The 110,360-nt window shown below is 73.1% G+C and carries 107 protein-coding genes (1 of these 107 running past the window's edge); 46 read left to right on the top strand and 61 right to left on the bottom strand.

Annotated elements, in window-relative coordinates; translation table 11 throughout:
- Positions 1-91 precede the first annotated feature (91 nt).
- From ACIBHY_RS48245 to ACIBHY_RS48260, 4 genes are read right to left on the bottom strand one after another with little or no spacing between them, the layout of a single operon-like run.
- Positions 92-2,707, bottom strand: coding sequence for an ATP-binding protein (locus ACIBHY_RS48245; protein ID WP_397310297.1), 2,616 nt, complete (start codon positions 2,705-2,707; stop codon positions 92-94).
- A gap of 11 nt (positions 2,708-2,718) precedes the next feature.
- The gene (locus ACIBHY_RS48250; protein ID WP_397250752.1) at positions 2,719-3,162 is read right to left on the bottom strand and encodes an SRPBCC family protein; all 444 of its coding nucleotides are present in this window, start codon (positions 3,160-3,162) and stop codon (positions 2,719-2,721) included.
- Complete coding sequence (locus tag ACIBHY_RS48255; RefSeq protein WP_397310298.1) at positions 3,159-4,487, bottom strand: carotenoid oxygenase family protein; 1,329 nt, start codon at positions 4,485-4,487, stop codon at positions 3,159-3,161. The genes ACIBHY_RS48250 and ACIBHY_RS48255 overlap by 4 nt, the downstream gene beginning before the upstream one ends.
- A complete protein-coding gene (locus ACIBHY_RS48260) occupies positions 4,484-5,746 on the bottom strand; it encodes an MFS transporter (protein WP_397310299.1) in 1,263 nt (420 codons plus the stop codon). Before ACIBHY_RS48260 ends, ACIBHY_RS48255 begins: the two co-directional genes overlap by 4 nt.
- A 97-nt stretch (positions 5,747-5,843) precedes the next feature.
- Here ACIBHY_RS48260 and ACIBHY_RS48265 point away from each other — a divergent pair, with 97 nt between their 5' ends.
- The 5 genes from ACIBHY_RS48265 to ACIBHY_RS48285 all read left to right on the top strand — a co-directional run bounded on the left by ACIBHY_RS48265 (position 5,844) and on the right by ACIBHY_RS48285 (position 9,276).
- Positions 5,844-6,269: an SRPBCC domain-containing protein gene (locus ACIBHY_RS48265; protein ID WP_397310300.1), complete on the top strand. Its 426-nt coding sequence runs from the start codon at positions 5,844-5,846 to the stop codon at positions 6,267-6,269.
- On the top strand, positions 6,256-6,597 hold the full coding sequence (locus ACIBHY_RS48270; protein ID WP_397310301.1) for an ArsR/SmtB family transcription factor: 342 nt from the start codon (positions 6,256-6,258) through the stop codon (positions 6,595-6,597). Before ACIBHY_RS48265 ends, ACIBHY_RS48270 begins: the two co-directional genes overlap by 14 nt.
- Positions 6,594-6,971, top strand: coding sequence for a VOC family protein (locus ACIBHY_RS48275; protein ID WP_397310302.1), 378 nt, complete (start codon positions 6,594-6,596; stop codon positions 6,969-6,971). Before ACIBHY_RS48270 ends, ACIBHY_RS48275 begins: the two co-directional genes overlap by 4 nt.
- A gap of 65 nt (positions 6,972-7,036) precedes the next feature.
- Entirely contained in the window at positions 7,037-8,611 is a 1,575-nt protein-coding gene (locus tag ACIBHY_RS48280) for an FAD-dependent monooxygenase (protein ID WP_397310303.1), read from the top strand.
- A gap of 74 nt (positions 8,612-8,685) precedes the next feature.
- The gene (locus ACIBHY_RS48285) at positions 8,686-9,276 is read left to right on the top strand and encodes a hypothetical protein (protein WP_397310304.1); all 591 of its coding nucleotides are present in this window, start codon (positions 8,686-8,688) and stop codon (positions 9,274-9,276) included.
- 5 nt (positions 9,277-9,281) lie between these two features.
- On the opposite strand, the gene ACIBHY_RS48290 is transcribed toward ACIBHY_RS48285, so the two are convergent.
- From ACIBHY_RS48290 to ACIBHY_RS48320, 7 genes are all read right to left on the bottom strand, one after another.
- Complete coding sequence (locus ACIBHY_RS48290; RefSeq protein WP_397310305.1) at positions 9,282-10,727, bottom strand: ATP-binding protein; 1,446 nt, start codon at positions 10,725-10,727, stop codon at positions 9,282-9,284.
- Positions 10,724-11,437: a response regulator transcription factor gene (locus ACIBHY_RS48295; protein WP_397310394.1), complete on the bottom strand. Its 714-nt coding sequence runs from the start codon at positions 11,435-11,437 to the stop codon at positions 10,724-10,726. Before ACIBHY_RS48295 ends, ACIBHY_RS48290 begins: the two co-directional genes overlap by 4 nt.
- Before the next feature lie 46 nt (positions 11,438-11,483).
- Positions 11,484-12,245, bottom strand: a complete 762-nt coding sequence (locus tag ACIBHY_RS48300; RefSeq protein WP_397310306.1) for an ABC transporter permease — start codon at positions 12,243-12,245, stop codon at positions 11,484-11,486.
- Positions 12,242-13,153: an ABC transporter ATP-binding protein gene (locus ACIBHY_RS48305; RefSeq protein WP_397310307.1), complete on the bottom strand. Its 912-nt coding sequence runs from the start codon at positions 13,151-13,153 to the stop codon at positions 12,242-12,244. Before ACIBHY_RS48305 ends, ACIBHY_RS48300 begins: the two co-directional genes overlap by 4 nt.
- A 109-nt stretch (positions 13,154-13,262) precedes the next feature.
- On the bottom strand, positions 13,263-14,279 hold the full coding sequence (locus tag ACIBHY_RS48310; RefSeq protein WP_397250730.1) for an NAD(P)/FAD-dependent oxidoreductase: 1,017 nt from the start codon (positions 14,277-14,279) through the stop codon (positions 13,263-13,265).
- On the bottom strand, positions 14,276-14,800 hold the full coding sequence (locus tag ACIBHY_RS48315) for an isoprenylcysteine carboxyl methyltransferase family protein (RefSeq protein ID WP_397250728.1): 525 nt from the start codon (positions 14,798-14,800) through the stop codon (positions 14,276-14,278). The genes ACIBHY_RS48310 and ACIBHY_RS48315 overlap by 4 nt, the downstream gene beginning before the upstream one ends.
- 6 nt (positions 14,801-14,806) lie before the next feature.
- Positions 14,807-15,898, bottom strand: a complete 1,092-nt coding sequence (locus tag ACIBHY_RS48320) for a type III polyketide synthase (protein WP_397310308.1) — start codon at positions 15,896-15,898, stop codon at positions 14,807-14,809.
- Between the two features lie 63 nt (positions 15,899-15,961).
- Here ACIBHY_RS48320 and ACIBHY_RS48325 point away from each other — a divergent pair, with 63 nt between their 5' ends.
- On the top strand, positions 15,962-16,768 hold the full coding sequence (locus tag ACIBHY_RS48325; RefSeq protein WP_397310309.1) for a UbiA family prenyltransferase: 807 nt from the start codon (positions 15,962-15,964) through the stop codon (positions 16,766-16,768).
- 33 nt (positions 16,769-16,801) lie between these two features.
- Here ACIBHY_RS48325 and ACIBHY_RS48330 read toward each other — a convergent pair whose 3' ends face one another.
- Positions 16,802-17,941, bottom strand: a complete 1,140-nt coding sequence (locus tag ACIBHY_RS48330; protein ID WP_397310310.1) for an NAD(P)/FAD-dependent oxidoreductase — start codon at positions 17,939-17,941, stop codon at positions 16,802-16,804.
- 103 nt (positions 17,942-18,044) lie between these two features.
- Between ACIBHY_RS48330 and ACIBHY_RS48335 the strand changes: the two genes are divergently transcribed.
- The 4 genes from ACIBHY_RS48335 to ACIBHY_RS48350 are packed head-to-tail and all read left to right on the top strand — an operon-like array spanning position 18,045 to position 21,598.
- Positions 18,045-18,647 carry a sigma-70 family RNA polymerase sigma factor gene (locus tag ACIBHY_RS48335; RefSeq protein WP_397250721.1) on the top strand — a complete coding sequence of 201 codons (603 nt, stop codon included), beginning with the start codon at positions 18,045-18,047 and terminating at the stop codon, positions 18,645-18,647.
- Positions 18,631-19,779 (top strand): hypothetical protein, encoded by a 1,149-nt coding sequence (locus ACIBHY_RS48340; protein WP_397310311.1) that lies wholly within the window; start codon positions 18,631-18,633, stop codon positions 19,777-19,779. The genes ACIBHY_RS48335 and ACIBHY_RS48340 overlap by 17 nt, the downstream gene beginning before the upstream one ends.
- Positions 19,776-20,738 (top strand): ABC transporter ATP-binding protein, encoded by a 963-nt coding sequence (locus ACIBHY_RS48345; RefSeq protein WP_397310312.1) that lies wholly within the window; start codon positions 19,776-19,778, stop codon positions 20,736-20,738. Before ACIBHY_RS48340 ends, ACIBHY_RS48345 begins: the two co-directional genes overlap by 4 nt.
- A complete protein-coding gene (locus tag ACIBHY_RS48350) occupies positions 20,735-21,598 on the top strand; it encodes an ABC transporter permease subunit (RefSeq protein ID WP_397250716.1) in 864 nt (287 codons plus the stop codon). Before ACIBHY_RS48345 ends, ACIBHY_RS48350 begins: the two co-directional genes overlap by 4 nt.
- A 2-nt stretch (positions 21,599-21,600) precedes the next feature.
- Here ACIBHY_RS48350 and ACIBHY_RS48355 read toward each other — a convergent pair whose 3' ends face one another.
- Together ACIBHY_RS48355 and ACIBHY_RS48360 are read right to left on the bottom strand one after the other, a co-directional pair.
- Entirely contained in the window at positions 21,601-22,446 is an 846-nt protein-coding gene (locus tag ACIBHY_RS48355) for an alpha/beta fold hydrolase (protein WP_397310313.1), read from the bottom strand.
- Positions 22,443-23,024, bottom strand: coding sequence for a GNAT family N-acetyltransferase (locus tag ACIBHY_RS48360; RefSeq protein ID WP_397310314.1), 582 nt, complete (start codon positions 23,022-23,024; stop codon positions 22,443-22,445). The genes ACIBHY_RS48355 and ACIBHY_RS48360 overlap by 4 nt, the downstream gene beginning before the upstream one ends.
- A 104-nt stretch (positions 23,025-23,128) precedes the next feature.
- Between ACIBHY_RS48360 and ACIBHY_RS48365 the strand changes: the two genes are divergently transcribed.
- Positions 23,129-24,034, top strand: coding sequence for a GntR family transcriptional regulator (locus ACIBHY_RS48365; RefSeq protein ID WP_397310315.1), 906 nt, complete (start codon positions 23,129-23,131; stop codon positions 24,032-24,034).
- Here ACIBHY_RS48365 and ACIBHY_RS48370 read toward each other — a convergent pair whose 3' ends face one another.
- Positions 24,035-24,568, bottom strand: a complete 534-nt coding sequence (locus tag ACIBHY_RS48370) for a hypothetical protein (RefSeq protein ID WP_397250709.1) — start codon at positions 24,566-24,568, stop codon at positions 24,035-24,037. It lies immediately after the preceding gene.
- A gap of 330 nt (positions 24,569-24,898) precedes the next feature.
- Between ACIBHY_RS48370 and ACIBHY_RS48375 the strand changes: the two genes are divergently transcribed.
- On the top strand, positions 24,899-26,167 hold the full coding sequence (locus tag ACIBHY_RS48375; RefSeq protein ID WP_397250707.1) for a DUF6585 family protein: 1,269 nt from the start codon (positions 24,899-24,901) through the stop codon (positions 26,165-26,167).
- Here ACIBHY_RS48375 and ACIBHY_RS48380 read toward each other — a convergent pair.
- Genes ACIBHY_RS48380 through ACIBHY_RS48390 form a run of 3 tightly spaced genes read right to left on the bottom strand, consistent with a single transcriptional unit; the run spans position 26,149 to position 28,802 of the window.
- Positions 26,149-26,373: a hypothetical protein gene (locus ACIBHY_RS48380; RefSeq protein ID WP_397310316.1), complete on the bottom strand. Its 225-nt coding sequence runs from the start codon at positions 26,371-26,373 to the stop codon at positions 26,149-26,151. The two genes, ACIBHY_RS48375 and ACIBHY_RS48380, sit on opposite strands and share 19 nt — an antisense overlap.
- A gap of 22 nt (positions 26,374-26,395) precedes the next feature.
- Complete coding sequence (locus tag ACIBHY_RS48385; RefSeq protein WP_397310317.1) at positions 26,396-27,391, bottom strand: methyltransferase; 996 nt, start codon at positions 27,389-27,391, stop codon at positions 26,396-26,398.
- 58 nt (positions 27,392-27,449) lie between these two features.
- Positions 27,450-28,802, bottom strand: a complete 1,353-nt coding sequence (locus ACIBHY_RS48390; protein WP_397310318.1) for a GntP family permease — start codon at positions 28,800-28,802, stop codon at positions 27,450-27,452.
- Between the two features lie 125 nt (positions 28,803-28,927).
- Here ACIBHY_RS48390 and ACIBHY_RS48395 point away from each other — a divergent pair, with 125 nt between their 5' ends.
- Positions 28,928-29,812 (top strand): LysR family transcriptional regulator, encoded by an 885-nt coding sequence (locus ACIBHY_RS48395; protein ID WP_397310319.1) that lies wholly within the window; start codon positions 28,928-28,930, stop codon positions 29,810-29,812.
- 81 nt (positions 29,813-29,893) lie between these two features.
- Entirely contained in the window at positions 29,894-30,967 is a 1,074-nt protein-coding gene (locus ACIBHY_RS48400) for a tartrate dehydrogenase (RefSeq protein ID WP_397310320.1), read from the top strand.
- Positions 30,968-30,985: 18 nt separating this feature from the next.
- Here ACIBHY_RS48400 and ACIBHY_RS48405 read toward each other — a convergent pair whose 3' ends face one another.
- Both ACIBHY_RS48405 and ACIBHY_RS48410 read right to left on the bottom strand, forming a co-directional pair.
- Entirely contained in the window at positions 30,986-34,126 is a 3,141-nt protein-coding gene (locus ACIBHY_RS48405; RefSeq protein WP_397310321.1) for a choice-of-anchor P family protein, read from the bottom strand.
- An 88-nt stretch (positions 34,127-34,214) separates the two neighbouring features.
- The gene (locus ACIBHY_RS48410) at positions 34,215-35,180 is read right to left on the bottom strand and encodes a LysR family transcriptional regulator (RefSeq protein WP_397250694.1); all 966 of its coding nucleotides are present in this window, start codon (positions 35,178-35,180) and stop codon (positions 34,215-34,217) included.
- A gap of 92 nt (positions 35,181-35,272) precedes the next feature.
- Here ACIBHY_RS48410 and ACIBHY_RS48415 point away from each other — a divergent pair, with 92 nt between their 5' ends.
- The 4 genes from ACIBHY_RS48415 (at position 35,273) to ACIBHY_RS48430 (ending at position 38,386) form a co-directional block, all read left to right on the top strand.
- The gene (locus ACIBHY_RS48415; protein ID WP_397310322.1) at positions 35,273-36,481 is read left to right on the top strand and encodes an MFS transporter; all 1,209 of its coding nucleotides are present in this window, start codon (positions 35,273-35,275) and stop codon (positions 36,479-36,481) included.
- Positions 36,478-37,284, top strand: a complete 807-nt coding sequence (locus ACIBHY_RS48420; protein ID WP_397310323.1) for an alpha/beta fold hydrolase — start codon at positions 36,478-36,480, stop codon at positions 37,282-37,284. Before ACIBHY_RS48415 ends, ACIBHY_RS48420 begins: the two co-directional genes overlap by 4 nt.
- Before the next feature lie 141 nt (positions 37,285-37,425).
- Entirely contained in the window at positions 37,426-38,079 is a 654-nt protein-coding gene (locus ACIBHY_RS48425; RefSeq protein ID WP_397310324.1) for a M23 family metallopeptidase, read from the top strand.
- A 76-nt stretch (positions 38,080-38,155) separates the two neighbouring features.
- Complete coding sequence (locus ACIBHY_RS48430; RefSeq protein ID WP_397100174.1) at positions 38,156-38,386, top strand: hypothetical protein; 231 nt, start codon at positions 38,156-38,158, stop codon at positions 38,384-38,386.
- Here ACIBHY_RS48430 and ACIBHY_RS48435 read toward each other — a convergent pair.
- Together ACIBHY_RS48435 and ACIBHY_RS48440 are read right to left on the bottom strand one after the other, a co-directional pair.
- On the bottom strand, positions 38,383-39,036 hold the full coding sequence (locus ACIBHY_RS48435) for a response regulator (RefSeq protein WP_397310325.1): 654 nt from the start codon (positions 39,034-39,036) through the stop codon (positions 38,383-38,385). The genes ACIBHY_RS48430 and ACIBHY_RS48435 overlap by 4 nt on opposite strands.
- On the bottom strand, positions 39,033-40,133 hold the full coding sequence (locus ACIBHY_RS48440; RefSeq protein ID WP_397310326.1) for a sensor histidine kinase: 1,101 nt from the start codon (positions 40,131-40,133) through the stop codon (positions 39,033-39,035). Before ACIBHY_RS48440 ends, ACIBHY_RS48435 begins: the two co-directional genes overlap by 4 nt.
- A gap of 111 nt (positions 40,134-40,244) precedes the next feature.
- Here ACIBHY_RS48440 and ACIBHY_RS48445 point away from each other — a divergent pair, with 111 nt between their 5' ends.
- A complete protein-coding gene (locus ACIBHY_RS48445) occupies positions 40,245-41,234 on the top strand; it encodes a DUF418 domain-containing protein (RefSeq protein ID WP_397310327.1) in 990 nt (329 codons plus the stop codon).
- A gap of 8 nt (positions 41,235-41,242) precedes the next feature.
- On the opposite strand, the gene ACIBHY_RS48450 is transcribed toward ACIBHY_RS48445, so the two are convergent.
- Positions 41,243-41,755, bottom strand: a complete 513-nt coding sequence (locus tag ACIBHY_RS48450) for a GNAT family N-acetyltransferase (RefSeq protein ID WP_397310328.1) — start codon at positions 41,753-41,755, stop codon at positions 41,243-41,245.
- 255 nt (positions 41,756-42,010) lie between these two features.
- Here ACIBHY_RS48450 and ACIBHY_RS48455 point away from each other — a divergent pair, with 255 nt between their 5' ends.
- Both ACIBHY_RS48455 and ACIBHY_RS48460 read left to right on the top strand, forming a co-directional pair.
- On the top strand, positions 42,011-42,502 hold the full coding sequence (locus ACIBHY_RS48455) for an SMI1/KNR4 family protein (protein WP_397310329.1): 492 nt from the start codon (positions 42,011-42,013) through the stop codon (positions 42,500-42,502).
- A gap of 91 nt (positions 42,503-42,593) precedes the next feature.
- Positions 42,594-42,740, top strand: a complete 147-nt coding sequence (locus ACIBHY_RS48460) for a hypothetical protein (RefSeq protein ID WP_397250677.1) — start codon at positions 42,594-42,596, stop codon at positions 42,738-42,740.
- Between the two features lie 133 nt (positions 42,741-42,873).
- Here the strand turns inward: ACIBHY_RS48460 and ACIBHY_RS48465 are convergent, their stop codons facing one another.
- Positions 42,874-43,593: a VOC family protein gene (locus tag ACIBHY_RS48465; RefSeq protein ID WP_397250676.1), complete on the bottom strand. Its 720-nt coding sequence runs from the start codon at positions 43,591-43,593 to the stop codon at positions 42,874-42,876.
- Between the two features lie 92 nt (positions 43,594-43,685).
- On the opposite strand from ACIBHY_RS48465, the gene ACIBHY_RS48470 reads away from it, so the two are divergent.
- Positions 43,686-44,042 carry an NIPSNAP family protein gene (locus ACIBHY_RS48470; RefSeq protein WP_397310330.1) on the top strand — a complete coding sequence of 119 codons (357 nt, stop codon included), beginning with the start codon at positions 43,686-43,688 and terminating at the stop codon, positions 44,040-44,042.
- On the opposite strand, the gene ACIBHY_RS48475 is transcribed toward ACIBHY_RS48470, so the two are convergent.
- The 7 genes from ACIBHY_RS48475 to ACIBHY_RS48505 form a co-directional block, all read right to left on the bottom strand.
- Positions 44,024-45,274 (bottom strand): cytochrome P450, encoded by a 1,251-nt coding sequence (locus ACIBHY_RS48475; RefSeq protein ID WP_397310331.1) that lies wholly within the window; start codon positions 45,272-45,274, stop codon positions 44,024-44,026. The two genes, ACIBHY_RS48470 and ACIBHY_RS48475, sit on opposite strands and share 19 nt — an antisense overlap.
- A 105-nt stretch (positions 45,275-45,379) precedes the next feature.
- Positions 45,380-46,657, bottom strand: coding sequence for a cellulose binding domain-containing protein (locus ACIBHY_RS48480; RefSeq protein WP_397310332.1), 1,278 nt, complete (start codon positions 46,655-46,657; stop codon positions 45,380-45,382).
- 24 nt (positions 46,658-46,681) lie between these two features.
- Positions 46,682-47,530 (bottom strand): carbohydrate ABC transporter permease, encoded by an 849-nt coding sequence (locus ACIBHY_RS48485; protein ID WP_397250668.1) that lies wholly within the window; start codon positions 47,528-47,530, stop codon positions 46,682-46,684.
- Entirely contained in the window at positions 47,527-48,411 is an 885-nt protein-coding gene (locus ACIBHY_RS48490; protein ID WP_397250666.1) for a carbohydrate ABC transporter permease, read from the bottom strand. Before ACIBHY_RS48490 ends, ACIBHY_RS48485 begins: the two co-directional genes overlap by 4 nt.
- Positions 48,408-49,805 (bottom strand): N-acetylglucosamine/diacetylchitobiose ABC transporter substrate-binding protein, encoded by a 1,398-nt coding sequence (gene ngcE, locus ACIBHY_RS48495; protein WP_397310333.1) that lies wholly within the window; start codon positions 49,803-49,805, stop codon positions 48,408-48,410. The genes ACIBHY_RS48490 and ngcE overlap by 4 nt, the downstream gene beginning before the upstream one ends.
- Before the next feature lie 81 nt (positions 49,806-49,886).
- Entirely contained in the window at positions 49,887-50,633 is a 747-nt protein-coding gene (locus ACIBHY_RS48500; RefSeq protein WP_397250662.1) for a sugar isomerase domain-containing protein, read from the bottom strand.
- Complete coding sequence (locus ACIBHY_RS48505) at positions 50,630-51,496, bottom strand: MurR/RpiR family transcriptional regulator (RefSeq protein WP_397310334.1); 867 nt, start codon at positions 51,494-51,496, stop codon at positions 50,630-50,632. Before ACIBHY_RS48505 ends, ACIBHY_RS48500 begins: the two co-directional genes overlap by 4 nt.
- Positions 51,497-51,572: 76 nt before the next feature.
- Here ACIBHY_RS48505 and ACIBHY_RS48510 point away from each other — a divergent pair, with 76 nt between their 5' ends.
- A complete protein-coding gene (locus ACIBHY_RS48510) occupies positions 51,573-52,448 on the top strand; it encodes an N-acetylglucosamine kinase (RefSeq protein WP_397310335.1) in 876 nt (291 codons plus the stop codon).
- A 217-nt stretch (positions 52,449-52,665) separates the two neighbouring features.
- Here ACIBHY_RS48510 and ACIBHY_RS48515 read toward each other — a convergent pair whose 3' ends face one another.
- Positions 52,666-53,271, bottom strand: coding sequence for a TetR/AcrR family transcriptional regulator (locus ACIBHY_RS48515; RefSeq protein ID WP_397250657.1), 606 nt, complete (start codon positions 53,269-53,271; stop codon positions 52,666-52,668).
- Between the two features lie 102 nt (positions 53,272-53,373).
- Here ACIBHY_RS48515 and ACIBHY_RS48520 point away from each other — a divergent pair, with 102 nt between their 5' ends.
- Both ACIBHY_RS48520 and ACIBHY_RS48525 read left to right on the top strand, forming a co-directional pair.
- Positions 53,374-54,789, top strand: a complete 1,416-nt coding sequence (locus ACIBHY_RS48520; protein ID WP_397310336.1) for an APC family permease — start codon at positions 53,374-53,376, stop codon at positions 54,787-54,789.
- The gene (locus ACIBHY_RS48525; protein ID WP_397310337.1) at positions 54,765-56,336 is read left to right on the top strand and encodes an amidohydrolase; all 1,572 of its coding nucleotides are present in this window, start codon (positions 54,765-54,767) and stop codon (positions 56,334-56,336) included. Before ACIBHY_RS48520 ends, ACIBHY_RS48525 begins: the two co-directional genes overlap by 25 nt.
- On the opposite strand, the gene ACIBHY_RS48530 is transcribed toward ACIBHY_RS48525, so the two are convergent.
- Positions 56,337-57,680, bottom strand: coding sequence for a serine hydrolase domain-containing protein (locus ACIBHY_RS48530; RefSeq protein WP_397310338.1), 1,344 nt, complete (start codon positions 57,678-57,680; stop codon positions 56,337-56,339).
- Between the two features lie 93 nt (positions 57,681-57,773).
- Here ACIBHY_RS48530 and ACIBHY_RS48535 point away from each other — a divergent pair, with 93 nt between their 5' ends.
- The 3 genes from ACIBHY_RS48535 (at position 57,774) to ACIBHY_RS48545 (ending at position 60,742) form a co-directional block, all read left to right on the top strand.
- Positions 57,774-58,661: a helix-turn-helix domain-containing protein gene (locus tag ACIBHY_RS48535; RefSeq protein ID WP_397310339.1), complete on the top strand. Its 888-nt coding sequence runs from the start codon at positions 57,774-57,776 to the stop codon at positions 58,659-58,661.
- Between the two features lie 61 nt (positions 58,662-58,722).
- Complete coding sequence (locus ACIBHY_RS48540; protein WP_397310340.1) at positions 58,723-59,880, top strand: epoxide hydrolase family protein; 1,158 nt, start codon at positions 58,723-58,725, stop codon at positions 59,878-59,880.
- Positions 59,881-59,968: 88 nt separating this feature from the next.
- Positions 59,969-60,742: a hypothetical protein gene (locus ACIBHY_RS48545; RefSeq protein WP_397310341.1), complete on the top strand. Its 774-nt coding sequence runs from the start codon at positions 59,969-59,971 to the stop codon at positions 60,740-60,742.
- On the opposite strand, the gene ACIBHY_RS48550 is transcribed toward ACIBHY_RS48545, so the two are convergent.
- The 3 genes from ACIBHY_RS48550 to ACIBHY_RS48560 form a co-directional block, all read right to left on the bottom strand.
- Complete coding sequence (locus ACIBHY_RS48550) at positions 60,743-62,719, bottom strand: prolyl oligopeptidase family serine peptidase (RefSeq protein WP_397310342.1); 1,977 nt, start codon at positions 62,717-62,719, stop codon at positions 60,743-60,745.
- Positions 62,720-62,755: 36 nt separating this feature from the next.
- Positions 62,756-64,033 (bottom strand): NAD(P)/FAD-dependent oxidoreductase, encoded by a 1,278-nt coding sequence (locus ACIBHY_RS48555; RefSeq protein WP_397310343.1) that lies wholly within the window; start codon positions 64,031-64,033, stop codon positions 62,756-62,758.
- 123 nt (positions 64,034-64,156) lie between these two features.
- Positions 64,157-64,741: a TetR/AcrR family transcriptional regulator gene (locus ACIBHY_RS48560; RefSeq protein ID WP_397250638.1), complete on the bottom strand. Its 585-nt coding sequence runs from the start codon at positions 64,739-64,741 to the stop codon at positions 64,157-64,159.
- Between the two features lie 65 nt (positions 64,742-64,806).
- Here ACIBHY_RS48560 and ACIBHY_RS48565 point away from each other — a divergent pair, with 65 nt between their 5' ends.
- The 4 genes from ACIBHY_RS48565 (at position 64,807) to ACIBHY_RS48580 (ending at position 68,410) form a co-directional block, all read left to right on the top strand.
- Positions 64,807-65,703 carry an ABC transporter ATP-binding protein gene (locus ACIBHY_RS48565; RefSeq protein WP_397250636.1) on the top strand — a complete coding sequence of 299 codons (897 nt, stop codon included), beginning with the start codon at positions 64,807-64,809 and terminating at the stop codon, positions 65,701-65,703.
- The gene (locus ACIBHY_RS48570; protein ID WP_397310344.1) at positions 65,700-67,223 is read left to right on the top strand and encodes a hypothetical protein; all 1,524 of its coding nucleotides are present in this window, start codon (positions 65,700-65,702) and stop codon (positions 67,221-67,223) included. The genes ACIBHY_RS48565 and ACIBHY_RS48570 overlap by 4 nt, the downstream gene beginning before the upstream one ends.
- Before the next feature lie 55 nt (positions 67,224-67,278).
- Complete coding sequence (locus tag ACIBHY_RS48575; protein ID WP_397250632.1) at positions 67,279-67,797, top strand: hypothetical protein; 519 nt, start codon at positions 67,279-67,281, stop codon at positions 67,795-67,797.
- Between the two features lie 220 nt (positions 67,798-68,017).
- On the top strand, positions 68,018-68,410 hold the full coding sequence (locus ACIBHY_RS48580; RefSeq protein WP_397310345.1) for a hypothetical protein: 393 nt from the start codon (positions 68,018-68,020) through the stop codon (positions 68,408-68,410).
- A 50-nt stretch (positions 68,411-68,460) separates the two neighbouring features.
- Here the strand turns inward: ACIBHY_RS48580 and ACIBHY_RS48585 are convergent, their stop codons facing one another.
- Positions 68,461-69,021 (bottom strand): TetR/AcrR family transcriptional regulator, encoded by a 561-nt coding sequence (locus ACIBHY_RS48585; protein WP_397250628.1) that lies wholly within the window; start codon positions 69,019-69,021, stop codon positions 68,461-68,463.
- A gap of 100 nt (positions 69,022-69,121) precedes the next feature.
- On the opposite strand from ACIBHY_RS48585, the gene ACIBHY_RS48590 reads away from it, so the two are divergent.
- Both ACIBHY_RS48590 and ACIBHY_RS48595 read left to right on the top strand, forming a co-directional pair.
- A complete protein-coding gene (locus ACIBHY_RS48590; protein ID WP_397310346.1) occupies positions 69,122-69,706 on the top strand; it encodes a DUF2867 domain-containing protein in 585 nt (194 codons plus the stop codon).
- Positions 69,703-70,008 carry a hypothetical protein gene (locus ACIBHY_RS48595; RefSeq protein WP_397310347.1) on the top strand — a complete coding sequence of 102 codons (306 nt, stop codon included), beginning with the start codon at positions 69,703-69,705 and terminating at the stop codon, positions 70,006-70,008. The genes ACIBHY_RS48590 and ACIBHY_RS48595 overlap by 4 nt, the downstream gene beginning before the upstream one ends.
- A 79-nt stretch (positions 70,009-70,087) precedes the next feature.
- Here ACIBHY_RS48595 and ACIBHY_RS48600 read toward each other — a convergent pair whose 3' ends face one another.
- From ACIBHY_RS48600 to ACIBHY_RS48615, 4 genes are all read right to left on the bottom strand, one after another.
- Positions 70,088-70,513: an ester cyclase gene (locus ACIBHY_RS48600; RefSeq protein WP_397250622.1), complete on the bottom strand. Its 426-nt coding sequence runs from the start codon at positions 70,511-70,513 to the stop codon at positions 70,088-70,090.
- 72 nt (positions 70,514-70,585) lie between these two features.
- On the bottom strand, positions 70,586-71,707 hold the full coding sequence (locus ACIBHY_RS48605) for an RNA polymerase sigma factor (protein ID WP_397310348.1): 1,122 nt from the start codon (positions 71,705-71,707) through the stop codon (positions 70,586-70,588).
- 38 nt (positions 71,708-71,745) lie between these two features.
- Positions 71,746-72,084 carry a YciI family protein gene (locus ACIBHY_RS48610; RefSeq protein WP_397250618.1) on the bottom strand — a complete coding sequence of 113 codons (339 nt, stop codon included), beginning with the start codon at positions 72,082-72,084 and terminating at the stop codon, positions 71,746-71,748.
- Between the two features lie 18 nt (positions 72,085-72,102).
- On the bottom strand, positions 72,103-73,353 hold the full coding sequence (locus ACIBHY_RS48615) for a tetratricopeptide repeat protein (RefSeq protein WP_397310349.1): 1,251 nt from the start codon (positions 73,351-73,353) through the stop codon (positions 72,103-72,105).
- 91 nt (positions 73,354-73,444) lie between these two features.
- On the opposite strand from ACIBHY_RS48615, the gene ACIBHY_RS48620 reads away from it, so the two are divergent.
- Positions 73,445-74,104, top strand: a complete 660-nt coding sequence (locus tag ACIBHY_RS48620; RefSeq protein ID WP_397250614.1) for a TetR/AcrR family transcriptional regulator — start codon at positions 73,445-73,447, stop codon at positions 74,102-74,104.
- Here the strand turns inward: ACIBHY_RS48620 and ACIBHY_RS48625 are convergent.
- The 3 genes from ACIBHY_RS48625 to ACIBHY_RS48635 all read right to left on the bottom strand — a co-directional run bounded on the left by ACIBHY_RS48625 (position 74,039) and on the right by ACIBHY_RS48635 (position 76,129).
- Positions 74,039-74,941 (bottom strand): BTAD domain-containing putative transcriptional regulator, encoded by a 903-nt coding sequence (locus tag ACIBHY_RS48625; protein ID WP_397250612.1) that lies wholly within the window; start codon positions 74,939-74,941, stop codon positions 74,039-74,041. The genes ACIBHY_RS48620 and ACIBHY_RS48625 overlap by 66 nt on opposite strands.
- Positions 74,942-75,096: 155 nt before the next feature.
- Positions 75,097-75,660 carry a DUF305 domain-containing protein gene (locus ACIBHY_RS48630; protein WP_397250610.1) on the bottom strand — a complete coding sequence of 188 codons (564 nt, stop codon included), beginning with the start codon at positions 75,658-75,660 and terminating at the stop codon, positions 75,097-75,099.
- A 61-nt stretch (positions 75,661-75,721) separates the two neighbouring features.
- Positions 75,722-76,129, bottom strand: coding sequence for an ester cyclase (locus ACIBHY_RS48635; RefSeq protein ID WP_397250608.1), 408 nt, complete (start codon positions 76,127-76,129; stop codon positions 75,722-75,724).
- Positions 76,130-76,214: 85 nt separating this feature from the next.
- On the opposite strand from ACIBHY_RS48635, the gene ACIBHY_RS48640 reads away from it, so the two are divergent.
- Complete coding sequence (locus ACIBHY_RS48640) at positions 76,215-76,823, top strand: TetR/AcrR family transcriptional regulator (protein WP_397250606.1); 609 nt, start codon at positions 76,215-76,217, stop codon at positions 76,821-76,823.
- Positions 76,824-76,826: 3 nt separating this feature from the next.
- Here ACIBHY_RS48640 and ACIBHY_RS48645 read toward each other — a convergent pair whose 3' ends face one another.
- On the bottom strand, positions 76,827-77,387 hold the full coding sequence (locus tag ACIBHY_RS48645; protein WP_397250604.1) for a TetR/AcrR family transcriptional regulator: 561 nt from the start codon (positions 77,385-77,387) through the stop codon (positions 76,827-76,829).
- A gap of 95 nt (positions 77,388-77,482) precedes the next feature.
- Between ACIBHY_RS48645 and ACIBHY_RS48650 the strand changes: the two genes are divergently transcribed.
- Complete coding sequence (locus tag ACIBHY_RS48650) at positions 77,483-78,325, top strand: alpha/beta fold hydrolase (protein ID WP_397250602.1); 843 nt, start codon at positions 77,483-77,485, stop codon at positions 78,323-78,325.
- A 48-nt stretch (positions 78,326-78,373) separates the two neighbouring features.
- Entirely contained in the window at positions 78,374-79,027 is a 654-nt protein-coding gene (locus ACIBHY_RS48655; RefSeq protein WP_397310350.1) for a class I SAM-dependent methyltransferase, read from the top strand.
- Here the strand turns inward: ACIBHY_RS48655 and ACIBHY_RS48660 are convergent.
- The 4 genes from ACIBHY_RS48660 to ACIBHY_RS48675 are packed head-to-tail and all read right to left on the bottom strand — an operon-like array spanning position 78,980 to position 82,881.
- Complete coding sequence (locus ACIBHY_RS48660; protein ID WP_397310351.1) at positions 78,980-79,768, bottom strand: helix-turn-helix domain-containing protein; 789 nt, start codon at positions 79,766-79,768, stop codon at positions 78,980-78,982. The genes ACIBHY_RS48655 and ACIBHY_RS48660 overlap by 48 nt on opposite strands.
- Before the next feature lie 35 nt (positions 79,769-79,803).
- Positions 79,804-80,949 (bottom strand): serine hydrolase domain-containing protein, encoded by a 1,146-nt coding sequence (locus ACIBHY_RS48665; protein WP_397310352.1) that lies wholly within the window; start codon positions 80,947-80,949, stop codon positions 79,804-79,806.
- A 24-nt stretch (positions 80,950-80,973) separates the two neighbouring features.
- Positions 80,974-81,972 carry an alpha/beta hydrolase family protein gene (locus ACIBHY_RS48670; protein WP_397250594.1) on the bottom strand — a complete coding sequence of 333 codons (999 nt, stop codon included), beginning with the start codon at positions 81,970-81,972 and terminating at the stop codon, positions 80,974-80,976.
- Between the two features lie 27 nt (positions 81,973-81,999).
- Entirely contained in the window at positions 82,000-82,881 is an 882-nt protein-coding gene (locus ACIBHY_RS48675; protein ID WP_397310353.1) for a winged helix-turn-helix transcriptional regulator, read from the bottom strand.
- A gap of 24 nt (positions 82,882-82,905) precedes the next feature.
- On the opposite strand from ACIBHY_RS48675, the gene ACIBHY_RS48680 reads away from it, so the two are divergent.
- Positions 82,906-84,168, top strand: a complete 1,263-nt coding sequence (locus ACIBHY_RS48680; RefSeq protein WP_397310354.1) for an MFS transporter — start codon at positions 82,906-82,908, stop codon at positions 84,166-84,168.
- Positions 84,169-84,217: 49 nt separating this feature from the next.
- Here the strand turns inward: ACIBHY_RS48680 and ACIBHY_RS48685 are convergent, their stop codons facing one another.
- The gene (locus ACIBHY_RS48685) at positions 84,218-84,958 is read right to left on the bottom strand and encodes a helix-turn-helix domain-containing protein (protein WP_397310355.1); all 741 of its coding nucleotides are present in this window, start codon (positions 84,956-84,958) and stop codon (positions 84,218-84,220) included.
- Positions 84,959-85,086: 128 nt separating this feature from the next.
- On the opposite strand from ACIBHY_RS48685, the gene ACIBHY_RS48690 reads away from it, so the two are divergent.
- From ACIBHY_RS48690 to ACIBHY_RS48705, 4 genes are read left to right on the top strand one after another with little or no spacing between them, the layout of a single operon-like run.
- A complete protein-coding gene (locus ACIBHY_RS48690; protein ID WP_397250586.1) occupies positions 85,087-86,112 on the top strand; it encodes a FecCD family ABC transporter permease in 1,026 nt (341 codons plus the stop codon).
- Positions 86,112-87,185, top strand: coding sequence for a FecCD family ABC transporter permease (locus ACIBHY_RS48695; protein ID WP_397310356.1), 1,074 nt, complete (start codon positions 86,112-86,114; stop codon positions 87,183-87,185). The genes ACIBHY_RS48690 and ACIBHY_RS48695 overlap by 1 nt, the downstream gene beginning before the upstream one ends.
- Positions 87,182-87,973 (top strand): ABC transporter ATP-binding protein, encoded by a 792-nt coding sequence (locus tag ACIBHY_RS48700; RefSeq protein WP_397310357.1) that lies wholly within the window; start codon positions 87,182-87,184, stop codon positions 87,971-87,973. The genes ACIBHY_RS48695 and ACIBHY_RS48700 overlap by 4 nt, the downstream gene beginning before the upstream one ends.
- The gene (locus ACIBHY_RS48705) at positions 87,970-88,974 is read left to right on the top strand and encodes an ABC transporter substrate-binding protein (RefSeq protein WP_397310358.1); all 1,005 of its coding nucleotides are present in this window, start codon (positions 87,970-87,972) and stop codon (positions 88,972-88,974) included. Before ACIBHY_RS48700 ends, ACIBHY_RS48705 begins: the two co-directional genes overlap by 4 nt.
- On the opposite strand, the gene ACIBHY_RS48710 is transcribed toward ACIBHY_RS48705, so the two are convergent.
- Complete coding sequence (locus ACIBHY_RS48710; RefSeq protein ID WP_397310359.1) at positions 88,937-90,667, bottom strand: ABC transporter ATP-binding protein; 1,731 nt, start codon at positions 90,665-90,667, stop codon at positions 88,937-88,939. The two genes, ACIBHY_RS48705 and ACIBHY_RS48710, sit on opposite strands and share 38 nt — an antisense overlap.
- On the bottom strand, positions 90,660-92,315 hold the full coding sequence (locus tag ACIBHY_RS48715) for an ABC transporter ATP-binding protein (protein ID WP_397250576.1): 1,656 nt from the start codon (positions 92,313-92,315) through the stop codon (positions 90,660-90,662). The genes ACIBHY_RS48710 and ACIBHY_RS48715 overlap by 8 nt, the downstream gene beginning before the upstream one ends.
- 170 nt (positions 92,316-92,485) lie before the next feature.
- Here ACIBHY_RS48715 and ACIBHY_RS48720 point away from each other — a divergent pair, with 170 nt between their 5' ends.
- Positions 92,486-94,327: an SIP domain-containing protein gene (locus ACIBHY_RS48720; protein WP_397310360.1), complete on the top strand. Its 1,842-nt coding sequence runs from the start codon at positions 92,486-92,488 to the stop codon at positions 94,325-94,327.
- Positions 94,324-95,034 carry an alpha/beta fold hydrolase gene (locus ACIBHY_RS48725; protein ID WP_397310361.1) on the top strand — a complete coding sequence of 237 codons (711 nt, stop codon included), beginning with the start codon at positions 94,324-94,326 and terminating at the stop codon, positions 95,032-95,034. The genes ACIBHY_RS48720 and ACIBHY_RS48725 overlap by 4 nt, the downstream gene beginning before the upstream one ends.
- Here the strand turns inward: ACIBHY_RS48725 and ACIBHY_RS48730 are convergent.
- Positions 95,012-95,302: a hypothetical protein gene (locus tag ACIBHY_RS48730; RefSeq protein WP_397310362.1), complete on the bottom strand. Its 291-nt coding sequence runs from the start codon at positions 95,300-95,302 to the stop codon at positions 95,012-95,014. The two genes, ACIBHY_RS48725 and ACIBHY_RS48730, sit on opposite strands and share 23 nt — an antisense overlap.
- Before the next feature lie 37 nt (positions 95,303-95,339).
- Between ACIBHY_RS48730 and ACIBHY_RS48735 the strand changes: the two genes are divergently transcribed.
- Positions 95,340-96,851 (top strand): amidohydrolase family protein, encoded by a 1,512-nt coding sequence (locus ACIBHY_RS48735; RefSeq protein WP_397310363.1) that lies wholly within the window; start codon positions 95,340-95,342, stop codon positions 96,849-96,851.
- Between the two features lie 35 nt (positions 96,852-96,886).
- Here the strand turns inward: ACIBHY_RS48735 and ACIBHY_RS48740 are convergent, their stop codons facing one another.
- From ACIBHY_RS48740 to ACIBHY_RS48775, 8 genes are all read right to left on the bottom strand, one after another.
- On the bottom strand, positions 96,887-97,807 hold the full coding sequence (locus tag ACIBHY_RS48740; RefSeq protein WP_397310364.1) for an alpha/beta fold hydrolase: 921 nt from the start codon (positions 97,805-97,807) through the stop codon (positions 96,887-96,889).
- Between the two features lie 56 nt (positions 97,808-97,863).
- Complete coding sequence (locus ACIBHY_RS48745) at positions 97,864-104,334, bottom strand: amino acid adenylation domain-containing protein (protein ID WP_397310365.1); 6,471 nt, start codon at positions 104,332-104,334, stop codon at positions 97,864-97,866.
- Positions 104,331-104,549 (bottom strand): phosphopantetheine-binding protein, encoded by a 219-nt coding sequence (locus ACIBHY_RS48750; RefSeq protein ID WP_379621142.1) that lies wholly within the window; start codon positions 104,547-104,549, stop codon positions 104,331-104,333. The genes ACIBHY_RS48745 and ACIBHY_RS48750 overlap by 4 nt, the downstream gene beginning before the upstream one ends.
- Positions 104,542-105,189 carry an isochorismatase family protein gene (locus tag ACIBHY_RS48755; RefSeq protein WP_397310366.1) on the bottom strand — a complete coding sequence of 216 codons (648 nt, stop codon included), beginning with the start codon at positions 105,187-105,189 and terminating at the stop codon, positions 104,542-104,544. Before ACIBHY_RS48755 ends, ACIBHY_RS48750 begins: the two co-directional genes overlap by 8 nt.
- Positions 105,190-105,194: 5 nt before the next feature.
- Positions 105,195-106,679, bottom strand: coding sequence for a (2,3-dihydroxybenzoyl)adenylate synthase (locus ACIBHY_RS48760; protein ID WP_397250560.1), 1,485 nt, complete (start codon positions 106,677-106,679; stop codon positions 105,195-105,197).
- The gene (locus ACIBHY_RS48765; protein WP_397250558.1) at positions 106,666-107,784 is read right to left on the bottom strand and encodes an isochorismate synthase; all 1,119 of its coding nucleotides are present in this window, start codon (positions 107,782-107,784) and stop codon (positions 106,666-106,668) included. The genes ACIBHY_RS48760 and ACIBHY_RS48765 overlap by 14 nt, the downstream gene beginning before the upstream one ends.
- 14 nt (positions 107,785-107,798) lie before the next feature.
- A complete protein-coding gene (locus ACIBHY_RS48770; protein ID WP_397310367.1) occupies positions 107,799-108,512 on the bottom strand; it encodes an SDR family oxidoreductase in 714 nt (237 codons plus the stop codon).
- 90 nt (positions 108,513-108,602) lie between these two features.
- Positions 108,603-110,360, bottom strand: the 3' portion of a protein-coding gene (locus ACIBHY_RS48775) for a multicopper oxidase family protein (RefSeq protein WP_397310368.1). 210 nt of this gene lie beyond the right edge of the window; 1,758 of the gene's 1,968 nt are visible here — the last part of the coding sequence; the start codon falls outside the window, past its right edge — the gene reads right to left on this strand; the stop codon is at positions 108,603-108,605.

Below are 110,360 nucleotides of genomic sequence, written 5' to 3' on the forward strand. Positions count from 1 at the left end.
ACACTCATCCTCCGACAACACCAACGGCATCAGCTTCGGACTCGGCATGCCCCAAGCCTACAAGCTGCACATGAATTAATAACTCAGAACACTAGCGGATCTCGGGCAGATCCCGCAGCTGCCTGCGCGAGGTGAGCCCGAGCTTGCGGAAGATGTTGCGCAGGTGGGCGTCGATGGTGCGCGGGCTGAGGAAGAGCGTGGCGGCGACGTCCTTGGAGGTCGCGCCCTCGGCCACGAGCCGCGCGATGTGCACCTCCTGCAGGGTGAGCTGCTCGCCCTGCGCCGCGCTGCGGCTGCGCGCCTGCTCGCCGGTGCCGCGCAGCTCGCCGGCCGCCCGCCTGGCGAAGGCCTCCGCGCCCAGCCCGGACAGCTGCTCATGGGCCTGCCTGAGCTGTGCCCGCGCGTCGCGGCGCCGCCCCTCCCGGCGCAGCCACTCCCCGTAGAGCAGGTGGGCGCGCCCCCGGTGGACGGCCATCGGGCTGATCCGGAGGCGCTCGACGGCCTCCCGGTAGCCGTCCTCTTCCCCGGTGACCAGGGCGCGGCAGTACGCTTCGACGCCCAAGGCCCAGGCGGAACCGGCGGCGCGGGCGCGGACGGTCAGCTCGCGCAGGGCGCCGGCGGCCGGCTCGGGGCGGCCGGAGCGCACCGCGGCCTCGATCAGCTCCGGCAGGGCCAGAGCGGACACGCCGAGGTCGCCGCTCGCGGTGGCGGCCTGGGCGGCCTCCAGCGCGGCGGGGTAGTCGGCCAGGCCGTTGTGCAGGACGGCCGCGGCCCACTGCGCGCTGAGGCTCATCCTCGGCGGCACGTCCGCGAACAGCGCCATGGCCTCCTCGCGGCGTCCGCGCAGGGCGGCCAGGTGCAGGCGCGGGTAGACCAGGGGAGCGGCCCCGGTCGCCGAGGCGATGGCCTCCTCCTCGGAGATCATCTCGGCGGCGGGGCCGAACGCGCCCTCGTGCGCCCGGACGGTGGCCAGCATCGCCAGGCCGATCGGCACGAGGTGGAAGGCGCCGGACTCGCGTCCCGCGGCCACGACCCGCTCGGCCGTACCGCGCATCACCTCGATGTCCCACAGCTCGGCGGCGACCATATAGCCGAGGGAGGGACGGCTCGCCCAGACCTCGTCGTCGAGCCGCCGCACGATCGGCCGCAGCGGCCCGGCGGCCGCGGCGTGGCCCCGGGTGACCAGCGTGACCAGGCCGTCGAGCACGATGTCGGTGCCGGTCCCGGTGCCCGGCGGCGCGGACCCGGCGGCGTCCACGATGGCGGCCAGCTCGCCGGTGAACACACCCATCTCCATCGCGTCCAGGTAGCAGGCCCGCGAGCGGGCCGGGTCAGCCTCCGCCAGGGCGCGGGCGGCCCGCAGGAGGTAGGCGGCCGGGTCGCCGCCGCCTCGGTAACGGGCGAAGGACAGGCGGCCGCGCAGCACGTCGAAGCGCGGGTCGTCGCTCTCCACGCTGCTGAGCAGGTCGGCGGCGACCTCGAACGCGCCGACCGCGAGCTTGGCGCGGGCGGCGGCCAGCACACGTTCGGCGCGCGCCGCGGGGTCGGTGGTCAGCGCGGCCGAGCGTTCCAGGAAGGCCGCCGCCGCGGCGATGCCGCCACGGGCCTGGGCGCGGGCGGCGGAGGCGTCGAGTTCGGCGGCGATCTCCTCGTCCGGGCCGAGGGCGGCCTGGGCGCGGTGCCAGGCGCGCCGGTCGGGTTCGGCCGCCGGGTCGGTGGCTTCTGCCAGGGCCGCGTGCGCCCGGCGGCGTTCCCCGGCGGTGGCGGCGCCGTAGACGGCGGAGCGGGCCAGCGGGTGGCTGAAGCGGATCCGGGTGCCGAACTCGGCCAGCCCGCCGGTCCGCGCGGCGGTGTCGGCGGCGATGCCCAGCCGCCCGGCGGCCCGCCACAGCAGTCCCGCGTCGCCCACCGGCTCGGCCGCCGCCACGGTGAGCAGGGTTCTGGCCGGATCCGGCAGGGCCCGCAGGCGGGTCAGGTAGCTCTGTTCGATCACGGCCGGGACGTCGAAGCCGCCCGCCATGCCGGCCAGCCCCGCGGTCCTCGGCAGTTCGAGCAGCGCGAGCGGGTTGCCCCGGGATTCGGACAGAATGCGGTCGCGGACCCGCTCGTCCAGCGGCGCGTGGACGGCCTGCGCCAGCAGGGCGCGCGCCTCGGCCTCGCACAGGCCGCGCAGCCCCAGCTCGGGCAGGTCCGCCAGCGCGGCCGGTCCCGGCTCGCGGGCGCCGAAGACCATGGCGACGCGTTCGGTCCCGATCCGGCGGGCCAGGAAGGCCAGCGTGTGGGCGGAGGCGTGGTCGAGCCACTGGGCGTCGTCCACGACGCACAGCACCGGCCGCTCGCGCAGCGCCGCCAGCAGCAGTCCCAGGGCGGCCAGGCCGACCATCAGGGGCTCCGGCGTGCCGGAGTCCAGCCCGAACGCCCCCTCAAGGGCCGTGCGCTGCGGCGGGGCCAGGTCGCCGAGGCGGTCCAGGAGCGGCGCGCACAGCTGATGCAGCACGGCGAACGGCAGCTCCATCTCGAACTGCGCGCCCGTGGCCCGGATGACCAGGAAGCCGTCCGCGGCCTGCTCGGCCTGCCGCAGCAGCACGCTCTTGCCGATGCCCGGCTCCCCCTTGACGACGAGGGCACCGCCCCGCCCCTGCCGTGCGGCATCGAGCAGAGCGGTGAGCCGCGCCATCTCGGCGTGGCGGCCGAGCAACATGTCCATGGGCAGACACTTTAGGGGGCCTTTTCCGCCGCCTCCTTCAGGTGGCGCAGCCAGGCGGTCAGCGACCCTTCGAGCGCGGCCCGCATGCCCTCCACGTCGGCGCGGATCGCCGCGCCGTCCCACGACTCCTCGGTGCGCACGTGTACGGCCCCGCCCTCCTCACGGAAGGTCCACAGGTGCAGGCCGTCGATGCCGTGGGCGGGCCCGCCCCACAGGATGCGGGCCCGCGGCTCCGCCTGGTGCACGGTGGAGGTGATGTCGAGGCCGAATGTGCTCCAGTGGAAGACCGCGCCGGGCACCAGCGGGCTGAGGGCGGAGGCGCTGGTGATGTCGCTCTGCCAGGCGGGCCAGCCGTTCACGTCGGTGTGCAGGAGCCAGACACGCTCCAGCGGGGCCTCGATCACGGTGCCGAGGCGGACGACGACGGCGGCATCGGAGTCGATGGAGGTGATCACTTGGTGTCCTCGATCCAGTGTCCGTGGATGCCCGAGGGCACCCGGCGGGGGAGCTCTACGTTGGCGACGGTCGTCAGCTCGGCGGCGTCCAGCACGAGCAGCTCGGACGCGTCGGCCTTGAGGTCGCTGACGACGGTGAGCAGGTAGCCGTCGTCCTCGTTGTTGCTGCCGGCGGCGGGCACGAAGACGGCCTCGCCGGGCATGCGGTGCTCGCCGTGGGAGAACAACCGCCGCCGGCCGGTCGCCGTGTCGAACTTGACGGTGTGGTAGCCGGACAGGCCCGCGCCGGGGAAGGCGATGGCGTAGCTGTAGCGGTTGGCGATGCCGGTGTGGGCGTCGTTGATGGCGGGGAACTCGACGTTCAGGCTGTCCAGGGGCTCCTCGGTGGCCTTGCCGGTGGCCGGGTCGAGGATCCAGCGGTGCAGGGTCGCACCGGACAGCGGGCTGGGGCCGTAGGCGGGCGCGCCCACCCACCACTTCCACGACGACTCCCACCCGGCGCGGTCGAAGCGCGGCCCTTCGAGCACCACGCGCCCGTGGGCGTCCACGTAGGAGTTGCCGACGTGCAGCAGCGTGCTCTGCTCGACCTCGAACCAGGTCACCCGGTCCGACTCGCGCGGCATGACGCCGACCCGGAACGGCACGTCGTCGTGCCAGCGATAGGGGATGCCCGACCCCTCGGCGGGGTCGAAGACGACCGGCGAGCACAGGAACACCGCGTGCCGCGCGGTGATCGCGAAGTCGTGCATCAGCGACGGCCCGGCTCCCTCGATCACCTGGGTCCGCACGATCTGCCCCGAGGCGTCGGCGACATGGTAGGTCAGGTACGGCGGGAAGGGGCTGTAGCTGAAGAAGTGCAGCTCCCCGGTGACCGGGTCCTCCTTCGGGTGGGCGGTCATGGCGCTGGTGAGCTTCCCGCCGAAGTCGTACACGCCGACGGTGTCGAGCTCGGCGGTCACCTCCCAGGGCAGGTTGGCCTCCTGCAGGGCCAGGTAGCGCCCGCCGTGGAAGATGACGCTGGTGGCCGCCGCGGAGACCTCCAGCTCCGTGCCGTGGAAGGGCACTCCTTCCAGGTACGGCGTGCGCACCCACCGGTTGCGGTACCACTCGGCCCTGCCGCCGGCCAGCCGGATGCCGTGGATCATTCCCGCGCCCTTGAACCAGTGGGTGGGCGTCACCCCGGGCTTCGGGTTGTGGCCGTTGCGGAAGTAGCGGCCGCTGAGCTCGGGCGGCAGCGTGCCGCGCACGGTCAGCTCGTGGGCGGTGATCTCGTCGGCGACCGGCGTGTAGTGCCCGCTCAGGTACGGCTTGGCGAGGTCGTTCATCGGGGTGCCTTTCCAATCGAGACGATCGTGATGAGCAGGGTCAGGGCGGCGCAGGCGAGGAAGGCCCCGCCGTAGGAGGGAAGGAGGGTCAGCGCGGACAGGCCGACGGCTCCGCCGACCTGGCGGGTGGCGTTGACCAGCCCGCCGGCCAGGCCGCTGTCCTCGGCCGGGACCCCGGCCGAGGACAGCGCGGTCAGGCGGACGAAGGCCACGCCGAGCCCGGCGCCGATGAGCAGCGACGGCGCGATCAGCGCGCCGGTGAGCCCGAGCCACGCCAGGCCCGCGGCGAGCAGCAGCAGGCCGATCGGCAGGACCGCGCGGCCGCGGATCCGCCCGGCTGCCCAGGACGCGATGGTGATCATCAGGGCCAGGGGGAGCTGGGAGAGCCCGGCCTCCAGCGGCGTGTAGCCCAGGTCCCGCTGCTGGTAGAGGGGCAGGAAGTAGAACAGGCCCAGCCAGACCGCGCCGAGCAGCGCCATCAGCAGGTTGGGCCGGGCGACCACGGCCATCCGCGCGGGCAGCAGCGGGTGGGGCGAGCGGCGCTGGATCACCGCGAACACCACCAGCAGCGCCAGACCGGCCGGCGCCGCGGGCCACGGGCCGCTCAGGCCGTAGGTGAGCAGGATCAGGGCGGCGGCGAGCGTCGTCGTGCCCGGCAGGTCGAGGGTGCCGCCTCGCGGGGTGTCGGCGGGTACCAGCCGCCAGGTGGCCGCGATGACCGCCAGGGCGAAGGGGACCAGGACGGCGAAGACGGCGCGCCAGCCGTACAGATCGGTGAGCAGGCCGCTCAGCAGCACGCCCGCCGCGCCGCCCGCGCCGGAGACCGCGCCCCACACCCCGAGCGCCGTCCCGCGGCCCTTCCCGTCCGGGAACAGGCGCAGCACCAGGGCGAGCGCGGCCGGCGCCAGGAGCGCGGCGCCGAGGCCCTGCACGACCCGGGCGGCGATCAGCATCGCGGGTCCCGCGGCCAGGGCGGCGGCCAGGCCGGCCAGGGCGAACAGGGTGGCGCCGGTGAGGAAGACGCGGCGCAGCCCGTACACGTCGCCGAGCCGGCCGCCTGGCAGCAGGATCGCGCCGAAGACCAGCACGTACGCGTTGATCACCCAGGTCAGGCCGGCCGGCGACATGCTGAGGCCGGTGCGGATCTGCGGGAGGGCGACGTTCACGATCGAGGTGCTGAGAACCACGAGGAACTGGGCGGTGGCCAGTGCGGCCAGGGGCGCCCAGGTGGCGGTTCGCGGGTGTCCGGTGCCGTGCATGACCTCACGGTCGCAGTGCGGCGTATGTCGTCGCGTCGGTGGTTTTCACCTATTCACCGCCTTGTGCAAGGCTATCGCAACCTGTAGGTTGCCATACATGGTGACGAACACGATCGAACGTGAGGTGGTGCTGCGGCACCCCGTCGACCGGGTCTGGGCCGCGCTGACCACCGCGGAAGGCCTGTCCCGGTGGTTCGGCTCGGTGGCCGAGATCGACCTGCGGCCCGGTGGTCGCGCGTACTTCCGCTGGGACGACCTCGGTCAGGAGTCGCCCGCCACGGTCACGGTCGTCGAAGCGCCGCACCGGTTCGCCTTCACCTGGGCGATCGAGGGGGTGGACGCGCTGGTGACCACGGTGGATTTCACCCTGGAGGAGGTGCCGGGCGGCACCCGGCTGCGGCTGGTGGAGAGCGGGTTCGCGCGGGCCGCCGCCGGCGTGGCCCGCTCCGCCCACCAGGCCAACAGCCAGGGCTGGGACGCCGAACTGGCCGACCTGGAAAGCTACCTCGATGCCGCCGCCTGAGGCTGAGGTCCAGGCCGTGGCGGTGTTCGCGGCGCTGACCGATCCGACGCGGCGGGCGCTGCTGGAGGAACTGGCCCGCGCGGGTCCGGCGACCGTCACCGATCTGGCCCGGCGGCTGCCGATCAGCCGCCAGGCCGTGGCCAAGCACCTCGGCCTGCTCGCCGAGGCGGGCCTGATCAGCGCCGCGGAACCCACCGGCCGCCGCCACCCCTACCGCCTGGAACCCGCACCGATCCGCGCCGCCCAGGTGTGGCTGGCCACGCTCGCCCACCGGTGGGACGACCGGCTGTCCGCACTGGAAGACGCACTCGACATGGAGGAATCATGACCGTGTACACCGCTGGACTGAACATCGCGATGAAGATCCCCAAGGCGCAGTACGAGGCCACCGTGGCCTTCTACCGCGACACCCTGGGCTTCGAGGTCACGGAGGAGGACGTCGGCTACGCCCCGACCGTCGCCGCGACCCATTCGGTGAAGTTCGGCCCCAACACGCTGTGGCTGGACCGCGTCGACAACTACAGCCGGCCCGACCTGTGGCTGCAGCTCCACACCGACGACCTGGACGCCGCGACGGCCGAACTGGCCGAGGCCGGCGTCCACCCGTGCGACGAGGTGGAACCACTGGAGAACCTTGACACGAGGACCCACTGGATCAAGAACCCGGCCGGGATCGTGCACCTGCTCGCCGAGTCCGGCTGACCGGCCGCCCGGGGGTCCCTCCCGGCCCGGCCGGCGGCGGGGCGTTCAATGGAGAGGGGGACGACATGGAAACGACGACGTGCGCCCTGGTGGTGGGCGCGGGCCCGGTGGGGCTGACCCTGGCGGCCGAGCTGCGCCGCCACGGCGCGGCCTGCCGCGTCATCGACAGCCTGCCCCGGCCCACGGGCTGGGCGAAGGCCGTCGGGATCCAGCCGCGTACGCTTGAGATCTGGGAACAGATGGGCGTCGTCCGCGAGGCGATCGCGGCGGGGGTGTGGCTACGCGGGCAGCTGCAGTTCACCGACGGCGTGGCCGGGGACCCCTACGAGCTCCGGGTGCCCGACGGCACCTACGGCTTCCTGGCCCTGCCGCAGTACGAGGTCGAGCGCATCCTGACCGAGCACCTGGCCCGCCTGGGCACCGAGGTCGAGCGGGGCGTCGAACTGCGGAGCTTCACCCAGGACGCCGGCGGGGTGAGCGCCACCCTCGCGCTGCCCGACGGGTCGGCGCGGACCGTCCGCGCCGGCTACCTGGTCGGCTGCGACGGCGCCCACAGCACGGTACGGCACGGCCTGGGCCTGAGCTTCGAGGGCGACCGCTTCCCCGAGGAGTACATGCTCGGCGACGTCGAAGTGGACTGGTCCATGCCCGCCGGCTACGCGCTGCGCTTCCTCGCCGACGCACCGGACGGCGGGCGGGACCTGCTGGTCTGCGTCCCGCTGCCCGGCCACAACCGCTACCGGCTGTCGATGCGCGCACCGGCGGACCTGCGCCGGGACGACGGTCCCGGGCACGGGATCGTCACCGACCGCCCCGGCCCCGGCCTCGCCCGGATCCAGGAGGTCGTCGACCGGCTCGTACCCGGGAAACCGGCGGTGGGCCATCTGCGCTGGTCGTCGCTGTTCGGCATCAGCCACCGCCTCGCCGACCGCTACGGCGCGGGCCGGGTCTTCGTCTGCGGCGACGCCGCCCACATCCATCCGCCGACCGGCGCCCAGGGCGCGAACACCGGCATGCAGGACGCGTACAACCTGGCCTGGAAGCTGGCTCTGGCCCTGCGGGGCGTGGCCGCTCCCGGGCTGCTGAGCACGTACGACACCGAACGGCGACCGGTGGGGGAGGAGGTGGTGGGCCGGACGGTCCGCTACGCCCGCACCCAGTCACTCGGCGACGCCGACGCGACCCACCTCGCCCGCGAGGGCCAGCTCCTGGTCGCCTACCCCGGCAGCCCGCTGTCCGGCGAGGCGCAGGACCCGCCCGGCGGCGGTCCCCGGCCGGGTGAGCGGGCGCCGGACGTTCAGGGGCTGACGCAGGAGGGGCTCGGCTTCCCGGTACGCCTGTTCGACCTGCTCCAGGGGCCAGGCCACACCCTGATCCTTTACGCGGACGCGGCGACCGGGCTGGACGACGCCGAGACCCCGGCCGGTCTGCTCCGCGTCTATGTCGTGCTGGCTCCCGGCGGGCCGCCGCCTGAGCCGGGGGTACAGGTGTTCCGGGACGCCACGGGCGCCTTCCGCGACCGGTACGCGGCCGGGCCGAGCGCCGCGTACCTCATCCGCCCGGACGGGTACGTGGGCTTCCGCGCCCGGCCGATGGATCTCGCGGCCGTCACCGCGCACCTGCGGAACACCTTCGGCTAGCACCCAGGAGCGTGCGGCGTTAGCCCTGGTGGCTCGGTACCCTGGTGCCCGGTCGGTCAGGGGGCGGGGGAGTCGTGACGGAGCACGGGCGGATCGTGGCCGAGGTGTCGGCGGTCATCGGGGAGGCGCGTCCCACACTGGCGCGCGCGGCCACCGGAGTACGCGCCCTGCTGGACGCCGAGGCGTGGCGGGAGTTCACCGGGCCGGGCGGCGAGCTCGTGGAGCACGGCGACCTCGTGGAGTTCATCACGGCCGATCCGCCCCGCGGGCTCGGCGTGACGCCGGGGCTGGTGCGGGCGCTGGTGGCCGACGACCTCGACGTGGCCGCGCAACTGGACCAGGCGTTGCTCGCGGCCACCCCCGCGCCGCCGCCCCAGTCCGAGGAGGGGGAAACGCCCGAGGAGGGGGAAACGCCCGAGGCGGCCCACGTCCCGGCGCCGGAGACGCCCGCGCTGCGGCGGCTGCGGGAGGACGCGCCCGCGCTGCACAGCAAGGTCGTGGCGGGCGAGCTGAGCACGAACGCGGCCATGGTGCAGGCGGGCTTCCGCCCCCGCACGATCAGCGTGCCGGTCTCGCGCCCGGAGAACGCGGCCAAGGCGCTGCGCCGTAACCTCAGCCGCGAAGAGCTGGTGGAGCTGGTGACCCTGCTGTCGGAGGACCTGTGAGCCCCTCAGTCCAGTAGCGGCAGGGTCAGCCGGAAGCGCGCGCCCTCGCCGAGGGCGGTCTCCAGCTCGACGTCGCCGCCGTGCGCGCGGGCCAGGGAGCGCGCGATCGCCAGGCCCAGGCCCGCGCTGGTCCCGGCCGAGCGGTTGCGCGAGCGGTCGGTGCGGTAGAAGCGGTCGAAGACGCGGCCCGCCTGCTCGGCCGTCATCCCCGGCCCGGTGTCCGCCACCTCGAGGACGGCCCGCCCGCCCGCCGTGCCGACGCCGATCCGCACGGGCGTGCCCGGCGGGGTGTGCGCGGCGGCGTTGCCCACGAGGTTGGCCACGACCTGCCGCAGCCGGTCCTCGTCGGCGCGGACCGGGGCCGGGCCCGGCGGCCCGCCGCCGCCGGGGCCGGTGAGCTCGACCCGGCGCGACGGGTCGAGGGCGCGCAGGTCGTGGCGGGCGTCGTTGGCGAGGGTGCGCAGGTCCATCGGGGCCGGTTCGAGCTGGCTCTCGGGCGCGTCGTCGAGCTGGGCGAGCAGCATCAGGTCCTCGGTGAGGGCGGTCAGCCGGGTGGCCTCGCGGTCGATGCGGGCCATCGCGGCGTCCACCTCGTCCGGTCCGGGCAGCGCGCCCATCCGGTAGAGCTCGGTCGAGCCCTTGATGACGAACAACGGCGTGCGCAGCTCGTGGCTGACATCCGAGACGAACGTCCGCATCCGGTTCTCGGAGGCGGCCCGGTCGGCGAAGGCCCGTTCGAGCTGGCCGAGCATGGTGTTGAGCGAGGCCCCGAGATGCCCGATCTCCGTGCCGGGCGGCGCGAGGCCCGGCACGCGGTGGGTGAGGTCGCCGCCGGCGATCGCGGCGGCCGTGTGCTCGATCCGGCGCAGCGGCCGCAGCCCCCGCCCGAGGGCGAACCAGCCCACCCCCGTCAGCAGCACGAGCAGCACCACGCCGCTGACCAGGCTGCTGGCCCGCAGCTGGGCGATGGTGGCGTCGGCCTCGGTGAGCGGCGCGACCGCGATGACCGTCCCGCCCCAGCCGACGGTCGGCCGGGCGACGGCCCGCCAGCGTCCCGAGCCGTCGGCGGACGGCAGGTCCACGGCCCTGCCGTCGGCCGGGATCGCCCGCAGTTTCTCGCGGGCGGGCAGGCCGGCCTCCCTCAGCCCGGGGGAGTGCACGCGGCCCGACACCGCGCCGTTCGCGTCCAGATACACCAGGTACGGCGTGCCGAACAGGTCGAGGGCCGGGGCGAGAAGGTCCGGGCGGGCCCCGGCCTGCGTGAGGTCGGGCGGGCCGTCCCCGGAGACCCGGGAGATGATCGAGGTGAGCGTGCTGAGCTGGTGGTCCAGCCGGTTGAGCTGGTAGCGCTCCAGGCGGTCGGTGACGACGGCGCTGATGAGGGTCAGCCCGGCCAGCAGCAGGCCCGTGGTGAGCAGCAGCAGCCTGGCCCGCAGCGAGAAGCGGTTCACGGCCGGGGCTCGCGGAGCACGTAGCCGGTGCCGTGCACGGTGTGGATGAGCTTGGGCTCGCCGGTGTCGACCTTACGCCGCAGGTAGGAGATGTAGGTGTCGACGATGCTGGCGTCGCCGCCGAAGTCGTAGCGCCAGACCCGGTCGAGGATCTGCGTCTTGGACACGACGCGCCCGGCGTTCTCCATCAGGTAGTGCAGCAGCCGGAACTCGGTGGGGGAGACGCGGACGGGCCGGCCCGCCCGCGTCACCAGGTGTCCCTCGGGGTCGAGCGTGAGCGGGCCCACGTTCAGCACGCCGGGCTGGTGGCCCGTGGTGCGGCGCAGGATCGCGCGGATGCGGGCGATCAGCTCCTGCAGGTCGAACGGCTTGGTCACGTAGTCGTCGGCGCCGAGCGAGAGCCCGGTGACCTTGTCGGCCTGACGGTCGCGGGCCGTCAGGAACAGGACCGGCACCGGTCCGCCGCCTCCCTCCGGACGCAGCTGCTCACGCAGCCGCCCCACCACCTCGAAGCCGTCCATGTCCGGCAGCATGACGTCGAGCAGCACCAGGTCGGGCGGCTCCGCCCTGGCGGCGGCGACCGCCTCGGCGCCGGTCGCCGCCGAGCTCACCCGGAACCCGGCGAACCGCAGCGTGGCGGCCAGCAGTTCGCGGACGGTGGCCTCGTCGTCCACCACCAGCAGCCGCTCGCCGCCCTCCGCCGGTGTCATGGCCTGTCCTGATCCTCGCACGAGGGCCAGGATACGGAGGCCCGGTTCACACGTCGCGGCGCTGGAAGACCGCGAACGCGGCGGCCAGCACGACGGCGACCCCGAGGCACATCCCGCCCAGGTTCAGCCAGGGCTCCGGATAGGCCGGGTCCGGGACCGTGGCGAAGATCGCGGCCGCCCCCTTGGTGGGCCAGAAGGCGAACAACCCCTGCATCCACGGAGGGAACAGGCCCTGGAGGGCCGGAACCAGGAACACGATCCCCACCAGCGTCGCCAGGGCTCCCGCCGTGGCCCGCATGATCGTGCCGAGCCCGACCGCGAGCAGCGCGATCGCCGACAGGTAGATCCCGCCGCCCGTCACGGCCGACAGCACACCGGGGTCGCCGATCTGCGCGTTCGGCACCTCCTGCGTGATGAGCACGGCCTGCCCGAGGAAGAACGCGGCGAACATCAGCACCTGACCGGCCACCAGGGCGACCGCCGTGGCCACCACGACCTTGGCCGCCAGCAGCCGACGCCGGCGCGGCGTGGCGCTGAGCGTCGCCGACATCAGCCCGGTCGCGTACTCGGAGGTGACGACCAGGATGCCCAGCACGCCGATGATCAGCTGGGCCACGATGTACGTCGTCAGGCTGCGGCCGGTCGGATCCCAGTCCTGCGGAGCCTCGGCCTGGTCCGCCCCGGCCGCGCCCATCGACAGGGCGGTGATGCCGAGGCCGACCACGAGCAGGGTGGCCAGCGTGTACCAGGTGGAGCGCAGGCTGCGGAACTTGATCCATTCCGCGTGCAGTGTCCGGGTGAAGGTCACGCCGCCCCCTGGTACTCGACGCTGTCCCTGGTCAGCTCCATGAAGGCGTCCTCCAGAGAGGCCAGCTGCGGGGTGAGCTCGCTGAGCGCGACGCCGTGGTAGGCGGCGAGCTTGCCGATCTCCTCGCCCGTCATGCCCGAGACGACCAGCGAGGACTCCAGGCCGTCGCGCACGGTCGCCCCGGCGGCGGTGAGCCGCCGCGCCAGCGATCCTGGGTCGGAGGTGCGCACCAGCACGGTGCCCGCGCCGTTCGCCCGCATCAGCTCGCTGATGCCGGTGTCGGCGATGAGCCGCCCCCGGCCGACCACGACCAGGTGGTCGGCGGTCTGCGCCATCTCGCTCATGAGGTGGCTGGAGACCAGCACCGCCCGTCCCTCCCGGGCGAGCGAGCGCATGAAGTCCCTGATCCAGCGGATGCCCTCGGGGTCGAGGCCGTTCACCGGCTCGTCGAAGATCAGCACGCGCGGGTCGCCGAGCAGCGCCGCCGCGATGCCGAGCCGCTGGCGCATGCCGAGCGAGAAACCTCCCGCCCGCCTGCCCGCCATGCCCTCCAGGCCGGTCCTGGCCAGCACCTCGCCGACCCGCCGCCGGGGCAGGCCGTTGCTCACCGCCAGCGCCAGCAGATGGTCGTACGCCCTGCGGGCGCCGTGCACCGCCCCGGCATCCAGCAGCGCGCCCACCTCGGTCAGCGGCACGGGCAGGTCGGCGTAGCGGCGGCCGCCGATGGTCACCGAGCCCCGGGTCGGAGCGGCCAACCCCATGATCATTCTCATGGTGGTGGACTTGCCGGCGCCGTTCGGCCCGAGAAACCCGGTCACCTGGCCGGGCTCGACGGAGAACGACAGGTCGTCCACCACGGTCTCGGGCCCGTATTTCTTGGTCAGTCCTCTTACGTCGATCGTGGTCATGCGGGAGATCCTGGCGGGCCTGGCTGGGCGGGCTCTGAGAGCTTCTGGGAGAACTCTGAGAACCGGCGAAGGCCCGGCCCGCGACTGTGGCGGCGCGCACAGGAAACTCTCAGCCGGAAAGGGCGCGGACCACCCCGGTGAAGACCGACGGCAGCCGGGCCGCCGCCGGGACGATCAGCCTCGCCGACGCCCGCCGCCGCGCCGCGGCCAGGAGCGCGGCGGTGAGCACCCGGTGTTTGCGCGTCAGCAGCCGCCAGGCCCGCTCGTAGTCCTGCGGCCGCTCCTCGACCAGGCAGCGGACCAGGGCCCGCGCCGTCAGGACCGCCAGGCACAGTCCCTCGCCGGTGAGGGCGTCGGTGTAGCCCGCCGCGTCCCCCACCAGCAGGACCCGCCCGGCCACCCGGCCGCGTACGCGCTGGCGCAACGGCCCCGCCCCGCGCACCGGGGTGGCCGCGGGGCCGTCCAGCCGGGCGAGCAGGCCGGGGAAGGACGGCAGGCGCTCGTCGAAGCCGCCCCGCTCCCGGCTGAGGATCGCCACGCCCACCAGGTCGTCGGCCACCGGCGTCACGTACGCCTCCCCGGCCGCCGACCAGTGCACCTCGACGTGGTCCGACCACGGGGCGACCCGGTAGTGGCGGCGCAGGCCGTACCGGGCGGGCGCGCGGTCGGGCAGCCCGAGGCGCAGCCAGGAGCGCAGCGGCGAGTGCAGGCCGTCGGCGGCGACCAGCCAGCGGGCCCGCAGCCCCGCGGCCTCGACGCCGTCCCGGTCGTGGCGGGGCCGCACGACCTTGCCGGTCACGATCTCCACGCCGAGTTCGGCGGCCCGCGCGGACAGCGCCGCGTGCAGCACGGTCCGCCGTACCCCCAGACCGGGCGTGTCGCCGAAGTCGGCGCGCGCGTGCGTTCCGGCGTCGAGGTAGTCGATGCCGAGCAGCGGGTGGCCGGACAGTTCCACGCCCATCGCCCGCAGCGCCGTCACGCCGCCGGGCATCAGGCCCTCGCCGCACGCCTTGTCGACGGGCGAGCTGCGCGGCTCCACGACCACGGCGCGCAGTCCCGCGAGCGTGGCGTGGATCGCCGTGGCCAGCCCGGCGGGACCGCCGCCGGCCACGACGACGTCGATCACGCGACCTCGTCCAGCTGGGCCAGCGCCCGGTTCTCGCAGCGGATGCGGACCACCATGAGCACGGCGTTGAGCACGGTGAAGGTCAGCGCGGTCACCCAGGCGGTGTGCACGAGCGGGAGCGCGAGACCCTCGACGGCGACCGCCACGTAGTTGGGGTGGCGCAGCCACCCGAACCGGTACGGCCCGCTACGCACCAGCGGCAGCCCGGGAACCACGATCACCTGCGTGTTCCAGCGCGGTCCCAGCGCGGTGATGCACCACCAGCGCAACCCCTGCGCGGCGACGACGAGCGCGAGCATCGTCCAGCCGAGCGCCGGGACGAACGGCCGCCCGGCCAGGAACACCTCGGCCAGGCACCCGGCCAGCAGGCCGGTGTGCAGCAGCACCATCCAGGGATAGTGGCCCTGCCCGCTGACGATCCCGCCGCGTTCCATGCTCCAGCGGGCGTTGCGGCGGGCGACGACGAGTTCGGCCAGGCGTTCCAGGCCGACGAGCACGATGAGGAGGGGGTACCAGAACATCGGCGGCTACCAGCGCAGCAGGACGAGTTCGGAGCAGAATCCAGGGCCCATGGCCATCATCAGACCATAGCTTCCCGGCGGTGGGGTACGGCTACGCAAAGTGTCACGAAGGACATGCAGCACCGACGCCGACGACAGGTTGCCGTTATCGGCCAGCGAGCGCCAGGTCAGCTCCAGCGCCTCGCGCGGCAGGCCGAGCGTCTCCGCGACGGCTTCGAGCACCTTCGGCCCGCCCGGATGGCACACCCAGGTGGTCACGTCGTTCCTGGTCAGGCCGTGTTCGGCCAGCAGGGCGTCGACGTCGCCGGCCAGGTGCGCGCGGACGACTCCGGGCACGCCGGCGTCGAGGATGACGCCGAAGCCGCTGTCGCGCACCTCCCAGCCCATGACGTGCTCGGTGTCCGGGTACAGGTGGCTGCGGGTGGCCACCACCTCGGGCCCCGCCGGACCGCCCTCGGGTCCAGCAGGTGTGCCCTCGGGTCCAGCAGGTGTGCCGGAGCCGCGGACCACGACGGCCGCGGCGCCGTCGCCGAACAACGCGCTGGCCACCAGGCTCGCGACCGAGCCGTCGCCGCGCTGCAGGGTGAGCGAGCACAACTCGACCGACAGCAGCACGGCCACGTGGTCCGGCCAGCCGCGCAGGTAGTCGTGCAGGCGGGCGATGCCCGCCGCCCCCGCCACGCAGCCCAGGCCGAAGATCGGGACGCGCTTGACGTCCGGGCGCATGCCCAGCCGCAGGCCCACCCTGGCCTCGATCGAGGGCGCCGCGATGCCCGTGACCGTGGTGAACATGATCAGGTCGACGTCGGCGGGGGTGAGCCCGGCCTGCTCCAGCGCGCCGGACACCGCCTCGGCGCCCAGATCGACGGCGGCCTCGACGAACACGTCGTTGGCCGCGCCGAACCCGTCGAGCTTGCCGTACTCCTCCAGCGGAAGGACCAGGTTGCGATGATCGACCCGGGCGCTGTCGTGCAGCCGGTGCAGCAGACGCCGGTCGGCGCCCTCCGGCAGGAAGGACCGCGCCGCCAGTTCGGTGATTTCGGGCTGCGCGTACCGATACGGGGGTACCGCGCCGTGCACGGCTGCGATCCAGGTCATAGCCGGAGATTGCCCCGCACGCATGGTTACTATGCCCATAAAGCGTCATGGATCGAGGTGCTCGTGCGAACGGTGGCAGGGCTGGCGCGCGCATGTCATCCCGGGCCCACGCTCGCCGTCACCGTCTTCGTCACCGCGGTGACCGCGGCCAGCGGACGCGACCTCGCCGGAACCGTCCTGGTCGCGGCCGCGATCCTGACCGGGCAACTGTCCATCGGGTGGTGCAACGACGCCGCCGACGCCGCCCGCGACGCCGCCTCCGCGCGCGCCGGCAAGCCGATCGTGGCGGGCATGGTGGCCGCGGGCACCGTACGCGCGGCCGCGTTCGCCGCCCTGGCGCTCTGCGTGCCGCTGTCTCTGGCCTCCGGCCCGCAGGCGGGCCTCGCACACCTGCTCGGCGTCGGCGCCGCGTGGGCCTACGACCTCGGGCTGAAGGCGACCATGCTGTCGTGGCTGCCGTACATGATCGGTTTCGGTGTGCTGCCCGCGTTCGTCACGCTCGGCCTGCCCGGCCGGCCGTGGCCGGCGTGGTGGGCCGTCCTCGGCGCCGCACTGCTCGGGCTGGGCGCGCACCTGGCCAATGTCCTGCCCGACATCAAGGACGACCTGGCCACCGGCGTACGCGGCTGGCCGCAGCGGCTCGGCCCCGCCCGCGTCGCCGCGCTCGTCCCGCTGCCCCTGCTGGCCGCGACCGCGCTGATCTCCTTCGGCGTGTACGGCGCCGCCTCCTGGCCGGCCCTCGCGGTGGCGGCGTCGGTGACCGTGGCCGGGCTGTGGCGCGGCGGCAGGGCCCCCTTCCTCGCGGCGATCGTGGTGGCGGGGATCGACGTGGTGCTGCTGGTGATCAACGGCTCCCGGCTCACCGGCTGAGCGCCATGCTCGGCCCGGTCCCCGGCTTCAGGCTCACCGGCTGAACGCCGCGCCCAGCCCGGTCCTGGCCCAGCGGCTCACCACGGCGGCGGCCAGCGGGACGGGGACCGTACCGGCGCCGAGGCCGACCTCCACGAGGAGGTCGAAGACCTCCGGCCGGCGGGCGGCGGTGGCGATGGCCGCGTCGATGAAGCCGGGTGACTGCGCCGCGCGCGCCAGCACGTCGGTCGTGCGCAGGTGCCGCCCGAGCGCGGCGCGCAGCCCGCGCCGGTAGACGGGCAGCGGGTCGGCGCTCGCGGTGACGGCGGCCTCGCCGGCCAGGCGGCCCGACAGCAGAGCGTAGTAGATGCCCTCGCCGGTGAGCGGGTTGATGAGGCTGGCGGCGTCGCCGGCGAACAGCACGCGGCCGGCGCCCGCGCGCGGGCGGCCGGGCGACAGCGGCAGGTGATGGGCGCGCAGGTCGCGGGCGGGCAGGTGGGGCAGCAGTTCGGCGAGCCTGCCGTGCAGGACCTGGCGGCCGGGCAGGCCGGTGGCGCGCAGGTGGGGGAGCAGCATGCCGAAGCCGACGTTCGCGGTGCCGTCGCCGATGGGGAACGCCCAGGCGTAGGCGGGCCACCCGGCCCGCTGCATGGCGATGAGCTGGGCGTCGTCGTCGTCCGGGAGGTCGGCGTAACCGCGTACGGCGATCGCGATGTGCCGCTCGGGCGTCTGCCTGGCGCCCAGCAGGCGGCGTACCGCGGAGTAGGCGCCGTCGGCCGCGACGACGGCGCGGGCGGTCAGCGTGTCGTCCACGGTCAGCAGGCCGTCCGAGGCGCTCAGCGCGCGCACCCGGTGGCGCCGCACCTCGACGCCGCGCTCGCGGGCCGCCTCGACCAGGCGCGCGTCGAACACCATGCGCGGCACGACGTGGTTGGGCCGGGCGACCGTCGCCGAGACGCGTACGCCGCCGGGGGAGACCACGGACAGGCGCCGGGTCGGGCGGTAGTCGTCGAGCAGGCCGGGCAGTCCGAGCAGGTCCAGTTCGTCGCGGCCGTGCGCGGCGATGCCGTCGCCGCAGGCCTTGTCGCGCGGGAAGTCGTCGCGGTCCACGAGCAGGACGCTCGCCTCGGGCCGTAGCTGTTTGGCGCGCAACGCGGCCGCCGCGCCCGCGGGTCCGCCACCGACGACGAGCACATCCCACACGTTGGCCACGTAGCGCCTCTACCCACTCCAACGATCGCGGCAACGCCCGGTGTCACACGCGAGGCCCCGGCGGTGCTCTACAGATGTGAACGTTGTGAGGCATCGTAGGAGCGCATCGGCCGCGGTGGCCAGGCGGGCCGAGTGGAAGGGCGGCGCGGTGGTGTCGAGTCCCCCGGGCGTCCGGGCCGACCTCGAGCAGGTGTTCCGCACGGCCTATCCGCGCGTCGTCGCGGTCGCCGCCAGGGTGCTCGGCTCCCGGGACGAGGCGGAGGACGTGGCCCAGGAGGTGTTCCTGACGTTCGGGCGCTCCACGGTGCCCGCGGGGGAGGCGCTGGGCTGGTTGTCGGTGGCCGCGGCGCACACCGCGCTGAACCACCTGCGGACCGGCCGCCGCCGCGTCTCGCGCGAGGAGGCCGCCTCCCGTGCGGCCGGTTCGCGCGAAGAGGCCGCCGGTGAGGTCGTGAGCCCGGACGTCGCCGACGCGGTCGTCACCCGCGAGGAGCGCCGCCGCGTGCGCGAGGCGCTGGCGCGGCTGCCCCGCAGGCAGGCCGTCGCGCTCGTCCTGCGCCACAGCGGCCTCAGCTACGCCGAGGTCGCCGCCGTTCTCGACCTGTCCCCGGGCAGCGTGGGCACCACGGTGCGCCGCGCCGAGTCCGCTCTGCGCAAGGAGTTGAACCGTCATGCGCCATCCGAGTGACGGCACGCTGCGCCGGCTCCTCGACGAGCCCGCCGCGGTCGCCGACGCCGACCGCGAGCACGTCGCCGGCTGCCCGATCTGCCGGTCAGGACTGGCCGTCTTCCAGCGGGACGCGGCGCTCGTGGGCGCGGCGCTGAGCGCCACGCCTGACGCGGGCGCGGCCCTGGGCAGCACGCCCGGCGTGGACATGGCGCCGGGCGCCGCGCCCGGCGTGGACGTGGACGCGGCCTGGCGCCGCCTGTCCGGCGCTCTCGCCGCCGGGGCCGGGCAGGTCACGGCCCCGGCTCCGCCGCACCGGCGGAGGTGGAAGGCGCTGCGCAGCCCGGTGGCCGCCGTCGCCGGCGCCGCCGTCCTGGTGAGCGGGGTCACCGCCGCGGCCGCCGCGGAGTGGCTGCCGATCTTCCGCGCCGAGCAGATCACCCCGGTCGTCGCCCCGCGCGCCGACCTGGTGCGGATGCCCGACCTGTCCGACCTCGGCGACATGGAGATCACCGAGAGGATCGACATCCGGCAGGTCGCCGACGCCGCCGCCGCGAAGACGGCCACCGGCCTGTCCGTCCCGCGGGTGACCACGCTGCCGCGCGGCGTCACCGGGCAACCCACCTTCCACGTCGTCGGCCGGGTGGGCGCGACGCTCACGTTCTCGGCCGAGAAGACGGCCCGCACCGTGGCCTCGGGCGGCCGTACGCTGCCGCCCACGCTTCCCGGCCTGGACGGCAGCCGGTTCCGCCTGTCCGCCGGGCCCGCCGTGGCCGCGACCTGGTCGGCGGGCCGGCCGATGCCCGCCCTGGTCGTGGCGCGCGCGGTGCCGCCCACGGCGGAGTCCTCCGGCGTGCCGTTCCGGACGGCCCGCGACTACCTGCTGTCGCTGGGCGTCCTGCCGGAGAACGTGGCCGCGCAACTGCGCGCCTTCTCCGGCGACGGCACGACGCTGCCCCTGTTCACGATCATCGAGAAGACGACGAGCTCGGCCACCGACGTCGGCGGCGTACCGGCGACCCTGCTCGTCCCGCGCGACGGCACGATGGCGGCCGTCATCTGGATGGACCGCGGCGTCCTCACCGTGGTGGCCGGCTCCCTGAGCGCCGGCGAGGTGCTGTCGGTGGCCCGCGAGCTGAAGGTGGAACGATGATCGACGACACCGCTGCCCGGCTGCTCACCGAGCTGCCGCCCGCCGCCGCCGCGTGGGGTTCCGGCCTGCGCAAGCGTTACCGGCGCCGGACAGCCGTCGACGGCGTCTCCCTCAGCGTCGGCCGCGGCGAGGTGGTGGGCCTGCTCGGCCCGAACGGAGCGGGCAAGACCACCGTGATCAAGATGCTTCTCGGCCTGGTCCGGCCGGACGCGGGAGAGGTGCTCCTGCTCGGCCGGCCGTCCCACGACCCGCGGGCCCGCGGGCGCGTCGGCTACCTGCCGGAGCTGTTCCGCTACCAGCCATGGCTCACCGCCGCCGAGGTGCTGGACCTGCACGTGCGGCTGGCCGGCGTCATCGTCCCCGACCGGGATCGGCGTGAGTGCCTGGCGGCCGTCGGGCTCGCCGACCGCGCCGCGGATCGGGTGGGCGGCTTCTCCAAGGGCATGCAGCAGCGCCTCGGCCTGGCCGTCGCGCTGGTAGCCCGCCCCGAGCTCATCGTGCTCGACGAGCCGACCAGCGCACTCGACCCCATCGGCCGCGCCGACGTCCGCGATCTCCTGCTGTCCCTGAAGGCCCGCCAGGTCGCCGTCCTGCTCAACTCCCACCTCATCGGCGAGGTCGAGCGCGTGTGCGACCGGGCCGTCATCCTCGACAAGGGCCGGGTCGCCGCCTCGGGCACCCTCACCGAGCTGCTCGGCGGCCGCGAGCTGCGGCTGCGTCTCGGCGGGGTGAGTCAGGAAGCGGAGGTACGGCTGGCCGCCGCCGGCCGCGTGCACCGCGCCGGGGAGGCGTACACCGTCGAGCTGCCCGCGGAACAGGACCCCGCCACCGTGCCGGACCTCGTCGCCGACCTGGTCGCCCTCGGGGTGCGCGTGCACGCGGTCGAACCCGGCCGGGTCACCCTCGAAGAACGCCTCCTCGACATCGTCCGCGCCGACCAGGCGGAGGAAAGCCGATGAACACCACGATCGTGCTCACCCTCGCCGCCCTCACCATCAAGGAGTCGTCCCGCCGCAAGGTGCTGCGCGCGCTGGCCCTGCTGACCGTCGTGCTGCTGGGGCTCAGCGCGTGGGGATTCTCCCTGATGATCACGGTCGAGTTCGACGGCGGCGTGATGACCACCGGGGAGGCCAAGCTGGTGGCCTCCCAGATGCTCAACCTGGTGATGTTCGGCATCAGCCTGATCGCCGCGCTGGGCACCGCCTTCCTCGCCGGCCCCACGCTGGCCGGCGAGATCGAGTCGGGCATCGCGCTGGCGGTGCTGGCCCGCCCGGTGCACCGCTGGGCGGTGCTGCTGGGCAAGTGGCTGGGCCTGGTCGTGTTCGGCAGCGGCTTCGTGGTCGTGGCGGGGCTGGCCCAGTTCCTCATCGTCCGGTTCATCGTGGGCTACTGGCCGCCGCAGCCGGTGACCGGCCTCGCGCTGCTCGCGGCCCAGACGACGGTGCTGCTCACCCTCGGCCTGCTGCTGTCCACGGCCGTCTCGCCGATGGCCTCGGGCATCGTGGCCGTCGGCCTGTTCGGCGCCACCTGGATCGCGGGCGTGGTCGGCGGCGTCGGGCTGGCCCTCGGCAACGAGGGGGTGGCCAGGATCGGCGTCGTCTCCCAGATCCTGCTGCCGACGGACGGGCTGTGGCGCGGAGCCATGAACGCCTTCCAGGACCCGATCGTGCTGGCCCGCTTCGGCGGACCGGCTCTGGAGGGCGGTTTCCCGTTCCTGAGCAACGCCCCGCTGACTCCGGCGTACCTGGCGTGGACCGCCGTCTGGGTCGTCCTCGTCCTGGGCCTGGCCGCCCTCTCCTTCCGCCGCCGCGACCTCTGAACTCAGCGGCCGGCGAGCTCGGAGAAGATCTCCACCAGCTCCGGCCGGTCGAACGGGCCGACATGCGGCGCCGCGACACTGCGCACGTCGGTCGGGTTGCCCGGGGTGAGGCGGTCGGCCTCGGCGATGAACCGGTCCTGCAGCGCGAGCGGAATCAGCCGGTCGAGGGTGAGGCGTATGTAGGTCCGGGGGATGCGGCCCCAGGTGTGCGCTTCACCTCGCGCCTCGGCCGGCGGAATGCTCGCGCTCTCGTCCGGTTCGAGGGCGTTGAGCAGCCGGCTCACGCCTTCGTCGGTGAAGTCCGCTGCCAGGGCCTGCTTGACGGCCTGGAACAGCGCCGGGTCGGCCGAGCGCCAGTTGATCCTGGTCACCCCGAGGACCGCGGGGTCGGCGACCACGGCGGCGCTCAGCAGGTGGACCAGGCTGTCCCTGTTCTCCGGCGTGTCGAGGTAGGCGGCCAGGTTCGGCAGGTCCACGCAGCAGTAGGCGGCGACGTAGACGACCCGGTCGAGCAGGTCGGGGATGGCGTTGCCGACCCGGCTGACGGTGACGCCGCCCTGGCTCATGCCGGCCAGGATCACCGGCCCGTGGCGGCGGGCGCGGCGTACGACGTCCGCGACGCGCTCGACGTAGTCGTCGATGGTGATCTCGGCGAGGGGGGACGGTTCGGTGGCCAGCGCCCGCAGGTCCTGCGGGGCCTGGTAGGAGCGGGGGTAGAAGGCCTCCTGGCCGTGTCCCGGCAGGTCGACGGCCACGCACCGGTGCCCGCGCAGGGTGAGCTCGGTGGTCAGGCCCGTGGCCCAGGCGGAGGAGGAGTTGGTGCCGTGGATGAACACGAGGGTGGTCATGGTCGTTCTCTCCCTTGGCTGGGGTTGGGTTCGCGCCACATCGGCCACAGCGGCGGGCTGCCGGCCACGTGAACCGGCTCGCCGAGATCCTCGAAGCCGTGGCGCCGGTAGAGGGCGCGGCTGCGGGCCGAACTCGCCTCCAGGTAGGCGGGCAGCGCGTCGGCGTCCGCTCGTTCGAGCCGGTGCCGGAGCATCGCCGAGCCGAGCCCGGCGCCCTGCCACGCGGTGACCACTCCCATGCAGGGGAGGTAGAGGTGCCGCCGGCCTTTGGGGTGGCGTGGGGCCAGCGCTTGGCCGAGGGCCCGAAGCCGCTCGCCGCCGCCAGGCTCCTCCCCGGGCGTGTGGCCGGCGGGCAGGGTCAGCCAGATCGCGGCGCCCGCGCCGCCACCGGCCAGGTACGCCTCGGCGGTGGGGCGGGTGAGCAGGTGGCGGTAGTAGTGCGCCTGGACGGGCCCAGGTGGGCCGAGCCAGCGGACGAGGGGGTCGTCCGTGAACGCCTCGGTGAGAACGTCCAGCACCGCCTGCCGGTCCGCCTCCTGTGCCCGCCGCACGGCTGCGTACGGTGTATCAGCTGTCATGACTGAAGCGTATTCGCCTGCCGTCAACGTGCGCATATTTCCAGAAGTTGGCAGGCGAAAGTGCACTAGTGTCAAGGGCGATTGAACTAGTACACTCCAGCGTCATGCCGACCCAGCGGCCGGAACCGCCCTACCGGCACATCGCGGCGGAGATCCGCGCCCGGATCGTCGACGGCCGCCTGCGGCCCGGCGAACGGGTGCCGTCGATCCGGGAGATCGCCCGGCGATGGGGCGTCGCGGTCGCCACCGCGACCAGGGTGATGGCCACCCTGCGCGACGAAGGGCTGGTCGAGACGAAGGTCGGCGCCGGCACGGTGGTCAGCGGCCGCACGGGCCTGAAGCGGCAGCCGGGACCACGGCAGGCGCTGGACGGCAAGCAGACCCTCCGCGCCGCCATCGCGATCGCCGACGCGGAGGGCCTCGACGCCGTGTCCATGCGACGGCTCGCGGCCGAACTCGGCGTCGGCCCGATGTCGCTCTACCGGCACGTGTCGAGCAAGGACGAACTGGTGACGCAGATGACCGACGAGGTCTTCGGCGAACAGGAGCTCCCCGACCCGGGGCCGGACGGCTGGCGGGCCAAGCTCGAACTGATCTCCCGCCTGCAGTGGGAGCTGTGCCGGCGACACCTCTGGCTGCCCCGGGCCGTCTCCTTCACCCGTCCTTTGCTGGTGCCCAACGTGATGGCGTACACCGAATGGACCCTGCGCGCGCTGGACGGGCTCGGACTGCCCATGACGATCCGGATTCGCGAGGCCCTGACGCTGCACGCGCTGGTTCTCACCGTCGCGCTGTCCATGGCCGAGGAGATCGAGGCCGAGCAGGAGACCGGCGTGACCCTCGACCGGTGGTGGCTCACCCAGCGCAAAAGGGCCGACGACCTCCTGCGTTCCGGACGGTTCCCGCTGCTGGCCACGCTGGCCGACGACGAGGTGGCGGACGCCGACGGCCTGTTCGAGTACGGTCTGGCCCGCCACCTCGACGGCTTCGCCACCCTGATCGATCGTTGATCAGACGGTGCGCTTGGCCCAGAAGTGGCCCCCGATCTGCGCGAACTGCGACACCGGAACGGCACTGGACGACTGGCTCTGGCCGAGGTGCCGGAGCGTCTGGACGTTCTTCGTCGGCAGCGTGCCACCCGGGCCGACCACGGCGGTCGGGTGGAACCACTTCTGGCGGTCGCTGTTGTCACAGGTCGCCACGGTGACGTTCACCGCGTCCTTGGCGGTCAGGCACAGCGGAGCGCCGCTGCCGATGCTGGCCCGCAGGGTGTAGATGAACGCACTCTGCCCGCCCCCGGACGAGACGGTGGCCGTCTGCGCCCACTGGCCGAAGCCGCTGTTCGTGTCGCTCCTCAGCACGACGTCCGCCCCGTTGAAACTGGCGGAGGCCGTGAGCACCGTCCTGGCGTTGTCCCCCCGATACTCCAGCTCCTTGAACACCTCGGCGTGCGCCGGAGAGGCGACGAGCGCGCCGATCCCCGACAGGCTCACCGCGGTGAGCGTCAGCGCGACGGAGCGGCGCAGGTTGTGTGATGCGGACATGAGAAAGGAACCCCCTGGTGATGTCCCTTGAGACCGATCGGCTCAAGGCGGCATCAGTACACAGCCGGGGCCACATCGCGGTCAGCGCACAAATACCACTTCACCCGCCAGGCACACGAGACGTACATCACACCCGGCCGGGTGCGCCGCCTGGGCCGGGGCGGGAGGGAGATCACAGGGGGAGTTCTGGCCTGTGGCCCGATTTGACTGGAAATGTTAGATCATAGGCTCGTGAATGATCAGATCAGGGACATAGCCGCCCGAAATGGACTTGGTAGGCCTGAGGCGGTCTATGGGCCCGCGGATGGGGGAACTCCCTGGGATCGGGAGTTGCACCTCTTCGAGCACGGGCTGGTCGTCCGGTTGCCGGACGGGCGGGTTCAGGGGCTCCGGTGGGAGTCGGTGACGGTGCTGAAGGACGTCATCGATCCGTTCCGGAGTGTGTACTCGCTGACCGACGGGGGCTCGGCGCCCGTGGTGATCGACGGGTTCGAACGGCCGGAGCAGTGGGGGCCCGCCATTCACGGGGCGGTCCTGCGGGCGCACATGCCGCAGGCGCGGGCGGCGCTGCAGGCGGGCAACACCGTGGCCTTCGGGGAGATCGCGGCGACCCAGCAGGCGTTGCTCACCCCGACCGGCGTGGTGCCGTGGGCGGAGATCAGCGAGATCGGCGTCGAGAACGGCGTCGCCTCGATCAAGGTACGGCAGCAGTGGCGGCCCCTCACCACCACCCATGTCCGCGACCTCCCGAACTTCCTGGTCCTGTTCACACTCGTCGAGGAGCTCAAGGGAGGGGCCCCCGCCTCGGGTTCCCGGCTGGGCTGGGTGGTCGGCGGGGTCGTGAGCTTCCTGGTCATCGCCCTGGTGGCCGGCGGGATCGTCGTTGTCAAACGCCTGGTCAAGACGGGTGTCCGCGAGGGGATCACCGCCGCGCAGGAGACGCCCACGCCCACGCCGTCCGACACGGCCTCGGCCACTCCGCAGCCCTCGGAGACGTACACGCCGACGACCGAGCCGACCCCGACCGAGGAGCCGTTCGACGCGGGCTCGCTCGACGACGAGGACACCGACCAGACCCCGATCACGACCGGCGCGCTGCTCGCCGACACCTTCACCACCCGCAAGGGCGTGCGCTACAACCTCAAGGGGACCCGGTCGGACGACTGTCCCGCCTGGTTCCAGGAAGGGCGGGTGCGGACCTTGCTGCGCAGCGCGCGCTGCAAGGAGATGATCTCGGGCGTCTACGCCAGCGCGAACTCGACGAAGAACAACCGGATCATGGTCGTGATCCGGGTCATCCCGTTCAAGGACTCGAGCACCGCCAAGCGCACGTTCAACAAGCTACCGGCCGGTTCCCGGGACTGGGGCTTCATGTGCCCGCTGAAGGGCCCGGGGTCCGGCCTGTGCGCGAACGGCCGCGGTAGCTGGTCCTCGGCGTACATCTGGGGCTGGACTCAGCACAACCACCGCTACGTCATCGCGACCCTGGCCCTGTACGAGAACCTCGCCGACGGCAGCAGCACCAAGCCGTGGCTCACCGACGCGTCGAAGGCGGCGCTGGAGGCGGCCGGCCCCATGGTCTACCACGACACCAACTGAACCTGAGTGCCGCAGAAGGAGCCGAGCGCGCGGTGGAGTCCGGCGCGGTGCGGCCGGTGCAGGTCGCGCCGTGCGGAGATCCGGAACGCGGCCCAGGCCAGCCTCCGTTCGCACGAGGGACGCGCGCGAGCCCGTTCCGCGGCCTTGATCGCCTTCAGCATGTGCACGGTGATCCTGTCGAGCCGCGGGCGGATCTCGGTGCGCACGTCGGGGCGGTGGGCGGGCCGCTCAACGGTAGAGCACCAGGACGAGGTGGCCGAGCGGGGTGTCGTGGAGGCCGGCGATCTGGAGCCCGGCCCCCGCGGCGAGGGTGGTGTAGTCCTCGACGGTCCGCTCGCGCCCGCCGCTGAGAACGAGCATGCGCAGGTCCATCTCGGCGACCATGGCCGGATCGGCGCGCTGCTCGATGACGACCACCCGTCCGTCCGGCCCGGCCGCGTCGGCGCACCGCCGCAGGATCCGCCGGGCGTCGTCGTCGCTCCAGTCGTGGATGACCCGCCTGAGCACGTACGCGTCGCCGCCGGCCGGCAGCGGGTCGAAGAAGCTCTGGCCCGCGAACGAGCACCGCGACTCCAGGCCCAGTCCGGCGAGGTGCCGCCGGCCGCGTTCCACGGTGTCGGGCAGGTCCACGAGCGTGCCCCGCAGATCCGGGAAGGCGCCCAGCACCTCGGCCAGCAACATCCCGCTCCCGCCGCCGACATCGACCACATGCCGCGCGCCGGACCAGTCGTAGCCCCCGGCCGCGTCGGCGAGGTACTCGGCCCCGTCCGCCATCATCGCGTCGAACGTCGCGCTCATCCGCGGATGAGCCGCCAGATAGGACCAGATGTCCGCGCCGAAGACCGTCTCCCACGCCGGCAGCCCGGTGCGGACCGTGTGCAGCAGGCCGGTGAACGCCACGTCCATCTGCCCGCCGAACCCGTCCAGGTCGAGCCGTGCCCGCATCCCGGACGGATGGCCGGAGGCCAGCAGCGCGGCGGGCCCGTTGACGGCGAACCTGCCCGGCTCCGGCTCGGCGAAGACACCCCTGCCGACCAGGTGACGCAGCAGGCGTACCAGAGCATCGGGGTCGGCGCCCGAACGGCGGGCCAGCTCGTGCACGGACACCGGCTCGTCGCCCATCAGGTCGCTCAGCCGCAGTGTGGCCGCGACCCGCACCGCCATCGGGGTGACCAGGTCCGTCACCGGCGCCAGCACCGCCCACGCCTCTTCCCACGCTGTCATGGCCGGGTGCCCTTCTCGCGAGATCAAGCCCCGAGCGTACTCCCGAAGCCCTTCGTGATCACAGGGCCGCCAGCAGCAGGATGAGCGGCAGCGAGATGACCGACGACAGCGACATCGCCAGCGAGTGGGTCTTGAACGTGCCGCGCGTCGACAGCCCCAGCATGGTCTGGAACATCCAGAAGAAGTTGCTGCTCACGTGCGGCAGGAACAACGCGCCGGAACCGGCGGCCAGCGCCACGAACACCAGTGGCGTGTCCAGCGAACCGGCCAGCGGCGCCAGGATCCCGGCCGCGGTGATCGCGGCGACCGAGATCGAGCCGAGCGCGATGTGCAGCACCGCGGCCACCAGCCAGACCAGGATCAGCGGCGGCAGGAAGTTCGAGCCGAACGCGCCGCCGAGCACCTTGGCCAGCCCGGAACCCTCGATGACCGCCCCGAGCGAGCCGCTGATGCCCGACAGCACGAGGATCGGCCCGCACGAGGACAACCCCTGTCCCATGGCGGCGTGGATCTCCGCGCGGGAGTGCGTGCGGAGCGTCAGCAGGTACGACGCGGTCGCCCCGGCGAACATGGCGACCACCGGATCGGTCACGAAGCCGAGCACCGGCGAGGTCCAGCCGAGGTTGCCGGCCAGCGCGCCGAGCGCGATGAGCATCAGGGTGGCGACGACGGGCAGCAGCGACACCCCCAGCCCAGCCTTGGTCTCCTGCCTGACCAGCACGGATCCGGCGGCCGAGCCGCCGTCACCGGCCGGCTCCTCGTCGGGGATCTCGTCCAGGGCCGGGTCCCAGCGCAGGGCGCGCGGGGTGAGCAGGGCGAAGACCAGCATGGTGAGCACCGCGGTCGGCAGGCCGACGATCAGCCCGTACCAGAACATCTGGCCGAGCGGCACGTCCAGCAGCCCGGCCACGGCCAGCGCCGCCACGCCCGGCACCACGAACACCAGCCCGACCTCGATCCCGGCGGTCAGCGCCCCGCCCATCAACGCCTTGCCGTCGCGTCCCAGGCGCGGGCCGAGGCGGCGGGCCAGCGGCGCGGTCAGCACGAGCAGCACGTCGGAGTAGATCGAGGTGAACAGCGAGCTGAGCGACACCGCGAACACGTACGGGATGCTCCGTTCGCCGAAGATCCGCAGCATCAGCTCGATCAGCCGGCGCAGCGCGTCGGTCAGCGTCAGCAGCGAGCCCATCAGCACGCCGAATGTGACCAGCAGCCCGATGTCGGCCATCACCTCCCCGAACCCGGCGGTGATCGCCTTGGTGGTGCCTTCGGCCCCGACGCCGGTGGTCAGCCCGAGGAAGATCGTGCCCAGGAGCAGCGCGATGACGGGCGGGATCTTCCAGGCGGTGATGGTGACGATGACGCCCAGGATGGCGACGCCGGTCATCGTCAGGAGCAGAGCGTTGCTCACAGTGGCCCTCCTCGGGGGGTGACGGGGCAATCCCCAGTCAGGCAGGCCACCCGGCATACTGTCCACGATGAACTTTGTCGTTCTTCCATAGGCAGCGCCTATGGAACCGGGGTGCGGAGACGGACGTGGACGCTCGCCAGCTGGCCTATTTCCTCGCCGTCGTCGACCACGGCGGCGTGCAGCGCGCGGCCGAGGAGCTGTGGGTGGCCCAGCCCTCGGTCTCCCAGGCGATCAAGAAACTGGAGCGCGGCCTGGGCACCCCGCTGTTTCGCCGGTACGGCCGGCGCCTCGTGCTCACCCCCGCGGGCGAGGCCCTGGTCACCCCGGCCCGCCAGGTCACCCGCTGGCTGGCGGCGGCGGACGAGAGCGTGGCCGCGGTGGAACGCCTGCTGGCCGGCAAGCTGACCATCGCCGCCATGCCCAGCCAGGCGGTCAGCCCGCTGACCGAACTGGTCGCCGCCTTCCGCCGCCTGCACCCGGGCGTGCAGGTCTCCGTACGGGCCGCCGACCGCCCGGCCGACGTCGCCGCCGCCCTGCGGACCGGAACCGCGGAACTCGGCCTCATCGCCACGCTCGGACGCCCCGGCCCCGACCCCGAGCTGGTCGTGCACCCGGTGGACGAGCAGTCGTTCGTCCTGGTCGCGCAGGACGCAGCCGACCTGCCCGAGGGCGACGAGCCCGTCGCGCCCGCGCTGCTGAGCGGCGCCCGGCTCATCGTCGGCCAGCCCGGAACCGGGATGCGCAGGGCCGCCGACCAGATCCTGGCCGCCGCGCCAGGGGCCGCGATCGCCGTCGAGATGGAGCACCGCGAGGCGCTGCTGCCGCTCGTCCTGGCCGGGGTCGGCATCGCCGTGGTCGCGGCCTCGTGGCGGCGGCTGGCCGAGCCGATGGGGCTGGTCGTGCGCGACCTGGCGCTGGAGGAGGTGCTGCACGTCTCGCTGGTGCACCGCACCGAGCCGGTCAGCGCCCTGGCCCGCGCCTTCGTCGCGGCGATACAGCGGGCGATATAGGGGGCGATATAGCGAACGCCTATACGACGGCCACGATCCTCGTCTTGGACCCCGGCCCGCCGGTTCCGGCTCAATGGCGCCATGACCTCCCACCGCATCGCCCTCATTCCCGGCGACGGGATCGGCATCGAGGTGCTGCCCGCCGCGACCGCCGTCCTCGATGCCGTCGGCCGCAGGCACGGCTTCACGCTGGGCTACGACACCTTCGACTGGTCGTGCGAACGCCACGAGCGCGAGGGCGCGATGATGCCGGCCGACGGCCTGGACCGCATCCGCCACCACGACGCCATCCTGCTCGGCGCCGTCGGGCGGCCGGGCGTGCCGGACCACGTGTCCTTGTGGGGACTGCTGATCCCGATCCGCCGGGCCTTCCGCCAGTACGTCAACCTGCGGCCCATCACGACCCTGGACGGCGTGGCGGGACCGCTGCGCGCCGCGGAGGGCGTGGACCTCGTCGTGGTGCGCGAGAACGTCGAAGGTGAGTACTCCGAGATCGGCGGCCGGCTCAACCGCGGCTTCCCCGAGGAGATGGCGGTCCAGGAGTCCGTGTTCACCAGGGCGGGCGTCATCCGGGTGGTGGACTACGCCTTCGACCTGGCCGCCCGCCGCCGCGGCGTCCTGACCTCCGCCACCAAGTCCAACGGCATCATCCACACCATGCCCTTCTGGGACGAGCTCGTCAGGGAACGCGCGCGGCCCGAGGTGTCCTGGAACCAGGAGCACATCGACGCGCTCGCCGCGAAGATCGTCCTGAGGCCGGGGGAGTTCGACGTGATCGTGGCCTCCAACCTGTTCGGCGACATCCTGAGCGACCTGGCCGCGGCCGTCGCCGGCGGCATCGGCCTGGCCCCGGCCGCCAACCTCAACCCGGAGCGCGACTTCCCGTCGATGTTCGAGCCGGTGCACGGCTCGGCCCCCGACATCGCGGGGACCGGCGTCGCGAACCCCGTCGGCGCCCTCTGGTCGGCGGCCATGATGCTCGACCACCTGGGCCACGCCGAGGCCGGTGACGAGGTGCGCGCCGCCTTCCGCGCGGTCCTCGCCGAGACCCCGGTACGCACCCCCGACCTGGGCGGCGGCGCCACGACCAAGGAGTTCACCGCCGAGGTGCTGAACCGCCTCGGGACGGGAGGAGGCCGCCCGCGCCAGGCGTGAGCGGCCTCGGTCAGAGGGTCACGGACAGTTGTGCACGCCGCTCCTGGCGGAGGAGACCACCACGTCAGCCAGCGCCGGAGCGCTCACATGGACGGCGTTGACCAGCATCCCGGCGGACGTGCCCGCCACCGGCCGCTGCTCGTTCAGCGTGATCGTCGCCACGCCCGCCCGGATGACCGTGTTGGGCGCGATCGAGCCGGCCGGGTACGACACCCCGCCGATGGTCAGCGAGCCGAGCGTCGTCGTGCCGCTCGCGCTCGCGGTGTACGTCCCGAGCGCGCACGTGCTCGTCGAGGTGGCCCGCACCCCGGCGACCTTGATCACGGGCAGGCCGGGCAGCCCGATGGACACCTCGTCGGCCGTCGCCTGCCCGGTGGAGCCGCCCAGGCCGGTGACCACCCCGGCCTTGAGCGCCTTGGCGTTGACCAGCGCGAGCGAGATCGCGGCGGTCGTCTTCTCGGTCGTGGACCTGGCCGAGGTGGACACCTCGCCCGTGTCGGCCACGACGGTCTGCGGCAGCAGGACCGGCTTGACCGACAGCGCGTGGGAACGGCCGGTGTAGTACAGCAGCTTGGCCGTGCCCGAGGCGTCCGACGGCAGGTAGCACGCGTCGCCGGTGAAGCTCGCCCTGATCGCGACGCTCGTCGCGGCGGCCGGCTGGGCGACGCCGGCGATCACGCAGCTCGCCACGCCCGCGGCGTCCGTGCGCGCCTGGCACGACTGCGCCGACGGGCCCGTGCCGAGGGTCAGCGTCACGAGCCGGTCCCCGACCGGACGGTCCGCGGCGTCGGTGAGCGTGGCCTTCAGCGTGGCCGGGGCGTCGTTGGCGACGTTGGCCGGGCCGTTCACCTTCAGGCCCGTCTTGACCAGCACGTGGGTCTCGGCCTTGGCGGTGTCGTTGGCCGCGTTCGGGTCGGGACCGGCGAGGTTGTCGATCACCGCGGTCGCGGTGATCGTGCACTCCTCGCCGCTGTGCACGACGTCGTCCTGAACCTTCGCCCGGATCGTGATCTGCCGCGAGGCGCCTCTGGTCAGCTCGCCGAGATGGCAGGTGACCTTGGCGGCGTCACGCACGCACGGGCCGGTGCTGTCGAGGAAGGCGACCTCGGCGGGCAGCGTGGTGGTGACCACGACCGAGCTGGCCGGGTTGGGGCCCTCGTTGGTGGCCTTCACCGTCCAGGTCAGGGTCTCGCCGCCGCGTACCGGGTCGGGGGCGCCGGTGATGGCGACGCCGACGTCGGTCGTGTTGACCGCCTCCCAGTTGTCCTTCAGCTGCTCGAGGGTGGGCAGTTGCTCCGGGACCGGTTCGGCCACGACGGGCAGGTCGGCTCCACGGCGCAGTCCGCCCGCGAAGCCGGGGAACGCGATCGAGGTCGCCACCCTGGCCCAGTCGTCGAAGCCGGTCAGCGTGTCGGTGCTGCTGGTGTTGGTGGCGCAGTCGGCCGGATCCCTGGCGCCGGTGACCGGGTCCGGCGGGCCGGCGGTGTTGATGTTGACGGCGGGGTTGACCGGGTTGTCGTCCTCGTCGCCGTCGTCATTCCAGTCCGGGTCGACGTTGACATCCTCGGTGACCTTCGCGCCCTGGACGCCGGGGATTCCCGGGCGCTGGTCGCGGCCGTTGACGAAGATGAACCGGTTCTCGTTGTCGTCGGCGTCCAGGAGCAGCTCGTCGAGCGAGTTCTCGGTCAGCGGGCGCAGCACCTTGCCGCGCGAGGTGCCGTCCAGCGCCAGGCGGGGCGGCGAGAAGTCCACGATCCGGCCGCCGCCCACGCGCGGGATGCCGAACTGCAGGTCGTAGTTCATGGCGCTGACGTAGTTCGGCTTGCAGTTGACGTCGACGTCGCCGCCGTGCTCCAGCCCCAGAGTGTGGCCGAGCTCGTGCAGCAGCGTGCCGCCGTCGTGGTTGTAGTCGACGAAGAACCGGTTGTTCGTGCTGGCCTGGCCGCCGCTCGTGCAGGTGGCCGCCTCGGCGGTGCTGATCGCGTAACGGAAGACGCCGCGCCGTACCGCCGCGAAGTTGCCGGTGTTGCCGGCGGCGGCGTTGAAGGCGGCGTCGATGCCGCAGTTGTTCAGCGCGCCGACCATGCCGCCGCCGCCGAGGTCGTCGCCGACCAGGCAGGCCGGGTTGGCCACGTCGGCGTTGGTGCACCGGCCGCCGGGGGAGGGGTCCTCGGCGCTGGCGTCGATGAACAGGCAGTCGGGGTCGGCGCCGTCGCGCTGCCCGTCCAGGCCGTTGTCCTGGTCGTCGAAGCACGTGCCGGGCTGTTGCTGGCGGCGTACCGTCAGGTCGACCAGGTTGCCGGTGTCCACCCACAGGTTGATGCCGCGTGAGCCGTCCGGATTGGGGATCGGCGCGGACTTCATGGCGTTCTTCATCGCCTGGATGTCGACGCGGGTGGGCGCCTCCCCGGCGGTGTAGTCGAGCTCCAGGAAGACGTCCTTGCGCAGCGGGTTCGCGCCGAACCGCTTCAGGTCCAGCGCCATCGAGCCGTCGGGGTTGCGGATGCCGTGGATCTCGGCCAGGTCGGTCAGGCCGTCGCCGTCGCTGTCGGTGCTGGAGCCGACGGTCGAGGAGATCGTGAAGCCGATCCTCGTCTTGGCGCCGTCGTTCTCCTCGGGATAGTCGAAGTCGCCGTTGCCCTCGGCGCAGGTGTGGCCTTTCGGCACGCCGTCACGCAGGCAGGGGGTGCCGACCGCGAGGTTGTCGCCGGCGAAGGTGGCGTTGACGATGTCGAACTCGAGGTCGAGCGTGAGGTCGCGCTCGTTCTTGCTGAGGTCCATCTGGTCGTCGCCGAAGTTGGTGCCGTCGTCGTAGTCCCAGATCTCGATGGCCAGGCCCACCGTCGTGTCGTTGCCCGGCAGGTTCACCACCTTGCTGAACACCCATCCGTTGGGAGCCTCGGGCAGGCCCAGGGGCTCGAACTCGTCGTCCTCGATGCGCGGGCCGCGGGGGAAGCGCTCGCCGTCGATCGTGGCCACCGGGTAGTAGTCGCCGTCGCCGGAGGCGTCGTCGGGGTTGTCGATCTGTTTGAGGTAGTCGATCCTGACGGTGACCGTGACCTGGGTGGCCGCCGACGCGCTGCCGGTCAGCGCCACCATCAGGGCCGCGACCAGGACGCCGATCAGGGCGACGGATCTGCCGCGTGGTAAGAGTGCCATGATGTACCGCTCCAGAGAGATTCACAGGGGAATGTCCTCTCTGTGACTGTCGGGGGCGTCACGTCCGGAAACATGAGTAACCCCGTACTCAGAGCGGGTCGCGCGAGGGTTGGGCGGGCAGGCTCGCCTCCGGTTCCGGCAGCCAGGCGGCGCCGGGCGGGGCCAGCCACTCATGGGCCGTGGCCAGCTCGTCCACGGCCTCGCGCAGGGCGCGCAGGCCCGGATGGTCGCCGTCGGAACGCCAGATCATCATCCAGGGGAACACCGCGACCGGATCCACGAGCGGCCGCAGGACCGCGCCCGGAATGTCAGGTTGCGTGGTCAGCGTGAGGATGGGCGCGTCGCGGTCGCGGATGTGCTGCGCCAGCTCGTCGCCGCCCCGCACGTGCGGGTGGGCGAGCGCGGGGTCCACGCCGAAGGGCGCCAGCAACTGCAGGAGCGCGTGCTCCCACCCGGGCGTCGCGTGGTCGCCCGCGCGAATGCACGGGTTGGTGCCGCGCAACGACTCCAGGGGTACGGCCGGCAGCTCGGCCAGCGGATGCCGCTCGGGCACCAGCACCGCGATGCGCTCATGGCGGACCGGGCGCTGCCGTACCCCGTCCAGCAGGCCGGGACTGCGGCCGAACGTGACGTCCAGCCGCCCGTCCAGCAGCAGCGGCACCGCGGCCTCCGCGCCGCTGTGGAAGCGGGCGAAGAACTCCACTCCCGGCGCCCGCCCGCGCGCGGCGGCCAGCACCAGCGCGGGGGTGAGGCCGGAGCCGACCACGTCGACGGTCAGCGACCGGGGCTGGCCGCGCAGTTCGATCATGGTCGCGTCGAACAGCCCCAGGATCTCCCGCGCCCGCGTCAGCAGCAGCCGGCCCTCCGCCGTGAGCGTGACCTTGCGGGTCGTGCGCTCCAGCAGCCGGCGTCCCACCCGGTCCTCCAGCCGCCTGACGTCGCGGCTGAGCGCCTGCTGCGCCACGAACAAACGCTGGGCGGCTCGGCTGAAGTGCAACTCCTCGGCCACGGCCACGTAGTGGCGCAACAGCCGGATCTCCACGTCGTCAGGCACCCCTCCTTCCTACCCGATTAACGCATCTGGCGCGTGAATCACCTTCGAACAGGTGTTGGACCCCAGGCGAGAGCCGCCGCCAGGATCGAGGCATGGCGGGACGAGGAACGATCATGATGGCCTATGGGCTGACCGGTGTGATGAACGCGCTGTGGGGTGCCACGCTCCCGGCCACCGACGCCCGCCTGGAACTCGGGCCGGGACGGCTCGGCGGGCTGCTGATGGCGCTGGCCGTCGGCGCCCTCGTGGCCATGCCGGTGGCCGGACGGCTGGCCGAGCGGTGGACCGGGCGGCGCCTGCTCCGGATCTGCGCGCCGGCGGCGGCGCTCGGGCTGGCCGGCCCGGCGCTGGCCGCGACCGCTGAGACGCTGATGATCTCGGCGGTCGTGCTCGGCATGTTGTTCGGGCTGCTCAACGTGGCCCTGAGCCTGCAGGCGGCGGCCGTGGAGCGTTCCCTCGCCCGGCCGGTCATGAGCACGGTGCACGGGACGTGGACGCTCGGGGCCGTGGCGGGCGGCGCGGTCGTCACCGCGGCCCTGCGGGCCGGGGTGGACGTGCGGGTGCTGATGGGCACGGGCGCGATCACCCTGGCCGTGGCATTGCTGGGGGTCAAAGGCATCCCGGAGCCTCCCGTGCGTCTCGTCCCCCGGCCCGCCGGGCAGGCGCGGCCGGCTCCGCCGCGGCCCGGGGTCATGGTGATGCTGGGCGTGGTCGGCGCGGCGGCCTTCATCACCGAGGGCGCCGCCACCGACTGGGCCGGGGTGCACGCCACCCGCGTCCTGGGCGCCGACCCCGCCACCGGCTCGCTCGTGTACACCGTCTTCTTCGTCGCGATGACGCTCGTCCGCTTCGCCGGTGACGCGGTGCGGACCCGGCTCGGCGTCCGCACCACGATCCGGCTGTGCGGCGCGACCGCCACCGCCGGTTACGGCCTCGTCCTGCTCGCCGGCGCCCTGCCCTTCGGCACGGCGGCACGGGTGGGCTGCGCCCTGGCCGGCTGGGCGCTGGCCGGGGCCGGCATGGCCGTGGTCTGGCCGATCGTGGCCAGCCTGCTCGGCGCCGCCGACGGGGCGGCCCGCCGCCTGTCGGCGGTCACCACCATCAGCTACGGCGGCGGCCTCGTCGGACCCGCCCTCATCGGCTATGTCGCCACGACGGCGACGCTGCCCCTCGCCCTGGTGATCCCGGCGGCGCTCGCGCTGCTCGTGGCCATCGCCGCACCACCCCTGCTGAACGCGATCTCCGCGTCGGCGACCCACCACCGGCCCGTCGGGGCCACCGCATCCAGGAGGACATCATGACCGTCGCCACTCTCGACATCCCGGGCGCCCGCCTGCACTTCGAGGTACGCGGCCAGGGCCCGCTCATCGCCCTCGTCGGCGCTCCGATGGACGCCGACTCCTTCGCGCCGCTGGCCGACCTGCTGGCCACCGACCACACCGTGCTCACCGCCGACCCGCGCGGCATCAAGCGCAGCCTCCTGGACGATCCCGCCCAGGACTCCACGCCGGAGCTGCGCGCCGCCGACCTGTCGCGCCTGCTGGCGCGCGTGGACGCCGGTCCCGCCGTGGTCTTCGGCTCCAGCGGCGGCGCGATGACCGCCCTCGCCCTCGCCCAGACCCACCCGGAGCAGCTGCGCGCGGTCATCGCCCACGAGCCCCCGCTCGTCGAACTCCTTGACGACCGCGACAAGCTCCACACCCAGACCGACGAGCTCATCGCCACCTACCTCGGCGGCGACACGGTCGGCGCGTGGGCGAAGTTCATGGCGCAGGCCAACATCGCAGTGCCGGACGGCGCGCTGGAGATGATGTTCGGCGGCGAGCGCGACCCGCAGCACGTGATCGACGAGCGCCGCTGGTTCGCCCACGAACTGCACGGCACCACCCACTGGGTGCCCGACCTGGACCGGCTGCGCGCGGTCCCGCGCCTCGTGATCGGCATCGGCGAGGAGTCGGCCGGGCAGCTGTGCGACCGTGCCTCCCGCGCCCTGGGGGCCGCCCTGGGGATCGAGCCGGTCGTGTTCCCCGGCGACCACACCGGCTTCGCCGACGACCCCGGCGGCTTCGACCCCGCCCTGCGCGCCGTCCTGTCCCACCTCTGACCTTCCGCGAATATTCTGTAAACCCGGAAGCTTTCAGGGTCCCCGGATATAACGCATCGACAGGGAATCCAAAGCGCTTATTCATAGTGTCCTTCACCAACGGGAAATCAGCTGGATTTCCCCGGTTTCGAAGGAGCTTCCATGTTTCTGAAATTCGCCGTCGGCGTGGCGGCCGTCCTGGCAGTGGCGGCCCCCGCGCAGGCCTCTGAGCAGCGGACCGAGACCACTGCCCCGCAGGTGGCCGAGCAGTCGGCCGACCTGCGCAAGACGGTCAAGCGGCCCAAGTTCCAGATGCCTTTCACCTGCAACCAGAAATGGTATGCGGAGGCGTCGACCAGCGATCACAACCCGGCGCTCGACTTCTGGATGGGCGACCACAACACCAACAAGCCCTCGACCAAGGGGCAGTGGGTACGCGCGTCCGCCTCGGGCAAGGTCGTCCTTTCCTACGAGGACAACCAGGCGGGGCACGTCGTACAGATCAGGCATACGTTCAAGACCGGAAAGGACTGGTTCACGACCTACCTTCACCTGAAGAAGCGCGACGTGAAGAAGGGACAGACAGTGCCGATGGGCAAGAAGATCGGTGAGGTCGGCCGCAGCGGGCCGACCGCCAACGGCGTGTACCACCTGCACTACGAGCAGGCGGCCTCCTACGGGTCGACCGCGGATTGGGGGAACCGGGGCGCGCCGCGCAAGGCCGTCAAGTTCAACAACCAGACCTATACCGGTGTCGGGGAGTCGTGGCAGATCCGCAGCCGTAACACCGGCGCCCAGGACAGCTGCGGCACCTGACCGCCGGCCGGGGGGCGGCCGCACCCGCCCCCGCCGGCCGGAGGTTTGGCACAAGCCGTCCGGGCAGATGGACGGCATGGACGAACGAGAGCCCGAAGACCTTCCCGAAGCCGTCGGGCGGGTCAACGGCGAGAGCGACATCCGCGCCGAGCGCGCCGGCGTCGAGGTCCGCGAGACGCGGCGCCCGATACCGGCCGAGCCGATCGACCCTCCGCCCGATCCCGAGCGGAAGGTGCGCGAGGAGCGGCGCGAGGCCGCCGAACAGGACGGCCAGGACGTGGAGCCCGACGCCGAGCCCACCGACTAGGAGCCGTCCATGAGGCGGCTCTCCCAGGCCCAGGCGACGATCTCGACCCGCCCCCGGACTCCGAGCTTGTCGAGGATGCCCGACACATACCCCTTGACCGTGCTGAGCGACAGGAACAGCTCATCGGCGATCTCCTGGTTGGTACGCCCCTTGGCGATCGCCCGGACGATCTCGGCCTCCCGCACGGTCAGCGGCTGCGCCGGCACCCGCGCCCCGGCCCGCGTCCCGCGTTCGGCCAGATGGCGCAGCAACCGCAGCGTGATCGACGGCGAGATGAGCGCGTCCCCCGTGTACGCCGCCCGCACCGCCTCCACGAGCAGCTTGGGACCCGCGTCCTTCAGCACGAACCCGGCGGCCCCCAGCCGCAACGCCCCGTAGACGTACTCGTCCAGGTCGAACGTGGTCACCATGACCACCCGCGTCTGCCCGCCGGCCAGGGCGCGGGCCACCCCGATCCCGTCCAGGCGGGGCATCTGGATGTCCACCAGGCACACGTCCGGCCGCGTCCGGTGCGCCTGCTCGATCGCCTCCACGCCGTCGGCGGCCTCGGCGACCACGGTGATGTCGGGCTGGTCCTCCAGGATGATCCGCAGGCTGGCCCTGATCATCTCCTGGTCGTCGGCCAGCAGCACCCGGATGGGCGGCGTCATCGGTGCCCGCCGGTCGGGATGACGGCGTGGACGGACCAGCCGGAGCCGGGCCGGGGCCCTGCCGCCAGCGTGCCGCCGAGCGCTTCGAGGCGTTCACGCATCCCGATGAGCCCGTACCCGGGACGCCGGTAGCGGCGGGCGGGCGTCTGCGGCGCGTCGTCCTCGACCGCGACGGTCACCGCCCGCTCGTCCTCGCTGATGCCGACGGTGACCGCGCGCGCGTGCGGCGCGTGCCGGGCGACGTTCGTCAGCGCCTCCCGCACGATCCGGTACACGGTGCTGCTCACCTCCGGCGGCCAGCCGGACGGTTCCGCGTCCATCCGCAGGTACGCCCGGCGGCCCTGGCCCCCGAAGCCCTCGATCAGCTCGCCGAGCCGTTCATGGCCCTCGCCGGCCGGGGCGGCCTCGCGCAGAAGGCCGACCACGCGCCGGGTGGCGGCCAGCGCCGCCGTGCCCGCCGACTCGATGCCGGCCAGGGAACCGGGAGTCCTGTCCGGATGCTTGGCGGTGACGAGCTGGGCGGCCTGGGCCTGGAGCACGATGCTGGTGATGTGGTGGGCGACCACGTCGTGCAGCTCTCTGGCCAGCTCCAGGCGTTCGGCCTGCCGTACCCGCTCGGCCGCGGTGTGGCGGCGGGCGGCGAGCAGCCGGGGGGCGAGCCCGAGCAGGACGGCGGCCAGCCAGGCCAGGGCGCTCAGCGGCGGCACCGCCGAGCCGGGGGCGGCGAGGAAGCCGCCCGCCACCACAGCCAGCCCGGCGGCGGCCACGGCGCCGGCCACGCGGACGGGCAGCGTCCTGACCGCGGCGGCGACGAGCACCGCCAGCGCGAGCGAGGTGGCCGGGCTGGGCTCGGCGGGCAGGGGAACGAAGCGGGTGGCGAGAACGGCGAGCGCGGCGACGGCCAGGCCCCCGAGCGCCGTCCACAGCGGGCTGAGCCCGCGCACGAGAGCGAGCACGCACACCACGACCGCCACCGCCGCCCCGAACAGCCCGTGACCGGCGCCCCAGCTGCCGGCGACCTGGTACGCCTGGAAGGCCACGGCCGCGGCGAGCCCGGCTCCGAGCCCGGCCGCCTTCAGGTGTTCGAGAACATGCACGGCACCCAGGCTAGAAGAGGACCCCGCCGGCCTGTACCGGCCAAAGGTACTGTCCCCTTCCCTGCTTTCCGCCGATGTGGGGGCCGGTCGCGGCTCGCAGGATGAAGCCTCATGTCACAAGAAACACCTGTCGCGACCTCCTTCCACCGGCCGAGGGTCGCCGCGCTCGACGTGCTGCGCGGGTTCGCCCTGTGCGGCATCCTGCTCGCCAACGTCAAGCCGATCGCCCACATGGGCGGCACCGCGCCGGCCGCCCCGGACGGTGGGCCCTCACTGCTGGGGCTGCTCGTCGACCAGCGCTTCTTCCCGATCTTCTCGCTGCTGTTCGGCGTCGGGTTCTCGCTGCTGCTGGAGTCGGCGCGCCGGCAGGTCCCACACCCGCGCGTGCTGCTGCTGCGGCGGCTCCTGGTCCTGGTCGCCATGGGCCTGGCGCACATGTTCCTGCTGTGGCGCGGCGACATCCTGACCATCTACGCCGTCGTCGGCCTCGTGGTGCTGCTGCCCTCGACGTGGCTGCCGCGCTGGGCCGTCGCCGGGCTGGCGGCCGTCCTCATCGCGACGCCGCTGATCCTCGGCGGCAACGGCGTGCCGCTGGTTCCCGGGCTGTTCCTGCTGGGCTCGGCGCTGACGCGCTACGGCGTGGTCGACCGGATGGAGCACGCCGTGCGCGGTCCGGCCGTTCTGTTCGTGCTCTTCGCGGTGGGGGCGGTGCCCGTCGTGTGGCTGCAGGTCGGGACCGGCTCCAACCTCTGGTTCTCCCTGGCCGGGCTGCTGACCGCGGGCGCCTACGTGAGCGGCCTGCTGCTCCTGCTCCGTACGCCGCTGGGGCCGGTGCTGCGGAAGGTGTTCGCGCCGCTGGGCCGGATGGCACTGACCAACTACCTGACCGCCACCGTGCTCGTGCTGCTGGCCACCCTCGTGCTCGGGGGGTCGCCGGATGGGTGGTCATCGGGGATGGTCGTGCTGATCGCGGCGGGCGTACTCGTGCCCCAGTGGCTGGTGTCCACGTGGTGGCTGCGCCGCTTCCGGCAGGGGCCGCTCGAATGGCTCTGGCGATGGGCCACCTGGGCCCGCCGTCCCGCCCTGCACCGCACCCCGTGACCGGCTCGTCAGAGGGCGGGGACGGTTCGATCGAACTCCATCAGGGCGACCGGCGGGCCCTCGCCGAAGTCGTGGTCGTGCCGCCTGCCGGTCTCGGCGAAGCCGTGCTTGCCGTAGAAGCGGCGCGCCTGAGCTGAATCCCGGAGCGTCCACAGATGCACGCGGTCGTAGCCGGCCTCCCGCAGCCGTTCCAGGGTGGCGGTCAGCAGGGCCGCCGCCAGGCCGCTGCCCCAGACGTCCGGGTGGGCGAAGAAGGTGTGGATCTCCGCCAGCCCGGGGCTGGAGGAGGCCCCGAAGCGGGAAAAGGCTCCCGCCCGCTCGTCCAGGAGCGCCAGCAGGATCGGATCCCCGTCCTCGGCGACGATGTCGTGCCACTTGGCGCGCCGCTCCTCGATCCCGGCGGCGGCGACCTTCGGCGTGCACAACGGGCCGTGCGAGACGCCCCAGGAGACGGCGTGAATCTCACCGAGGACATCACCGTCGCCGGGCCCCGCCTCGCGGATCGTGATCGTACTGCGCATGGAGTCGACCCTATGCCGTGGCTTCGGAGGGTGAGTCCGCGGTGCCGTCTCCTCCGGGTGCCGGCGAGCGGGGTCAGGGCCATCCGGGACCTCGCTGCGCGGGGAACCCCGCGCTCCTCGCCGAGCCGTCCCGAAGCCCGCTTCGATGTGGCGGGCTCGCGCGCGGCGACGGCCGACGGCTCGATGGCTCGGTGGCTCGGCGGCTCGGTGGCTCGGCGGCCGAAACCGTCGGTGGCGGGTGCCAGGATGACCGGCATGACCGACGATCTGCTCCGGCGGGTGATCGCCAAGGCGTCCGAGGAAGCCCTTCCGCCCACGGCGACCGCCGACGAGCTCGGGCAGGCCGAGCGTGAGCTGGGTTTCCCGCTGCCACCTCTCCTGCGGCGGCTCTACCTGGAGGTGGCCGACGGCGGGTTCGGGCCCGACTACCAGCTGCTCTCCCTGCGCGAGGCGGTCGCGGCCCGTGAGGAGGAGCGATGGCCCGCGGGCGTTCTGCCGGTGCTGGACTGGGGGTGCGAGATGTACGCGGCGATCGACTGCGAGCACGCGCGCGCCACCGTGCTGCTGTACGAACCGAACGGGCTGAGCAGCGACGATGACGGGCATCTGGCCTGGTACGTCGATGCCGACGACCTGACCGGCTGGCTGGAGACGTGGCTGGCGGAAGCGGGCTGGTACGAGGAGGACGCGGAGGAGACGACCGAGATGCCGCACTGGCCGCCCGCCCGGGAGCGCCTGACCCGGTGACCGCCACGCCCCGGGGTGCTCGCGAAGCCAGCCACACGCAGGTGTCTGCTACTCGCCGAACGTCGTCCTGAACGAGGAGTCCGATGGGCGGGTGCGCGCTCGTTCCAAGGGCATCGGGGTCAACGCCGACGGCACCAGCGGGAGCGTCACCTACGAGGACACCATCCTGCGGCTGGGCCGGGGCTGGCGGATCAGTCACAGGAAGGTGATCGCGCGACGCGTCCCCCTTGGCGGGTAACGCGAAATATCCGGGCATGGCGTTACATCCGGGTATGACGGTGGTATCCGGATCATGGCGTTGCATGCGGGCCATGGCCACGGCTCCCCGGCCGGGTCGCTCCTTCAGGCCTCGGCTTCCGGTAGATGGACCGTCAGGTTCGCAGGACGGCGGCGAGGTCGTTGAGGCTGGTCAGGGTTTCGGCCAGTGCGTCCTGGTCGGCCTCGGTGAGGGGGATCTGCCGGGCCTTCGTGAGGAACCGGCGGGCGGCGGGGTGGTCGTCGGCCCGGGCGGCCAGCTCCGCGCGGTAGGCCAGGGCTTCCAGGAGGTCCTTCGGGGCCGCGGTGTCCTGGTCCCGGCGCAGGGCGGTGTCCAGGATGCGGGCGGCCTGGTCGTGACTGCCGTGGGAGTCGCCCATGACCACGGCGTTGCGCAGGGACGAGGCCAGCTTGGTCAGCGGCGGTTCCGTGTCCGCGGCGTCGGCTTTGGCGGCCATGAATCTGATCCAGTTGCCGCCGGGGTCGATCACCGTGAATCCGGAGTGGTCGTCGGCGTTCTTCCGTTTGCGCGGGCGGGTCATCCTGGGGATGCCGGAGACCAGCAGCTTGCCGTACGCCGCCCGCATCCCCTCGGCGAACGCGCCGAACAGTTCCCCGGTGTCGGGCACCACTACGACGCAGCTCCCGTAGGAGTCTTCCGGGTTGAAGCCCGGCATGCCGAAGAATCCGAGTTCGAGGTCGTCGCGCTTCAGCGACACGTACGGATTCGGGCGGGTCTGACGGTAGGTCCTGGTGAAGCCCAGCATCTCGTAGAACTCGGTGATCTCGTCGATGGAACGGCAGGGCAGCAGCGGCACGGTCTTCTCACCGGTCATGCGGAGCACTCTACTAGACAAATTTGATTACTGCACCGGTGTGATCCGGGCGCGACATGATGTTCCTAGGTCGTACCGTGACAAGGAGCATCATGTTGGTTCTCGAATTCCGGACCTACCGCCTCAAGCCCGGCACCCGTGCCGACTTCGTCCACGCGATGGCGACGCTGGCCGTACCGCTGCTGCGCCAGTACGGCATCGACGTCGTGGACAGCGGGGCGTCGCTGGTGGATGAGGACGGCCATGAGGAGGCCTACCTCATCCGGGCCTTCGCCTCGCTTGAGGCGCATCGCGAGCAGGAGGAGGAGTTCTACGGCAGTGACGCCTGGCTGAAGGGTCCCCGGGAGGAGATCATCTCGCGGATCGAGAGCTACCACTCCATCGTGATCGAGGTGCCGGAGGAAGCCGTTCAGGCCCTGCGCCGCAGCGATCAGCCTTTGAGGCGGTAGCGGATCGGCAGGTGCTTCAGGCCGCCCACGAAGGTGGTCGACATCCACTCGGGCGTTCCGGCGAGTTCGATCGAGTCGAGGCGGGGGAGGAGCTCGGCGAACAGGGCCCGGGTCTCCATGCGGGCCAAAGCCGCGCCGAGGCAGTAGTGGACGCCGAACCCGAAGGCGAGGTGCTTGTTGGGGTCGCGGCCCGCGTCGAAGCGGAACGGGTCGGTGAAGACGTCCTCGTCGCGGTTGGCCGAGGGGTAGGACAGGAGCACCGACTCGCCCGCCTTGACGGCCACGCCGTTCACCTGGGTGTCGGCGGCGGCCGTGCGCATGAACTCCTTGACCGGCGTGACCCAGCGGATCATCTCCTCGACCGCGGTCGGCAGCAGGGCGGGATCGTCGCGCAGCCGGGCCAGTTCGGCGGGGTGCTCGATGAGCGCGTGCAGGCCGCCGCTGATCGTGGAGCTGGTGGTGTCGTGACCGGCGGTGGCGATGATGACGTAGTAGGAGGCGGCGTCGTAGTCGGACAGGAGCTCGCCGTCGACGCGGGCGTTGGCGATGGCCGAGGCGAGGTCGTCGGTGGGGGTGTCCCTGCGCGCGGCGGTCAGGCCGTGGAAATAGGTGAAGAAGTCGAGCAGGGTCGCCATGATGTCCTCAGTGGTGGCGCCCCGCTGGAACTCCTTGTCGGTGCCGCCGAACAACTGCTGGGTGAGCGTGAGCATCCGGGGGAAGTCCGACTCCGGCAGGCCGAGCAGCGAGAGGATCACGTACAACGGGTAGTGCGTGGCGACCTGGGTGGCGAAGTCGCAGGCGCCGCCGTACTCGCTCATCCGGTCCACGTACTGCCGGGCCAGCTCCCGCACCCGCTGCTCCATCGCGCGCATGGCCCTGGGCTTGAACCAGTCGGCGCCGATCGCGCGGGTCACCCGGTGCTGCGGGTCGTCCATGTGGATCAGCGTCCGCAGGGCGGTGCCCTCGGCCCGGCTCCGCGCCATCCGCGCGTCCGTCTCGGCCTTGGCCAGCACGGGCCGGGGCGCGTTGCGGAAGACGGGATGGTCGCGTTCGATCTCCATGATGTCGGCGTGGCGGGTCACGGCCCAGAACGGGTGGTATCCCTCCGCCTCCACCCAGTGCACCGGGTCCTCGCGGCGCAGCAGGCTGAGCGCGCGGTGCAGCCGGGCCTCGTCGGCGTACGCCGAGGGGTCGGCGAGGGTCAGTCCCGCCTCGGTCAAAGTCATCGTCATGGGGGAGTTCCTTGGTGTGGGCGGAAGGGGCCTCACACTACGATCTTCCACCGGAACGGGCACCGGCAAGGCCGGCTCGGCCCCGGGAGGCCGAGCCGGTTCAGGTCAGATGGTGTCCTGCCAGGTGACGTCGCCCGCGCGGTAGCCGGCGACCCGGCCGCTCACCTCGGCGGGGGAGACGACCTCGTTCTTGGCGTGGTAGACCCAGTCGACCTGCTGGATCCAGGTGCGCATCGGCCCGGTCTGGCCGGCCGTGATGAACCACTGGTTGAAGTTGATCGACATCGGGGTCTCGGGGTAGTACTTGCCGCCGTGCTCGGCGGCGAGCCGGCCGTCGACGTAGTAGCGGATCGTGCCGCCGGCGACCTGGACGACCAGGTCGTGCCAGCCGGCGTGGCTGGAGTTGACGAACGTCGAGGTGTTGTCGGCCAGCCACGGGTCGGGCTGGTAGGTCTCCCAGCTCGTCATGTACATCAGCGGGCCGGTCAGGCCCCACCCGCCGTTGGGCAGGTACTCGAAGTCCAGTTCGCCGTAGTCCGGATCCATCGGCGCGTCCAGCGGCGTGATGGTGAAGAACGTCTGCACCGTCTCGTCCCCGTCGGCGCCCGTGGTGGGGGCGTCGCTGAACTTCACCCGGGCGGCGTAGGTGCCCTCGAAGAACTTGCGCTGGTGCAGCATCTCCGACTGGGTGACGTTCACGCCGTCGTTGGTCGCCTTCAGCTGCATCACCTTGGCGCCGTCGGCCGTCGGGAAGGTCACGTTCCCCTTCGGCCAGGTGGCTCCCGGCACGCCCGGCCCGCCGGGGTTGGTGCGGACCGTCCAGTCGCGCGCGGCGATGAGCGGGTCGTCGGCGCTGGTGTACGCGAAGTCGTCGAACAGCACGCCCGCGGGCCCGGACGTGGGCGGCGGGTTGCCCCACAGCAGCGCGCCGGCCTGGTGGACGGTGGCCTTCGGCCAGTCGGTGTACGTGGACACGGCGCCGAAGGAGTAGTCGTCGCTCTGGCCGAACGACTGCCAGTCGGACCGGTGGAAGCGCACCTCCAGCTGGGTCTGGGCGCCCGCGCCCAGCGTCCCGCCGCGGAAGCCTAGCTCCAGGTAGCCGTCGCCGAACGTCCCGGTGACCTGCGAGCATCCCACCCGCGCCCACGAGCAGGCGAAGACGTGGGGTCCCGAGCCGGTGAAGTAGTAGCGGATCTTCAGTTCGCGCAGCCGGAGCGGCGTCGTGCCGGTGTTGACGAGGTTGAACAGCGGCTCCGCCTGGGGCGCGGCGGGCTGCGGCGCGGTCGTGTAGTACTGCAGGCGCACCGCCGGAGCGGCCGTGGCGTGTGCGGGCACGGCCGGCGCGCCCAGCACGGCCATGGCCACGAGTAAGTGCTTCATCATGGGGGTTCTCCTCACCTGTTGGTGCTAGCGGACGGCTCCGGCGGTGAGGCCGGAGGTGATACGGCGCTGGAAGACCACGTACGCGGCCAGGACCGGCAGCATCGAGATCGTGAGCCCGGCGAACAGCCCGCTCCAGTCGCCGGCATAGCCCTGCCGTACGGCCAGCACCGCCAGCCCCTGCGCCAGGACGAACTCGGACTCCTCCGGATTGAGCGCGAGCGGCAGCAGGTACTGGTTCCAGAGGCCGAGGAAGTTGAAGATGCCGACGCTGATGAGGCCGGGCTTGGCCATGGGCAGCATGACCCGGAAGAACACGCCGGAATGGGAGCAGCCGTCGAGGAAGGCGGCTTCGGCGACGGAGGTGGGCAGCGTGCGGAAGAAGGAGGTCAGGAAGAAGACGGTGAACGGCAGCGCGTACGCGGTGTAGACGAGGATCAGCCCGAGCGGGGTGCCGAGCAGGCCCAGGGAGCGCACGACGAAGAAGAGCGGGACGAGGGCGAGGAAGAGGGGGAAGGCCATCCCGGCGATGAACAGGTAGTAGAGGAGCCGCGAACCGGGGAAGCGGTAACGTGCCAGGACATAGGCCACCATCGCCCCGAACAACATGGTGAGAACCACCGCGCTCCCCACCACAACCGCTGAGTTCAGGAAATATCGGCCAATGGAGGCTTCTGTCCATGCTCGGGCCCAGTTCTCCCCATGCAGCCGGTCCGGGAGGCTCCACGGGCTGGTCAGGATGTCCCGGTCGGCCTTGAACGAGCTCATCACCGCCCACACCAGCGGCAGCGTGACGATGACGCCCCAGCCGACGAGCGCCAGGTGCAGCAACGAGCTCCAAGGACGCGGCCGCCGTACCCGATGAGAGAGGGTCATGCCATCTCCACCCGTTCGCGGCGCGAACCCCGCAGCACGAGCACGGCGAGCGCCAGCGTGAGGAAGAACAGCGTCACCCCGAGCGCGGAGGCGTAGCCGAACTTCCCGTAGGTGAAGGCGTTGCGGTAGAGGGTGAGGCCGAGCACCTCGGTGGCGTTGTCGGGGCCGCCGGGACCGACGGTCATGATCTGCACGATGGCGACGCCGTCGAGGGCGGCCATGCCCAGGTAGATGAAGGCGACCTGCACGTTCTCCCAGACCAGCGGCAGTACGACGCGGGTCAGGCGGGTGAGCGCGGAGGCGCCGTCGATGGCGGCGGCCTCCAGGATCTCCCGGGGGATCGACTCCATCGCGGCGCAGAACAGCACCACGTAGAAGCCGGCCGCGCTCCACACGACCACCGCCATGACCGCCCACAGCGCGAGCGACGGGTCGCCGAGCCAGGAGCGTCCCTCGATGCCCAGCAGGTTCAGGACCCCGTTGAGCAGCCCGGAGTTCGGCGTGTAGACGAACTGGAACAGGACTCCGACCACGGCGACCGACAGCAGTTGCGGGAAGAAGTAGACGACGCGGTAGACCCCCGCGCCCCGCCGGCGGCCGAGGCTGAGCGCCGCGGCCAGGAACAGCGCGAGCACCACGGTGGCGATCGGCACCACCAGCAGCATGAGCGCGTTGTTCTTCAGCGCCGCCAGCACCTGCGGATCGTCCAGCAGCCGGGCGAAGTTTTCGGCCCCGACGAACTCCGCCCGCGCCGAGACCCCGCGCCAGTCGGTCAGCGCCAGGTAGAAGGCCTGCGCGTAGGGCGAGAGCACGAGCACCGCGTACAGCGTCAGCGGCAGGACGAGGAACCCCGCGATGAACGGCAGCCGGCGGTGCCTCATCGCTTGTACTTGGTGATCGAGGCGTCCGCGGCCACCTGGTCGGCGGCCTTCTGCACGCGCTCCGTCCACTGCGCGGCGCTCACCCGGCCGTTGAGCAGCTCTCCCGTCGAGTCGTGTACGGCTTTCGCCAGCGGCGCGTACCAGCCGGGAAAGCGGTAGGACAGCGCGTCCTTGCCCGCCGCCGCGACCAGTTGGCCCGCCGACCTCAGCCCGCTGGACAGCTGGAGCCCCTCCAGCGCGTCCTTGCGCACCGGCATGGCGCTGGCGGTCGTGGCGAAGTTGGCCGCGCTCTCCTTCGCCAGCATGAGGCGCAGGAACTCCAGCCCGCCCGCGGTGTTCCTGCCCTGCGCCGGGACGATGAACGGCTCGCTGCCCGCGGCCTGGATGGCGGTGCCGGGCAGCCTGTCGCCGTCCGAGAGCCGGGGCGTGGGCCCGACGGCCATGTCGAAGCCGGCGGGGGTGACCTTGGCCTGTTCGGCCTCCAGCCAGGAACCGCAGGGGATGAAGACGGCCTTGCCCTGGCACCAGGCGGTCTGCGCCTCGGTGTGCGAGAGCGCCTCGGAGCCCTTCATGATGTGCCCGCGCCCGGCCAGTTCGGCGAAGGCCTCGGCGACGTCCTTGACGCTGCCGGCCCGCCACGCGCCGGGCTCCAGGTTGTCGATGGCGGCGACCTGCTCCATGCCGCCGGCCTTGGCGACCATGGTGAGCAGCGGGTCGTTCATGTACTCGGGGTATTTGCCCTGGTAGGTCCAGGGGGCCAGGCCTGCCTTCTTGATCTCGTCGCCGAGCGCCAGCATCTCGGCCCAGGTCGCCGGGTAGGTCCAGCCGTGCTTGGCGAACAGCGAGGAGCTGTACCACAGGCCCCAGACGGTGTAGGCGTAATTGAGCACGTACGGCACGCCGCCGAAGCTGCCCGCCTCGACGATGCCGGGAACCAGGGTGTCGCGCACCTTGACGGCCGGATCGTCGGCCGAGGGCGCGTCGAGTAACTTCTCCAGCGACAGCAGCTGCTTGTCGGCGACGAGCGAGGCGACGTCCAGCGTGCCGGCGCCGGAGTTGTCGATCACGTCGGGCGGGTCGCCGGCCACCATGCGCGGCTGCATGGCCTGGCCGACGCCCTGGATGCCGGCGTGCGTGATCTTCGCTCCGGGATGGCGCTCGGCGTAGAGCGACTCGGCGAACCTCGCCCAGTCGTCGCCGAAGCCGCCCTTGAAGATGACGACGTCCAGCGGGTCCTTGGCGGCCACGCCGAGTGGGTTGGCGGCGCTGGTGGGCCCGGCGGCGGCCGGGGCGGAGGCCACGGGCGCGCCGCCGCCGGTGGCGCAGGCGGCGACGACCGGGGTGAGGGCGAGCAGGCCGAGGAATCCCCGGCGGGTGGGGGTGTTTTCAGGCATGACGAAGACAGCTTTCGGCTAAGAACACCTGGCGAAAGGATTCGGTGAGGACGGGCCCTCGTACCCGGGCTACGAGGGAGTTCAGGAGCCGCGGCGGATCCGGCCCGCGTAGAGCGCTTCGAGGCGCAGGTTGTGCTCGTCGCCCTCCGGCACGTTGGCCGACAGGTAGATCGGCGGGACCTTGCCCGCCGCCACCTGGTCACGGACGACCCGCGTGACGACGAGCTGGGCGAGCAGGGCCGAGGTGATCGTGGAGACCGCGCCGACCGCGCCGCCGTCCGGAAGGGGGAGTACGGCGTCGCCGTACGGCGCCATGTTGTCGAGCACCACGTCGGCCAGGTCGCACAACCTGGCGCCCGAGGGGTGGCGGGAGGCGACGGCGGTGCTGTGGGCCAGGGAGGTGATGGCGATCAGGTCGTGACCGCGTTCCTTGACCGCCTGGGCCAGCTCCACCACGACACCGTTGACGCCGGAGTTGGAGATGATCACGAACAGGTCCGGCTCGCCGATCGGGGCGGCGGCCAAGATGCGGTGGGCGACCGTGGGGTCGCGTTCGAGGTCGTAGCGGGTGAGTTCGGCCCGGTCGGCTCCGCCGTACAGGACGATGTCGCGCAGGGCGAGCCGGTTGGTGGGCACGAGGCCGCCGGCGCGGCCGGCGATCTCCATGGCGACCGCTTCTGAGTGGCCGGAGCCGAAGGCCTGGATCACGCCCCCGTTGTCGAGACATGTGCCGATGAGCCGGGCGGCCTGCCCGATCTCGCCGGCGTGGGTCCGTGGAATGGTCCTGACCAGATCGGCCACGTGTGTCGCGTAGGTGTCGGGATTCATCGCCCTCCGTCCAGGCGGTGTCCGGTGACGGCGCGTACCGTCAGGTCGAACGCCTCCTTGGTGCGTTCGTAGGTGCGCTGCGCGACCGCGACGTAGACCACGTCGAGGACGAGCAGCTGGGAGTGGATCGCGGCGAATCCGTCGGCGCGGAAGGTCGTCTCCCGCGCCGCGGTCGTCAGGACCAGTTCGGCCACCTCGGCCAGCGGCGAGCTCGGATGCGAGGTCACCGCCACGGTGATCGCGCCGTGGCTCGCCGCCTCGGCGAGCACCTCGATGACCTCCCTGGTCCTGCCGCTGTGCGAGATGCCGATCGCCACGTCGCCGCCGGTCAGCAGCGCGGCGTCGGTCAGCGCGCTGTGCGCGTCCGACCTGCTCCAGGTGGGGACGCGGATGCGCTGGAGGCGGTACTCCATCTCACCGGCGACCGCCGCGCTGCTGGCCACGCCGAACAGCAGCACCCGGCCGGCGTTCTTGATGACGTTCGCCACCTTCTCCACCGTGGCCAGGTCGAGCTGGGCGGCGGTCTCCTGGATCAGCCGGATGTCGCTGTTGGAGACCACGCCCAGCACCTTGTCCAGGCCGTCGGCGGGCAGGATCTCCTGCCCTATGTCGGTGTCCCAGTGCTGCTGGGCGGCCCGGCCGGCCTGGCTGGCGATCGTGACCCGGAGTTCGGCGTAGCCGCTGAAGCCCAGCGCCCGGCAGAACCGGGTGATCGTGGCCGTGGACGTGCCGCTGCGCTCGGCCAGGTCGACGATGGTCATCCTGGCCGTCTCCGCCGGGTCGTCCAGGATCACCTCCGCGACCTTGCGCAGCGCTTCGGGCATCTCGCCCTGCTCGGCCCGGATCCGGGGCAGTAGTTCCACGTCGTCCTCCTTCTTAATGGTGAAAATTATGCTCACCATCTGGCGTCGTCAAGGGTTTGAGCCGATAATTCCTGACATGATGCTAGTTCTCGGCGTGGACGCCGGAGGGACGTCGTCGCGCGCGGTCGTCGCCACCCTCGGCGGACAGGTGCTGGGGCGAGGGCGGGCCGGGTGCGGCAACCCGGCCGCCTGCCCGCCAAGAGAGGCCTTTCACCAGGTGGGCAAGGCCATTGCAGAGGCGTTGACGGCGTCCGGGCCAGGCGATGTCAGGGCGGCGGTGATCGGGCTCGCGGGCGTCGAGGGACTGCCCGAGGGGCTCACCGCGCACTTCCCGGTACCGCCCCGGGTGGTCGGGGACGTGGTCGTGGCCTTCGCCGCGGGCACCCCGGCGGCCTCCGGAACCGTGCTGATCTCCGGAACGGGAGCGATCGCGGCGAAAATTATTGACCACGAGATCGCGGTGGCGGCCGACGGGCACGGCTGGCAGCTCGGGGACGAGGGCTCCGGGTTCTGGATCGGGCGGCAGGCGGCCCGTTCGGCCGTGCGCGGGACACCCGGCACGCTCACCGCGTATGTGCTCAAGCGACTGGGCGTCCGCGAGCCGGAGAGGGTGGCGGTGGCCGTACAGGCGGCCGCGCCGCTGGCGCTGGCCGAGCTGGCGCCCCTGGTCAGCCGGGCGGCCGGCGAGGGCGATCCGGCGGCGGTGCAGATCGTCGAGCGTGCGGCCGGGTTGCTGGCGCGGACCTTTCGGGAGGTGCACGCGCCCGGCACGCCCGCGGTGCTGGCCGGCAGCGTGCTGACCAGCGAGGGCCCGGTACGGCGGGCCGTACGAGACCTGCTGCCGGACTGCGCGCCGGTGGTCGCCGGGCGGGGCGAGGACGCCGCGGCCTGGCTGGCGGCACGCTCACTCGCACCCGGAACGCCCCACCGGGACTTCCTGCCGCACCCGTGAGGGCATGACCCCGGCTTCCGGCCCCACGCACTCCGCGGCCGCCCCGGCGGGACCGCGCGGAGTGGCAGGGCCGTGTGGGGCGGCGGGACCGTACTGAGCGGTCTCGGCGTCCATGGGATCGAGGACCTCCTCGGCGTGGGGGCGGGCCGAAGGGCGTGAGGGCGGGCCGAAGGGCGTGAGGGCGGGCCGGAGGGCGTGGGGTCGGTCGAAGGAGATGTCAGCGGATCACCAGGGTCCTGAAGTGGGTCAGGCAGGCGGCCAGGGCCAGTTCGAAGGCGTCGTCGGCGCGCGACGGCGGGGCGGCGGCCATCGCCTGGGACAGGGCCGGGGTGCCGCTCTGGTCGGACAGGTCCCAGATCGGGTCCGGCGCGGCCAGGTCGAGGGCCGAGCCGAAGATCAGGTTCTCCACTGCGGTGATCATGGTCAGCACGTCCCGGAGGGCGAACCCGGCCTCGTTCAGCATCCGTACGGCCTGCTCGTACTGCCCCAGCACCCGGGGCGTGCGCACCGGCGTCGCCAGCAGCAGCGGGATGGCGCGCGGGTGCGCGGCGAAGGCGGCGCGGTAGGAGCGGGCCCAGCCGGCCAGCGCCTCGTCCCAGGGCGGGACGTCGAGCATGGAGGAGTCGATCCGGTAGGAGACGTGCTCGCGGATCAGCTCGATGACGCCCTCGCGCCCGTCGACGTGGTGGTAGAGCGAGCCGGTCTGCACGCCGAGCCGCCGGGCGATCTGCGGCAGGCTGACCTCGCCCTGCTCGTCGACCAGGGACAGCGCGGCGGTGGTGATGCGTTCGCGGTCAAGGAGTGGCGTCCGAGGCCGGCCCATGTGTCGTTCTCCCGGTGACGTCTTCTCAAGCGTGCCCTCAGAGGCTACATTGCCAAAATCAAAAGGCTTTAGGTTTCTGGTGCCTGGAAGGGCGTAACCGCCATGCCTCTCAGATCCGACTCGCTCGGCAGCGTCGACATCTCCTTCTTCGTCATCTCCGCCGCCGCGCCGCTCACCGTGATGGCGGGCGTCTCGCCCATCGCGATCATGCTCGGCGGCGTCGGGGCCCCCGCCGGCTACCTGGTCGCGGGTCTCGTCCTGGCGATCTTCGCGATCGGCTTCACCACGATGAGCAGGCACGTACGCGGCGGCGGCGCCTTCTACGCGTTCATCACCCGCGGCCTGGGCCGCCCGGCCGGAGCCGGCGGCGCGCTGGTGGCCATGGTCGGCTACAACGCCATGGAGATCGGCGTGTACGGCCTGCTCGGCAGTGCCACCGCCGGCACGCTGAAGAGCCTGCTGGGCATCGACGTGCCCTGGGTCGTCATCGCCGTGGCCGGGCTGCTGATCACCTACTACGGCGGCTACCGCTCGATCACCTTCGGCGCCAAGGTCCTGGGCGTCCTGCTCGTCGCCGAGACCGCGATCCTGCTGCTCCTGGCCGGCGGGGTGCTGCTGAAGGGCACGCTGAGCCTGGACTCCTTCGCCCCGGTCAACGTGACGGCGCCGGGCATGATCGCCGTCCTGGCGTTCGCGTTCGGCGCGTTCACCGGGTTCGAGTCGACCGTGATCTACCGGCGCGAGGCCCGCGACCCCGGCCACACCATCCCGCGCGCCACCTATGTCGCGCTGGCCTTCCTCGGCGTCTTCTACGCGTTCATCGTCTGGATCGTGATCCAGGCCTTCGGCGGCGCCGCCATCGTGAAGGCCGCCGCGGACGACCCCGCCGGGCTCTTCTTCGGCGCGATCACCGCGTACGTGGGCGGCTGGGCCGCCGACCTCATGCACATCCTGATCGTGACCAGCATCTTCGCCTCGCTGCTGGCCTTCCACAACGCGATCAACCGCTACACGCTGTCGCTGGCCGAGGAGCGGGTGCTCCCGTCCTCGCTCGGCCGGATCCACCCCCGCCACCAGTCCCCGTACGTCGCGGGCATCGCGCAGACCGCGCTCGGCCTGGTCGTCGTGCTCGCCTTCTGGCTGGCCGGCGCCGACCCGTACACGCATCTGCTGCTCTGGGTGAACACGCTCGGCATGATGAGCCTGGTGGCGTTGATGCTGCTGGCGGCCATCGCCGTGCCGTTCTACTTCGGCAGGGACCGGCGGGGGGAGGGTGTCGTGCGCACGCTCGTCGCGCCCGTCGCCGCCGCGGTGCTGCTCGCAGGGGCGCTCGGCCTGATCGTCACCAAGATCTCCCTGTTCACCGGCGGCGCCGTCGCGGTGAACACGGTCATCCTCACCCTCATCCCCGCGGTCTTCGCCATCGGAACAGGGCTGGCGCTCTGGCTCAGAAGGCACCGCGCGGAGGTCTACCAGAACTTCGGGAGTGAACCGTGCCCACAGCCGACCTCGTCCTGATCGGCGCCCGCGTCCGTACCCTCGACCCGGCTCGGCCGCGCGCCACCGCGCTCGCCGTCAAGGGCGGCCTGATCGCCGCCGTCGGCGACGACACCGACGCGCGTGATTGGCAGGGGAACGGCACCCGCGTCGTGGACCTGGCGGGAGCGACCCTCGTGCCCGGCCTGACCGACGCGCACGCCCACCCGCTGTGGGGCCTGGACCTGGCCACCGGCACCGACCTGTCCGCGGTCACCGACCTCGGCGGCCTGCGCGCCGTCCTCCGCGCCGCGCCGCGGGTGGACGGGTGGGTGCTCGCCTACGGGCTCGACCACAACGTGTTCGGCGGCCGGGCGCTCCACCACGACCTGATCGAGGAGGCGGTGTCCGGCGCGCCCGCGCACCTGCGGCTCTACGACGCGCACTCCGTCCTGGTCAGCAGGGCCGCGCTGGAGCTGGCGGGCATCGAAGGGCCGCGCGCGTTCGCCCAGCGCGCCGCCGTCGTCTGCGACTCCGGCGGCCGCCCGACCGGCCACCTCGTGGAACACGCCGCGATGGATCTGATGAAGCCGCTGCTGCCCGCCACACCGCCGGCCGTACGGGCGGAACGCCTGCTCGAACTCCTGTCCGGCATGGCCGCGACCGGCCTGACCGGCGCCCACGTCATGGACGTGGGCGCCGACGACCTCGACCTGCTCGCCGCCGTCGAGGACAGACACGACCTCCCGGTACGGCTCCGCCTGGCCCCGTGGTGCATGCCCGGCGACGGCCCCGACGAGTTCGCCGGCCTGATCGGCGTGCAGCAGAAGCACGGCCGCACCTGGCGGGTCGGCGGGGTGAAGCTGTTCATGGACGGCACCGTCGAGGGTGGCACCGCCTGGCTCGAACACGCCGACTGCCACGGTGAGGGCACCGAGGCGTTCTGGCTCCATCCGGCCGACTACCGGCATGCCGTACGGACGCTGCATCAGGTGGGTGTGCCCACCGCGACGCACGCGATCGGCGACGCGGCCGTGCGCCATGTCCTCGACACGATCGAAGGGCTGGGGGCGGGCGGCCCGCGCCACCGCGTCGAGCACATCGAGACGCTGGCCGACGACCAGGTCGGCCGGTTCGCCAGGCTGGGCGTGGCGGCCTCGATGCAGCCCCCGCACACCGCCTACACGCGCGCCGACCACACCGACGAGTGGTCCAAGCGCCTGGGTGACGAGCGGGCCGCGCGCGCCTGGCGCTGCCGCGACCTGCGCGAGGCCGGCGCCACCCTCGCGCTGGGCTCCGACTGGCCGATCGCCCCCTACGACGCCCGCCAGATCCTGGCCGCCGCGCTGGAGCCGCGCGGCGCGGCCACCGGCCATGGGCTGAGCGGCCTGATGGCGCTGGAGGGCTGCACCTCGCACGCGGCGCTGGCCTCCTCGACCGAGTCGGTCTCCGGCCGGATCGCCCCCGGGTTCCTGGCCGACCTCACCGCGCTCGCGCTCGACCCGGTCACCGCGCCCGCGGACGAACTGGCCGAGTCCCCGGTCGCGCTGACCATGACCGGGGGACGCGTCGTCTACGAGCGGCCCTGATCAGGCGATCTTGGGGGTGGCGCGCATCCCGACGAACACGCAGGGGGTGCCGTCGGTCAGCGTGGAGAACACGACGGGCATGTAGGCGTCGTTGAACGAGGGGCCGGCGCCGGCGCCCGCGAACACGGTCGGGGTGACGGGTGCGAGCTCGACGTCCAGGGGCGGGGAGATGCCCTCCATGCCGTCGACGAACTCATACAGCAGCCGTCCCTCGGTCACGGTCAGGGCCGCGCCCTCGCGGCGGTAGGTGCCGGTCAGCGAGGCCCAGTCGACCGCGGGCGGCTCGGCGGCCGGGCCGAACGGCTCGGGCATGCGCACACCGGCCAGCTCGGACAGCAGTTCGCCGAACAGGTCGGCGTACAACTGGCGGGTGGCGCCGCCGTTGGTCAGCAGCGCGATCGCCACGCCCGCTCCCGGCACAATGCGCAGGTAGGCGAACTGGCCCACGGCCGAGCCGTCGTGGCCGTAGCCGGGGACGCCGTTCCAGTCGTACAGCGTCCAGCCGAGGCCCCAGGCGTCGGCGCTGAGCGTCCACTTGTCCGGGCTGCCGGCCTCGCGGCGCCGCATCGCCGCCGCCGTCTCGGGGGAGATGACGCCGGCGCCGCCGTTCAGGTGCGCCTGGGCGAACCGGGCGAGATCGCCCGCGGTGGCCAGAACGCGGGCGGCCGGGGCGGCGGCGCGGGACTGGAAGTCCCACACAGGGGCGGGCTCGGGGTAGGCGCCGGCGCCGCCGAGGTGGCTCATGGCCACGCGGAAGCGCAGCGCCTCCTCGGGCAGCGTCATCGTCTGATCGAGGCCGAGCGGGGTCAGGACGCGGTCCTTCAGCGCCTGGTCCCAGGTCTGGCCGGTGATCACCTCGACGATGCGGCCCAGGATGATGTAGCCGCTGCCGCTGTAGGACAGCGCGGTGCCGGTGGGGCAGTCCAGGCTCAGGTCCTTGCAGGCCTCGACGTAGCGGGCGACGCAGTCGTCGCCGCGGCCGGTGTCGAGGTGGAAGTCGCCACTGAGCCCGCTGGTGTGGGTGAGCAGCTGCCTGACGGTGATCGTCTTGGTGGCCTCCGCGTCGGCGACGGCGAATCCGGGCAGCACGTCGGCGACCCGGGCGTCGAGGCCGAGCTCGCCGGAGTCGACCAGGTGCATCACCAGCGTGGCCGTGTAGATCTTGGCGACCGATCCCAGCTGGAACACCGAGCCGGTCGTGACCTCGACCCCGGTGCCCCGGTGCAGCACCCCCGAGGCCAGCTCGTGAACCTCCCCGCCGGTCACCACGGCCAGGCTCGCGCCCGGCACGTGGTGGCGGGCGCGCAGCTCGTCGAGCCGGGTCTGCCAATGTGCGAGATCCATGGTTCATCCTCCGCAGGTGCGTACCGCGTTCCTTGATGCGAACACTGTACGCATGCGGGCGATGGATGCGCAAGCCCGGCTAGCCTCGGCCGTATGGTGTTCAACTCCGATCACTTCGACCTCCAGCCCTATGCCGGATTCGAGATGGATCACTATGTCCGGCGGACCCATTGCAGCTGGGAGAACGCCGGCTGGCGCTCGCTGCTCGTGCAGAGGTTCGAGCACGTCCCCGTGGTCGAGGACATGGAGTTGCCGGCCGCCGCCGACCTGCACCTGATCCTGCCCGTGGGCGGCCGGGCCGCCATGGAGACGCGGACCGGCGGGCGCTGGAGCCGCCGCACCTGGACGCCTGGGCGGCTCGAGCTGGGCGTACCGGACCAGCCCCTCCGCCGCCGCTACCGAGGGGACGGGCCGCTGCGCAGCGTGCAGGTCCACATCCCGCGCGGCACCGTCGAACGCACCGCCGAGCAGCTGGGCGGCCGCCCGCCGGACTACCCGAGCATGGCGGCCTCCGTGGCCGCGGGGGATCCGCTGATCGAGGAGGCCGTACGCGCCGTCGGCGCCGCCGGCGAGATCGGCGACCTGTACGCCGAGTCCGCGGCCGCCTTCCTCACCGTCCACCTGCTCACCCGCCACTCCCGGGCGCCCGAGAGGCCCCCGGCCCGGGAGGACACCCGCGTCCGCGCGGCGATCGCCCTCATGCGCGACCGGCTCGCCGAGCCCCTCACGCTGGCCGACATCGCGGACGAGGTGTACCTCAGCGTCTTCCACCTGGTCCGCGTGTTCCGCGCGGCGACGGGGGAGACGCCGCACCGCTACCTGGCCCGCCTGCGGATCGAGAAGGCGCGGCACCTGCTGCGGGAGAGCGGTCTCACGGTCGCCGAGATCGCGCCGTTGTGCGGTTTCTCCGGCCCCGGCGCCCTGTCGGCGGCCTTCCTGCGGCATACGGGCACGCGGCCGTCCGCGTATCGCAATTCCTGATGGTTTTTCCGGCAATCTCCGGCATGGTCACCCGGGGTGGGCCGTTCCTAGGGTTTCGTTCATGCCTGACATCGAGCCCTACCCCATCCGCGTCCCCGACCGCGACCTGGCGAGCCTGCGCACCCGCCTCGACGAGGTACGGCTGCCCGAGCCGGAAACCGTGCCGGACGCCACGCAGGGCCTTGAGCTCGACCGGCTGAGAACGCTGCTCGGCACCTGGCGCCGGCACGACTGGCGGGCGGTGGAGGACCGGTGGAACGCGATCCCGCACTACCGCGTACGCCTCGACGGCCTGCGCATCGCGTTCTGGCACGTGCGTTCACCCGAGCCCGGCGCGGTCCCCCTGCTGCTGACCCACGGCTGGCCGGGCTCGGTCCTGGAGTTCGAGAACGTCCTGGGTCCGCTCAGCGACCCCGTCGCCCACGGCGGCTCGGCGAGCGACGCCTTCCACGTGGTCGTCCCGGCGCTGCCGGGGTTCGGGTTCAGCGACCGTCCTCGCGAACCCGGCTGGCACCCCGGGCGTACCGCGCGGGCGTGGGCCGACCTGATGAGCGCGCTCGGCTACGAGCGGTTCGGCGCGCACGGCGGAGACTGGGGCGCGTTCGTCAGCACCGAACTCGCGCGCCTGGCCCCCGAACGCGTCACCGGCCTGCACCTGACCATGCCCCTCGCCTCGCCCCTGCCGGAGGACCGGATCGCCCCGGACCCGGCAGAGCGGCGCATGCTGGAACGCCGCGACACGCATCTGGCCGACGGCTACGGCTTCGCGATGATCATGGCCAGCCGCCCCCAGACCCTCGGCTACTCCCTGCTGGACTCGCCCGCCGGCCTGGCCGCGTGGCTCGGCGAGAAGTTCGCCGCCTACTCCGACCCCCGCCCGGAGCACGGCGGCGGCGTCAGCCTGTCGCAGCAGGCGGACACCATCGCCCTGTACTGGCTGACCGGGACCGGCGCCTCCAGCTCCCGCTGGTACTGGGAGACGATGCGATGGGTGCCCCGCAGCGCCGAGGCGGAGAACGCCCAGCCGGTGACGGTGCCCACCGCCTGCTCACTGTTCCCGGCCGAGCCGTGGCCGACCGCCCGCCGCTGGGCCGAGCGCCGCTACCACGACCTGCGGTCCTGGAACGAACTGGACCGCGGCGGCCACTTCCCCGGCCTGGAACAGCCCGGCCTCCTGGTCTCCGAACTCAGGGCCGCGTTCCGGCACCTGCGCCGTTGAGCGTGACAGACACCTGGTGAGGGGCCTTCCCACGCTACGCTGGCCGTCGTCCGACCAGCCCGCCTCGCCGGGAAAGAGGAGAGTCCGCATGGAGTACGGCCGGCGCCGCATCATCGCCACCACCGGCGAACTGGCCGCCATCGCCGACGGCTGCTCGGACGGCACGCCGGTCATGCTCGACGTGGACGAGATCGAGCCCGGTCACGACCCGCGCGAACCCCGCGACTGGGCCGTGGTGGCCAGGATCGACCACCTGCCGCTCAACGAGGCGGGCGAGCTCGCGGGCCCCGGCGACCGCATCGCCACCGGCGAACCGGACGCCGAGGGGCAGGAGCCGCTGCTGTTCACGCCGGTGCTGATGCTGCAGTCGCGCAAGCTCGCCACCCCAGGCGAGATCGGGCCCGTCGCCCGCGCGGCCGATCCGTGCCAGCGCCGCGCGGACGCCTACGAGCTCATCGAGCGTGAGGGCGAGGCGGGCCTGTACCTGATGGAGCTGCTGGAGGCGGTGGCGGAGCTGCGGCGCGAGGTCGCCGACCTGGCGGCCGACAAGGACCGCCTGCTCCACCCGGCCGCCCGCCGGCACCTGGACAGCCTGGGCGACGCGCTGCGCGACGCCCGGTCCTCCGCCGACCACGCCACCCGCTTCAGCACGGTGTGCGAGCTGCTGCGGGGCGGCGCCACCGAGAAATGGGCCGACGAGCTCGACGCCGGCCGGCCCTGCGACCCCGGCGGCCTGCACCAGATGCTGGTCGAGCTGCCCGGCATGGGAGGGTCCGAGCCGGCCTGCCGGGTGCACGCCGCCGTGGCCCGCGAGCGGGTGCCGGACGCGCTGGTCAGCCCGAACCCGCACGCCGCGCCCTGATCAGCCGCGGGTGGCCGGCATGTGCCTCTGGAACCAGTCCACGACCCGGGTGCAGAAGTCGATCACCGCGGGGAAGGCGCGGACACCGTGCCCCTCGCCCGGGTAGATCGCGAGCTGCGACTCGACCCCGTGCTCCAGCAACGCCTGGTGGAACTCCCTGGCCTGCGTCGGGGGAGTGCACCGGTCCAGGGCGCCGGCCACGTTCAGGCAGGGGGTGCGCACCTTGCTGGCATGCGCGACCGGGCTCCTGGTGTGGAACTTGTCCCCGGGCACCTCCGGATTCCCGTCGAGGAACAGCGCGTCGAAGAAGGGGATGTTGCTGGTGAAGTGCTGGCTGTACCAGTTCGTCACGGGTGCGAACGGCACGGCGGCGGCCCAGCGCCGGTCCTGGGTGACCAGCCAGGAGGACATGTAGCCGCCGTACGAGCCGCCGATGACGCCGACTCTGGCCGGGTCGGCGATCCCGCGCTCGACCAGCGCGTCGACCGCCGAGGTGAAGTCCGCCGTGTCGTCGCCGCCCATCTCCCCGAACACCAGCCGGGCGAAGTCCTGGCCACGGCCCGAGCTGCCCCGCGGGTTGGGATTGAGGACGGCGTACCCCTGGGATACCAGCAGCGGAGTCCAGGGGTAGAGCATCGACCACAGGTTGCGGAAGCCCCACACCGGGCCGCCGTGGATGTTCACCACCAGCGGGAAGGGCCCCTCGCCGCCGGGGACGCACAGGATCCCCTCCAGCGTGAGACCGTCCGGCGCCGACCAGGTGACCGTCTCGGCCCTGCCCGCGATCGACAGCTGGTGGTCGGTGCCGGAGTGCGAGATCGCGGCCGGCTCGGCCCGGTCCTCGCCCAGCACCACGACGCGTTGCGGAAGCGCGTAGCCCTCCTCGACGATCACCGCGCGGCCGTCGGCGGTCCAGGCCGCCTCCGGGTAGCGCGTGCCGCAGCTGGTGTCCGTGCTCGACCACAGCTCGGTCGTCTTCCCGGCCACCGCGTCGTACACGGCGGCCACGGTCTCCAGGCCGCGTACCCCCACGAATCCCAGACGATCGGCGTCGAACCACTGGGTCGCGGTGACGTCCACCCCGCCGGCGTCGACCCGCTCCAGGGCCGCGTCACCTGAGCCCACCAGCAGGTCGCCCGCGACGACCCAGCGGTCGCTGCACACCGCCTCGACCACCGCCAGCCGTTCCCCGGAGGGCGAGGCGGCGGGCCAGCCGAACTGCACGCCGGAGCGGGCACGTTCGGTGACCGTCCCGTCCAGGCCCAGGCGGGAGAGCACGGCCGTGTACCAGGCGCTCTCGTCCGGAGCGGCGCTGGTGACCGCGAGGACGGCGTCCGGTCCTGACCAGGCCGCCTCCCAGACGTTGACGCCGTCCGGCGACAGCCGGGTGGTCGTGCCCGCCGCGAGGTCGTGGACCCACAGCGAGCGCCACGCCTCCTCCGTCGCGCCGACCTCGACGTGCGGGTGCCAGTCCGGCAGCTCCTCCTTCGGCTTGTACGTCGTGCCGCTCCCCTGGCCGCCGGCCAGATCGGCGCCGAGCCCGGCCACCCCGAGCAGCACCCGGGTGCCGTCGGGCGACCAGGAGCAGTACTCGACCGTCCCGGGCACGGCCGGGGTCGCCTCCGCCTCACCCAGGTGGCCCTCGCGCAACAGGTACAGCTGGAACCTGCCCGCCTCCGCGCGATCCGACAGGAACGCCACCGTCGCGCCGCCGGGGGAGAAGCACGGCTGCCTGGAGGAGCCGGACGAACCGGTCAGCGGCCGCAGTTCCGTACCGTCGACCAGGTAGCAGGCCTGCCGGGGGAGGCCCGCCAGCTCGTCGTACACCAGGCCGGTCACGGCGATCCGCGACCCGTCGGCGGAGCAGGACGGCTCCAGCACCTGGTGCGGCCGTCCCAGCACCGGGTCGTTCAGCCTGCGGAAGTGCTCCTCGACCAGGTTCCAGGTGGCGCTGCCGCGCACGTCGATGGGTGTCACGAAGAACTCCTGTCTGTCGGTGGTGCGTGAACCGGGCTAGCCCATGACGGTGCCGGTGCCGACGGTGTTGACGGGCCGTTTCCTGGAGAAGGCCGCCAGGGCGATGCGGTGCCCGGTGTGCGGGGCGAGATAGTCCAGGGGCTCGCGGTCGTGGTCCCTGCCGCCTTCGACCGCCTCGATCAGGGCGGTCATGATCCGGCCGACGACCGGGGCGTTCTTGAACTGGTTGCCGCTGGTGCCCATCGCCACGTAGAACCCGGGCAGCTCGGTCCTGTCGTAGACGGGCGTCCAGTCGTCGGTCACGTCGTAGACGCCGACCACTCCCTTGGCCCGGGCGGGCACGGTGAGTGCGGGAAAGCGGCGCGCGGCCCTGGTGACCTGCGTCTCGAACGACGACGCCGTCGGCGCCATGGCCGCCTGATCCGGGTCGTCCAGCCAGTCGAGCGGGTCGCAGGCCGGTTCGGTGCCGCCGACGAGCAGTCCGCCGCCCGGCTCGCCGCGCAGGTAGACGCCGAGGTCCAGGTCGGCGACGATGGGCCCGAAGCCCGGTGGAGCGGCGGCCACGTGGTGGACCTCCTGGCGCAGGGGACGCGTCCGCACGGATGTCACACCGGCCAGCCGGTTGAGCGCCGCCGACCAGGGACCGGCCGCGTTGACCACGATCGGGGCGGCGAGCAGGGTTCCGTCGGCCAGCCGTACACCGGAGACCCGCCCGCGTGAGCGGGTGACCTCCACCACCTGCTGCCGGTAGCGGAAGGAGGCGCCGCGGCGGCTCGCGGCGGCGGCCAGGCCGGCGGCGGCGAGCTGCGGGTCGTCGACGTAGCCCGCGTCCGGGGTGAACACCGCGCCGAGCCGGCCGTCGGGCTCGCTCCAGAAGCGCTCGTCGTCGAGCCGCGCGGGCGGCCAGTGCCGGCCGGTGTCGATGCCGGGGACGCGGGCGGCGAGCGTGTCGGGATCCCACTCCTCGTACGGCACGCCGGCCCGGTCGAACAACGGCAGGATCCGCGCGCGGGGAGCGGCCCGCACGTCCAGCATGACCAGGCCCGTGCGGTGGTAGCGGGAGAGGGGCTCGTCCGGCGGCGCGCCGAGGTGGTCGCGCCAGGACTCCCAGCAGTGCTTGGCCTCCCAGGCCAGCGCGACGCCTTCCCAGGTGAAGAAGGTGAATCTGACCACCGCGCTGGAGGCCCCGGTCGAGCCCTGGCCCGCGCCGCCGCCCTTGTCGATGACCAGCACGTTCAGGCCGGAGCCCGCCAGCTCGTGCGCGATCGACGCCCCGATCACACCGGCGCCGATGACCACCACGTCCGCGTTCATGCCGTCAGCCTGCCCGCAGGACCCGGCTGGATCCACTGACGAACCTATGGCGGCGGACGCCCGCGATACGACATTTGTCGAAAACCTAGAAATCTACTTTGTAAAGGCGCTGGGTGGGCTTCACTACTCCCGGACGAAGCCGACAAGCGCCCGGCGACAGGCGCGGGCCGTCTCGATCATGGTTTCGTCGTCGGTTCTGCCTTCGGACATGGCGGCCGCGGCCGTCGTGCTGACGGCGCCGAGTGCGGCGCCCACCATCGCGTACGCGGTCACGCGGTCGAGCCCGCAGGCGGCGGCGAGTGCGGTGGCCAGGCGTTCCACGCGGTTGTTCGAGCGGTCGATGGCGGCCTGCGGGGAGAAGACGGGCAGTTTGACCGCCTCGCCGACGAGCCCGGCGACCAGGCCCATCTCCCAGCTCTCGGCGAGCATCGCGTCGAAGGCTCGGGCGAGCAGGTCGGCCGGCGGCTCGCCGGGCCGCCGGGTGCCGAGCGCGATCACGCCGGCCTCCAGGCAGTCGGCGCTGTTGGCGTACAGGACGTCGGCCTTGTGCCGGAAGTAGGAGAAGAACGTGCGGGTGGAGACCCCGGCGGCCGCGGCGATCTGGTCGACGGTCGTGGCCTCGTATCCGCGCTCGTCGAACAACCGGGCGGCGGCGTCCATGAGGGCCTGCCGGGTCTGCAGCTTCTTTCGTTCGCGCAAGGAGGCCATGGCGACAGAATATTACATCGACTGCATATTTACAGGTCTGCAAGTTTTGCCGTAGCGTGCCGGGCATGGACGCTGCGATCTCGGTCTCGGGGCTCGTCAAGTCGTACGGGCGGGTCAGGGCGCTGGACGGGCTCGACCTGCGGGTGGAGGCGGGGGAGATCCACGGCTTCCTCGGTCCCAACGGGGCGGGGAAGACGACCACGCTGCGGGTGCTTCTGGGCATGCTGCGGGCCGACGCCGGACAGGTCAGGCTGCTGGACGGGCATCCGTGGCGCGACGCCGTACGCCTGCACCGGCGCCTGGCGTACGTGCCCGGCGACGTCGTCCTGTGGGAGGAGCTGACCGGCGGCGAGACGATCGACCTGCTGGGACGGCTGCACGGCCGCCTCGACGAGGGCCGCCGAGCCGAGCTGGTCGAGCGGTTCGCGCTGGATCCGGGCAAGAAGGTCCGCGGCTACTCCAAGGGCAACCGGCAGAAGGTCGCGCTGATCGCCGCGCTGGCGGCGCGCGTCGAGCTGCTCGTGCTGGATGAGCCCACCTCAGGGCTCGACCCGCTGATGGAGGCCGAGTTCCGCCGGTGCCTGGAGCGGCGGCGCGAGGAGGGCACCACGATCTTGCTGTCCAGCCACGTCCTGGCCGAGGTCGAGGCGCTGTGCGACCGGGTGAGCATCGTCAGGCGGGGACGCCTGGTCGAGTCGGGCACCCTGGCCGAGTTGCGCCACTTCACGTGGACGTCGGTCACCGCCCGGCTGGAGCGGCCCCTGGAGCGGCTGGAGGGTGTCCACGACCTGGAGATCGACGGGGGCACGCTGGTGCGCTTCCGCGTGGACGGCGGGCAGGCGGGCGAGGTGCTGGTGCGCCTGGCCGCGTTCGGGCTGGTGGACGTGACGGCGCGGCCCGCGACGCTGGAGGAGCTGTTCCTGCGGCACTACCGGCAACTGCCCGAGGCGGCGGCGCGGTGAGGGCCGGGGCCTGGGTTCTGGTGCGGTTCGCCGCCCGGCGCGACCGTGGCCTGATCGCGTTGTGGATCGGGGTGGCCGTCGCGCTGCCGCTGTTCAACGCCTACTCGCTGGCTGCGCTGCTGCCCACCGAGGAGACCAGGGTGGCCTTCGCCGGGATGAGCGCCGGTAATCCGATCACCAGGGCTTTGCTGGGGCCCGTTCACGGCACCTCCATCGAGTCTCTGGTCGCCTGGCGGTCGGGTGTGCAGAGCCTGCTCATCACCGGGCTGGGCGGGCTGCTGTTCGCGGTCCGGCACACGCGGGCCGAGGAGGATTCGGGTCGCGGGGAGCTGGTGGCCGCCCGTCCGGTGGGCAGGCACGCCGTCGTCACCGCCGTCACGGTCCTGGTCGCCGTCGTCAACCTCGTCGTCGCGGCGCTGCCGGCCGTCGCGCTGATGCTCGGGTTCGGCTATCCGCCCGGTGGCACGCTGCTGTTCGCGCTGACGGTGGGGGCGGGCGGCATGGCGTTCGCCGCCTGCGGGCTGCTCGCGGCGCAGGTCTGCCGCAGCGCGCCGGCCGCGCGCGGCGCTGCCGTGGGTGCGCTGGTGGCGGGGCTCGTGCCGGGTGTGGTGGTGCCGGAGAGCTGGATCGGGATCTTCCCGGCGGGGTGGCCGCGCCTGGCCCGCGCGTACGGCGCGGAGCGGTGGTGGGTGCCGCTGGTGCCGCTGGCGTTCGCGGCCGTGTTCACTCTGGCCGCCTACGGGCTGTCGGCCCGCCGGGATCTGGGCGCCGGGGTGCTTCCCGATCGCGCGGGCGGCGACGGTCCCGCGCGGGGGCGGCTGGGCAGCCCGCTCGCGCTGGTGTGGCGGCTGCGTGGCGGGCAGGTGGCCGGCTGGACGTTCGCTCTGGGTACGGCCGGCGCCGGCGTGGGCTGGGTGTCGGCCTCGTTCGAGCTGGCCACGTTGACCGGGCACACCCTGCTGGCGATCTTCACGTATGTCTTCTGCATGGTGGTGGCGTGCCTGACGGTGGCCGGGACGCTTCGGCCGTACACGGAGGAGAGCCGGGGCCGTGCCGCGCCGCTGCTGGCCACGCCGACCACCCGGACGCGCTGGCTGGGCGGGCACACGGCGCTGTCCCTGGCCGCGCCGGTCGCCATGCTGCTGGCCGTGGGCCTCGGCACGGGCGCCGGCAACGCGCTGGGCACGGGCGGCTTCGCGCCGATCCTGGCCCAGGTGGGCGCCGCCCTGCTCTTCGTGCCCGCCGCCTGGGCGATCGCGGGTGTCACGATCGCCGCCTACGGGTTGCGCCCGCGCGCCGCCGTCCCCGTCGGCTGGGCGGCGGTGGTGGTGTCGGGTGGTGGTGTGGCGTTGTGGGAGGCGGGGACGATCGGGGACACGGCGTTCCTGCTCACCCCGTTCGGCTACGTCCACCCGTCCCTCTCGTCCGGATTCGTGGCGCCGGCCGCGTTCGCCCTGGCCGCGGTGGTGCTCGTGGTCGCGGGCGGGGCCGGGTTCGCCCGTCGTGACCTGCTGGCGTGAGGCGGCGCTGTCCGCCTGGTCGCCGGGACGCGGCTTCGCGCGGCATGATCGTTGGATGACCGTTCCCATGTTGATCATCAGTGGCCCGGTGGGTGTGGGCAAGACGTCGGTGGCGGGGGAGATCTTCGATCAGCTGCTCGCCCGGGACGTCTCGCACGCGGTCGTCGACCTGGACAACCTCGGTTTGTGCTGGCCGTTCGGCGATGGCGACCCGTTCAACGACCGGATGGCCCTGCGCAACCTGGCCTCTGTCTGGCGGAACTACGCGGCGGCCGGGGTCGAGCGACTGGTCGTGGCCCGGGTGGTGGAGTCGCGCGCCGAACTGGAGGGCTACCGCGCCGCCGTACCGGATGCCGAGATCGTGGTGTGCCGGCTGGCGGCCGGCGCGCCGACGTTGCGCGGCAGGGTGGCGCGGCGGGAGGCCGGGGCCGCGCGGGAGGCGTTGTCGCGCCGGGCGGTCGAACTCGCCGAGACCCTGGCCAGGAGCGACGCCGCCGACTTCGTGGTCGCGACTGACGACCGCTCCGTGGCCGACATCGCCGAGGACGTCCTGCGCGGGGCGGGCTGGATCTGACTTGTGGGCCGCCGGGGTGCGGCCCGCCCTTCGCTACGATGATCGCGGACCATGATGGGCGGCAGGTTCGTGTCGCCGGAACGCGCGAGGAGTGCGGATGCAGCCGGATCCATCGCAGCCAGGGTTTTCTCAGTATGGTCAGGGCGGGCCCGCGCCGTGGGGTGGCGGGCCGAGCCCGTGGGCGGCGCCGCCCAGGCCGAGGGCGAATGCCGCGGCGGCGGTGATCGCCGGCATCCTGGCGCTGGTCGCCACCGCGATGCTCGTCTGGTTCGCGCTCAACGACGCCCTCTACGCCATCAGGCATGATGACTGGTCCAGCCTGGTGTTGCAGAACGTGATCGCCGGCGTCATCGGCGCCGGGGCGCTGGTGGTCGCGGCGGCGTTCACGTTCGCCCGCAGGATTCCCGGCGTGTGGACGCTGTGCGGGCTGTGCGGGCTTTACGTCGTGGCGAACCTCGTGCTGGCGCCGCTTCTGCATGGCACGCCGTTCGGTGCTCAGTTCGCGTTCCTGTTCGGTTTCGACAAGGTCAACGGCATCGCCGCAGGGCTGGCGACCATGTTCTGCGCCCTGACGGCGATCGTGGCGGCGGTCGCCGGCAGCGTGAAGTCGTAGGGGCCCGCGATGCGCCGTCCGTGATCACGGGGTGAGCTCCTGGAGCGGTTTCAGGCCGGTGGGCGGTTGAGGATGATGTCGCCGGCGCGGGCGATGACCTCGGCGCGTGTCTGGCCGGGATGGTCGGCGGCCAGGAAGTGGCTGCCGATGGCTCCGCAGAAGGCCAGCAGGGCGCGAGCCTCGACTTCGTGGGGGTCGGCGCAGACGGTGCCGATGGCCTCGCGCAGGAGTTGCATGCGTTTGTTGTCCACGCGGCGCAGGCGCTGGGCGACATCGTCGTCGCGGCGGGCCCAGTCGCGCACGGCCAGGTCGATGGGGAGCAGGCGGTCGGAGAAGGTGAGCCGCCCGGCCAGCCGGGCCTTGTCCGCGACGTCGCCGCCCTCCTGTTCGATCCGGTCGAGGACGTCGTCGGTGGCCTCCCGCTCCCAGGCGTCCAGCATCTCCGTCAGCAGGGCGCCGCGGCCGGCGAAGTACCCGTAGAACCCGCCTCTGGTCACTCCCAGCTCTTTGGCCAGGACGTCCACCCGCACGGCGTCCACGCCGCCTGAGGCCAGCGCCCGCAGGCCCTGCTCGACCCATTTCTCCCGGGGCGTGCGCAACGTGCCCATCATGTGGCCCACCTCACCGCCCGCATCGGTTGTGCAGGACTGTATAACCGGTCTAGCTTCGACTTATACACAACTGTATAACTGACTCGGAGGAGACAGGGCTATGTCCAGCAGGCTCCCCGTCATCGAGCACACCTCGCGCCCGTGGCGCATCCACACGATCGCGCCGGACTACCGGGTGGAGGACGTGTGGTCGCTGCCGACCCCCGGCGGCGCGGACGACTTCCCCCGGCTGGTGGAACAGTTCACCGCCGGCCCCGGCAACCCGATCGTGCGCGCCCTGCTGGCGATCCGCCTGCGCCTCGGCGCGCCGCTCGGCCTCAACCCGCCCGCCGCCGGCGCCCGGGCGCCCTGGCGCGGCGAGCCGATCCCCGGCGACCTGCGCGGCCGGCCGGGGCCGGACTTCGGCCCGTTCGCCTGCCTGTACCGCACCGACACCGAATGGGCCGCCCACGCCACCACCAGCGGCGTGGACGCGATCGCCCACCTGGGCTGGGTTGCCGACGGCTCCGGCGTCTACCGGGGCCGGTGGGCCACCCTGGTCAAACCCCACGGCCTGCTCGGACGGGCGTACATGGCGGGCATCGCCCCGATCCGCCACCAGGTGGTCTACCCGCTGATGATCCGCTCCATCGCGCGCGGATGGCGCCCGGCGAGGAGCGCCGATCTCTCCGGGAGCACCGGATGAACACCGCGCCCGGCCGCGTCCCGTCCCGCGCCACAGCCGTGGGGGCATGGTCCGCGATCACCACCGGGGCCGTGCACCTGCTGGGATCCTTCCTGCCGATCCCCTTCGACGGCGAGGCCGCCGCGCGCCGGGCGATGCGCGCCGCGAGGCCTGGCCTCGGCCTGCGGTCCGACTTCGAGCTGCTGTTCGACGCCAGGAGCCAGGTGATGTCGATCATGTTCATCGCCTTCGGCGCGATCACCCTCGCCGTCGTCGCGAAGGCCGCCGGACCGGCCACCCAGGAGCCCGCGCACAGGGAGTGAGCAGGGCCGCCCTCCGCACTGCGCCGACCGGGCTCCTGCCCAGGCGGCCGGGCCGGCCCGCGGCGGCGGGTGTCGCGGCTCAGCCGGGGATGGCGGGGATGGCGCCGAGCTGCCGCAACTGCGCGTGGACGTCGGCGACCCCCCAGATCTCGGCGATCAGGCCGTCGGCGAAGCGGATGATGAAGATCTCCTCGTAGGTGATCGCGTTGCCGGTGGGCGCGATGCCCCGGTACTCGCCCAGGTGGGTCCCGGTGACCGTGTTCCGGTAGACGACCTTGTCGCCGTCGGCGACCACGTCCTCGACGGTGACCCGGATGTCGGGGAACGCGCGCAGCAGCATCGTCCACGCGTTCGTGATCACCTGGACCGCGTTCGCGTCGGTCGGGACGGGCGTGTGGAAGCGCGCCTGCGGATGGACGACCTCGCCGGCGGTCCTGGCGATGACCTCCACGTCGCGGCTGTGGACGGCGTCGTACATGCGCTCGAAGATGGCGGTGTCGGCCATGTGGTTTCTCCTCGGGTTGTGGTCGTTCACACCCGGGCGACGAACGGGCCGGTGCCGGGGGGACGCACCGGCTCAGAGCTGTTCGAGCCGCCCCGTCAGGAAGCGCCGCTCGGCGGTCGAGGTGGCCAGGCCGAGGGCGCGGCCGTACGCCTGCCTGGCCTCGGCGGCGCGGCCGAGACGCCGCAGCAGCTCGCCGCGGGTGGAGTGGAAGTAGAGGTAGTCGTCCAGGTTCAGGCGCTCGACGGCGTGCAGCGCCTCGGCGGGGTCGCCGGCCTGGGCGAGCGCCACGGCGCGGTTGAGCTCGACGACCGGCGAGCCGGTGAGCTCGGCCAGCCGCCCGTACAGGCCGGCGACCTGCGCCCAGTCGATGCGCCGGTGCGTCTGCAGCGAGGCGATCACGGCCTGGACCACGTACGGTCCGCGCCCGCCCAGCATGAGCGCCCGGTCGAGCACCGTGCGCCCGGCCGCGATCTGGCCCGTGTCCCACAGCGAGCGGTCCTGGTCGTCGAGCAGTACGAGGTCCTCGCCGGAGAAGCGGGCGCGCCGCCGCGCGTGGTGGATCATCATCAGCGCCAGCAGGCCGTGCGCCTCCGGCTCCTCCGGCATGAGTACGGCCAGCACCCGCCCCAGCCGGATCGCCTCGGCGCCCAGGTCGACGCGGCCGCTGTAGCCCTCGTTGAAGATCAGGTAGAGGACGGCCAGCACCGCGCCGAGCCGCTCGCCCAGCAGGTCCGCGCCGGGCACGGCGAACGGGATGCCGGTCGCCTTGATCTTGGCCTTGGCGCGCGACAGCCGCCGCTTCATGGTCTCCTCGGGCACGAGGAAGGCGCGCGCGATCTCGCCCGTCCGCAGTCCGCCGAGCGTGCGCAGCGTGAGCGCCACCTGAGCTTCCGGCGGCAGCGCCGGGTGGCAGCAGGTGAAGATCAGCTCCAGGCGTTCGTCCTTGATCACCGTTTCGTCAAGCTCGTCGATGACGACCTCCGGCACCGGCAGCATGTGGATCTTCCCGGCCAGCGTGCGGTCCCTGCGGATCCGGTCGATCGCCCGGTTGCGCGCCGTCGTCACCAGCCACGCACCCGGATTCGCCGGTACGCCCGACGTGGGCCAGCGCCGCGCGGCGATCGCGAACGCCTCCTGGGCGGCGTCCTCGGCCCGGTCGAAGTCACCGAGGTAGCCGACCAGCGAGGCCAGCACCCGGCCCCACTCGTCACGGAAGACGTCCTCCAGCGCGGTCAGCGCCGCACCACCGGCCTGACCTCGACCACACCGCCGAGCCTGGCGGCCGGAATCCGCGCCGCCATCTCGACCGCCTCGTCCAGGTTGGCCGCCTCGACGAGGCAGAAGCCGCCGAGCACCTCCTTGGTGTCGGCGAACGGGCCGTCGGTCATCAGGGTCCTGCCCTCCGACACGCGTACGGTCGTGGCCGTCTCGACCGGCTGCAGCTGGGCGCCGCCGACGCAGCGCGGATCATCGCCCAGCGCGAAGTACTCGGCGTACATGGCCTCGCGCTCGGCCTCCGACACCGTCTCCTCCAGGCCGGGCTCGGCATAGATCACCAGGGCGTATTGCATCGCGACCTCCAGATCGGTTCACCGTACCTCTGACGACGAACGGCCCGGCGCCGGGGGGACAGCCGGTTCCATGAGAATGCGCCCGCGCGGGAAGTCGAAGGTGATCGCGTACGGCTTGAAGAACCGGTGCGTGGGCAGCCCGCCGATGCGGAAGCCGAAGCCGTGCTCGAACCACGGGGGGAACGCGCCGGTCAGGCCGGACACGTCGCGGCCCGCGGCCGAGCCGAGCGTCACCTCGCGCACGGTCACCGGATGGAATCCCGCGCCGGGAGGGATCTCGATCCCGGCGGCGGTGAAGGTGGAGGGGGGCGCGGTGAACCCGATGTCGCCGCCGCCGGTGTCGACGAAGAACACCATCGGGTCCAGGTCGTTCACGGTGCCGCGGGAGAGCAGGTAGTGGTCGCCCACCCACCACAGGGGCGCGCTGTGCCGGGCGCGCACGGCCGCGCGGCGGTCCCGGCGCAGGACGAGCGCCCGGCCCGGGTAGTCGAGGGTGGGCAGGAACCGCGCCAGGACGCTCGTGCCGATCGCGCCCTGGGTGATCCGGCCGTCGGGCGCGGTCAGGCGGATGGCGTCGGGGATCGTGTGCACGGGGACGTTGCCGAGGGTGAGGCCGCCGGGCAGGCCGAGGGTGTCGACGCGGCCCTGGTGGGCCTGGTGCTCGCCGTACATGGTCCGGCCGGTGGTGTGGCCGTAGGTGGGGATGGCGAGCCGGTCGGCGTAGTCCTGGTTGAGGGCGAACAGGGCGCCGGTGTCGAGGAAGAACAGTTCGGGCGGGGCGCCGTTCAGCGACGCCTCGATCATGGGCAGCGGGTCGGCCGCCGCGAACGGCACCCTGGCCGTCGCGGGACCGGAGATCGTGTACGGCCGCAGCCCGGCGAAGCTCCGCAGCTGCGCCGCCGTGGCGGTGGGGCCGTCCTTCTTCACCGAGGGCAGCAGCGCGGCCAGCTCCGCGAACTGGTCGGCGCGCCACAGCGCGTCGGCCAGGTTGCCCAGCGCGCGCGTGTTTCCCGGGTCGAGGCGCAGCACCTGCTTGAGCAGGCGTTTCGCCAGTGGCAGGCGGCCGGTCATGAGCGTGATGTAGGCGTGCCGGGCGAGCGCGTGCACGTGGTCGGGATCGCCGCCGAGGACCTTGCGGTAGAGCGCGCCGGCGGCGGCGAACTCGCCCGAGGCGAACAGCTCGTCCGCCCTGTCGAGGGTTTTCGGTGACGTGGCCGCCGCCAGGCCGGCGACGACGGCGGACTTCAGGAGGGTACGGCGAGTGGTCATGACCGATCCTTCAAATACCGACGAGTATCTGGATACCGATCAGTATTCGTATACTCTGGAGAATGTCAACAGCGGGGAAGGGATCGGTGCGGTGGCAGATCGGCTCACCCGGCAGGAGCAGCGCGAGCGCAACCGGCTCAGGCTGCTGGAGGCCGCGGAGAAGGTGTTCGCGGAACGCGGCATCCAGGGCGGTTCCCTCGACGAGGTCGCCGCCGCGGCCGGCCTGACCAAGGGCGCCGTCTACTCCAACTTCGACGGCAAGGAGGACCTGCTGCTCGCGGTCATGCGCCACCGCCTGGGACAGGAGGCGCGGGCGCAGGCCGACCACCTGCTCCACTCCGGGCGCGACGCCGGCGAGCTGGGGGAGGAGTACGGCCGGTACTGGGCCGAGCGGGCGCGCGGGGGCGAGCAGGACACGTTCGCGCAGGTGACCGTCGAGCTCATGATCCACGCCACGCGTCATCCGGAGGTGCGCGAGGAGCTCGTCGCCCTGCTGTTCCCGCCCGGCGGTCAGGGCCGCCATCCGCTGGCGCCCGAGGGCGGCGCGCTGGGCGACCTGCCGTACGAGCAGGCGGACGCCGTCCTGAAATCTCTCGACATCGGGATGCGGCTGCTCACGCTCCTGGCCCCCGGGCACTGCCCGCCGGAGCTGTTCGCGACGGCGCTGCGCCTGCTGGCCGCGCCCTCAGGCGGGCGACCAGACCAGAGCCAGGAACGTCCGGCCCCCGCCGTCCGCCCCCGACAGGACTAAAACCCCCGCCACCTGCCCGTCCTCGTCCTCCACCAGCCGGCCGGTCCTGTCCAGGGTCGTGGTACGGCCGGCGAACACCCCCAGCGCCCGCGGTCCGCGCGCGGGCCCCGGCGGATCGTCGCGCAGCAGGCGGGCGTGGAGGCGGCGCAGCTCGGCGCCCGGATCGGTGCCCAGTTCCTCGGCCAGCCGCCGCCTCAGCCGTTCGTACTGGGCCAGCGCCTCCGCCTGCCGTCCGCACCGGTCGAGCACGACCAGCAGCCGCTCCCACAGAGACTCCCGCAGCGGATGCCGCGAGGCCAGGTCGAGCAGCTCCGCGACCAGCTCGCCGTGCCGCCCCCCGGCCAGGCGCAGGTCGATCCGCCGCTCCACCGCGCTCAGATACAGCTCCTGCAGGTACGGGGTCAGGCTCGCGCCCAGCCAGTCGGAGTCGATGCCCTCGAACGGCGGGCCCCGCCACAGCCGGTTCGCCTCCTCCACCAGCGCCGGCTCGGCCGCCGTGCCACGCGCACGTGCCGCCTCGGACAGCAGCCGGCGAAAGCGCAGCACGTCGACCCGCTCGGGATCGGCCACCAGCCGGTAGCCGTCGGGCATCGTGCGGATCGCCGCCCGGCCGACGACGCGGCGCAGCCTGGCGACGTAGGTCTGCACGCTGCGCCGCGCGTTGGCCGGCAGTTCCTCACCCCACAACGCCAGGGCCAGGCGTTCGAAGGTGACCGTGTCACCGGCCGACACCGCCAGCGTGGCCAGCAGCGTCCGCAGCCGGCCGGTGGTCAGCCGGATCGGCGCGGGGCCCAGCCGTACCTCCATCGGACCCAGGAGCGCCACGTCAAGAGTCATACGACCACTGTCCCCGGCGGCGTGAGGCGGCGCATCGGCCGCACGATGCGCGCGAGGCTACACCCGGCGGCAGAGACGGCCGCCCCGGGCACTGCCACACCGGGATGACCCCGGGGCGCGCGGCTGCCGCTCCGGGCGCACCGCCGGGGAGCTGATCAGCCCCTGCCGGCGCGCTCCCCGAGTTCGGCGATCAGGGCGCGCTGGTCGGGGATCAGGGAGCGGGCCAGCGCGGTCGTGGGCACGTGCTCGCCCCGCGCGGTGACGGTCTCGGCCATCCGCACCCCGCTGCCCAGGTGCGTGGCCAGCAACGACGCCCACAACGTGTCGAACTCGGCGCCGCTGCGGCGCTTCAGCTCGGTGATCTGGACGGGGGAGAGCATGCCGGGCATGGCGTGACCGGCGGCCGGCGGGGTGGAGGGCACCGCCGTACCCCAGGAGCGCAGCCAGGAGGACATGAGCTCGATGTCGGCGCGCTCCTTCTTGATCAGCTCACGCGCGACGCGCCGGACGCCGGCGTCGCCGGACTTCTTCTCGGCCAGCTGAGCCACCTGGATGGTCTGCAGGTGGTGGGGGATCATCTGCTGGGAGAAGGCCAGGTCGGCGGTGTTGTATCCGGCGCCGGAGGCGATGGGCGCCCCGGCTGCCCGGCCGCAGCCGCAGGCCAGGACGGCCAGGCACAGGGCGACGATCGCGGTTCGCGCTTTGCAGGAGCCTGTCATGGTCGATCCCTTCAGGAGCACTCATGACCGGATACGCGGCTCCCGCCGGACAGGTTCGGTCTCAGGCGGCGCGCAACTGGTTGAGCAGCCCGAGCCGGTCGATGACGGCGTGGCGTTCGCTGATGCGCTCGCCGGCGAAGCGGAACAGCGCGAACGCCTCCATGGACACCTCCCGGCCGGTCGGGGGGACGCCGAGCAGTTCGCCGCTGTGGGTCGCGGTCATGCGCCAGCGCACGGCGACCTGGTCGCCCTCGCCGAGGATGTCGAGGATCTCGAACCTGGGCGCGGCGTGCGTGGCGTGCACCTCGCGGATGGCCTCCTTGAAGCCCTGGGGCCCGACGATGTGCTGGTGCTCGCCTTCGGTGGTGATGAAGTCGGAGGTGAACAGTTCGTCGGCGATGTCGACGTCGCCGAGCTCTAGGGCCTTGTAGAGACGCCTGACGGTGTCCTTGCGCGCTTCGATGCTCACGAGGTCTCCTGTCGGAATTTCTGAGTGATTACTCAATAAAGCTACTCTTTCCTGAGCGATTACTCAATAAATCGGGAGTGGAGCGATGACGGAACCCAGGCGCGGCCGCCCGTCCACCGGCGTGCGCGAGGCGGTGCTGAAGGCGACCGAGCAGGTCCTCGGCGAGGCGGGCCTGGCGCTGTCGACCAAGGAGATCGCCCGCCGGGCGGGTGTCGTGGAGTCGAGCATCTTCTACCACTTCGGCAACCGCCTCGGCCTGCTGCAGGCCGTCATCAACCTGCACCTGCCGGTCTTCGCCGACGCCACGGTGGTGCTCGGCCGCCCCGGCCGCGGCGGCGACCTGAAGGTGGATCTGGCCGCGGTCATCGGCGGCCTGGAGCGGTTCTACCTGCGGATCATGCCGATTCTCGGCGCCCTGCAGTCCGACCGCCGGCTCCGCGAGCTGCTGGTCGAACGCGAGGCCGAGGTGGGCCCGCATCTGGCGCTGAAACCGGTGGCCGAGCTGCTGCGGTCCGAACAGCGGGCCGGGCGGATGCGGGCGTCACTGGACCCGGCGGCCGGCGCGCTGCTGCTGATTGGGGCCGGGCATCAGCGGGCGTTGCACCGTTACCTGCTGGGCGATCTGGCCGCCGGCCTGCTGCCGCCGGTGGAGTCGGTGGCGGAGGCGTTGCTCCCGGCGTTCCGGGCGGCGTAGTCCCTACCCGAGGGCGCACCGGATGAGGGTCTCGGCCGCGGCGCGGGCGTGCGCCGCCGTGCCGGGGTCGCGGGTGATCGCGGCCGTGGCCTGGGCGCCCTCGGCGAGCAGGGCCAGCTGCGGGGCGAGGTGGTCGGGGCCGCCCGCGTCGCGGACCAGGCCGGCGACGTGGCGCTGGAAGGACGTCTTCTGCTCGCGTACGGCCGCGGCGACCTTGGTGTTGCCGCCGCCCAGTTCGCCGAAGAAGTTGATGAAGGCGCAGCCGCGGAAGTCGTCCTCGCGAAACCACTCGGCCAGGAAGTCGAAGACGGCCAGCACCTTGTCGCGCGGCGTCGCGGCCGCGGCGACGGCCTTGGCGATGCCGGTGTTCCACTGCTCCGTCCGGTGCCGGAGCACGGCCAGGACCAGGTCGTCCTTGGAGGGGTACAGCGCGTAGATGCGCTTCAGCGACACGCCCGACGCGGTGCGGACCGCGTCCATGCCGACGGCCTGGACTCCCTGGGCGTAGAACAGCCGGTCGGCGGTGGACACGACGCGGGCGCGCGCCGCCTCCTCGTTGTTCATGAGAGCTCCCGGGTTGCGCGGAGAACGTACGTTCTCTACTGTAGACCACATAGGCGGAGAACGATCGTTCTCCGGCAAAAGAGAGGAAAGATCTCATGGGCCACATCAAGGTCGGAACGGAAAACAGCACCGCCGTCGAGCTCTACTACGAGGACCAGGGAGCGGGCCGGCCGGTCGTGCTCATCCACGGCTACCCGCTCGACGGCCACAGCTGGGAGCTCCAGACCCGCGAACTCCTCGCCGCCGGCTACCGGGTCATCACCTACGACCGCCGCGGCTTCGGCCAGTCCAGCAAGGTGGGCGGCGGCTACGACTACGACACCTTCGCCGCCGACCTCAACACGCTGCTGGAGACCCTCGACCTGCGCGAGGTCATCCTCGTCGGCTTCTCCATGGGCACCGGCGAACTCGCCCGCTACGTCAAGAACCACGGCCACGAGCGCGTCGCCAAGCTCGCGTTCCTGGCCTCGCTGGAGCCGTTCCTCGTGGCGGCCGACGACAACCCCACCGGCGTGCCCCAGAAGGTCTTCGACGGCATCGCCGCCGCGGCCCGAGCCGACCGCTACGCCTGGTTCACCCAGTTCTACAAGGACTTCTACAACCTCGACGAGAACCTCGGCACGAGGATCAGCCAGGAGGTCGTCACCGCGAACTGGAACACCGCCACCACCTCCGCCCCGGTCGCCGCCTACGCGGTGGTCCCGGCGTGGATCGAGGACTTCCGCGAGGACGTTGAGGCGGTACGCGCGGCCGGCAAGCCGTCGCTGATCCTGCACGGGACCAAGGACAACATCCTGCCGATCGACGCCACCGGACGCCCCTTCCACCAGGCGTTCCCCGAGGCGGAGTACGTCGAGGTCGAGGGCGCCCCGCACGGCCTGCTGTGGACGCACGCCGACGAGGTCAACCAGGCGCTGCTGGCCTTCGCCGGCAGGTGAGCGGTTCGTTCAAGACCGGGGCCTGACGCGGGATGAAGACTGCCCGGCATGACCGGACGAGCCTTCACTCCCGCCCTGGGCCGCTTCGCCCCCACCCGCCTGTACGACGCCGTGGCCGCGCTGACACGGGAACGCCTGTGGCGCGGCCTGCTCGCGATGCACGCCGCGCCGCGGCCCGGCGACGTGATCGTCGACGTGGGCTGCGGCACCGGCTCACTGGCGCTGCTGCTGAACCGGGTCGAGCCGCGCGCCCGCCTCATCGGCGTCGACCCCGACCCGGACGTGCTGGCGCTGGCCCGCCGCAAGGCCGCCGCCGCGGGCGCCGAGCTGGAGTGGCGCGCCGGCATGGGCGACGCGCTCACCGAGATCGTCGAGGTGGGCTCGGCGAGCACGGCCGTCTCCAGCCTCGTGCTGCACCAGTGCCCGGTCGCGATGAAGCGGGCCGTACTCGCGTCGATGTTCGCGGTGCTGAGGCCGGGCGGGCGGCTGGTGCTCGCCGACTACGGGCTGCAGCGCTCGGCCCTGATGCGCACGGCCTTCCGTGTCGTCCAGCTCGCCGACGGCAGAGCCGACACCCAGCCCAACGCCGACGGCATCCTGCCCGCGCTCATGGCCGATGCCGGGTTCGGCGATGTGCGCGAGGCCGAGGTGGTCTCAACGATCACGGGCTCCATCTCGGTGTACGTCGCCCGCCGCGGCTGAGCGGCGCATCAGGGGCGCCACGACGGCAGGGGTGAGCCCCATCATCTCGCGCAGCCGCCGGGTGAAGTGCGCCTGGTCGGCGAAGCCGCCCGTGATCGCCGCGCCGGCCGGCGACTGCCCGGCCCGCATCGCCTCGGCCGCCCTGCGCAGGCGCACCCAGATCCGCCAGCGTGACAGCGGCATGCCCAGCTGCCGCCGCGCGAGCGCCCGCAGCCGCTGCGGCGACAGCCCGACCTCGGCGGCCAGCGCGGGCATGGAACCTTCGACGCGCGGCCATCCGTCCCGGCCGGCCGCGGCGAGTACCGCGCCCGAAGCGGGGGTCGCATCCCGGCCGGCCAGGGCGCGCATCGCCGCCACCAGGCGGGGGTCGAGCTCGCCGGACGGGTGCGCGCCGCCGCCGCGTACGTCCTGCTCGCGCAGGCCGCGCAGGTCGGCGGCGGCGGTGATCCCGGCGCCGCAGCGCGCCCGCAGCCGGTCGGCGAACGCGCAGTGCGGTTCGACGAAGAACGTGAGCAGCTTCTCCACCGCGAGGATCCGGTGCCCCACCATCGGCGGCACGACCAGCGCCGCGGCGCCGTGCCGGGTCCGGCCGGCGTCCAGCATGCACACCTCGCCCTCCACGGCGATGGCGATCTGGAAGGCGGCGTGGCGATGCGCGACGCTGTCGGACACCGGGCCCCGGTACAGCGCGTACCCCTCGTGGACGGCGAAGTACGGCGCCGCTCCGTCCCCGGACGTCACCCCGCCGATGCTGCCAGGCGCCACAGCCGGTGGCGTCAGGGGGTGGCGGAGGCGTAGGCCTGGGCGAGCTTCGTCCAGATCGTGCCGGCCACGTCCGAGGCGGCCATCCGGTTGGTCACCACCATCAGCGTCACGCCGCGGGTGCGGTCGGTGGCGCCCATCGAGGTGAATCCGCCGTACGCGCCCGCGTGCCCCTGCCAGGTGCGCCTGCCGACCTTCGTGCGTTCCGTGGCCATGCCGTAGGTGCCGTCGGCGGCCTGCGACTGGGGCGACGGCGTGGTCATCGTCTTGACCGTGGCCGGGCGCAGCAGCCGGTCGCCGGCGAACAGGGCGTCGAGGAAGCGGGCGCCGCCGGTCGCGGTGCCGGCGAACATCCCGTCGCCGAACGGCAGGCCGTACAGGTCGGTGGGGATGCCCTTGGCACCGTAGGCGGTGAAGAAGTCGGTCAGCGCGCCGCCGTCGCCGGCGATGTAGCCGTGGGCGAAGCGGGAGAGGGCCCGCCCCGAGCGCTCGGCGGTGAGGGAGCCTCCGCCCGTGCCCGCCCCGCGCAGGAAACGGCGCAGGTCGCGTTCGAGGGCCGCGCCGCCGCCGGAGGCCTTGCTCAGCACGTGGGCCAGGACGATGAACCCGGTGTTGGAGTACGCGTGCCGTTTGCCGGGGTTGACCGGTTTGCGGATGCCAGGCGCGAGCATGGCGAAGGTGTAGGCCCGGTCCGGGTCGTACTTCTTGCCGCCCGCGAACAGGGGAGCGGTCGCGGGATCGGCGTACATGTCCGGATAGCCGGCGGTGTGCGTGAGCAGCATCCGGAGCGTGACGACGTTCGAGCCCGCCACCTTCTTCCCGACATAGGCGGAGATCGGGGTGTCCAGCGCCAGGACCTTCTTCTCGGTCAGGCGCAGGGCGTACGCGGCCAGGACCGTCTTGCCGAAACTGCCCAGGCTGAACATCGTCGAGCCGGTGACCGGAGCGGACGGCTCGTTGATCGCCCGGCCGGACTTCGCCGACCAGATCACCTTCCCGTCGCGCATCGCGACCGCCTGGGCGCCGGGATCGCCGGCGCTCGCCGCCGCCTTGGCGAACGCCTTGTCCAGCGCGGTCGTGAGCGGCGCCTGGGCCGAGGCGGGCACGGTCAGCCCGCCCACGAGAAGGCCTAACGCCGGCACGAGTGTCCTGAAGATCATGGTGGTCCCTCCGTGTGTCGGTGGTCAGTGACCATGCTTGTTCACGAACGCCGTGAGCGCGTCGAGATAGCCGGGGACGTACAGGGACCGCGGCGCCGCGACGGCCGTGACCGCACCCCAGATGCTGTCGGGATGGTCCAGTTCGTGCTTGGCCGCGCTGTGGGAGCCGCCGCGCAGGACCTCGACGGTGAGCAGGTCGCGGGGGACGCCCGCGCGGTAGGCGGCCTCGGTCTCCTTGACGTCGACGTTGCGGTCGTGGTCGCCGAGCAGGAGATACGTCGGGACGCGTATGCCGGGTAGCTGATCGGTCACGTCGGCGCGGAAGTTGCGGAGCACGAACCGCCAGCGGTCCTTGCTCATCGGCGGGTCGTCCAGCCCCGAGGCGAGGTAGCGGTCGTAACCCACGCCCGCCTCCAGCAGGCGGATCTGGGCGGCGCGCCGCTTGAGCTCGGCGTCGAGCGTGCTCTGGCCGCGCAGTTCGGCCCGCAGGTTGTACTCGCCCTGCCGCAGCCAGTTCACCGCCGCACCCACGAGGATCATGAAGCGCACGTCGCCACGGTCACCGGCGACCTTCGGCAGCACCCAGCCGCCCTGGCTGATGCCCCAGAGCCCGAGCCGCCCCGGGTCGATCTCCGGCCGCTTCTTCGCCCAGTCCAGCGCGGCCTCGACCTCGGCGCTGCGATCGTCCATGCTCTGGTCGAGCCAGTTGCCCGGCGCGCCGCCGACGCCCGGCTTGTTCCAGGACAGTGACGCGTACCCGGCCCGCGCGAACGCCTCCCAGAGCGGGCGGTAGAAGCCGTCCCGGCTCGCGTCCGCCTCGCCGTCCCCATGCGCGAAGACGATCAGCCCGTGCGGCCCCTTCCCCTCCTCCGGCAGCGCGAGCACCGCCGTCAACGGCTGCTTCGGTCCCGGGATGCTCACCTCCACCTCGCGCACGGCGAAGTCGTTCTGCACGACGATCCACACACCGGTCCCCGCGACCAGGACGAGCACGCAGAGCACGATCCATGTTCTAACTCTCATGCAACTATCGTAGCCGATACGATCGGCCTATTTGTGAACGTTATGGATGAGAGTGAGCATCTCCGCCACCGAACCGGCCGGATCGGTGATCGGGAACTGGACCGCCCGGATGACCGCGCCGGGATCGGCGAGCAGGCTGAGCCGCTTGAAACGGTCGACGCCGGCCGCGCGGAACGTCGGCAGCAGCAGCCCGGCCGCCAGCTTGCTGTCCTGGTCTGACAGGAGGGGATACGGCAGCTCGGTGTGCTCGGCGAAGGCGGCCAGCTGGTCGGGCCGCTGGGTGCTGACGCCCCGGATCTCGGCTCCGGCCGCGGTGAAATCGGCCCGCCGCGCGGCGTACGTGAGAGATTCCAGCGTGCAACCGGCCGCGCCCGGGATGTCGCCCCAGCCGGGCGGATAGGCGTGGGCGCCGGGGGCGAAGGCGCCGGGGAAGAGATAGAACACGCTCCAGGCATCGCCTGGCGCGCCGACCGCGAAGGGCCGGCCGTCGTGGCGTTCCAGCACGACGTCCGGCAGCTTGCGGCCGACCAGATCGTGCACGCGGCGCGACTCCGCCGACCCGTGCTCGCCGGCGGCGGTCAGCGCGCCGTCGCCCATCACGTGCCTGGTGCCCCAGTCCTGCAACGCGATCAGCGCCGGCAGCAGGCCCTCGCCCTTCGGGGTCAGCACGTAGTCGTGGCGCGGCGGGCGCTCGGAGTAGGGCCGCTTCTCCAGCACCCCGTGCGCGACGAGCCCTGCCAGGCGCTCGGCCAGCGCGCGCCGGCTGACGCCGAGCTCGCGCTGCAGGTCGTCGAAGCGGGTCGTGCCACCGGCGACGTCCCGCACCACCAGGAACGTCCACCAGTCGCCGATCACGCCGAGAGCTTGGGCGATGCCGCAGTCGGCGTCCTGGAGATCAGCGCGCTTCACGCTCCCACTATAGTGCGTTTCAAAATGGAACTTAATGAGGAGGAAGCCGGGATGACGAGCGTCTTCTGGCGGTGGTGGAGCGCCGGCACCACCAGCGCGATCGGCTCGGCGGTGGGCGGGGTGGCGCTGCCGCTGACCGCCCTGACGGTGCTCGACGCCTCCGCGTTCGAGATGGGCCTGATCGTGGCCGCCGGCTACGTCGCCTGGATCGTGATCGGCCTTCCCGCCGGGGTGCTGGTGCAGCGGCTGCCCATGCGCGGCGTGCAGATCGCCGCCGACCTGGCCCGCGCCGCGGCGGTCGTCTCCATCCCGCTGGCCTGGTGGTGGCAGGCCCTCACGGTCGCCCAGCTGGTGGCCGTGGCGCTCGTGATCAGTTTCGCGAACGTCGTCTTCGACGTCGCCAACTCGACCTTCCTGCCGTCCATCGTGAGCAAGGAGCAGCTGCAGTCGCGCAACAGCCTGACCTCGGGCACCCACGCCGTCACACAGCTCGGCGGGCCGTCCGTGGGCGGCCTCGTCGTCCAGATGCTGGGAGCGGTCCCGACCCTGCTGGTCGACGCGGTCAGCTATCTCGTCTCCGCGCTGCTGCTGCGCACACTGCCGGAACGGCGGGCCGAAGCCCCCGCCGAGTGGCCGCCGATGCGCGCGATGATCGCCGAAGGCTGGCGCTTCGTCGCGCACCACCCGGTGATGGGCCCCTGCATGTGGGCCGCCACCGCGGCGAACGCGGTCTGCGGGGCCCAGCACGCGCTCTTCGCCCTGTACCTGGTGCGCGAGCTGCACGCCTCACCCGCCCTCCTCGGGATCCTGCTGGCCGCCGACGGGGCCGGCACGCTGATCGGCGCCGCGCTGACCACCCGGATCACCGCCCGGTTCGGCAGCGCCCGCGCCCTGATCGCCGCCGGGTTCGTCTCGGTGGCCGGGGCGCTCGTCCTGCCCCTGGGCGCGGGCGTGCCGGGATTCGTCGCCTTCGCCGCCGGCAGTGCCGTCTTCGCGGCCGGTGTGGTGGTGCTCAGCGTGGTGACCCGCACCTACCGGCAGCTCGCCAGCCCGCCCGAGCTGCTGCCGCGGGTCATGGCGACGGTCCGCTTCGTCTCCTGGGGCGCGATCCCGATCGGGGGACTGCTCGCCGGAGGCGTCGCCGGCGTCCTCGGCGGCCGGGCCACCCTGCTGCTCTTCGCGGTGGTGGCCGCCGCGGTGCCGCTGATCCTGCTCTTCTCGCGCGTACGCCGCCTGCGCGACCTCTCCGACCACCAGCACGCCGCCATGTCCCCGGAATCGAGGTGAAACACTCTGCCGATTCTCCATCGCCTTCTCCTGGACCCTGGAGGCGCGGTCAGGCGGAGCGGGCCACCGACATTCTCACGTACGCCCCCGGCGTCTGGCCGAAGTGCCGGCGGAAGGCCAGGATGTAGCCGTTCGCGCTGGTGAAGCCGACTCTGGCGGCCACCGCGCTGACCAGGTGCCCGCGATCCAGCAACTCCAGGGACTCGTTGAGACGCAGCCGCGTGCGCCACTCGGAGAAGGCCAGGCCCGTCTCGGCCCTGAAGGCCCTGCGCAGGCTCGTCGAGCTGCTGTGCAGGCTGCGCGCCCACTCGGCGGCCGTGCGCGGGTCGCTGGGCGTACGGCTGAGCTGCTCGGCCACGGCCGAGGCCACGCGGCTGCTGGGCCGGGGGAGAGGCAGGCTGGCCCGATGGCCGGCCGACAGGGCGGCGAACACGTCCGCGTCGTCGGCGGGGGCCGATCTGCGCATCCGGCTGAGCAGCAGCCTGCGCTGCTGGTCGGTGACGTTCACGGTCGTGACCTCGGTGTGCGGCAGCCGGTACAGGTCCGTCTCGAACGTCTCCACGACGATCAGCGAGTCGGGGCCGAACCTGGCGCTGTGCGGCACCCCCGCCGGGATCCACACGCCGACCGACGGCGACAACCGATGCTCGCACCCGTGCGCGGTGACGGTGATCCGCCCGAGCGGAACGTACAGGAACTGGTGGAAGTCGTGCGCGTGCGTCGGATGGCCCCAGTCCGCGATGAACTCGTCGTCGGCCAGGACCTCCGGCGCGGCCATTGTCTCCGTCACGGTCGCACAACCTCCTCGTGGATGGGTGGCCCCTGAGTGTGAGCGGCCGCCCGCCGCGTTGGACCCGCCCAAGTAAGGTAAGGGTAACCTAATCTGCCGTTCGCCAGGTTAGGAGCCCAGGATGACCGATGACTGACACCCCGCAGCAGCCGAGACCGGTGCTCACCCGTGGCGTGGCGGTCGCCCTGCTCGCCGTCCTCTGCCTGGCCGTCGTGACCGTCGCGGGCATCGCGCTCGGCGCCCGCGACATCTCGCCGCTGGAGGTCGTCCGCGTCCTGGCCGACCCGGGAGGCGACAGCTACAACGGCCACGTCCTGTGGACCGAGCGCATCCCGCGCACCCTGCTCGGACTCGCGGTCGGCGCCGCGCTCGGCGCCTCCGGCCTGATCATGCAGGCGCTCACCGCCAATCCGCTGGCCGACCCCGGCATCCTCGGCGTCGAGCAGGGCGCGGCCATGTTCGTGGTGCTGGGCATCCTGTTCTTCGACATCACCGGGGTGGGCGGCTCCTTCTGGGCGGCGCTGGCCGGGGCGGGGCTGGCCGCCGCGCTCGTGTACGCCGTCGGAACCCGCAGCGCCGCCGGCAGCACCACGATCGGGCTCGTCCTGGCCGGGGTCGCGGTGGCCGCCGTCATGAGCTCGCTCATCACCCTGCTCGTCGTCCGCGACGAAGCCGTCTACGCCCACCTGCGGTTCTGGTCGGTGGGCCAGCTCACCGGCCGGGCCGAGATCCTCGACGAGATCGCGCCGTTCGTCCTCGCCGGGCTCGTGCTGGCGTTGCCGCTGGGCCGTACCCTCAACATGCTCAGCATGGGCGACGACGCGGCCGCCGCGCTCGGCGTCAAGGTCGGCAGGGCGCGGCTGGGCGGCGCGGCCGTGGCGGTGCTGCTCTGCGCCGCGGCCACCGCGGCGGTCGGCCCCGTGGCCTTCGTCGGCCTGGTCGGCGCGCACTGCGCCAGGATGCTCGTCGGCGCCGACCACCGCTGGTCGCTCCCGCTGTCCATGGCCTGCGGGGCCGTGGTGCTGCTCGGCGCCGACATCGCCGGACGGCTCGTCCTGCGCAACGGTGAGATCCAGGTCGCGGTGATGACCGCGGTCGTCGGCACGCCGTTCTTCGTGTGGCTGGCCCGCCGCGGGAACCTGGTGCGCGTCTGATGAACCCGCTCGACACCCGCGTGGGCGCGGGCGCTTCCGGCCGTGCCGCCGTGCTGGCCACGATCAGGCGTACGCGGCGGGGCCAGGTCAGGCGGCTGGCGGCTCTCGTCCTCCTGTGCTGCTCGCTGCTCGCGGCACTGCTGACCGCGGCGATCTTCCTCGGCGGAGCCCGCCGGGTCGATCCCGCCGACATCCTGCCCGCCGCCTTCGGCCTGCGCACCGGCCTGGCCGACTACGTGGTCTTCCAGAACCGGCTGCCGAGAGCGCTGGCCGCTTCGCTGTCCGGCGCGCTCTTCGGCCTGTCGGGCGCCCTCTACCAGCGGCTCATCCGCAACCCGCTGGCCACACCCGACATCATGGGTATCTCGGCGGGCGGCGGCGCCGGCGCCACCACCGCCCTGGTCCTGGCGCCCTCCCTGCCCCTCGGCATCCCGCTGGCGGCGCTGTGCGGATCGTTCCTGCTGGTGGCCGCGATCCACGCCATCAGCTGGCGCCAGGGCGTGGACACCTACCGGCTGGTCCTGGTCGGCATCGGGCTCAGCGCCGTCTGCGTCGCGTACACCAACTACCTGCTCACCGCTGCCGACCAGCACAGCATCGCCATCGCGATGCGCTGGCTGGTCGGCAGCGTCAACGGCGTGAGCTGGGAGGGCGTCGCCACCCTGGCGGTGGCGCTCGTCCTGTGCGCGCTGGGCGCCACGGCGCTGGACCGACCGCTGAGCGGCATGGTCCTGGGCGACGACCTGGCCACCGGCCTCGGCACGACCGTGCCCAGAACCCGCGTCGCCACCCTCCTGCTGGGCGCGGGCGCCGCCGCGCTGGCCACCGGCGTGGTCGGGCCGATCGGCTTCGTGGCGCTGATCAGCGGCCCGATCGCGGTCAGGCTGACCGGCGGACGGCACACGCTCGTCCTGGCGCCGCTCGTCGGCGCGGTCATCGTGCTCGGCGCCGACCTGGCGGCCCAGCACGCGCCCGTCATCAGCCCCGTGCCCACGGGCGTGCTCACCGCGCTGCTCGGCGCGCCCTACTTCTTCTGGCTGATCCTTCGCCGCGGAACCGGAGCCACCTCATGACCTACCAGCTCGAAGCTCGCGCGATCAGCAGCGGCTACGGCACGTCGCTGATCATCAAGGAGCTGTCCGCCGGCATCGCCGCCGGCCGCATCACCGCCCTGGTCGGACCGAACGCGTGCGGCAAGTCGACTCTGCTCAAGTCCATCGCCCGGCTGCTGCCGCTCGCCGCCGGCGCGGTCCTGCTCGACGGCGCCGACATCCACGCCACCCCGACCAAGGAGGTGGCCCGCAGGCTCGGCGTCCTGCCGCAGTCGCCCGTCGCGCCGGAGAGCATCACCGTCGGCGACCTCGTCTGGAGGGGCCGCCACCCCCACCGCCGCTTCGGGCGGCGCCGTACCGCCGCGGACGAGGCGGTCATCGCCGACGCCCTGCTGGCCACCGGCACCGCCGAGCTGATCGACAGGCCGGTCGACCAGCTCTCCGGCGGCCAGCGGCAGCGCGTCTGGATCGCGCTCGCCCTGGCCCAGGACACGCCGACGCTGTTGCTGGACGAACCGACCACCTACCTGGACATCGCCCACCAGATCGAGGTGATGGACCTGCTGGCCGAGCTCAACGAGCGCACCGGCAAGACCATCGTGCTCGTCTCCCACGACCTCAACCAGGCCGCCCTGTACGCCTCGACCATCGTCGCCATGCGCGAGGGCCGGATCGTGCGCCAGGGCCCGCCCGAGCACGTGCTCACCGAGGAGACCGTCGCGGAGGTGTTCGGCCTGACCTGCGCGGTCGTGCCCCACCCCGTCGACGGGACGCCACAGATCTTCCCACTGTCAAGGAGGAACCGATGAAGAAGCTCGTCGCGGCCGCCGCGGCCTGCCTGGCCCTGGTCACCGCCTGCTCGGCACAGGACCGGCCCGCGCAGAAGGCCGCCGCCCCAGGCACGGCGGGGGGCGTGTACCCCGTGACGCTCACCAACGCCTGGGGCGGGGACACCATCGACAAGAAGCCGCTGCGCGTGGCGACCGTCTCCGACGGCGACACCAGCATCGCCCTGGCCCTCGGCCTGGTGCCGGTGATCACTCCCGACACCGAGGACGGCGGGGCGATCCCCGAGTACAAGAAGCGGGCCATGGACAAGCTCGGCGTCACCAGCCTCAAGACCTACGACGACACCGACGGCACCGACTACGAGGCCATCGCCGCCGAGGCGCCGGACGTCATCCTCGGCGTCAACACCTGGGGGATGGACACCGACTACGCCAAGCTCGCGCCGATCGCGCCGGTGGTGACCTACGCCCAGAAGAAGGACGCCGACACCCTGCCGTGGCAGGAGCGGCTGAAGGTCGCGGCCCAGGCGCTGGGCAAGAGCGCCGAGGCGGAGGCGGTGATCGGCGGCAACCGCAAGGCCATCGCGGACGCCGCCGCCGCCAACCCCGCCTTCCGCGGCAAGACCTACACCTACGTCGTCGTCCACCCCGAGCAGATCACGTTCATGTCCTACGCCGACCAGGACCCGGGCATCTTCGAGGACCTCGGCCTGCGCAAGACCGACAAAGCCGCCGGCTACACCGCCAAGGACAACGGGGTCAGCCTGGAGAACCTCGACCAGCTCGACGCCGACGTCGTCTTGGTCACCTACCCGTTCGGCGACGAGGGCCTGCTCAGCGCATCGGAGCTGGCGGGCAACAAGCTCTTCCAGTCGCTTGAGGCGGTCAAGAACAAGCACGTCGCGGTGGTGCCCGCCGAGAACACGCTCTCCTCGGCGATCGCCTACCCCGACGCGCTCAGTTCCTCCTGGGTGGTCGAGCAGCTCACTCCGATCCTGGCCAAGGCGGTCGCCGGAGGCTGACGCCCTCCCCGGGGACCGTCACCAGGCCCGCGGGCATGGACAGCAGACGGCGGCCGCGCGCGATCGTGCCCGCCCGGTGGGCGATCACGATCAGCGTCCGGTCGCCGGCCGCGGCCGACAGCGCCCCCTCGATCATGGCGGCCGTCTCGTGGTCGACCTCGGCGGTCGCCTCGTCCAGGATCAGCACCGCGGGATCGGCGAGGGCCGCCCTGACGATCGCCACCAGCTGCCGCTCCCCGGCCGACAGGCGGGAGCCGTGCGTGCCCACCCTCGTGTCCAGGCCGTCCGGCAGCGCCGCGACCCATCCGGCCAGCCCGAGCTCGCGCAGCGCCGCCTCGACGCGGCGGCGGTCCGGGGGGACGGGCAGCATGGCCAGGTTCTCCGCGAGCGTGCCGTCCACCAGCAGGACGTCCTGCGGGACCAGCACGACGCGCGCCCGCACCCGGGAGGGGTCCACGGCGGCCAGATCGTGCCCGGCGAAGCGGACGGCACCGGTGTCCGGCGTGTACAGCCCGGCCATGAGCTTGCCCACGGTGGACTTGCCCGAGCCGGTCCGTCCCGCGATCACCAGGCGGTCACCGGCGGCGACGGTCAGCGACAGGCCGTCGACGGCCGGGCGCGCGCCGCCGTAGGAGAAGCCGACGCCGGACAGCGTGAGCTCCCCCCGCGCGGGCAGGTCGCCGCCGTCGTCCGCGCCGCCGGTGGGCGCGCTCGCCTCGATCAGGTCGAGTACGCGCGCCAGCCGTACGTGAGCCTCCCGCGCCTCGCCGATCGAGGCGGCCAGATCCTCGAAGCGGTGGAAGATGTCCCGGGTGGCCAGGACGAACACGACGGCCACGCCGACGCTGAGCAGGTCCCGGCCGACCAGCCACGCGCTGAGGGCCAGCACCACCGCCACGCAGGCCGCCTGGAGCAGCGCGAGCCGGTTGAGCTCCAGCTCGGCGCGCACCTGCGCCGCCTGCGTGTCGAGCAGCCGGTCGTTGTCGGCGCCGAAGCGCGCCAGCCAGCGTGGCACGGCGCCGTTGACGCGCAACTGTTCCTGGGCGGGAAGGGACTCGGCGAAGCGCGCCGCGACCGTGGCCTCCGCGGCGGCGACCGCGCCGTACGCCACGCCGGCCCGAGCCTTGAACCGGCGCACGATCAGCACGGCCGGCGGCACGAACGCCACCAGCATCACCACGGTCAGCAACCACGAGTACGCCGCCAGCATCACCACGGTGAACAGCAGGACCGCGGCGCCGGTGACGAGGTCGGGCAGCGTGGCCCCGGCGAACGAGCCCAGCCCGTTGATCTCGCCGGTCACCCGGCGCAGCAGTTCGCCCCTGCGGTTGGCCTCGACGAAGCGCAGCGGTGCCGTGCCGAGCGCGGACACGGCGCGCTCGCGCAGCCCGGCGAGCGCGTGCTCACCCACCCTGACCAGCCAGTACCGCGACGACCACGCGAGCGCGCCCCCGGCCGCGACCAGGACGAGCAGCGCCCCCGACCACAGGGCCAGCGCGCCCGCCCGCCCGCCGCCGGCCGCGTCGATCACCCGGCCGATCGCGGCGGTCACGCCGACCGCCAGGGCGGCGCCGGTCAGGTTGAGCGCCACGACGGCCGCGAGCGCGAGCCGGTGCCCGCGTAGGAACACCGCCGCACGGCGGAAGACCGCCCGCTGGTCCGGCAGATCGGCGAGGACGGGCTGGTCAGGCACGGGTGGGCTCCTGCGTGAGTGTGCCGCCCGCGAGCGCGACCCGCCGGTCGGCGCGGGCGAGGACAGCCGGTGAGTGGCCGGCGAAGACGACCGCCTTGCCCGCCGTCGCGCGGCGCAGCCGGTCCAGCACGCGTGCCTCGGTGCCGGCGTCCAGGGCCGAGGTGACGTCGTCGAGCAGCAGCACGGGACAGTCGCGCAGCAGCGCCCTGGCCAGCACGATCAGCTGGCGCTGCCCGCCGGACAACGCGCCGCCGCGTTCGCCCGCCTGCGTGTCCCAGCCGTCGCCGAGCCCGCTCAGCACGAGGTCGAGCCCGGCCGCGAACGCGGCCCGCTCGATCTCGTGATCGGGGTGGTCGCCGCTCAGCCGCAGGTTCTCCGCGATCGTGCCGTGCAGCAGCAGCGGCCCCTGCGGGACGAACCCGAGCGTGCGGTAGAGGTCGCCGGGGTCGCTGCCCCGCAGCGGGACCCCGCCGAACGAAGCCTCGCCCGTCGAGGGCACCAGCTGGGCGATGGCCCGCAGCAGCGTGCTCTTGCCCGACCCGGTCGCACCGGTGAGCACGACCCACTCGCCGGGCGCGGCGCTCAGCTCCAGCGGGCCGAGCACGAGCCCGCCCTCCCGTTCGACGCTCAGCCCGCTGACCCGCAGCAGCCCGGCGCGCGGCAGGGCGCTCCCGCCCTCCGGCACGCCGGGCAACGCCAGGATCTCCTCGATCCGCCCGGCCGCGACACGCGCCTCGGCCCGGTCCCCGAGCCTGGCGGTCATGACGGTGACCGCCAGCGACACCGTGCCCATCCACAACACGAACGTGGTCAGTTCGCCCACGGTGAGGCGCCCCTCCAGCGCCGCGTACCCGCCCGCGAACAGCCCGGCCACGACCGCCAGCCGGGGCACCACGAAGACCGCCGCCTCCCAGGCGGAGCCGACCGAGGCCAGGCGCATCGTGTGGCGGCTCACCTCGGCGCTGTGGCCCTGATGGCGCTCGACCATGAGCCGGTCGGCGCCCACGCCGCGCAGGGGGAGCAAGGCCGTCAGCAGGTGCTCCGCCACCGTCCCGCGCCCGCTGTGCGCCACGGCCAGCTCTTCCGCGCGCCGGTCGAACAGCGGCGGGAAGACCCGGTTGACCGCCAGCAGCAGCGGCACGGTCAGCGCTGCGATCAGGAGCAGCAGCGGGTCGAGACCCGCCAACGCCGGGACCAGCACCAGCCCGGTGGCGCCGATCACCACCCACGTGGTGAGCCCGTGCACCCAGACCTGGACGGCGCCGACGTCACGCGTGGCCCGGGTGCTCAGGTCGCCGAACCCGGCCGCGTCGCGCCGCATCGTCTCGGTGTCGACCGCCAGGATCGCCCGCAGCAGCCGGGTACGCAGCCACGCGCCCGCCCGGACGTCGGCCAGCGTGGCCCACTTCTGCCAGCCCCGCATGCCCGCGTACTCGGCGGCGGCCACCACGACGAAGGCGCCGGCGTAGCCGGCCGCGGCGGGCACCGAACCGGCCCGCACCCCCAGATCGACCGCCCGCCCGAGCAGCCACGGCAGGGCCAGGAACGCGAGCTGCCTGACCACCGCCGCCGCGACCGCGCGCAGCAGGTCCGCTCGCACCCGCACCAGGCACTGCCGCAGCAGCCGCCGTCCTCGCCGATTCGTCACGGCTGAAACCGTAGGTACCGCACCCGCCCGCGGCTCCAAGGCAGAGCGCACGCCGTCGAAGTCGCCGCCCGATCGTGCGCGGCAGTGGCACGGGCTGGACGCCTGGTTGGATCGCGCCCCCGCCGCCCGCCCTAGCCTGGCGGGGTCGCCCCGAGGAAGGAGCAGTGCGGATGCCCACCCGCAACCCCCGTACGGTCGTCACGTTCCCCATCGTGCTGAGGGAGCTGACCGTCCTGCGCGTCACGGATGTCACCCCGGGGATGCGGCGCGTCACGCTCGGCGGCGCGCAGCTGCGCGCCTTCCACCGCGACGGGTTCGACCTGCCGCCGCTGCGCTCGGAGGGCTTCGACGACCACGTCAAGTTCTTCTTCGCCGCCGACGGCGGGGACCGTCCCGTCCTGCCCCGCCAGAACATCAGCAGCCTCGACTGGCCGGCCGGCGAACGCCCGATCGCCAAGGACTACACCCCGCGCCGCTACGACCCCGACGCCGGGGAGATCGACTTCGACTTCGTCCGGCACGGCGACGGGCCCGCGGCATCCTGGGCCGAACAGGCCACGCCAGGACAGACCGCCTGGATCGCCGGGCCGAAGATGTCCCACCACCACCCCGAGGGCGCCGACTGGATCCTGATCGCCGGAGACGAGACCGCGCTGCCCGCGATCGGCAGGTGGCTGGCCGAGATGCCGGAAGGCGTCAAGGCCAAGGTCTTCATCGAGATCGGCGACGACACGCACCGCCAGGACCTGCCGACCCGGGCCGCCGCCGACATCACGTGGCTCTCGCGCCAGGGCGCCCCGGCGGGCACGACGGACCTGCTGGAGCGGGCGGTCAGGCAGATGGACTGGCTGCCGGGCACCGTCTTCGCCTGGGCGGCGGGCGAGGCGATCTCCCTCAAGGGACTGCGCCGCCACCTCGCCGCCGAGCGCCGGGTGCCGCGCGAGCAGACCCACATCACCGGCTACTGGCGCCTGAGCGAGGCTCCGCACGCCGTACCGGAGGAGGACGACGGCGCGCACGAACGGCTGCACGAGCTCACCGACCTGGCGCCGGGCTTCGCCATCAGGGCGGCGGTCACGCTCGGCCTGGTCGACCTGGTCCACTCCGGCGTGGGCGAGCTGGCCGCCCTGGCCGAGCGCACCTCGACGGACCCCGCCGGGCTCACCGCGCTGATGGACTACCTGGTCTCGATCGAGGTGTTCGCCGCCGGGCCCGACGGCCGGTACCGGCTCACGCCCGTCAGCGAGGAACTCGTCGAGGACGACCACTCGGCCGAGGAGTACCACCTCGGCGGCGCGCGGGCCGCGCTCGACCTGTCGCTGTCCGGGCTGGTGCGGACGCTGCGCACCGGCGGGGCCGGGTACCGGACCGAGACGGGCGAGCCGCTGGCGGCCGCGATGCCGTCCGACGCGCGCCTGGGCGGCTCGGCGCGCGAAGCCGTCGAGGAGAGCGCCCGCTGGGTCGCGCCCGGCGTCCTCGGCGCCTACGACTGGGCCGCGGTGAAGTCGCTCACGGCGGGCGGCAACGGCGCGGCGACCATCGTCAACGCCCTGCTCAAGGCCGACCCGGGACTGCGCGTGCGGATCGCGGCGATGCCGTCGGCGCTCGGCGTGCTGCGTGAGCGGATCCTCGACGCCGACGTGCTGGCGCGGGTGGAGCTGGTCTCCGCCGCGGAGCTGGTGCCGCCCGGCGGCGACGACACCGTCCTGCTGGCGCACGCGCTGACCTGGCTGTCCGACGAGGACGCCGAACTGGTGCTCGCCGAGACCGCGAAGAGGCTGCCCGCGGGCGGGACGCTGGTCATGGTGGAGGAGTTCAGGCCGGAGGGTCCCGACGACCCCGACGTGGTGCTGCACGACCTGCGGCTGCGGTGCGCCTTCGGCTCCGGCCTGCGTACGGCCGGCCGTATCGGGGAGCTCGCCGAGCGGGCGGGACTGCGCGTGCGGACGGCCCGCGACATCGGGTGGGACCACCGGATGTGGGTCATGGACGCGTCACTGGAGGATCGGTGACGGCGGACGGCGTGGTCCTCGTGCACGGCGGCATGCACGGGTCGTGGTGCTGGTCGCGGGTGCTGCCCCGGCTGGAGTTACCCGCCGTGGCCGTCGACCTGCCCCGCGACGCCGGCCTGGACGGGTGGGCGGACACCGTCGCCGGCGCCGCGTCCGGCATGCGGGCGGCCGTCGTCGTCGCCCACTCGCTGGCGGGCATCGTGGCGCTCGAGGCGCTGGCCCGCGCCGGGGACCGGATCCACGGGGCCATGTTCGTCGCCGCCGTCGTCCCGCGCGACGGTCAGTCCTACTTCGGCACGCTCCCCGCGCCCCTGAACCGCCTGCGTGAGCTGCTCGGCGTCGGCAGGCGCGGCGACATCGTGATGCCCGCGGCCCTGGCCCGCCTGCTGCTGTGCCACGACCTGCCGCCGGACGACGCCCGCACGCTGGTGGGCAACCTCACGCCCGAGCCGGTCTCCGTCCTGAACACGCCGGTACGGCACCGCCTCCCCGACGGCGCCCGCCTCGCCTACGTGCACACCACCCGGGACCGGGCCGTCTCCCGCCGCGCCCAGGAGCTCTACGCGGCCCGGCTCCACCCGGCGGCCGACCGGCTGTACCTGGACTGCGGCCACAGCGCCTTCTTCAGCCGCCCGCACGAGCTCGCCGCGCTGGTCAACACGTGGTGCGCCGGTCGGCCCGGCCTCACGCCGGACGGATGCGGATGACCGCGGTCTTCCCGGTGACGCCGACGACCTCCAGGCTCATCTTGTTGACGACGGTCGTGCCGCCCGCCCCGCAGGTCAGGCCCCAGAAGGCGGCGGAGTTCGCCGACGGGCCGGTGATGGTGGCCGAGCACCCGCCGTCGCTGGAGACCTTCGCCCCGATCATCGGCGCGACGAACGAGACCGTCTCGCCCTTGGGCCCCGGCGGTGACGCGTGGGGGTGGCGGCGGGGGAGATAGCGGTCCTTTCGTCGACCAGGCCTGTCGATCACACTGGAAGGATCACTGCATACGGGGAAGGAAGCACTCATGCCCAGCATCCCGAGTGAGCCCGCCGGCCGCCGCGACGTCTTACGCGGCCTCTCGCTGGCCGGCGCGGGAGCCGTACTGGCGACGGGTTCGCCGCCGGCACCCGCCCGCGCGCACGCACCGGACCTCACGGTCCTGCGGCAGGCCAGCCTGATCGACGGCACGGGAGCGCCGGTACGGCGAGGCGTCACCATCGTGGTCACCGGCGGCCGGATCGCCTGGATCGGCGACGACCACGGCGCACCCGGACGCCGGTCGGCCAACGTGGTCGATCTGCGCGGACGGTACGTCATCCCCGGGCTGTGGGACATGCACACCCACGGGACTCTCGACGAGAAGATCGCCCCGCCGCTGTACATCGCCAACGGAGTCCTCGGCGTCCGGGAGATGTGGGGCTCCCCGCCGCTGCACGCGCTGCGCGACCGGATCGAACGCGGTGACCTGCTCGGCCCGCGCATGGTCGTGGCCAGCAACATCATCGACGGCCCCGTCTCGCTGCTGGGGCCCCTGCCCACCAAGGTCGCGAACGCGGCCGAGGCCAGGCGGGCCGTACGCGCGGAACAGGCCGCCGGGGCCGACTTCCTCAAGATCTACTCCTACCTCGGCCGCGACGCCTTCCACGCCCTGGCGGACGAGGCCCGCGCGGCGGGACTGCGCGTCGACGGGCACGTCCCCTACCTGGTGCCCATGGCCGAGGCCAGCCGGGCCGGGCAGCGGTGCTTCGAGCATCTGCTCGGCCTCACCCTGGCCACCTCCAGCCGCGAACGCGAGTTCCGCCGCCGGATGGAGGACACGCCGATCGACCCGGCCGACCCGCGCGCCTGGTACACCATGGTGCGCGAGATGGAACGGCTGGCGGCCGAGACCTACGACCCGGCCAAGGCCAGGGAACTGTACAAGCTGCTCATCCGCGACGGCAGCCGCCACTCGCCCACGCTGTCGGTGCTCAACGTCGTCACCCAGCCCGCCGAGACCTACGCCGACGATCCGCGCCTGAAGTACATGCCGGCCGCCGTCCGCGCCGTCTGGGCCGAGAGCCTGAAGATCGTCGCTCCGGTCACGCCCGAGCAGATCGCCCAGCAGCGCCACTTCTTCAACCGGCTCCTGAGCCTGGTCGGACGCCTGCACCGGGCCGGCGTCGGCGTGCTCGGCGGCACCGACTGCTACAACCCCTACGTCTTCCCCGGCTTCAGCGCCCACGACGAGCTGTCGCTGCTGGTACGCGCAGGGCTCGCGCCGATGGCCGCGCTGCGGGCCATGACCCGCGACGCGGCCCGCTTCCTCGGCCAGGAGGACACCATGGGGACGCTCGCCCCCGGCAAGGCCGCCGACCTGGTGGTCCTGGACGCCGACCCGCTGGCCGACATCCGCAACACGCGCCGCATCCACGCGGTGATGACCCGGGGCCGCCTCATCGGGCCGAGGGAACGCGCCCACATCCTGGCCGAGGTGGAGGCGGCGGCCAAGGAGCAGGGCAGCGCGGCGGCGGTGCCCGCCTGCGCCTGCCACTGACATCAGGGTCGAAGGAGCGCGCGTGCCGGTGACGTTCAGGGCCGGAGGAGGCGGGCGACCTCGGTCACGACGACCTCGGGGTCGGTGAGCGGGACGTAGTGGCCGGAGCGGGGAGCGATCACATGGCGTCCGGCCGGTGACCGGGACGCCCGGTGGGCGTGGGCGGCGTTGGCCGCTGCCCTGGTGGAGGCGGGCATGCCGTTCCCCGCCCGGCCGCCGGAGACCACCGTGACCGGCAGGTCGCCGAGGTGGGGCGGGCCGATCCGCCAGGTGGCGAGCTCGTCGAGGAACGTGCGTACCTGGGCGCGATGGGTGCGCACGGCGGCCGCGGTGAACGCCTCCCGGCGCATGTCCCGCCGCGCGTCCCGAGGCAACGTCAGCATCGTGGACCGGTAGGCGAACCCGAGCAGGCCGAGGTGGGCCAGCAGGAGGTTGACCCGGACCACCACCCGCTCCACCCGCCGGAAGGCCGGGCTGAACAGCACGTCGGCGGCCTCGTCGGCCGGGTCGACGAGCACCAGCCCGGCGACCCGCTCCGGGCGCGCCGCCGCGGCGAGCCTGACGATCGGGCCGCCGGCGCTGTGCCCGACCAGCACGTACGGCCCGGCGCCGAAGTGGTCCAGCAGATCGCCCAGATCGCCGGCCATCCGGCGCAGCGTCCGCGAGACGGGGTCGGCGGGGGAGCGGCCGAGCCCGGCGCGGTCATAGACGATCGCGCGCGCGAACGCGCCCACGGCGGGCTGCACGAGCGCCCACGACGACCGGCCGACCGCGGCCCCGGCCTCGAACACCACCGTCGGCATGGGCCCCGCCGCCGTCGTCGGCTCTGGGCCGGGCGTCGTCATCGCCTCTGGAACGGGTGCCGCTGCCGGCTCTGGGCCGGGCAGCACCATGGCGTGCAGGCGGCGGCCGTCGCGGGTCGGCACCCACTCCGTCGTGCCCTGGATGTGGTTCACGGCCTCCCCGATCGGTCAAAGTTACGCACCCTAACTTAGGGCGGCCGTCAAGTGGGTCACCCGAGGGGTTCGCCCTCGCGGTCGTGGAGCCGCGCGGAGAGGACCGCGCCGATCTCGGCGAGTGGTCCCGGCCGGGTCAGGTCCTTGGGGTCGCAGGCCACGTCGTGCGCGTCGATCACGCCGGTGATGTGCGGGCGCCACGCCCCGGCCGGCCGGCGGTCGTGAAGGGTGCCGGCGGTGCCCCGGAAGTACAGGGCGTCGCCCTGGTACACCCTCGTGCCGTGGCCGCGTACCAGCCGGTCGGTGTTGAGGTGGACGTCCCTGAGCTCGGCCAGGGCGCCCGCGGGCAGTCCGGCCAGCGGACTGCCCTCCCTGCGCAGGATCTCCGCGACCCGCTCCAGCGTGAGCGCGGCGTCGGGGGCGTGGCCGTCCATGGCCAGCAGCGCCTCCAGCGCCTCCGCCTCGTCGGGGGGCGGCAGCTCGCGCAGCGCCTCGGCGGGCCGGGCGTCGAGGATCGCCAGGAGCCGTACGTCGGCGAGCAGCACGGCCAGTTCCTGCGCGATGACGCCGCCGGTGGACCAGCCGAGCAGATGGTAGGGGCCGTCGGGCTGTACCGACCGGATCTGGGCGGCGTAGTCGGCGGCCAGCTCCGTCAGCGAGGCGGGCAGCGGGTGGCGGCGGGCCTGCAGGGCGTAGATCGGGCGGCCGGGCAGGTGCTTGATCAGTCCGCCGTAACACCAGCCGAGCCCACCGGCCGGGTGAACAGCGAACAGCGGCGGCCGTGAGCCCGCCTGGCGCAGGGGCAGCAGCACGCCGAGCGGGTCCGCGCGGGTGCCGCCGTCGATCAGGCTCAGCAGGGCGGCCGGGGTCTGCGCCGCGAACAACGCGCCGACCGGGAGCGTGGCCCCGAGCACCTGGCCGATGCGGTCGATCAGCCGCACCGCGGCCAGCGAGTGCCCGCCCAGCTCGAAGAAGCCGTCGTCGACGCCGGCCCGCGGCAGCCCCAGCACCTCGGCGAACAGCTCACACAGCATCGCCGCCCGAGGCCCGTGGGGCGCCCGCGCCGGCGCGGCCTCCGCGCCGGGATCGAACGCCGCGCGTGTCAGCGCGATCGGCGTGCCAGGACCGTGTGGTGCGCGCGCCGTCGTTCCGGCCCGGCCGGGTTCCCGGCGCCCGGTGTGGGCGAGGGTGCCGTCCCGCCGCCAGACGGCCAGGCCGCCGGTGCGGTACATGCGCGAGCCGGGCGGGCCGAACGGGTCGGCGACGAACCGCTCGGCGGTCAGGCCGGGCCTGCCCAGGTAGCCGCGGGCCAGGGCGGGGCCCGCCGCGTACACCTCGCCCGTCACCCCGGGCGGGACCGGCTGCAGCCGCTCGTCGAGCACGTAGACGCGCGGGTCGCGGCCGTCGTCGCGCGGCCCTCCGGTGGTGTGCGGCCCTCCGGTGGTGTGTAGGCGGCCGGTGACGTGCGCGCTCGTCTCGGTGAGGCCGCGCACGGTGAGCGTCCGGGGTCCGTCCGGCCGCCAGTCGCGCACACGCGCGGCGTCCAGGACCGCACCGTTCAAGATCACGTAGCGGAGCGGCAGCTCGCGGCCGTCGTCGTCAGCCATGAGCCGGTCGAAGGCGACAGGGGCCAGGTTGAGCACCGTCACCTTCTCCCGCCGCAGCAGGGCGAGCAGCTGGAGCGGAGAGCGGCCGACCGGGTGCGGCACCACGACGAGGCGGCCGCCGGACAGCAGCGCGCCCCACAGCTCCCGGGGCGAAAGGTCGAAGGACGCCCACACGTCGCGGCGGGTGAACCCGAGCGAGGCCCCGGTCTCCGACAGCAGCCGCAGCACGTTGCGGTGGGTGACGAGCAGCCCGGCCAGGCCGGAGGAGTACGTCACGTACGCGGGATGCTCGGGCCGCAGCGCACGTTCCGGGTTGTGGCCGAGCCATTCGCCCAGGTCTTCCAGCCAGCTCTCGTCCACCACGCAGACCGGGCCGGCGTCGGCGAGCACGGCGTCGACGCGCTCGCGGGAGTCGGACGGGTCGAGCGGCAGGCACGCCGCCCCCGCCTTCAGCACCGCGAGGATCGCCACCACCAGGTCGGGCCCGCGCGGCAGGTCCACGGCGACGACCGCCTCGGGCCGCGCGCCGTGCGCGATCAGCTTGTGCGCGAGCTGGTTGGCGCGGCTGTTGAGCCTGCGGTAGGTGAGCGCGCCGACGGCCTTCGCCTGCGGGGTACGCCGCGCCAGCGCCTCGAACCGGTCGGGAACCGTGTCCCCGGCGGCGCAGACGAGGACGGGGTCCGGGTCGGCGCCGCCGGTCAGCCAGGCGCGTTCGGCGGCGTCGAGCAGGTCGAGGCGGCCGATCGGCAGGTCCGGCTCGGTCACCGCCTGACCCAGCAGGCCGGTGAAGCGGGCGGCCAGCGACCGGGCGCCGTCGCGGTCGAACAGGTCGGTGCTGTACTCCAGGAAGCCGTTGCCGTCGGTGTCCAGCCGCAGCGTCAGGTCGAACGCGGCCGTGCCGGTGTGCACCAGGCGGGACTCCGCGGCCTCCCGCAGCACCAGCATCACCTGGAACAGCGGGTGCCGGTCGCGGGCGCGGACCGGGTTCAGCGCCTCGACCAGCCGGTCGAAGGGCAGTTCCGGATGGTCGAAGGCGGCCAGGTCGGCCTCGCGCACCCGATGGAGCAGTTCGGCGAAGGTGGGGTCGCCCGAGGTGTCCGCGCGCAGCACGAGCAGGTTGGCGAACGAGCCGACCGCCCCGCTCAGCGCGCTGTCGTGGCGTCCGGCGACCGGTGTGCCGGTCGGGATGTCGGTGCCTGCCCCCAGCCTGGTCAGCAGGGCGGCGAGCGCGGCGTGCAGCACCATGAACGGAGTGGCGTGGCTGCGGCGGGCCAGGTCCAGGGCGCCGGTCCAGATCTCGGGCGCGATCGCCACCGGCACGGTGTCGCCCGCGCCGGTGGGGACGGCGGGCCGCGGCCGGTCGGTGGGCAGGTCGAGCCGCTCGGGCAGGCCCGCCAGTGCCTTGGTCCAGTGCTCGCGGCCCGGCTCGCCGAGGTCGAGCTGCCACAGCGTGTAGTCGGCGTACTGCACCGGCAGGGGCTCGAACCCGGGACTGTGCCCGGCGGCGCGCGCAGCGTAGGCGGTCTGGACGTCGCGCACCAGCGGGCCCACCGACCAGCCGTCACCCGCGATGTGGTGCAGGACCAGCATGAGGATGTGCTCGCGGGCGCCCAGCCGCAGCAGGTGCGCGCGGAAGGGCGGCTCGCGGGTCAGGTCGAAGGCGCGGCGGGCGATGGTGCGCATCGCCGTCTCCGGCATGTCCGGCTGCCACATGGGCAGCGCCACCGGCGCCGGCAGCCGGATCTCCTGGTACGGCACGCCGTCCCGGTCGGGGAAGACCGTGCGCAGGATCTCGTGCCTGGCCACCACGTCGGCCAGCGCCGTGGACAGGGCCTCGCGGTCCATCGGCCCGCTGAGCCGTACCGCGATGGGGAGGTTGTGGGCGGGCCCGCCCCCGTCGGCGCGGTGCAGGAACCAGAGCCGGGACTGCGCGGAGGACAGCGGCATCGGCCGCGGCCTGGGCCTGCGCCGCAACGGGGGCCGCGCGGCCCGGTCGGCCGGCAGCCGGGCGGCCAGTTCGGCGGGCGTGGGGCCGGAGAAGACCTCCCTGACCGGCAGCCGCACGCCGAAGCTCTCCCGGATGCGCCCGGCCAGCCGCCCCGCCAGCAGCGAGTGGCCGCCCAGGTCGAAGAAGCTGTCGCGCGGCCCGGCCGCGACGCCCAGCACCTCGGTGAACAGCTCGCACAGGGCGCGTTCCGCGGCCGTACGGGCGTCGGGGTCACGCCCGCCGACGACGACGGGTGGGGGGAGGGCGGCGCGCTCCAGCTTGCCTCCGGGTGTGCGGGGCAGCGTGGCCAGCGGCACGATCGCCGCGGGCGTGAGCGCGGCGGGCAGGTGTTCCGCGGCGTGCTCGCGCACGAGCAGCGGGTCGGCGGCGGACGTCACGTAGCCGATCAGCCGGTCGCCGTGCACGGCCACCGCGGCGGCGCCGACGTCCGGATGGCTTTCCAGCACGGCCTCGATCTCGCCCGGCTCGATGCGCAGCCCGCGCAGCTTGATCTGCTCGTCGCCGCGGCCGAGCAGTTCCAGACGGCCTTCGGCGTCCCAGCGGGCCAGGTCGCCGGTGCGGTAGAGGCGTTCCCCTCCCGGCGCGGCCACGAACCGTCCGGCGGTGAGCGCCGGCCGGTTGAGGTAGCCGCGGGCCAGACCGGCGCCGGACAGGTACAGCTCGCCGACGACTCCGGGCGGCGCGGGCCGCAGGGCGCCGTCGAGGATGTGGACGCCGGTTCCCGCGGTGGGCCCCTCCCCGCCGTCGCCGAACCAGGTGTAGGCGTCGACGGTCGCCTCGGTCGGCCCGTAGTGGTTGACCGCCCGCGTGCGCTCGCGGAGGGCGCGCCACATCGGCTCCGGCACGGCCTCGCCGCCGACCACGGTGACGCGCGGCGGGCCGGCCAGCAGTTCGGGCAGCTCCTTCAGCTGCGACGGCGTGACGTCGAGGCAGCCGATGGCGTTCTCGCGCACGTACGCGGTCAGCGCGGCGCCGTCGCCCTGGACGTCCTCGCCGATCAGGTGGAGCTCGTGACCCAGCACCATCCACAGCAGCGGGTCGAGTGCGGCGTCGAAGGAGAACGACGCGGTGTGCGCGACGCGCAGCCGTTCCCCGCGGGGGACCAGGCGCTCGCGGTGGCCGGCCAGGAGCGCGGCCAGGCCGCCGTGGGTGGCGACGACGCCTTTGGGCTTGCCCGTGGAGCCGGAGGTGTAGATGACGTAGGCGGCGTCATCGGGGTGCGGTTCCGCCATGCGGGTGCGCGGGACCTCGCCCGCCTGCGCCCAGCCGGGGGTGATCACGATCGAGGGGGCGGCGTCGGTGAGCATGAGGCGCCGCCGTCCGGCGGGGTAGGCGGGGTCGACCGGCAGGAACGCGGCCCCGCAACGCAGCACGGCCAGCAGCGCCACGACCAGTTCGGCCGAGCGGGGGAGGGCCAGCGCGACGATCTGGCCGGGTCCGGCCCCTTCGAGCACGAGCTGGCCGGCCATGTGGTCCACCCTGGCGCCGAGGTCGGCGAAGGTCAGCTTCTCCTCTCCGCTGACGAGGGCGAGGTCGTCCGGCGCCAGCCGTACCCGCTCCTGGAAGGCGGCGACGACGGACGGCGGCGCGACGGGCGGGCGGCGCGGCGCGGGCAGGGCGGCGCGGTCCTCGTCGGTCAGCAGGTCCAGGCGGCCCAGGGGCGTGCCGGCGGGCACGTCGGCGAGCGCGCCGAGGAAGCGGGCGAGGCGGCGGGTGTGCGCGGCCAGGGACTCGGGGGTGTAGCGGGCGGCGTTGCCGTCGAGGTCCAGGATCAGCTGGTCGCCGTCGAAGCTCAGCGTGATGGCGACGTCGTCCACCGGTCCGGCGGCGAGGTTGGTGACGGTGCCGGAGGATCCGGCGAACTTCACCTCGGTGGGGAACGGCTTGATGTTGAGCATCGGGCCGGACAGCGGGTGCCGGGTCCCGGCCAGCCCGAGGTCCCGGCGCAGGTCCTCGCTGCGGTAGCGGCAGTGAGCGCGCGCCTCGGCGATGCGCCGCGCCGCCTGCTCCACGAGCGAGCCCAGGGTACGGCCCTGCCGTACGTCCAGCCGCAGCGGCAGCACGTTGACCGCCAGGCAGGGCACCCGCAGCCCGGCGCCGGAGCGGTTCATCAGCGGCAGCCCGATCACCACGTCGGTGGTTCCGGTGACCCTGCCGACGTAGCAGGCGACCCCGGCGGCGGCCACGTCCGCCCAGGTCGCGCGGGCCTGCCGGGCCAGGGCGTCCCAGTGCCGCGCGGGCGGCAGGGACGCGCGGCAGCGGACGACCTCGTGGGCCGGGGTCGGCGGCTCGCGGGTGAGGCCCACCGGGTCCGGGCGGCCGGCGAGCCGTCCCAGCCAGTAGGCCCGGTCGGCCGCGAACTGCGGGGACCGGCGGTAGTCCCGTTCCTGGGCCAGCACGGGCGCGAGGGTGCCGAACGGGCTGGGCCCCGGCGCGAGCGCGTCGGTGAGCGCCGAGTAGATCTCCGCGACCCGGCCGACCAGGAGCGAGAGCGCGTAGGCGTCGATGAGGATGTGGTGGGCTCGCAGGTACCAGACCGTGTGCTCGTCGGACAGGCGCAGCAGGGCGTGGTGGTGCAGGGTCCCGGTGACCACGTCGACGGGGGAGCGGGTGCCGGCGCGCATCCACTCCTCGGCCGCCGCCTCCGGGTCGGGCTCGCCGCGCAGGTCGAGCAGGACCAGGCGGCCGCTGACGGAGTCCCAGTCGGGCACGTACTGGGCCGGTTCCTCGGTGAAGCGCAGCCGCAGCGGCTCGGCCTCGGCCAGGCACCGGCGCAGTGCCCGCTCGAAGCGGGCGGCGTCCAGCGGGCCGTGGATGTCGAGCCGGTCGGCGGCGTTGTAGAGGGGGTTGCCGGGGTCCAGGCGCTGGGCGAACCAGATACCCGCCTGAGCCCCGGTCAGGGGCATGGTCATGCCAGCAGCTCCGCCCAGGCCGTCAGCGTCGGGCGCTCGACCAGGTCGGGGAAGGACACCTCCGCGCCCTCTGCCCGCCACCGCTCGGCCAGGGTCATCAGCCGGATGGAGTCCATGCCCGCCGCGAGGAGGTCGTCGTCGGGGCCGATCTCCTCCGGCTCGACGTAGAGCAGTTCGGCGACCTGCGCGCGCAGCCGCCGGGCCGTCTCAGACACCGGCCACCTCCCTGCTGAGGGCCCGGCTGATCTGCGCGGTGGTCGCGGTGACCGCGCAGCGCTCGGCGGCGTAGCGCAGCGCCATCTCGTGGTGTTCCAAGGAGAAGTCGGCCACCGCGTCGGCCACGACGAAGGGCTGCACATCCCGCATGAACGCCTCGCACGCCGTCATGAGCACGCCGATGTGGGCGTAGACGCCGCAAATGATCAGTTGGTCGCGCCCCTTGTCCTTCGTCAGCCCGGCCAGGTCGGTGCGCTGGTAGGCGCTGTACCTCCACTTGGTGATCACCAGGCCGTCGCCGCGCGGCGCGAGCCCGGCCACGATCTCGGCCTCACGGGGGTCGGCGCCGACGCCCACACCCCAGAAGTCGCGCAGCAGGCCGCGGTCCTCGGTGCTCTGCGCGCCCGGCTGGGCCGAGTAGATGATCGGCACGCCCAGGTCCGCGCACCGGGCGCGCAGCGCCAGGACGTTGGCCATCAGTTCGATCAACGGGGACTGACCAGGGGTGAAGGCGTCGAGGAAGTAGTTCTGCATGTCGTGGATGAGCAGGACGGCCCTGCGCGGGTCGGGGCGCCAGGCGACGCGATTGGCGGGTACCTGACTGGGCATCGGATAGGGGGCGATCTCGGGAATGGCCATGATCGTCAGGTCCTCTCGCGGAGATGTCGCTTGCTCACCTTGCCGACGGCCGTGCTGGGGAAGGCGTCGACGTATTCGAACACGTCGGGGATCTTGAAGGTGGCGATGCCGCGCTCGCGCAGGAACGTGCGCAGCTCGGCCTTGGGCGGAGGCGGGCCGGCGCAGATGACGTAGGCGCAGGCGCGTTCGCCGAGGTAGGGGTCGGGCAGACCCACCACGCTCACGTCGTGGACCGACGGATGGGCCAGCAGGTGGTTCTCCACCTCCTCGGCGGCGATCTTCTCCCCGCCGCGGTTGATCTGGTCCTTGGCGCGGCCCTCGATCACGAGGTGGCCGGTGGGCGTGAGCCGTACCAGATCGCCCGTGCGGTAGAAGCCGTCGGCGGTGAAGGCGTGCTTGTTGTGCTCCTCGGCGCGCCAATAGCCGCGGATCGTGTACGGCCCGCGGGTGAGCAGTTGCCCGTCGTCCTCCACCACGACCTCGTCGGCGGGGGACAGGGGGCGGCCCTGCGTGGAGACGATGACGTCCTCGGGGTCGTCGAGTCGCGTGTAGCTGACCAGCCCCTCGGCCATGCCGAAGACCTGCTGGAGGGTGCAGCCGAGCTCCGGGCGCACCCGCCTTGCCACCTCCTCGCTGAACTTGGCGCCGCCCACCTGCAGGACGTCCAGGCTGGACAGGTCGTACGCGGCGCCGGCGGCGGCGCGCAGCCACAGCAACGCCAGCGGCGGCACCAGCGCCGCGATCGTGACCCGTTCGCGTTCGATCAGCGGGAAGCAGGTGCTCGGGCTGGGGTCGGGCGCCAGGACGGACGCGGCGCCGGCGCTCAGCGCCCCGAACACGCCCGGCGAGCTCATCGGGAAGTTGTGCGCGGCGGGCAGCGCGCACAGGTAGACGCTGTCCCCGCTCAGCCCGCAGAGGCGCGCGCTGGCGCGGAAGCTGTAGATGTAGTCGTCGTGGGTGCGCGGGATCAGCTTGGGCAGTCCCGTGCTGCCGCCCGACAACTGCAGGAACGCCACCTCGCCCGGATCGCGGCCGGGAAGCTCCACCGGCTCGGCCTCGGGAAGCTCGTCCAGAGTGATCGACGGCGTGCCCGGGGCGTACGCGCGGTGCGCCTCGTCCGGGCAGATGTAGGCCACGGCTTCGGTGAAGCCGCAGAAATGGGAGATCTCCGCCGACCGGTGGCCGGGCAGCGCGAAGACCGGCCACGCCCCGAGCCGGTAGAGGGCGAAGCAGACCTGGTGGAACTGCGGCACGTTCGGCAGCTGCACCACGACCCGGTCGCCCGGCCCGACGCCCCGCGCGCGCAGCCCGGCGGCCAGGCGGTCGGCGCGCTCGTCCAGCTCGCGAAAGCTCCACCGGGCCGACGGCGAGACCAGCGCCGTCCGCTCCCCGTGGCGCCCGGCCAGCTCGCGCAGCAGGTCGCCGAAGCTGATGCCGCTCCAGTAGCCCGCGGCCCGGTAGCGGGCCGCCTCCTCGTCAGTCCAGTGCATCGTTGCCCGCCCCCAGCGCGTCCAGGACCGTGCGGAACTTGCTCGTGGTCTCGGCCAGCTCCCGCTCCGGGACGGATCCGGCGACGATGCCGGCTCCCGCGAACAGCCGCACCGTGTGCTCGTGCACCTCGCAGCAGCGGATGGCGACCGCCCACTCGCCGTCGCCCGCGGCGTCGCACCATCCGGCCAGGCCGCTGTAGAAGCCGCGCTCGACCGCCTCCAGCTCGCCGATCACCCGCCGGGCCGCGGCCTGCGGGGTGCCGCACACGGCCGGGGTCGGGTGCAGCGCGGCGGCCAGCGTCAGCACCGACGTCGCCGGGTCGCGCAGGGTGCCGGTGATCTTGGTGGACAGGTGCCACATCGTCGCGGTGGAGGTGAGCCGCGGGGTCTTCGGCACCTCCAGGCTGTCGCAGTATCGGCTCAGCCGTTCGGCGACGGCCTCGACGACCAGGCGGTGCTCGTGCAGGTCCTTCGCCGACTCCAGCAGCGCGGCGGCCCGGCGGGAGTCCTCCACGGGGTCGGCGCTGCGCTCGGCCGAGCCCGCCAGCGGGTTGCTGATGACCTGCCTGCCGTGGCGGGCGACGAGCAGTTCGGGGCTGGCTCCGGCGAGGGTGCTCCCGCCGGGCAGCGGTGTGGCGAAGGAGTAGCCGTGGCCGAGCAGGGGACGCAGCAACTGCCGCAGGCTGATCGGCTCGTCGGAGCGCAGTTCCAGGGTGCGGGCCAGGACGACCTTGTCGAGGTTGCCCGCCTCCAGCTCGGCCAGGGCCAGCCGTACCGCCCGCATGTACGCGGCCGGCGCCGGGGTCTGCCTTCTCCACCAGCGCCCGCTGGGCACCGGCGGGGCGGCGGCCGGCAGCGGCGCCGACCAGGCCGACTCGGAGGGGACGAGCAGGTGCGCGGTCCCGTCGAAGGAGATCGCCCCGGCGGCCAGCCCGCCGGACCGGCCCAGTAACGCGGGCAGCCGGTCGGCGAGGGTGGCCAGCTCGCCGCCGGCGATCGTGGATCTGCCCCGCGTGAGCAGCGTCCCCCGCGGGGAGGCGAACAGCACCGACCGGGTGCGCTCGTATCCCGCAAGCGGGTCCGCGGCGGTGGTCAGACTTTCCATCGAGTTCCAATCACTCAGGCGCGCAGGGTGGCGCCGCCGTCGACGAGAAGGTCGTGCAGGGTGATGTGCCGTGAACGCGCGGAGACCAGGAAGAGCACGGCCTCGGCGACGTCACGCGGTTCCGCCACGCGGCCGAGGGGGATGCCGGTGCGGAAGGTGGCCAGGTCCCCCGCGACGGGATCGCCCCCTTGGAGCGCGCGCAGCATGGCCGTGTCGGTGGAGCCGGGCGAGACGATGTTGCAGCGGATCCCGTGCCCGGCCAGCTCCAGTCCCAGGCATTGGGTGAAAGCCCGCGCGGCCGCCTTGGACGCGGCGTAGGCGGCCATGCCGACGCGGGGGATGGTCGCGGCGTTGGAGCCCACGGTGACGATCGATCCCCGCCGCCGGGGGATCATGCGCCGGGCGACGGCCCGGCAGGTGTGGAAGACGCCGTCGGCGTTGACCGCGAACGTCTGCCGCCAGCGCTCGTCGTCGGTGTCCTGCGCGCGAGCGGGATGGAGCACTCCGGCCACGTTGACCAGGATGTCGATGGGGCCGAGCTCGCGCTCCACCCGGTCGACCAGGGTGTCCACCACGCGCGAGTCCCGTACGTCCAGCCGGTACGGCGTGCCGTCGAGGTCGGCGGCGGCCACCTTGGCGCCCGCCTGGGTGAGTGTGGCGGCGACGGCGGCGCCGATGCCCCTGCCCGCGCCGGTGACCAGAGCAACGGAGTCCCCGATGCCATCCAATCCTGAAGCCCCTCGTAGGTCAGAATGAAGTTAGGTAAGGCTAACCTAATTTGTACGTTTGCTGGGCATCTGTCAAGACTGTCCGAGTCTTCAGTGGCCACCGCCCGTCCCGTGCGGGTCCATGGCCGCCACCTGCTTCGGCAGCACCACGAACGGCCGCATCATCTTGTGGTCCTCGTGCTCGTAGATGTGGCAGTGGTGCATGAAGCGCCCGACCGAGCCCGTGAACCGGCCCACCGTCGTGATCATCTCGCGGAAGCCGACCGCGATCACGTCCTTCCAGCCGCGCTCCTCCGGTCGCAGCGGCTCGGCTTCGAGGATCTTGATCGGCTTCTCCGTGCCGCCGCCGAGGCGGGTGGAACCGCTGGTCGTGAAGTACTTGAACCCGGACGCGTCCAGCCGCAGCCGCTCCTGCGCCTGGAAGGAGAAACCATGGGCGTGCATGGGATGCGGCACCCCGCTGCCCTCCAGCGACACGAACCGCCAGGTCTCCCAGTCGCCGTCGGCCACGTGGAAGGCGACCGGGTCCGGATAGTCCCTGGACAGCCTGCGATAGGTGGTGACCTGCCCCTTCGCGTCCTCGAACTGGACGATCCCGTCGGCGGGCAGCGGTCCCGGCGGCGCGTCGACGCGTTCCATCTCCCACATCTCCGCGTTGATGGGAAAGGCCGGGGTGATGAGAACGAGCCGTTCCTTGTGCTGGGGCAGGGCCGCGGGGTCGACCTGCTCGAAGCTCGCGCTGATCTTGGGGGGCAGCGTGAACGTCGGCGGGCGCCGGTCCCCGCCCACCCGGAAGTTGATCACCTCGGGCACCGGCGAGGCGATGAACGAGGCGTCCACCCACCGCAGCGACCGGCCCTCCAGCCCCGTGAAGTCGACCAGGACGTCGGCCCGCTCGGCCGGTGTGACCAGCACCCAGTCCTCGATCGGCACGGGCGCGGGCAGCAGCCCGGCGTCGCTGCCGATCTGGAACACCCTGCCCGGCACCGGCTGGCCGTTCTGGTCTACCAGGCGCAGCAGGTAGGGGCGGATGCTGGAGGCGTTGACGATCCTGAAGCGGTACCACGCCGGCTTGACCTCCGCGTAGGGCCAGACGGTGCCGTTGACCAGCGTGTAGGGGCCGGTGAAGGAGCGTACGACGGTCTCGGTCTGCTGCGGGTACTCCGTGATCTTGTGCAGCAGGCGGCCGTTCACCTTGCCGTCGGCGTCGGTGTCGAAGTTGCGGTCGCACAGCACGAGCGGGATCTCGTAAGGGCCGGAGGGCAGGCCGAGGTCGTGTTCCTCGTCGTCGCGGATCAGATAGAGGCCGGCGGTCAGCCCGGTCATGGTGTTGAACCGGGTGATGTGCATGGCGTGGTCGTGATACCAGAGGGTGGCCGAGCGCTGCTCGTTGGCGTACTCGGCGAGCTGCGCGGCGCCGGGCGGGACCGCGTTCTCGGCCCAGCCGTCGTTGCCGCCGCCGGTGTGCGCGCCGTGCAGGTGCACCACGGCCCAGGGCGGCAGGGCGGCCACGTCGGCCCTGGGCGTCGCGCCGCTCCTGCCCGGCAGGTCCCAGACGGGCACCGGGCCCGGCACCGCGCGGAGCTGGACGGCGGTGACCGGGTAGGCGCCGCTCAGGGCGTTGGCCCAGGTGACGCGGAGCCGTTCGCCGCGGCGGACCTCGATGGTCGGGCCGGGGAAGTGGCCGTCGTAGGCCCACAGCGTGGTGGGCGGCAGGTCCGCGTGCAGGCGGGCGGTCACGGGGCGCATGGTGACGGTCAGCGTGGACAGGCCGCGTTCGCGCCGCACTCTGGCGCGGGGCGGGACGCGCAGGCGGTCGCGGTAGGGGCGTAACTGCAGCACGTCGCC

Origin of the sequence: Nonomuraea sp. NPDC050547 (assembly GCF_044457345.1) — a bacterium.
Classification (GTDB): Bacteria; Actinomycetota; Actinomycetes; order Streptosporangiales; family Streptosporangiaceae; genus Nonomuraea.

Coding starts and splice junctions, on each gene's coding strand:
- ACIBHY_RS48615 (WP_397310349.1), bottom strand. CDS start 73,353: ATGACCACTCGCCGTACCCTCCTGAAGTCCGCCGTCGTCGCCGGCCTG.
- ACIBHY_RS48465 (WP_397250676.1), bottom strand. CDS start 43,593: ATGACCGGTGAGAAGACCGTGCCGCTGCTGCCCTGCCGTTCCATCGAC.
- ACIBHY_RS48700 (WP_397310357.1), top strand. CDS start 87,182: ATGACCTACCAGCTCGAAGCTCGCGCGATCAGCAGCGGCTACGGCACG.
- ACIBHY_RS48535 (WP_397310339.1), top strand. CDS start 57,774: ATGGTGTTCAACTCCGATCACTTCGACCTCCAGCCCTATGCCGGATTC.
- ACIBHY_RS48420 (WP_397310323.1), top strand. CDS start 36,478: ATGACCGTCGCCACTCTCGACATCCCGGGCGCCCGCCTGCACTTCGAG.
- ACIBHY_RS48515 (WP_397250657.1), bottom strand. CDS start 53,271: ATGGGCCGGCCTCGGACGCCACTCCTTGACCGCGAACGCATCACCACC.
- ACIBHY_RS48295 (WP_397310394.1), bottom strand. CDS start 11,437: ATGACACCGGCGGAGGGCGGCGAGCGGCTGCTGGTGGTGGACGACGAG.
- ACIBHY_RS48350 (WP_397250716.1), top strand. CDS start 20,735: ATGAACACCACGATCGTGCTCACCCTCGCCGCCCTCACCATCAAGGAG.
- ACIBHY_RS48475 (WP_397310331.1), bottom strand. CDS start 45,274: ATGACGATGACTTTGACCGAGGCGGGACTGACCCTCGCCGACCCCTCG.
- ACIBHY_RS48260 (WP_397310299.1), bottom strand. CDS start 5,746: ATGCACGGCACCGGACACCCGCGAACCGCCACCTGGGCGCCCCTGGCC.
- ACIBHY_RS48445 (WP_397310327.1), top strand. CDS start 40,245: ATGTCACAAGAAACACCTGTCGCGACCTCCTTCCACCGGCCGAGGGTC.
- ACIBHY_RS48760 (WP_397250560.1), bottom strand. CDS start 106,679: ATGCACTGGACTGACGAGGAGGCGGCCCGCTACCGGGCCGCGGGCTAC.
- ACIBHY_RS48315 (WP_397250728.1), bottom strand. CDS start 14,800: ATGTTCTGGTACCCCCTCCTCATCGTGCTCGTCGGCCTGGAACGCCTG.
- ACIBHY_RS48265 (WP_397310300.1), top strand. CDS start 5,844: ATGGTGACGAACACGATCGAACGTGAGGTGGTGCTGCGGCACCCCGTC.
- ACIBHY_RS48275 (WP_397310302.1), top strand. CDS start 6,594: ATGACCGTGTACACCGCTGGACTGAACATCGCGATGAAGATCCCCAAG.
- ACIBHY_RS48650 (WP_397250602.1), top strand. CDS start 77,483: ATGGGCCACATCAAGGTCGGAACGGAAAACAGCACCGCCGTCGAGCTC.
- ngcE (WP_397310333.1), bottom strand. CDS start 49,805: ATGCCTGAAAACACCCCCACCCGCCGGGGATTCCTCGGCCTGCTCGCC.
- ACIBHY_RS48590 (WP_397310346.1), top strand. CDS start 69,122: ATGTCCAGCAGGCTCCCCGTCATCGAGCACACCTCGCGCCCGTGGCGC.
- ACIBHY_RS48560 (WP_397250638.1), bottom strand. CDS start 64,741: ATGGCCTCCTTGCGCGAACGAAAGAAGCTGCAGACCCGGCAGGCCCTC.
- ACIBHY_RS48545 (WP_397310341.1), top strand. CDS start 59,969: ATGGAGTACGGCCGGCGCCGCATCATCGCCACCACCGGCGAACTGGCC.
- ACIBHY_RS48530 (WP_397310338.1), bottom strand. CDS start 57,680: ATGGATCTCGCACATTGGCAGACCCGGCTCGACGAGCTGCGCGCCCGC.
- ACIBHY_RS48255 (WP_397310298.1), bottom strand. CDS start 4,487: ATGAACGACCTCGCCAAGCCGTACCTGAGCGGGCACTACACGCCGGTC.
- ACIBHY_RS48705 (WP_397310358.1), top strand. CDS start 87,970: ATGAAGAAGCTCGTCGCGGCCGCCGCGGCCTGCCTGGCCCTGGTCACC.
- ACIBHY_RS48600 (WP_397250622.1), bottom strand. CDS start 70,513: ATGGCCGACACCGCCATCTTCGAGCGCATGTACGACGCCGTCCACAGC.
- ACIBHY_RS48765 (WP_397250558.1), bottom strand. CDS start 107,784: ATGGAAAGTCTGACCACCGCCGCGGACCCGCTTGCGGGATACGAGCGC.
- ACIBHY_RS48555 (WP_397310343.1), bottom strand. CDS start 64,033: ATGAACGCGGACGTGGTGGTCATCGGCGCCGGTGTGATCGGGGCGTCG.
- ACIBHY_RS48385 (WP_397310317.1), bottom strand. CDS start 27,391: ATGACAGCGTGGGAAGAGGCGTGGGCGGTGCTGGCGCCGGTGACGGAC.
- ACIBHY_RS48665 (WP_397310352.1), bottom strand. CDS start 80,949: ATGATCTTCAGGACACTCGTGCCGGCGTTAGGCCTTCTCGTGGGCGGG.
- ACIBHY_RS48405 (WP_397310321.1), bottom strand. CDS start 34,126: ATGGCACTCTTACCACGCGGCAGATCCGTCGCCCTGATCGGCGTCCTG.
- ACIBHY_RS48610 (WP_397250618.1), bottom strand. CDS start 72,084: ATGCAATACGCCCTGGTGATCTATGCCGAGCCCGGCCTGGAGGAGACG.
- ACIBHY_RS48365 (WP_397310315.1), top strand. CDS start 23,129: ATGCCGACCCAGCGGCCGGAACCGCCCTACCGGCACATCGCGGCGGAG.
- ACIBHY_RS48655 (WP_397310350.1), top strand. CDS start 78,374: ATGACCGGACGAGCCTTCACTCCCGCCCTGGGCCGCTTCGCCCCCACC.
- ACIBHY_RS48745 (WP_397310365.1), bottom strand. CDS start 104,334: ATGACCATGCCCCTGACCGGGGCTCAGGCGGGTATCTGGTTCGCCCAG.
- ACIBHY_RS48490 (WP_397250666.1), bottom strand. CDS start 48,411: ATGAGGCACCGCCGGCTGCCGTTCATCGCGGGGTTCCTCGTCCTGCCG.
- ACIBHY_RS48425 (WP_397310324.1), top strand. CDS start 37,426: ATGTTTCTGAAATTCGCCGTCGGCGTGGCGGCCGTCCTGGCAGTGGCG.
- ACIBHY_RS48270 (WP_397310301.1), top strand. CDS start 6,256: ATGCCGCCGCCTGAGGCTGAGGTCCAGGCCGTGGCGGTGTTCGCGGCG.
- ACIBHY_RS48320 (WP_397310308.1), bottom strand. CDS start 15,898: ATGACCTGGATCGCAGCCGTGCACGGCGCGGTACCCCCGTATCGGTAC.
- ACIBHY_RS48680 (WP_397310354.1), top strand. CDS start 82,906: ATGGAACTTAATGAGGAGGAAGCCGGGATGACGAGCGTCTTCTGGCGG.
- ACIBHY_RS48630 (WP_397250610.1), bottom strand. CDS start 75,660: ATGACAGGCTCCTGCAAAGCGCGAACCGCGATCGTCGCCCTGTGCCTG.
- ACIBHY_RS48280 (WP_397310303.1), top strand. CDS start 7,037: ATGGAAACGACGACGTGCGCCCTGGTGGTGGGCGCGGGCCCGGTGGGG.
- ACIBHY_RS48670 (WP_397250594.1), bottom strand. CDS start 81,972: ATGAGAGTTAGAACATGGATCGTGCTCTGCGTGCTCGTCCTGGTCGCG.
- ACIBHY_RS48585 (WP_397250628.1), bottom strand. CDS start 69,021: ATGATGGGCACGTTGCGCACGCCCCGGGAGAAATGGGTCGAGCAGGGC.
- ACIBHY_RS48735 (WP_397310363.1), top strand. CDS start 95,340: ATGCCCAGCATCCCGAGTGAGCCCGCCGGCCGCCGCGACGTCTTACGC.
- ACIBHY_RS48695 (WP_397310356.1), top strand. CDS start 86,112: ATGAACCCGCTCGACACCCGCGTGGGCGCGGGCGCTTCCGGCCGTGCC.
- ACIBHY_RS48370 (WP_397250709.1), bottom strand. CDS start 24,568: ATGTCCGCATCACACAACCTGCGCCGCTCCGTCGCGCTGACGCTCACC.
- ACIBHY_RS48450 (WP_397310328.1), bottom strand. CDS start 41,755: ATGCGCAGTACGATCACGATCCGCGAGGCGGGGCCCGGCGACGGTGAT.
- ACIBHY_RS48625 (WP_397250612.1), bottom strand. CDS start 74,941: ATGACTCTTGACGTGGCGCTCCTGGGTCCGATGGAGGTACGGCTGGGC.
- ACIBHY_RS48360 (WP_397310314.1), bottom strand. CDS start 23,024: ATGACAGCTGATACACCGTACGCAGCCGTGCGGCGGGCACAGGAGGCG.
- ACIBHY_RS48595 (WP_397310347.1), top strand. CDS start 69,703: ATGAACACCGCGCCCGGCCGCGTCCCGTCCCGCGCCACAGCCGTGGGG.
- ACIBHY_RS48540 (WP_397310340.1), top strand. CDS start 58,723: ATGCCTGACATCGAGCCCTACCCCATCCGCGTCCCCGACCGCGACCTG.
- ACIBHY_RS48510 (WP_397310335.1), top strand. CDS start 51,573: ATGATGCTAGTTCTCGGCGTGGACGCCGGAGGGACGTCGTCGCGCGCG.
- ACIBHY_RS48305 (WP_397310307.1), bottom strand. CDS start 13,153: ATGACCACGATCGACGTAAGAGGACTGACCAAGAAATACGGGCCCGAG.
- ACIBHY_RS48455 (WP_397310329.1), top strand. CDS start 42,011: ATGACCGACGATCTGCTCCGGCGGGTGATCGCCAAGGCGTCCGAGGAA.
- ACIBHY_RS48520 (WP_397310336.1), top strand. CDS start 53,374: ATGCCTCTCAGATCCGACTCGCTCGGCAGCGTCGACATCTCCTTCTTC.
- ACIBHY_RS48640 (WP_397250606.1), top strand. CDS start 76,215: ATGACGGAACCCAGGCGCGGCCGCCCGTCCACCGGCGTGCGCGAGGCG.
- ACIBHY_RS48565 (WP_397250636.1), top strand. CDS start 64,807: ATGGACGCTGCGATCTCGGTCTCGGGGCTCGTCAAGTCGTACGGGCGG.
- ACIBHY_RS48575 (WP_397250632.1), top strand. CDS start 67,279: ATGACCGTTCCCATGTTGATCATCAGTGGCCCGGTGGGTGTGGGCAAG.
- ACIBHY_RS48755 (WP_397310366.1), bottom strand. CDS start 105,189: ATGGCCATTCCCGAGATCGCCCCCTATCCGATGCCCAGTCAGGTACCC.
- ACIBHY_RS48500 (WP_397250662.1), bottom strand. CDS start 50,633: ATGAATCCCGACACCTACGCGACACACGTGGCCGATCTGGTCAGGACC.
- ACIBHY_RS48345 (WP_397310312.1), top strand. CDS start 19,776: ATGATCGACGACACCGCTGCCCGGCTGCTCACCGAGCTGCCGCCCGCC.
- ACIBHY_RS48400 (WP_397310320.1), top strand. CDS start 29,894: ATGACCTCCCACCGCATCGCCCTCATTCCCGGCGACGGGATCGGCATC.
- ACIBHY_RS48430 (WP_397100174.1), top strand. CDS start 38,156: ATGGACGAACGAGAGCCCGAAGACCTTCCCGAAGCCGTCGGGCGGGTC.
- ACIBHY_RS48485 (WP_397250668.1), bottom strand. CDS start 47,530: ATGACCCTCTCTCATCGGGTACGGCGGCCGCGTCCTTGGAGCTCGTTG.
- ACIBHY_RS48720 (WP_397310360.1), top strand. CDS start 92,486: ATGCCCACCCGCAACCCCCGTACGGTCGTCACGTTCCCCATCGTGCTG.
- ACIBHY_RS48690 (WP_397250586.1), top strand. CDS start 85,087: ATGACTGACACCCCGCAGCAGCCGAGACCGGTGCTCACCCGTGGCGTG.
- ACIBHY_RS48645 (WP_397250604.1), bottom strand. CDS start 77,387: ATGAACAACGAGGAGGCGGCGCGCGCCCGCGTCGTGTCCACCGCCGAC.
- ACIBHY_RS48435 (WP_397310325.1), bottom strand. CDS start 39,036: ATGACGCCGCCCATCCGGGTGCTGCTGGCCGACGACCAGGAGATGATC.
- ACIBHY_RS48340 (WP_397310311.1), top strand. CDS start 18,631: ATGCGCCATCCGAGTGACGGCACGCTGCGCCGGCTCCTCGACGAGCCC.
- ACIBHY_RS48470 (WP_397310330.1), top strand. CDS start 43,686: ATGTTGGTTCTCGAATTCCGGACCTACCGCCTCAAGCCCGGCACCCGT.
- ACIBHY_RS48355 (WP_397310313.1), bottom strand. CDS start 22,446: ATGACCACCCTCGTGTTCATCCACGGCACCAACTCCTCCTCCGCCTGG.
- ACIBHY_RS48415 (WP_397310322.1), top strand. CDS start 35,273: ATGGCGGGACGAGGAACGATCATGATGGCCTATGGGCTGACCGGTGTG.
- ACIBHY_RS48480 (WP_397310332.1), bottom strand. CDS start 46,657: ATGATGAAGCACTTACTCGTGGCCATGGCCGTGCTGGGCGCGCCGGCC.
- ACIBHY_RS48245 (WP_397310297.1), bottom strand. CDS start 2,707: ATGGACATGTTGCTCGGCCGCCACGCCGAGATGGCGCGGCTCACCGCT.